The organism is Nonomuraea sp. NPDC050451 (assembly GCF_044458585.1).
Genome location: NZ_JBITHZ010000038.1, coordinates 1 through 111278, shown reverse-complemented (window position 1 = coordinate 111278; position 111278 = coordinate 1). Strand labels below are relative to the sequence as shown.

The 111278-nt window shown below is 69.3% G+C and carries 114 protein-coding genes and 1 pseudogene; 38 read left to right on the top strand and 77 right to left on the bottom strand.

Annotation, left to right across the window (positions count from 1 at the left end; all coding sequences use genetic code 11):
* The 10 genes from ACIBI9_RS55800 to ACIBI9_RS55755 form a co-directional block, all read right to left on the bottom strand.
* Nucleotides 1-518: NADH-quinone oxidoreductase subunit H (locus ACIBI9_RS55800; RefSeq protein ID WP_397235562.1), on the bottom strand; the 518-nt coding region annotated here is incomplete at its 3' end.
* Nucleotides 515-2890 carry an NADH-quinone oxidoreductase subunit G gene (locus tag ACIBI9_RS55795; protein WP_397235561.1) on the bottom strand — a complete coding sequence of 792 codons (2376 nt, stop codon included), beginning with the start codon at nt 2888-2890 and terminating at the stop codon, nt 515-517. The genes ACIBI9_RS55800 and ACIBI9_RS55795, both read right to left, overlap by 4 nt.
* Nucleotides 2887-4176, bottom strand: a complete 1290-nt coding sequence (gene nuoF, locus ACIBI9_RS55790) for an NADH-quinone oxidoreductase subunit NuoF (protein ID WP_397235560.1) — start codon at nt 4174-4176, stop codon at nt 2887-2889. The genes ACIBI9_RS55795 and nuoF overlap by 4 nt, the downstream gene beginning before the upstream one ends.
* Nucleotides 4173-4829 carry an NADH-quinone oxidoreductase subunit NuoE gene (nuoE, locus tag ACIBI9_RS55785; RefSeq protein ID WP_397235559.1) on the bottom strand — a complete coding sequence of 219 codons (657 nt, stop codon included), beginning with the start codon at nt 4827-4829 and terminating at the stop codon, nt 4173-4175. The genes nuoF and nuoE overlap by 4 nt, the downstream gene beginning before the upstream one ends.
* On the bottom strand, nt 4826-6151 hold the full coding sequence (locus ACIBI9_RS55780) for an NADH-quinone oxidoreductase subunit D (RefSeq protein ID WP_364846456.1): 1326 nt from the start codon (nt 6149-6151) through the stop codon (nt 4826-4828). Before ACIBI9_RS55780 ends, nuoE begins: the two co-directional genes overlap by 4 nt.
* Complete coding sequence (locus ACIBI9_RS55775) at nt 6148-6852, bottom strand: NADH-quinone oxidoreductase subunit C (protein WP_397235558.1); 705 nt, start codon at nt 6850-6852, stop codon at nt 6148-6150. The genes ACIBI9_RS55780 and ACIBI9_RS55775 overlap by 4 nt, the downstream gene beginning before the upstream one ends.
* Entirely contained in the window at nt 6849-7400 is a 552-nt protein-coding gene (locus tag ACIBI9_RS55770; protein ID WP_185069987.1) for an NADH-quinone oxidoreductase subunit B family protein, read from the bottom strand. Before ACIBI9_RS55770 ends, ACIBI9_RS55775 begins: the two co-directional genes overlap by 4 nt.
* A 2-nt stretch (nt 7401-7402) precedes the next feature.
* On the bottom strand, nt 7403-7798 hold the full coding sequence (locus ACIBI9_RS55765) for an NADH-quinone oxidoreductase subunit A (protein WP_185069986.1): 396 nt from the start codon (nt 7796-7798) through the stop codon (nt 7403-7405).
* Between the two features lie 64 nt (nt 7799-7862).
* Nucleotides 7863-9116 carry a geranylgeranyl reductase family protein gene (locus ACIBI9_RS55760; RefSeq protein ID WP_397235557.1) on the bottom strand — a complete coding sequence of 418 codons (1254 nt, stop codon included), beginning with the start codon at nt 9114-9116 and terminating at the stop codon, nt 7863-7865.
* 163 nt (nt 9117-9279) lie between these two features.
* Nucleotides 9280-9996 (bottom strand): demethylmenaquinone methyltransferase, encoded by a 717-nt coding sequence (locus tag ACIBI9_RS55755; RefSeq protein ID WP_397235556.1) that lies wholly within the window; start codon nt 9994-9996, stop codon nt 9280-9282.
* A 106-nt stretch (nt 9997-10102) separates the two neighbouring features.
* Between ACIBI9_RS55755 and ACIBI9_RS55750 the strand changes: the two genes are divergently transcribed.
* The gene (locus ACIBI9_RS55750) at nt 10103-11308 is read left to right on the top strand and encodes a hypothetical protein (protein ID WP_397235555.1); all 1206 of its coding nucleotides are present in this window, start codon (nt 10103-10105) and stop codon (nt 11306-11308) included.
* On the opposite strand, the gene ACIBI9_RS55745 is transcribed toward ACIBI9_RS55750, so the two are convergent.
* Complete coding sequence (locus ACIBI9_RS55745) at nt 11305-11523, bottom strand: DUF4229 domain-containing protein (RefSeq protein WP_397235554.1); 219 nt, start codon at nt 11521-11523, stop codon at nt 11305-11307. The genes ACIBI9_RS55750 and ACIBI9_RS55745 overlap by 4 nt on opposite strands.
* A gap of 257 nt (nt 11524-11780) precedes the next feature.
* Here ACIBI9_RS55745 and ACIBI9_RS55740 point away from each other — a divergent pair, with 257 nt between their 5' ends.
* Nucleotides 11781-12002, top strand: a complete 222-nt coding sequence (locus ACIBI9_RS55740) for a BldC family transcriptional regulator (protein WP_026214226.1) — start codon at nt 11781-11783, stop codon at nt 12000-12002.
* 136 nt (nt 12003-12138) lie between these two features.
* On the opposite strand, the gene ACIBI9_RS55735 is transcribed toward ACIBI9_RS55740, so the two are convergent.
* Entirely contained in the window at nt 12139-12381 is a 243-nt protein-coding gene (locus tag ACIBI9_RS55735) for a hypothetical protein (RefSeq protein ID WP_397235553.1), read from the bottom strand.
* Nucleotides 12382-12391: 10 nt separating this feature from the next.
* The gene (locus tag ACIBI9_RS55730; RefSeq protein WP_397235552.1) at nt 12392-13174 is read right to left on the bottom strand and encodes a hypothetical protein; all 783 of its coding nucleotides are present in this window, start codon (nt 13172-13174) and stop codon (nt 12392-12394) included.
* Nucleotides 13175-13588: 414 nt separating this feature from the next.
* Between ACIBI9_RS55730 and ACIBI9_RS55725 the strand changes: the two genes are divergently transcribed.
* Nucleotides 13589-13879: a PLD nuclease N-terminal domain-containing protein gene (locus tag ACIBI9_RS55725; RefSeq protein WP_185069979.1), complete on the top strand. Its 291-nt coding sequence runs from the start codon at nt 13589-13591 to the stop codon at nt 13877-13879.
* 5 nt (nt 13880-13884) lie between these two features.
* On the opposite strand, the gene ccsB is transcribed toward ACIBI9_RS55725, so the two are convergent.
* The 6 genes from ccsB to ACIBI9_RS55695 form a co-directional block, all read right to left on the bottom strand.
* Nucleotides 13885-14847 carry a c-type cytochrome biogenesis protein CcsB gene (ccsB, locus tag ACIBI9_RS55720; RefSeq protein ID WP_397235551.1) on the bottom strand — a complete coding sequence of 321 codons (963 nt, stop codon included), beginning with the start codon at nt 14845-14847 and terminating at the stop codon, nt 13885-13887.
* Nucleotides 14837-16396, bottom strand: a complete 1560-nt coding sequence (locus tag ACIBI9_RS55715) for a cytochrome c biogenesis protein ResB (RefSeq protein ID WP_397235550.1) — start codon at nt 16394-16396, stop codon at nt 14837-14839. Before ACIBI9_RS55715 ends, ccsB begins: the two co-directional genes overlap by 11 nt.
* On the bottom strand, nt 16396-17118 hold the full coding sequence (locus tag ACIBI9_RS55710) for a cytochrome c biogenesis CcdA family protein (protein ID WP_397235549.1): 723 nt from the start codon (nt 17116-17118) through the stop codon (nt 16396-16398). Before ACIBI9_RS55710 ends, ACIBI9_RS55715 begins: the two co-directional genes overlap by 1 nt.
* Entirely contained in the window at nt 17111-17677 is a 567-nt protein-coding gene (locus ACIBI9_RS55705; protein ID WP_397235548.1) for a TlpA family protein disulfide reductase, read from the bottom strand. The genes ACIBI9_RS55710 and ACIBI9_RS55705 overlap by 8 nt, the downstream gene beginning before the upstream one ends.
* A 71-nt stretch (nt 17678-17748) precedes the next feature.
* On the bottom strand, nt 17749-18387 hold the full coding sequence (locus ACIBI9_RS55700; protein WP_397235547.1) for a histidine phosphatase family protein: 639 nt from the start codon (nt 18385-18387) through the stop codon (nt 17749-17751).
* A 53-nt stretch (nt 18388-18440) separates the two neighbouring features.
* On the bottom strand, nt 18441-19361 hold the full coding sequence (locus ACIBI9_RS55695) for a LysR family transcriptional regulator (protein ID WP_397235546.1): 921 nt from the start codon (nt 19359-19361) through the stop codon (nt 18441-18443).
* Between the two features lie 256 nt (nt 19362-19617).
* Here ACIBI9_RS55695 and ACIBI9_RS55690 point away from each other — a divergent pair, with 256 nt between their 5' ends.
* Nucleotides 19618-20025, top strand: a complete 408-nt coding sequence (locus tag ACIBI9_RS55690; RefSeq protein WP_397235545.1) for a hypothetical protein — start codon at nt 19618-19620, stop codon at nt 20023-20025.
* On the opposite strand, the gene hemL is transcribed toward ACIBI9_RS55690, so the two are convergent.
* The 7 genes from hemL to ACIBI9_RS55655 form a co-directional block, all read right to left on the bottom strand.
* Nucleotides 20022-21311: a glutamate-1-semialdehyde 2,1-aminomutase gene (hemL, locus tag ACIBI9_RS55685; protein ID WP_397235544.1), complete on the bottom strand. Its 1290-nt coding sequence runs from the start codon at nt 21309-21311 to the stop codon at nt 20022-20024. The genes ACIBI9_RS55690 and hemL overlap by 4 nt on opposite strands.
* A gap of 76 nt (nt 21312-21387) precedes the next feature.
* Nucleotides 21388-22017: a bifunctional DNA primase/polymerase gene (locus ACIBI9_RS55680; protein WP_397235543.1), complete on the bottom strand. Its 630-nt coding sequence runs from the start codon at nt 22015-22017 to the stop codon at nt 21388-21390.
* 134 nt (nt 22018-22151) lie between these two features.
* Nucleotides 22152-23135 (bottom strand): porphobilinogen synthase, encoded by a 984-nt coding sequence (hemB, locus tag ACIBI9_RS55675; protein ID WP_397235542.1) that lies wholly within the window; start codon nt 23133-23135, stop codon nt 22152-22154.
* A 39-nt stretch (nt 23136-23174) separates the two neighbouring features.
* Nucleotides 23175-24722, bottom strand: a complete 1548-nt coding sequence (locus tag ACIBI9_RS55670) for a uroporphyrinogen-III synthase (protein WP_397235541.1) — start codon at nt 24720-24722, stop codon at nt 23175-23177.
* Nucleotides 24719-25633: a hydroxymethylbilane synthase gene (hemC, locus tag ACIBI9_RS55665; RefSeq protein ID WP_397235540.1), complete on the bottom strand. Its 915-nt coding sequence runs from the start codon at nt 25631-25633 to the stop codon at nt 24719-24721. The genes ACIBI9_RS55670 and hemC overlap by 4 nt, the downstream gene beginning before the upstream one ends.
* On the bottom strand, nt 25630-26886 hold the full coding sequence (locus ACIBI9_RS55660) for a glutamyl-tRNA reductase (protein ID WP_397235539.1): 1257 nt from the start codon (nt 26884-26886) through the stop codon (nt 25630-25632). Before ACIBI9_RS55660 ends, hemC begins: the two co-directional genes overlap by 4 nt.
* The gene (locus tag ACIBI9_RS55655) at nt 26883-27560 is read right to left on the bottom strand and encodes a redox-sensing transcriptional repressor Rex (RefSeq protein WP_185069965.1); all 678 of its coding nucleotides are present in this window, start codon (nt 27558-27560) and stop codon (nt 26883-26885) included. Before ACIBI9_RS55655 ends, ACIBI9_RS55660 begins: the two co-directional genes overlap by 4 nt.
* A gap of 115 nt (nt 27561-27675) precedes the next feature.
* On the opposite strand from ACIBI9_RS55655, the gene ACIBI9_RS55650 reads away from it, so the two are divergent.
* Nucleotides 27676-27912, top strand: coding sequence for a glutaredoxin family protein (locus tag ACIBI9_RS55650; protein ID WP_397235538.1), 237 nt, complete (start codon nt 27676-27678; stop codon nt 27910-27912).
* Here ACIBI9_RS55650 and ACIBI9_RS55645 read toward each other — a convergent pair.
* A complete protein-coding gene (locus ACIBI9_RS55645) occupies nt 27902-29356 on the bottom strand; it encodes a putative quinol monooxygenase (protein ID WP_397235537.1) in 1455 nt (484 codons plus the stop codon). The genes ACIBI9_RS55650 and ACIBI9_RS55645 overlap by 11 nt on opposite strands.
* A gap of 178 nt (nt 29357-29534) precedes the next feature.
* Here ACIBI9_RS55645 and ACIBI9_RS55640 point away from each other — a divergent pair, with 178 nt between their 5' ends.
* From ACIBI9_RS55640 to ACIBI9_RS55630, 3 genes are all read left to right on the top strand, one after another.
* A complete protein-coding gene (locus ACIBI9_RS55640; RefSeq protein ID WP_185069962.1) occupies nt 29535-30173 on the top strand; it encodes a sigma-70 family RNA polymerase sigma factor in 639 nt (212 codons plus the stop codon).
* Nucleotides 30174-30262: 89 nt separating this feature from the next.
* A complete protein-coding gene (locus ACIBI9_RS55635) occupies nt 30263-30865 on the top strand; it encodes a DUF5667 domain-containing protein (protein ID WP_397235536.1) in 603 nt (200 codons plus the stop codon).
* 18 nt (nt 30866-30883) lie between these two features.
* Complete coding sequence (locus ACIBI9_RS55630; RefSeq protein WP_397235535.1) at nt 30884-31759, top strand: HAD family hydrolase; 876 nt, start codon at nt 30884-30886, stop codon at nt 31757-31759.
* A 117-nt stretch (nt 31760-31876) separates the two neighbouring features.
* Here ACIBI9_RS55630 and ACIBI9_RS55625 read toward each other — a convergent pair whose 3' ends face one another.
* The 9 genes from ACIBI9_RS55625 to ACIBI9_RS55585 all read right to left on the bottom strand — a co-directional run bounded on the left by ACIBI9_RS55625 (nt 31877) and on the right by ACIBI9_RS55585 (nt 39059).
* Nucleotides 31877-32887: an LCP family protein gene (locus ACIBI9_RS55625; RefSeq protein WP_397235534.1), complete on the bottom strand. Its 1011-nt coding sequence runs from the start codon at nt 32885-32887 to the stop codon at nt 31877-31879.
* Nucleotides 32888-32889: 2 nt separating this feature from the next.
* Nucleotides 32890-33468 carry an RNA polymerase sigma factor gene (locus tag ACIBI9_RS55620; RefSeq protein WP_397235533.1) on the bottom strand — a complete coding sequence of 193 codons (579 nt, stop codon included), beginning with the start codon at nt 33466-33468 and terminating at the stop codon, nt 32890-32892.
* A gap of 58 nt (nt 33469-33526) precedes the next feature.
* Complete coding sequence (locus tag ACIBI9_RS55615; protein ID WP_397235532.1) at nt 33527-34321, bottom strand: SDR family NAD(P)-dependent oxidoreductase; 795 nt, start codon at nt 34319-34321, stop codon at nt 33527-33529.
* 63 nt (nt 34322-34384) lie between these two features.
* Nucleotides 34385-35287, bottom strand: a complete 903-nt coding sequence (locus ACIBI9_RS55610) for a lysophospholipid acyltransferase family protein (RefSeq protein WP_397235531.1) — start codon at nt 35285-35287, stop codon at nt 34385-34387.
* The gene (locus ACIBI9_RS55605) at nt 35284-36279 is read right to left on the bottom strand and encodes an NAD-dependent epimerase/dehydratase family protein (RefSeq protein ID WP_397235530.1); all 996 of its coding nucleotides are present in this window, start codon (nt 36277-36279) and stop codon (nt 35284-35286) included. Before ACIBI9_RS55605 ends, ACIBI9_RS55610 begins: the two co-directional genes overlap by 4 nt.
* 22 nt (nt 36280-36301) lie before the next feature.
* A complete protein-coding gene (locus ACIBI9_RS55600; protein WP_018654693.1) occupies nt 36302-36400 on the bottom strand; it encodes a 30S ribosomal protein bS22 in 99 nt (32 codons plus the stop codon).
* Nucleotides 36401-36584: 184 nt separating this feature from the next.
* The gene (locus ACIBI9_RS55595; RefSeq protein WP_026214222.1) at nt 36585-36788 is read right to left on the bottom strand and encodes a helix-turn-helix domain-containing protein; all 204 of its coding nucleotides are present in this window, start codon (nt 36786-36788) and stop codon (nt 36585-36587) included.
* A 312-nt stretch (nt 36789-37100) separates the two neighbouring features.
* Complete coding sequence (locus ACIBI9_RS55590) at nt 37101-37883, bottom strand: phosphatase (protein ID WP_397235529.1); 783 nt, start codon at nt 37881-37883, stop codon at nt 37101-37103.
* A 12-nt stretch (nt 37884-37895) separates the two neighbouring features.
* Nucleotides 37896-39059: an acetoin utilization protein AcuC gene (locus tag ACIBI9_RS55585; protein WP_397235528.1), complete on the bottom strand. Its 1164-nt coding sequence runs from the start codon at nt 39057-39059 to the stop codon at nt 37896-37898.
* Between the two features lie 219 nt (nt 39060-39278).
* Between ACIBI9_RS55585 and ACIBI9_RS55580 the strand changes: the two genes are divergently transcribed.
* The 4 genes from ACIBI9_RS55580 to ACIBI9_RS55565 all read left to right on the top strand — a co-directional run bounded on the left by ACIBI9_RS55580 (nt 39279) and on the right by ACIBI9_RS55565 (nt 42827).
* On the top strand, nt 39279-40400 hold the full coding sequence (locus tag ACIBI9_RS55580; protein WP_397235527.1) for a sensor histidine kinase: 1122 nt from the start codon (nt 39279-39281) through the stop codon (nt 40398-40400).
* Complete coding sequence (locus tag ACIBI9_RS55575) at nt 40397-41119, top strand: response regulator (RefSeq protein ID WP_397235526.1); 723 nt, start codon at nt 40397-40399, stop codon at nt 41117-41119. The genes ACIBI9_RS55580 and ACIBI9_RS55575 overlap by 4 nt, the downstream gene beginning before the upstream one ends.
* Before the next feature lie 80 nt (nt 41120-41199).
* Nucleotides 41200-42090 carry an ABC transporter ATP-binding protein gene (locus tag ACIBI9_RS55570; protein WP_397235525.1) on the top strand — a complete coding sequence of 297 codons (891 nt, stop codon included), beginning with the start codon at nt 41200-41202 and terminating at the stop codon, nt 42088-42090.
* Nucleotides 42087-42827 carry an ABC transporter permease subunit gene (locus ACIBI9_RS55565; RefSeq protein WP_397235524.1) on the top strand — a complete coding sequence of 247 codons (741 nt, stop codon included), beginning with the start codon at nt 42087-42089 and terminating at the stop codon, nt 42825-42827. The genes ACIBI9_RS55570 and ACIBI9_RS55565 overlap by 4 nt, the downstream gene beginning before the upstream one ends.
* Before the next feature lie 2 nt (nt 42828-42829).
* On the opposite strand, the gene ACIBI9_RS55560 is transcribed toward ACIBI9_RS55565, so the two are convergent.
* From ACIBI9_RS55560 to ACIBI9_RS55540, 5 genes are read right to left on the bottom strand one after another with little or no spacing between them, the layout of a single operon-like run.
* Complete coding sequence (locus ACIBI9_RS55560; RefSeq protein ID WP_397235523.1) at nt 42830-44014, bottom strand: ABC transporter permease; 1185 nt, start codon at nt 44012-44014, stop codon at nt 42830-42832.
* Between the two features lie 46 nt (nt 44015-44060).
* Complete coding sequence (locus tag ACIBI9_RS55555) at nt 44061-44744, bottom strand: ABC transporter ATP-binding protein (RefSeq protein ID WP_397235522.1); 684 nt, start codon at nt 44742-44744, stop codon at nt 44061-44063.
* Nucleotides 44741-46096: an efflux RND transporter periplasmic adaptor subunit gene (locus ACIBI9_RS55550; protein WP_397235521.1), complete on the bottom strand. Its 1356-nt coding sequence runs from the start codon at nt 46094-46096 to the stop codon at nt 44741-44743. Before ACIBI9_RS55550 ends, ACIBI9_RS55555 begins: the two co-directional genes overlap by 4 nt.
* Before the next feature lie 34 nt (nt 46097-46130).
* Nucleotides 46131-46925, bottom strand: coding sequence for a pyrroline-5-carboxylate reductase (gene proC / locus ACIBI9_RS55545; protein ID WP_192789449.1), 795 nt, complete (start codon nt 46923-46925; stop codon nt 46131-46133).
* 9 nt (nt 46926-46934) lie between these two features.
* On the bottom strand, nt 46935-47816 hold the full coding sequence (locus ACIBI9_RS55540; RefSeq protein ID WP_397235520.1) for a proline dehydrogenase family protein: 882 nt from the start codon (nt 47814-47816) through the stop codon (nt 46935-46937).
* A 69-nt stretch (nt 47817-47885) separates the two neighbouring features.
* Between ACIBI9_RS55540 and ACIBI9_RS55535 the strand changes: the two genes are divergently transcribed.
* The 7 genes and pseudogenes from ACIBI9_RS55535 (at nt 47886) to ACIBI9_RS55505 (ending at nt 56078) form a co-directional block, all read left to right on the top strand.
* Nucleotides 47886-48338 carry a hypothetical protein gene (locus ACIBI9_RS55535; RefSeq protein WP_397235519.1) on the top strand — a complete coding sequence of 151 codons (453 nt, stop codon included), beginning with the start codon at nt 47886-47888 and terminating at the stop codon, nt 48336-48338.
* A gap of 199 nt (nt 48339-48537) precedes the next feature.
* Entirely contained in the window at nt 48538-50406 is a 1869-nt protein-coding gene (gene dnaK / locus ACIBI9_RS55530) for a molecular chaperone DnaK (protein WP_350739729.1), read from the top strand.
* Nucleotides 50406-50993 (top strand): nucleotide exchange factor GrpE, encoded by a 588-nt coding sequence (gene grpE / locus ACIBI9_RS55525; RefSeq protein ID WP_394501582.1) that lies wholly within the window; start codon nt 50406-50408, stop codon nt 50991-50993. Before dnaK ends, grpE begins: the two co-directional genes overlap by 1 nt.
* A gap of 21 nt (nt 50994-51014) precedes the next feature.
* The gene (dnaJ, locus tag ACIBI9_RS55520; protein WP_397235518.1) at nt 51015-52190 is read left to right on the top strand and encodes a molecular chaperone DnaJ; all 1176 of its coding nucleotides are present in this window, start codon (nt 51015-51017) and stop codon (nt 52188-52190) included.
* 3 nt (nt 52191-52193) lie between these two features.
* Nucleotides 52194-52517 (top strand): annotated as a pseudogene (locus ACIBI9_RS55515) (heat shock protein transcriptional repressor HspR); the annotation flags it as partial.
* A 32-nt stretch (nt 52518-52549) separates the two neighbouring features.
* On the top strand, nt 52550-55120 hold the full coding sequence (gene clpB / locus ACIBI9_RS55510) for an ATP-dependent chaperone ClpB (protein ID WP_397235517.1): 2571 nt from the start codon (nt 52550-52552) through the stop codon (nt 55118-55120).
* Between the two features lie 262 nt (nt 55121-55382).
* On the top strand, nt 55383-56078 hold the full coding sequence (locus tag ACIBI9_RS55505) for a hypothetical protein (protein ID WP_397235516.1): 696 nt from the start codon (nt 55383-55385) through the stop codon (nt 56076-56078).
* A gap of 372 nt (nt 56079-56450) precedes the next feature.
* Here the strand turns inward: ACIBI9_RS55505 and ACIBI9_RS55500 are convergent, their stop codons facing one another.
* A complete protein-coding gene (locus ACIBI9_RS55500; protein WP_313044179.1) occupies nt 56451-56981 on the bottom strand; it encodes a tetratricopeptide repeat protein in 531 nt (176 codons plus the stop codon).
* Between the two features lie 166 nt (nt 56982-57147).
* Here ACIBI9_RS55500 and ACIBI9_RS55495 point away from each other — a divergent pair, with 166 nt between their 5' ends.
* Nucleotides 57148-57471, top strand: a complete 324-nt coding sequence (locus ACIBI9_RS55495) for a hypothetical protein (protein ID WP_397235515.1) — start codon at nt 57148-57150, stop codon at nt 57469-57471.
* On the opposite strand, the gene ACIBI9_RS55490 is transcribed toward ACIBI9_RS55495, so the two are convergent.
* The 4 genes from ACIBI9_RS55490 to ACIBI9_RS55475 form a co-directional block, all read right to left on the bottom strand.
* The gene (locus ACIBI9_RS55490) at nt 57468-58031 is read right to left on the bottom strand and encodes a TetR/AcrR family transcriptional regulator (protein ID WP_397235567.1); all 564 of its coding nucleotides are present in this window, start codon (nt 58029-58031) and stop codon (nt 57468-57470) included. The two genes, ACIBI9_RS55495 and ACIBI9_RS55490, sit on opposite strands and share 4 nt — an antisense overlap.
* 122 nt (nt 58032-58153) lie before the next feature.
* The gene (locus tag ACIBI9_RS55485) at nt 58154-59830 is read right to left on the bottom strand and encodes an SDR family oxidoreductase (RefSeq protein ID WP_397235514.1); all 1677 of its coding nucleotides are present in this window, start codon (nt 59828-59830) and stop codon (nt 58154-58156) included.
* A gap of 42 nt (nt 59831-59872) precedes the next feature.
* Nucleotides 59873-60946, bottom strand: a complete 1074-nt coding sequence (locus ACIBI9_RS55480; RefSeq protein WP_397235513.1) for a CapA family protein — start codon at nt 60944-60946, stop codon at nt 59873-59875.
* A gap of 60 nt (nt 60947-61006) precedes the next feature.
* Entirely contained in the window at nt 61007-61843 is an 837-nt protein-coding gene (locus ACIBI9_RS55475) for a helix-turn-helix transcriptional regulator (RefSeq protein ID WP_397235512.1), read from the bottom strand.
* 103 nt (nt 61844-61946) lie between these two features.
* On the opposite strand from ACIBI9_RS55475, the gene ACIBI9_RS55470 reads away from it, so the two are divergent.
* Nucleotides 61947-63362 carry an MFS transporter gene (locus ACIBI9_RS55470; RefSeq protein WP_397235511.1) on the top strand — a complete coding sequence of 472 codons (1416 nt, stop codon included), beginning with the start codon at nt 61947-61949 and terminating at the stop codon, nt 63360-63362.
* Between the two features lie 173 nt (nt 63363-63535).
* On the opposite strand, the gene ACIBI9_RS55465 is transcribed toward ACIBI9_RS55470, so the two are convergent.
* Nucleotides 63536-63760: a DUF397 domain-containing protein gene (locus ACIBI9_RS55465; RefSeq protein ID WP_387572517.1), complete on the bottom strand. Its 225-nt coding sequence runs from the start codon at nt 63758-63760 to the stop codon at nt 63536-63538.
* A gap of 53 nt (nt 63761-63813) precedes the next feature.
* The gene (locus tag ACIBI9_RS55460) at nt 63814-64677 is read right to left on the bottom strand and encodes a helix-turn-helix domain-containing protein (protein ID WP_397235510.1); all 864 of its coding nucleotides are present in this window, start codon (nt 64675-64677) and stop codon (nt 63814-63816) included.
* 707 nt (nt 64678-65384) lie between these two features.
* Between ACIBI9_RS55460 and ACIBI9_RS55455 the strand changes: the two genes are divergently transcribed.
* From ACIBI9_RS55455 to ACIBI9_RS55430, 6 genes are all read left to right on the top strand, one after another.
* A complete protein-coding gene (locus ACIBI9_RS55455; RefSeq protein WP_364253693.1) occupies nt 65385-65543 on the top strand; it encodes a hypothetical protein in 159 nt (52 codons plus the stop codon).
* 1 nt (nt 65544) lies between these two features.
* Nucleotides 65545-66192: a hypothetical protein gene (locus ACIBI9_RS55450; protein WP_397235509.1), complete on the top strand. Its 648-nt coding sequence runs from the start codon at nt 65545-65547 to the stop codon at nt 66190-66192.
* Nucleotides 66193-66318: 126 nt separating this feature from the next.
* Entirely contained in the window at nt 66319-68499 is a 2181-nt protein-coding gene (locus tag ACIBI9_RS55445; RefSeq protein WP_397235508.1) for a molybdopterin-dependent oxidoreductase, read from the top strand.
* 1 nt (nt 68500) lies between these two features.
* On the top strand, nt 68501-69112 hold the full coding sequence (locus ACIBI9_RS55440; protein ID WP_397235507.1) for an HD family hydrolase: 612 nt from the start codon (nt 68501-68503) through the stop codon (nt 69110-69112).
* Between the two features lie 63 nt (nt 69113-69175).
* The gene (locus ACIBI9_RS55435) at nt 69176-70054 is read left to right on the top strand and encodes a Rieske 2Fe-2S domain-containing protein (protein ID WP_397235506.1); all 879 of its coding nucleotides are present in this window, start codon (nt 69176-69178) and stop codon (nt 70052-70054) included.
* Between the two features lie 29 nt (nt 70055-70083).
* Nucleotides 70084-70908, top strand: a complete 825-nt coding sequence (locus ACIBI9_RS55430; RefSeq protein WP_397235505.1) for an NAD(P)H-binding protein — start codon at nt 70084-70086, stop codon at nt 70906-70908.
* Here ACIBI9_RS55430 and ACIBI9_RS55425 read toward each other — a convergent pair.
* The 4 genes from ACIBI9_RS55425 to ACIBI9_RS55410 all read right to left on the bottom strand — a co-directional run bounded on the left by ACIBI9_RS55425 (nt 70901) and on the right by ACIBI9_RS55410 (nt 73712).
* The gene (locus ACIBI9_RS55425) at nt 70901-71122 is read right to left on the bottom strand and encodes a hypothetical protein (protein WP_397235504.1); all 222 of its coding nucleotides are present in this window, start codon (nt 71120-71122) and stop codon (nt 70901-70903) included. The genes ACIBI9_RS55430 and ACIBI9_RS55425 overlap by 8 nt on opposite strands.
* A gap of 30 nt (nt 71123-71152) precedes the next feature.
* Nucleotides 71153-71908: a sulfite exporter TauE/SafE family protein gene (locus ACIBI9_RS55420; RefSeq protein ID WP_397235503.1), complete on the bottom strand. Its 756-nt coding sequence runs from the start codon at nt 71906-71908 to the stop codon at nt 71153-71155.
* 9 nt (nt 71909-71917) lie between these two features.
* Complete coding sequence (locus tag ACIBI9_RS55415; protein WP_397235502.1) at nt 71918-72838, bottom strand: SPFH domain-containing protein; 921 nt, start codon at nt 72836-72838, stop codon at nt 71918-71920.
* Nucleotides 72839-72923: 85 nt separating this feature from the next.
* The gene (locus tag ACIBI9_RS55410; protein WP_364253715.1) at nt 72924-73712 is read right to left on the bottom strand and encodes an ABC transporter ATP-binding protein; all 789 of its coding nucleotides are present in this window, start codon (nt 73710-73712) and stop codon (nt 72924-72926) included.
* 68 nt (nt 73713-73780) lie between these two features.
* On the opposite strand from ACIBI9_RS55410, the gene ACIBI9_RS55405 reads away from it, so the two are divergent.
* Nucleotides 73781-74500: a hypothetical protein gene (locus tag ACIBI9_RS55405; RefSeq protein ID WP_397235501.1), complete on the top strand. Its 720-nt coding sequence runs from the start codon at nt 73781-73783 to the stop codon at nt 74498-74500.
* A gap of 8 nt (nt 74501-74508) precedes the next feature.
* Here ACIBI9_RS55405 and ACIBI9_RS55400 read toward each other — a convergent pair whose 3' ends face one another.
* On the bottom strand, nt 74509-77184 hold the full coding sequence (locus ACIBI9_RS55400) for a protein kinase (protein WP_397235500.1): 2676 nt from the start codon (nt 77182-77184) through the stop codon (nt 74509-74511).
* Nucleotides 77185-77354: 170 nt separating this feature from the next.
* On the opposite strand from ACIBI9_RS55400, the gene ACIBI9_RS55395 reads away from it, so the two are divergent.
* Nucleotides 77355-78014, top strand: coding sequence for a hypothetical protein (locus ACIBI9_RS55395; RefSeq protein WP_397235499.1), 660 nt, complete (start codon nt 77355-77357; stop codon nt 78012-78014).
* Between the two features lie 3 nt (nt 78015-78017).
* Here the strand turns inward: ACIBI9_RS55395 and ACIBI9_RS55390 are convergent, their stop codons facing one another.
* Together ACIBI9_RS55390 and ACIBI9_RS55385 are read right to left on the bottom strand one after the other, a co-directional pair.
* Entirely contained in the window at nt 78018-78632 is a 615-nt protein-coding gene (locus ACIBI9_RS55390; RefSeq protein ID WP_397235498.1) for a response regulator, read from the bottom strand.
* Nucleotides 78629-79744: a GAF domain-containing sensor histidine kinase gene (locus tag ACIBI9_RS55385; protein ID WP_397235497.1), complete on the bottom strand. Its 1116-nt coding sequence runs from the start codon at nt 79742-79744 to the stop codon at nt 78629-78631. The genes ACIBI9_RS55390 and ACIBI9_RS55385 overlap by 4 nt, the downstream gene beginning before the upstream one ends.
* Before the next feature lie 94 nt (nt 79745-79838).
* Between ACIBI9_RS55385 and ACIBI9_RS55380 the strand changes: the two genes are divergently transcribed.
* The 4 genes from ACIBI9_RS55380 to serB all read left to right on the top strand — a co-directional run bounded on the left by ACIBI9_RS55380 (nt 79839) and on the right by serB (nt 83500).
* Complete coding sequence (locus tag ACIBI9_RS55380; protein ID WP_397235496.1) at nt 79839-80495, top strand: SDR family oxidoreductase; 657 nt, start codon at nt 79839-79841, stop codon at nt 80493-80495.
* Nucleotides 80492-81502 carry an S-adenosylmethionine:tRNA ribosyltransferase-isomerase gene (locus tag ACIBI9_RS55375; RefSeq protein WP_397235495.1) on the top strand — a complete coding sequence of 337 codons (1011 nt, stop codon included), beginning with the start codon at nt 80492-80494 and terminating at the stop codon, nt 81500-81502. The genes ACIBI9_RS55380 and ACIBI9_RS55375 overlap by 4 nt, the downstream gene beginning before the upstream one ends.
* 101 nt (nt 81503-81603) lie before the next feature.
* The gene (locus ACIBI9_RS55370) at nt 81604-82140 is read left to right on the top strand and encodes a hypothetical protein (RefSeq protein ID WP_397235494.1); all 537 of its coding nucleotides are present in this window, start codon (nt 81604-81606) and stop codon (nt 82138-82140) included.
* A gap of 136 nt (nt 82141-82276) precedes the next feature.
* Nucleotides 82277-83500, top strand: a complete 1224-nt coding sequence (gene serB, locus ACIBI9_RS55365; protein WP_397235493.1) for a phosphoserine phosphatase SerB — start codon at nt 82277-82279, stop codon at nt 83498-83500.
* A 319-nt stretch (nt 83501-83819) separates the two neighbouring features.
* Here the strand turns inward: serB and ACIBI9_RS55360 are convergent, their stop codons facing one another.
* From ACIBI9_RS55360 to ACIBI9_RS55345, 4 genes are all read right to left on the bottom strand, one after another.
* The gene (locus ACIBI9_RS55360; protein WP_397235492.1) at nt 83820-84287 is read right to left on the bottom strand and encodes a SixA phosphatase family protein; all 468 of its coding nucleotides are present in this window, start codon (nt 84285-84287) and stop codon (nt 83820-83822) included.
* Between the two features lie 504 nt (nt 84288-84791).
* Nucleotides 84792-87107, bottom strand: a complete 2316-nt coding sequence (locus tag ACIBI9_RS55355; RefSeq protein WP_397235491.1) for a sodium-translocating pyrophosphatase — start codon at nt 87105-87107, stop codon at nt 84792-84794.
* A gap of 895 nt (nt 87108-88002) precedes the next feature.
* Nucleotides 88003-88422, bottom strand: a complete 420-nt coding sequence (locus ACIBI9_RS55350) for an ATP-binding protein (RefSeq protein WP_192789416.1) — start codon at nt 88420-88422, stop codon at nt 88003-88005.
* Between the two features lies 1 nt (nt 88423).
* A complete protein-coding gene (locus ACIBI9_RS55345) occupies nt 88424-88774 on the bottom strand; it encodes an STAS domain-containing protein (RefSeq protein ID WP_043629845.1) in 351 nt (116 codons plus the stop codon).
* 409 nt (nt 88775-89183) lie between these two features.
* Between ACIBI9_RS55345 and ACIBI9_RS55340 the strand changes: the two genes are divergently transcribed.
* Nucleotides 89184-91727 carry a DEAD/DEAH box helicase gene (locus tag ACIBI9_RS55340; protein WP_397235490.1) on the top strand — a complete coding sequence of 848 codons (2544 nt, stop codon included), beginning with the start codon at nt 89184-89186 and terminating at the stop codon, nt 91725-91727.
* Nucleotides 91728-91920: 193 nt separating this feature from the next.
* Here the strand turns inward: ACIBI9_RS55340 and ACIBI9_RS55335 are convergent, their stop codons facing one another.
* The 14 genes from ACIBI9_RS55335 to ACIBI9_RS55270 all read right to left on the bottom strand — a co-directional run bounded on the left by ACIBI9_RS55335 (nt 91921) and on the right by ACIBI9_RS55270 (nt 103679).
* Nucleotides 91921-93588, bottom strand: coding sequence for a hypothetical protein (locus tag ACIBI9_RS55335; RefSeq protein ID WP_397235489.1), 1668 nt, complete (start codon nt 93586-93588; stop codon nt 91921-91923).
* Between the two features lie 1284 nt (nt 93589-94872).
* Nucleotides 94873-95229, bottom strand: coding sequence for an Rv3654c family TadE-like protein (locus tag ACIBI9_RS55330; protein WP_397235565.1), 357 nt, complete (start codon nt 95227-95229; stop codon nt 94873-94875).
* A gap of 34 nt (nt 95230-95263) precedes the next feature.
* Nucleotides 95264-95656: a TadE family type IV pilus minor pilin gene (locus tag ACIBI9_RS55325; RefSeq protein ID WP_397235488.1), complete on the bottom strand. Its 393-nt coding sequence runs from the start codon at nt 95654-95656 to the stop codon at nt 95264-95266.
* Nucleotides 95653-96120 (bottom strand): DUF4244 domain-containing protein, encoded by a 468-nt coding sequence (locus ACIBI9_RS55320; RefSeq protein WP_397235487.1) that lies wholly within the window; start codon nt 96118-96120, stop codon nt 95653-95655. The genes ACIBI9_RS55325 and ACIBI9_RS55320 overlap by 4 nt, the downstream gene beginning before the upstream one ends.
* Before the next feature lie 167 nt (nt 96121-96287).
* Entirely contained in the window at nt 96288-97760 is a 1473-nt protein-coding gene (locus tag ACIBI9_RS55315) for a tyrosine-type recombinase/integrase (RefSeq protein WP_397235486.1), read from the bottom strand.
* A 2-nt stretch (nt 97761-97762) separates the two neighbouring features.
* Nucleotides 97763-97957: a helix-turn-helix transcriptional regulator gene (locus ACIBI9_RS55310; RefSeq protein WP_397235485.1), complete on the bottom strand. Its 195-nt coding sequence runs from the start codon at nt 97955-97957 to the stop codon at nt 97763-97765.
* A 476-nt stretch (nt 97958-98433) separates the two neighbouring features.
* Nucleotides 98434-99897, bottom strand: a complete 1464-nt coding sequence (locus tag ACIBI9_RS55305; protein WP_397235484.1) for a replication initiator — start codon at nt 99895-99897, stop codon at nt 98434-98436.
* Between the two features lie 101 nt (nt 99898-99998).
* Entirely contained in the window at nt 99999-100253 is a 255-nt protein-coding gene (locus ACIBI9_RS55300; RefSeq protein ID WP_397235483.1) for a hypothetical protein, read from the bottom strand.
* A 253-nt stretch (nt 100254-100506) separates the two neighbouring features.
* A complete protein-coding gene (locus ACIBI9_RS55295) occupies nt 100507-100890 on the bottom strand; it encodes a hypothetical protein (protein ID WP_397235482.1) in 384 nt (127 codons plus the stop codon).
* 66 nt (nt 100891-100956) lie between these two features.
* The gene (locus tag ACIBI9_RS55290) at nt 100957-101382 is read right to left on the bottom strand and encodes a hypothetical protein (RefSeq protein ID WP_397235481.1); all 426 of its coding nucleotides are present in this window, start codon (nt 101380-101382) and stop codon (nt 100957-100959) included.
* Nucleotides 101379-102098, bottom strand: a complete 720-nt coding sequence (locus ACIBI9_RS55285; protein ID WP_397235480.1) for an FtsK/SpoIIIE domain-containing protein — start codon at nt 102096-102098, stop codon at nt 101379-101381. The genes ACIBI9_RS55290 and ACIBI9_RS55285 overlap by 4 nt, the downstream gene beginning before the upstream one ends.
* On the bottom strand, nt 102095-102856 hold the full coding sequence (locus tag ACIBI9_RS55280; RefSeq protein ID WP_397235479.1) for a hypothetical protein: 762 nt from the start codon (nt 102854-102856) through the stop codon (nt 102095-102097). The genes ACIBI9_RS55285 and ACIBI9_RS55280 overlap by 4 nt, the downstream gene beginning before the upstream one ends.
* Entirely contained in the window at nt 102853-103239 is a 387-nt protein-coding gene (locus ACIBI9_RS55275) for a hypothetical protein (protein WP_397235478.1), read from the bottom strand. The genes ACIBI9_RS55280 and ACIBI9_RS55275 overlap by 4 nt, the downstream gene beginning before the upstream one ends.
* Complete coding sequence (locus tag ACIBI9_RS55270; RefSeq protein ID WP_397235477.1) at nt 103239-103679, bottom strand: hypothetical protein; 441 nt, start codon at nt 103677-103679, stop codon at nt 103239-103241. The genes ACIBI9_RS55275 and ACIBI9_RS55270 overlap by 1 nt, the downstream gene beginning before the upstream one ends.
* Nucleotides 103680-103942: 263 nt before the next feature.
* Here ACIBI9_RS55270 and ACIBI9_RS55265 point away from each other — a divergent pair, with 263 nt between their 5' ends.
* Nucleotides 103943-104326, top strand: a complete 384-nt coding sequence (locus ACIBI9_RS55265) for a hypothetical protein (RefSeq protein ID WP_397235476.1) — start codon at nt 103943-103945, stop codon at nt 104324-104326.
* A 672-nt stretch (nt 104327-104998) separates the two neighbouring features.
* On the opposite strand, the gene ACIBI9_RS55260 is transcribed toward ACIBI9_RS55265, so the two are convergent.
* The 4 genes from ACIBI9_RS55260 to ACIBI9_RS55245 form a co-directional block, all read right to left on the bottom strand.
* Nucleotides 104999-105613, bottom strand: a complete 615-nt coding sequence (locus tag ACIBI9_RS55260) for a helix-turn-helix domain-containing protein (protein ID WP_397235475.1) — start codon at nt 105611-105613, stop codon at nt 104999-105001.
* A 391-nt stretch (nt 105614-106004) separates the two neighbouring features.
* Entirely contained in the window at nt 106005-106625 is a 621-nt protein-coding gene (locus tag ACIBI9_RS55255; protein ID WP_397235474.1) for a hypothetical protein, read from the bottom strand.
* Nucleotides 106622-106960 (bottom strand): hypothetical protein, encoded by a 339-nt coding sequence (locus ACIBI9_RS55250; protein WP_397235473.1) that lies wholly within the window; start codon nt 106958-106960, stop codon nt 106622-106624. Before ACIBI9_RS55250 ends, ACIBI9_RS55255 begins: the two co-directional genes overlap by 4 nt.
* Nucleotides 106957-107760: an SAM-dependent methyltransferase gene (locus ACIBI9_RS55245; protein WP_397235563.1), complete on the bottom strand. Its 804-nt coding sequence runs from the start codon at nt 107758-107760 to the stop codon at nt 106957-106959. Before ACIBI9_RS55245 ends, ACIBI9_RS55250 begins: the two co-directional genes overlap by 4 nt.
* Before the next feature lie 283 nt (nt 107761-108043).
* On the opposite strand from ACIBI9_RS55245, the gene ACIBI9_RS55240 reads away from it, so the two are divergent.
* The 3 genes from ACIBI9_RS55240 to ACIBI9_RS55230 all read left to right on the top strand — a co-directional run bounded on the left by ACIBI9_RS55240 (nt 108044) and on the right by ACIBI9_RS55230 (nt 111187).
* Nucleotides 108044-109288 (top strand): helix-turn-helix domain-containing protein, encoded by a 1245-nt coding sequence (locus tag ACIBI9_RS55240; protein WP_397235472.1) that lies wholly within the window; start codon nt 108044-108046, stop codon nt 109286-109288.
* Between the two features lie 1395 nt (nt 109289-110683).
* Nucleotides 110684-110941 (top strand): hypothetical protein, encoded by a 258-nt coding sequence (locus ACIBI9_RS55235; protein WP_397235471.1) that lies wholly within the window; start codon nt 110684-110686, stop codon nt 110939-110941.
* 156 nt (nt 110942-111097) lie between these two features.
* Nucleotides 111098-111187, top strand: coding sequence for a hypothetical protein (locus ACIBI9_RS55230; RefSeq protein ID WP_397235470.1), 90 nt, complete (start codon nt 111098-111100; stop codon nt 111185-111187).
* The last annotated feature ends 91 nt before the right edge of the window (nt 111188-111278 follow it).

The following is a 111278-nucleotide window of genomic DNA, read 5'->3' as shown; positions in this document are numbered from 1 at the left end:
TACGAGACCACCTGCGCCGCCGACCTGAGACCGCCCAGCAGCGCGTACGGCGAGCGCGACGACCAACCGGCCAGCACCACGCCGTAGACCGACACCGCGCCCATGGCCAGCATGAACAGCACCGCCACCGGCAGGTCCACCAGCTGCAGCGGCGTCTGCACGCCGAACAGGTTGACCATCCCCGCGAAAGGCACGATCGAGAAGGCCAGGAACGCCGGGATCACCATGATGACCGGCGCCAGCAGGTAGAGGACCTTGTCCACGGTCCGCGGGAAGAGGTCTTCCTTCAGACCCATCTTCAGGCCGTCGGCCACCGATTGCAGGAGGCCGAACTTGCCGGCCCGGTTGGGGCCGAACCGGTTCTGCATCCTGGAGATCAGCTTGCGCTCGAACCAGACGCCGAACAGGATGCCCAGCATCAGGAAGGCGAACAGCAGCACGGCCTTGATGATCGTGATCCACAGCGGGTCCTTGCCGAAGTCGGCGAGGGTGGGATCGGCCGCGAGAACGTGGGTCATGAGGCGCTCCCGATGGTGACGATGTCGCCGGCCACCGCGTGCAGGTCACGGGTGACCGAGCAGCCGCCGGAGTTCGCAGGCACCCAGACGACCCGGTCCGGCAGATCGGCGACGCGCACGGGCAGGGTGACGCTGTCGCCCACGACGAGCTTGTCGCCGTCCGCGACCCCGAGCTCGGCCGCCGTGCTCTCGGAGACCAGCGCCTCGGCGGCGCGGGCGGTGCCCGCCAGGTACGGCTCGCCGTCCTGCAGCCTGCCCTCGTCGAGCAGCAGGTGCCAGGCCGCCAGCAGCGCCTCGCCGGCCGCCGGGGCGACCTGGGCGCGGGTGGCGGTGTGCGGGGCGGTGACGCGGCTGCCGCGCCAGGCGCCCAGGCCGGACAGCTCCCGCCTGGCGGCCTTGGCGTCCGGCAGGCCCAGGTGGACGTCCAGTCGGTCGGCCAGGTTGCCGATCACGGCCAGGTCGCTCTGCAGGCCGGGCACCTTCAGCGGCGCCTCGAACGAGCGGCCCCTGCCCTCCCAGTTGACGAACGTGCCGCCCTTCTCCTGAACCGCGGCGACGGGCAGGACCACGTCGGCGCGGTCGGTGACGGCGCTGGCGCGGATCTCCAGGCTGACGATGAACGGCGTGTGCTCGAGCGCGTCGAGCGCCGCCGCAGGGTCGGCCAGGTCGTAGGGGTCGACGCCGGCCACGACCAGCGCGTCCAGCTCACCGGCGCGGGCGGCCTCCAGGATGCCGGTCGTGTCGCGGCCGGGGGTGGCGGGCAGCGAGGCCACGTTCCACGCCCTGGCGACCTCGGCCCTGGCGGTCTCGTCGTCGACCGGGCGGCCGATCGGCAGCAGGTTGGGCAGCGCGCCGGCCTCGACCGCGCCGCGCTCACCAGCCCTGCGCGGCACCCAGGCGAGCCTGGCGCCGGAGGCGTTGGCGAGCCGCACCACGGCGGACAGGGCGCCGGGGACGGTGGCCAGGCGCTCGCCGGCGAGCACGATCGTGCCCTCGGCCAGCGTGCCGACCAGGTCGCCGATCGCGTCGGCCTCGGCGCCGGGCGCGGTGCGGATGAGCGTGCCGCCCATCTTGACCAGGCCGGGCGAGGCGAACGGGGCGATCGAGGTGACCTTGAGGCCCTTCTTCTGCCACGCCTTGCGCAGGCGCAGGAAGACGATCGGCGACTCCTCCTCGGGCTCGAACCCGACGAGCAGCACGTGGGGGGCGTTCTCGAGGTCGGTGTAGCTGATCTCGATGCCCTTGCCGGCCACCGCGTGCGCCAGGAACTGCGCCTCCTCGGCGGAGTGCGGCCGGGCACGGAAGTCGATGTCGTTGCTGGCCAGGGCCAGGCGGGCGAACTTGGCGTACGCGTAGGAGTCCTCGACCGTGACCCGGCCGCCGACCAGCACGCCGGCCTTGCCGCGGGCCTTGGCCAGGCCCTCGGCGGCCACCGCCAGCGCCTCCGGCCACGAGGCGGGCACGAGCACGCCCTCCTCGTTGCGGACCAGCGGCGTCTTCAGCCGGTCGGGCTGCTGGGCGTAGGTGAAGGCCCAGCGGCCCTTGTCGCAGTTCCACTCCTCGTTGACCTGCGGGTCGTTGCCGGCCAGGCGGCGGGTGACCCGGCCGCGCCGGTGGTCGGTGCGCTGGGCGCAGCCGGCGGCGCAGTGCTCGCACGCGCTCGGCGTGGAGACCAGGTCGAACGGGCGGGCCCGGAACCGGTAGGCGGCGCCGGTCAGCGCGCCGACCGGGCAGATCTGCACCGTGTTGCCGGAGAAGTAGGAGTTGAACGGCTTGCCCTCGGCGGTGCGCACCTGCTCCTTGGCCCCGCGCTCGAAGAACTCGATGAGCGGGTCACCGGCGATCTGGTCGGAGAAGCGGATGCACCGGGCGCACTGGACGCAGCGCTCGCGGTCGAGCAGCACCTGCGTGGACAGCGGCAGCGGCTTGGGGAAGGTCCGCTTCTGCTCCTGGAACCTGGACTCGCCCTGGCCGTTGGACATGGCCTGGTTCTGCAGGGGGCACTCGCCGCCCTTGTCGCAGACCGGGCAGTCGAGCGGGTGGTTCATCAGCAGCAGCTCCATGGCCCCGCGCTGCGCCTTCTCGGCGACCGGCGAGGTGAGCTGCGTCTGCACGACCATGCCCTCTGCGACCTCGATCGCGCACGACGGCTGCGGCTTGGGGAAGCCGCGGCCGTTGCCCGCGTCGGGGATGTCGACCAGGCACTGGCGGCAGTTGGCCGCCGGGTCGAGCAGCGGGTGGTCGCAGAACCTGGGGATCTGGATGCCCAGGAGCTCGGCGGCCCTGATGATCAAGGTGCCCTTGGGCACGCTGACCTGGAACCCGTCGATGGTCAGGGTCACCAGGTTCGTCTCGGTCTCTACGACTGTCACTGCTCACCCCAGAGAGTGGACTTCTTCGGGTCGAACGGACAGCCGCCGATCTCGAAGTGCTTGAGGTACTCCTCGCGGAAGTACTTCACCGAGGAGTGGATCGGGCTGGTCGCGCCGTCGCCCAGAGCGCAGAACGAACGTCCGAGGATGTTGTCCGCGATGTCGGTGATCGTGGCCAGGTCCTCCTCGGTGCCCTGGCCCTTCTCCAGGCGCTTGAGCACCTGCTTGAGCCAGTACGTGCCCTCGCGGCAGGGCGTGCACTTGCCGCAGGACTCGTGGGCGTAGAACTCGGTCCAGCGCAGCACCGTGCGGACCACGCAGGTGGTCTCGTCGAAGATCTGCAGGGCGCGGGTGCCGAGCATGGAGCCCTTGGCGCCGACCGCCTCGAAGTCGAGCGGCACGTCGAGGTGCTCGTCGGTGAAGATCGGCGTGGAGGAGCCGCCCGGGGTCCAGAACTTGATCTGGTGACCGGCCCTGATGCCGCCCGCCATGTCGAGGAGCTCGCGCAGCGTGATGCCGAGCGGCGCCTCGTACTGGCCGGGCCTGGTGACGTGGCCACTCAGCGAGAAGATGCCGAAGCCCTTGGACTTCTCGGTGCCCATCCCGGCGAACCAGTCGGCGCCGTTGCCGATGATCGAGGGAACACTGGCGATCGACTCGACGTTGTTCACGACAGTCGGCGAGGCGTACAGGCCCGCCACGGCGGGGAACGGGGGCTTGAGTCGCGGTTGACCCCTGAAGCCCTCCAGCGAGTCGAGCAGCGCCGTCTCCTCGCCGCAGATGTACGCGCCGGCGCCGCTGTGCACGACCAGCTCGAGGTCGTAGCCGGAGCCGAGGATGTCGGTGCCGAGGTAGCCCTTCTCGTACGCCTCCCGCACGGCCGCGTGCAGCCGCCGGATCACGTGGAGCACCTCGCCGCGCACGTAGATGAAGGCGTGGTTGGCCCGGATCGCGTAGGACGTGATGATGATGCCCTCGACCAGCGAGTGCGGGTTGGCCATCATCAGCGGGATGTCCTTGCAGGTGCCCGGCTCCGACTCGTCGGCGTTGACGACGAGATAGTGCGGCTTGCCGTCGCCCTGCGGGATGAAGCCCCACTTCATGCCGGTGGGGAAGCCCGCGCCGCCGCGGCCGCGCAGGCCCGAGTCCTTGACGGCCTGGATGACGGCGTCGGGCTCCATGGCCAGCGCCTTCTTCGCCGCCTCGTACTCGCCGTAGGCGTCGATGGTGAAGGAGTTGGGCTGGTCCCAGTTCGCGGTCAGGACCGGTGTCAAAGTCGTGCTCATGCCTCGGGGGCCTTCCATCCGTTGGCCTTGGCGACCTTCAGGCCCTCCAGCGAGGGGCCGGCGGCCGACGGGCCGTCGCCCGCCAGGTCGTCGGGCAGGCCGGCGAGCACGCGCGAGGCGTCCTTGAAGCTGCAGAGCTTCTTCGGGCCGCGGGTCGGGCGCACGTCCTTGCCGTCACGCAGGTCGTCGACGAGCTGCTTGGCCGACTCGGGGGTCTGGTTGTCGAAGAACTCCCAGTTGACCATCATGACGGGGGCGAAGTCGCAGGCCGCGTTGCACTCGAGGCGCTCCAGCGAGACCTTGCCGTCGGAGGTCGTCTCCTCGTGACCGACGCCGACGTGCTCGGACAGCTCGTCCCAGATCTGGTCGCCGCCCATGACCGCGCACAGCGCGTTGATGCACACGCCGACGTGGTAGTCGCCGGCGGGCTTGCGCTTGTACATCGTGTAGAAGGTCGCGACGCCGGTGACCTCGGCCTTGCTGATGCCCAGCATCTCCGCGCAGAACTCCTGCCCGTCGTCGGAGACGTAGCCGTCCTCCGACTGCACGAGGTGGAGCAGCGGCAGCAGAGCGGAGCGTGTCTTCGGGTAACGCCCGATGATCTCCTTGGCGTCTCGCTCCAGACGCTCCCGGATCTCCGGTGAATATGTCACCGGTCCACACCTCCCATGACGGGGTCGATAGAAGCCACCGCGGCGATCACGTCGGCGACCTGGCCGCCCTCCGCCATCGCGGGGAAGCCCTGCAGGTTGCAGAAGGACGGCTCGCGGAAGTGCACGCGGTAGGGGCGGGTGCCGCCGTCGCTGACCACGTGGGCGCCGAGCTCGCCCTTGGGCGACTCGATGCTGGCGTACGCCTGCCCGGCCGGCACGCGGAAGCCCTCGGTCACCAGCTTGAAGTGGTGGATGAGCGCTTCCATCGAGGTGCCCATGATGTGGGCGATGTGGTCGGGTGAGTTGCCGAACCCGTCGGGGCCGAGCGCGAGCTGCGCGGGCCAGCCGATCTTCTTGTCCTCGATCATCACCGGGTCGCCCTTGAGCGGGCCGGCGATGCGGTCGAGCGCCTGCTCAACGATCTTGAGGGACTCTTCCATCTCCTTCATGCGGACGAGGTAGCGCGAGTAGACGTCGCAGCCGCGCTCGGTCGCGACGTCGAACTCGTACGTCTCGTAGCCGCAGTAGGGCTGCGACTTGCGCAGGTCCCACGGGAGGCCGGCGGCGCGCATGATCGGGCCGGTGATGCCCAGGGCCATGCAGCCGGTCAGGTCGAGGTAGGCCACGTCCTTGGTGCGGCGCACGTAGACCGGGTTGGCGTCGAGGAGCTTGCGGATGTCCTTGATCCGCTTGGGCATCTCCTTGAGGAACTCGCCGACCTTGTCGACCGCGCCCGCGGGCAGGTCGACGCTCACGCCGCCCGGCCTGATGTAGGCGTGGTTCATGCGCAGACCGGTGATGTACTCGAAGAGATCCATGATCATCTCGCGGTCGCGATAGCCGAAGAGGAACGGCGTGGTCGCGCCCAGCTCCATGCCGAACGTGCCCATCGCGACCAGGTGCGAGGAGATCCGGTTGAGCTCCATCATCATCACGCGGATGGCCTGCGCCCGGTCCGGGATGCGGTCCTCGATGCCGAGCAGCTTCTCGACGCCCAGGCAGTAGGCGGTCTCGTTGAAGATCGGCGAGAGGTAGTCCATGCGGGTCACGAACGTGGTGCCCTGGGTCCACGTCCGGTATTCCATGTTCTTCTCGATGCCGGTGTGCAGGTAGCCGATGACGCTGCGCGCCTCGGTCACCGTCTCGCCGTCGAGGGTCAGGACCAGGCGGAGCACGCCGTGCGTGGACGGGTGCTGCGGGCCCATGTTGACGACCAGGCGCTCTTCTTCGGTGTCGCGCGCTCCGGTGACGACCTCGTCCCAGTCGCCGCCGTTGACCGAATAGACCTTGCCCTCGGTCGCCTCGTCATAAGCGGTGCTCACGAGTAGCTCCTCCTCTGGTCGGGCGCGGGGATGGTGGCGCCGCGGTATTCGACCGGGATGCCGCCGAGCGGGTAGTCCTTGCGCTGAGGGTGGCCGTCCCAGTCGTCCGGCATCATGATCCGGGTGAGCGCGGGGTGACCGTCGAAGATGATCCCGAAGAAGTCGTACGCCTCACGCTCATGCCAGTCGTGACCAGGGTAAACGCCCACAGTCGATGGAATGTGCGGGTCGGAGTCAGGGGCGCTGGCCTCGACGCGTACGCGGCGGTTGTAGGTGATCGAGCACAGGTGGATGACCGCGTGCAGTTCCTCGCCCACCAGGTGCGGGTAGTGCACGCCGGTGACGCCCAGCGAGAGCTCGAAACGAAGAGCCGGGTCGTCGCGCAGCTTCTGGACGACCTCGACCAGCCGATCCCGCTTGACGTGCAGGGTCAGCTCGCCGCGGTCGACGACCACGCGCTCGATGGCGTCGTCGAGCGCCAGGGCGTCGACGACCTCGTCGAAGTAGCCGCCGTACGGGCGGGGCGTCGACAGCTGCGGCGCCCGGCGCACGACGAGGCCGCCGTAGCCGGAGGTGTCGCCGGAGTCCTGCGCGCCGAACATGCCGTGCCGGGCGATCGGAGCCTCGGGGACGGCGGGAACCGCGGCCTCGGGGGTCTCACCGCTTTCCGGGCTGCCGGGGAGGTTGTCGGGCGAGGTCACTTCGAGGCTCCCTGGTCGATCAGCGGCAGCGGCCGCAGCGCCTGCAGCTCGAGCTCCTCGATCTGCTTGGCGCGGTGGGCGCCGAACTTCATGTTCTGGATCTTGTCGTGCAGCTTCACGATGGCGTCGATCAGCATCTCGGGCCGCGGCGGGCAGCCCGGCAGGTAGATGTCGACGGGCACGACGTGGTCGACGCCCTGCACGATCGCGTAGTTGTTGAACATGCCGCCGCTGGAGGCGCACACGCCCATGGAGATGACCCACTTCGGCTCGGCCATCTGGTCGTAGATCTGGCGCAGCACGGGCGCCATCTTCTGCGAGACGCGGCCGGCCACGATCATGAGGTCGGCCTGGCGAGGAGACGCCGAAGCGCGCTCCATGCCGAAGCGCGCCAGGTCGTAGTGGGGGCCGCCGGTGGCCATCAGCTCGATGGCACAGCACGCGAGGCCGAATGTGGCGGGCCACACGGAGTTCTTACGCGCCCATCCGGCGGCCGCCTCGACCGTGCTGAGGATGAACCCGCTGGGGAGTTTCTCTTCAAGTCCCATTTTCAGTCCCAGTCCAGACCCTTGCGGCGCCACACGTACGCGTAGGCGACGAGCACGGTGACGATGAACAGCACCATCTCCACGAGCGCGAACAGCCCCAGGCCGGAGCTGAGCACCTGGCCGGCGTCGTTCGTCTGCGGCGCGAACGAGACCGCCCACGGGTAGAGGAAGATGATCTCGATGTCGAACACGATGAAGAGCATCGCGGTGACCATGTACTTGAGCGGGAACCGTCCACCACCGACGGGCTGGGGCGTCGGCTCGATGCCGCATTCATAGGCGTCAAGCTTGGCGCGGTTCCAGCGCTTGGGGCCGGTGAAGGGAGCGATGGCGACCGAGAAGATCGCGAAGCCCCCCGCGAGAACGGCGAGCACCAGGATGGGCACGTAAAGGTCCATCGCTACGCCTCCTCTGGAGTCGCCGCGCGCGCGGGCGCGCAGCCGGATCTGTCAGTTCTGAGATTCATGCTGGTGGGGCGACCTTCGAGAGAGCGTTAATGATCATGTCTGACGCATCGCCTCGCCGGTCGGTGAGATTACCAAGGAGTTTGATGGCGAAGCGCATCAGCCTCGGGTGAGGGAGACCGTGCCTGGTGCCGAAGCTCATGACGCCCGGCTTTCCGATGACCTCGACGAACAGTCGGCCCAGGGTGAAGTATCCGCCGTAGGCGTCCTTCAGCACTTGAGGATAGGTCCTCAGAGTGCGTTCTTGCTCCGCGGGGGTGGTGCCCTTGAGGGCCTTGGCGATGACCTCCGCGGCGATCTCGCCGGTCTCCATGGCGTAGGCGATGCCCTCGCCGTTGAACGGGTTGATCGACCCGCCCGAGTCACCCACGAGTACCAGGCCGCGCGTGTAGTGCGGCTGCCGGTTGAAGGCCATGGGGAGCGCGGCGCCGCGGATGGGGGCCGTCATGTTCTCCTCGGTGAACTCCCACTCGGGAGGCATGGCCTTGCACCAGGTCCGCAGCAGGTCCCGGTAGTCGATGTTCTTGAACTGCGCGCTGGTGTTGAGCAGCCCGAGGCCCACGTTGGCGGTGCCGTCGCCGACGCCGAAGATCCAGCCGTAGCCGGGCAGCAGCTTCTCCTGCGCCCACAGCTCCAGCCAGATCTCGAGGTAGTCGTCGTCGTGGCGCGGGCTCTCGAAGTACGTCCGCACCGCCACGCCCATCGGGCGGTCCTCGCGCTTGTGCAGCCCCATGCCCAGGGCCAGCCGGGTGCTGTTGCCGTCGGCGGCCACCACCACGCGGCTGCGGTATTCGCGGCCGTCCTTGGTCGTCACGCCGACGATGTGGCCGCTGCGGTCGTCGAGGACGGGCCCCGTGACGGTCACGCCCTCCATCAGGCGCACGCCGTTCTTGACCGCGTTGGCGGCGACGATCTGGTCGAAGTCCTGGCGGGTGCGTACGAGCCCGAAGTCGGGGAAGCGCTCGAGCTGTGGCCAGTCGAGGTCGAAGCGGAGGCCGCCGCCGACGACGCGCAGCCCCTTGTTCCTGACCCAGCCGGGAGCGTCGACGTCGACACCCATGTTGAGCAACTGCTTGACCGCCCGCGGCGTCAGGCCGTCGCCGCAGACCTTCTCGCGGGGGAACCTGGTCTTCTCCAGGAGCAGCACGTCGAGTCCGGCCTGAGCGAGGTAAAAAGCGGTTGCGGAACCGGCGGGACCGGCGCCGACGACGATGACGTCAGCGTCAGCCTTCGTGGCTGTTGGCACGGTCACTGTCCTGTCCTACACGCTCGAAGGCCTCGGGGGTGTGCTGCCTTCGTTCCTTTGTGAACCCCTTCACAAACTTGTCGGCCCGCAGTCTACTGCTTTTCCTGTACATAGTGGCAGTCGGGGTGCTGTTCTGTGATCCAAGAGGAACGGTGTGTCGCGTGTGGTCTCACGCCGACTTGAACCCTCTGTGCAGGGCGACGATGCCCATCGTGAGATTGCGCCAGGCGACCCGCTCCCAGCCGGCCTCCTGAATGATCCGGGCCAGCGTGCGCTGGTCGGGCCAATCCCGGATCGACTCAGCCAGATATTCGTAGGAATCGTCATTGGAGCCGAACACCTTGGCCACTTTTGGCAGCAGCTTCATCAGATATTCGCGGTAGACGAGATCGAAGGGCCCGAACGTCACGTGGGAGAACTCCAAGATCACCAGTCGGCCGCCCGGCTTGGTGACGCGCAGCATCTCCCGCAGCGCCTGCGCGGTGTCGTGCACGTTGCGCAGCGCCACCGAGATCGTCACCGCGTCGAACGCCTCGTCGGCGAACGGCAGCCGCAGCGCGTCGCCCGCGATGAAGGGCACCCCGTCACCCGAAAGCGCGTTGCCGCCGTGGCGGCGCACGCCGGTGCGGAGCATGCCCAGCGAGAAGTCGGACGCGATGGCCCGCGCGCCCAGCGTGGTGAACGCGTCGGTGGACGTGCCGGTGCCGGCGCCCAGGTCGAGCACGAGCTCCCCGGGGCCCGCGTCGATGGCCGCGGCCACCGCCTTGCGCCACATCCTGACCTGCCCGAGGGAGATCACGTCATTGACCAGGTCGTAGCGCCGGGCGGTGCGATCGAACATCGCGGCGACCTCGTCCGGCTGTTTGTCCAACTGAGCGCGCGTCATAGGCCAAGACTATGGGAGGCCCTCCAGGCCCGTACCTGCGGCCATGAACACCGCTTTTAGCGGAAAGTAGCTACTTGACTACCGAACGTCTGCTAAAACTTGGCGAATGCTTGCCCGTGTCGCCCTTGCGGCGATCATCGCCTCGGCTCCCACGGCGCATTTCCGCGTCGTCTCGGCCGACCCGGTAGACAGCACCCCCCACGTGCTCGACGGCATCGTCAACGCGATCACGGTCGTCGGGAACACCGTCGTGGTCGGCGGCTCGTTCAGCGAGGTGAGCGACGCCGCCCGCACGACCGCCTACCCGCGCTCCAACCTCTTCGCCTACGACCTGACCACTGGCCGCGTACTGCCGGACTTCGCGCCGATCGTCCCGGGCCCCGTGTACGGCCTGGCCGCCGGCGACCAGGGCACCGTCTACGTCGGCGGCGAGTTCATCGGCGTCAACGACGCGCCCGCCAGGTCGCTGGCCAGGCTCAAGCTCTCCGACGGCTCGCTGGTGACGGGCTTCGCGCCGCGCATCGGCGGCGGCATGGTCTCCACCCTGGCCAGGCAGGGGTCGAAGCTGTACGTGGGCGGCGACTTCACCAGCCCGCGCACCGCGCTGGCCAGGATCGACGCGACGACGGGCACGGCCGACCCGGCGTTCGGCATCACGCCAGGAGGGTCGCTGACACCCAAGGTAAAGGTCTACGCGATCGCCGCCACCCGCTACCGGCTCGCCGTGGACGGCACGTTCACCACGCTCGACCGCCAGTCCAGGCCGCAGCTCGGGCTCATCGACATCAGCGGCCCCACCGCCAGGCTCGCGCCCTGGCGGACCGAGGCGTACGCGCGCCCGTGCATGAGCGCGTTCCCCTCGTACGTGCGCGGCCTCGATTTCTCACCCGACGGCCACTATTTCGCGGTCGTCACCACCGGGGGCCCCAAGGGCGGGATGTGCGACACGGCGGCCAGGTTCGAGACGTACGCCAAGGGCGCCACCATCAAGCCGACCTGGGTGAACGCCACCGGGGGCGACTCGCTCTACGCGGTTTCCGTGACGGGCGCGGCGGTCTACGTGGGCGGGCATCAGCGCTGGCTGAACAATCCGCGAGGGCGGGACTCCGCCGGCCCCGGAGCGGTCTCACGCCCGGGGATCAGCGCCATTCATCCGACTACGGGAATGGCCCTCAGTTGGAATCCCACACGGGAGCGCGGGATCGGCGTGAAGGCGTTTTACGCGCATCGCAGAGGACTACTTGTCGGTAGCGACACAACCAGACTCGGACGGGAGTACCATGCCCGGATTGGCATGTTCCCCCTGCCCTAGTCGTCTTGTGGCTTCGGCCGGTCGATCTTGTTGCTGATGCGCTCGCTCACGGCATCACGCTGCTTGCTGAGCAGGACGTAGCTCGCTATGCCGCTGATCAAGAAAGACACCGCGATCAGCACGAGCGGGTTTTGCAGCCCGAGCAGCCACAGCACCAGGAGAGTGACCAGAAAGATGCCGATCCGCGACAGTGTGTAAAGGAGAACAGGACGCACAGGTTCGAGGTTACTCGGACCCGTGGACCGGTCGCTCTTCGCATCGAACGCGAGCGATGCTACTGTTCCCAGTCAGGGAGTTTCGTAAAGAAACACCCACGAGAGCCCCAAAGAGGCTCTATCATATAACAATCGGGCAGTCAGCTGATAACAACCCGTGATCTTTGCAGAAAACCACGGATAAATCAGGCTTCGCTCGACACACTGGTTACCTGTCCGCCCGCTGGCAGGAAGCGGGATGCGAGGGGGAGAGATTGGTGGAGAGTAGCAGCGAGCGTCTGCTGACCCCAGGAGAGGTTGCCGCCCTCTTCCGGGTAGACCCAAAGACGGTTACACGCTGGGCTGCGGCAGGCCGCATCAGCAGTATCCGCACCCCCGGAGGGCATCGGCGGTTCCGCGAGTCGGAAGTGCACGCCCTTCTACGAGGCGAGGACGTTTTGACGGCCGACAGGCCGGCAGGTGAGTCCCCGCGCGTCTGACTGTGCAGACGGTGATCCTGCGACGGCAGGATCACCGCCGGCGCGACCCACTGTTCGCGTGCTTTCGGCCACACTTCCGTCCGGCAGCATGAGGCGGCGCCAACCGCCGACCGTGGTTGGCGCCTGTCTGGTCGCCTCAGGCGTCCTCCTGCCGCGCCTTGAAGGCCAGGAACTCACGCTCCAGTTCGTCGTTCTCCTTCTCCCATTCATTGCGGCGCTCGGCCAACTCCTCCTCCGTCAGCGCCTCGGGCAACCACTGCTCGTAGTCCGGATCACCGGGCTGCACCTCGACGTACGCGTTCCCGATCAGACGCCCGTCTTCGCTGGTCAGGCTCTGCGGCACGCGCAGGGTCCCGTCCGCGAGCCGGATGACGTACATGTCCGATCACCTAGATTCCGTAGCGCCGGTTGAAGAAGAGCATGATGTCCAGCGCCATCCGCGTGTCTCCCCCGAGCATGTCCACGAGGGCCGGACGCTGGCGGGAGGCGATGGCGGCGAAGGCGTCGGCGAAGAACTCCTTGCGGCCGAGCCCCCCGCCCTGGCGGTGGAAGGTCGAGGCCAGCAGCGGCATGGCCGTGTCGTAGAGGCGGACGAACTCCGGGGAGTCGGAGACCCAGCCGCCGTACGCCGAGTCGATGTCGTCGATGGCGTGGCCGACCTCGTGCATCATCACATCCGGGGTGGGTGACGGGCGGTCACCCACGACGATCTTACGGTCACCGTACGCTCCCGCGCAGATGTCCCAGGTGGCGCGGCCCGACGGGAGCGGGGCCCCTCGTAAGTAGCCCATGTCGTCGAGGTCCGGGACGCCGCCGCGGCCGACGTAGATGCCCTCCAGCCCGGCCGCGAGCTTCTCCTTCAGCCGCTCCGGCAGGCGGGCGAGGCTCTCCACGGCGCGTACGACGTCCGCCGACGGCGGTCCCATCCTGGCGTCCCACTGGCGGTGCAGGATGCCCTCCAGCTTGCCGCAGTGGCGCAGGCCGTCGCCCATGGACGGCACGCCGGGCCGGTTGGGCTGGGCCCTGGGCTGGTCGTCGAGCTCGAAGTCGTACCAGGTGTAGCGGGGGCGTTCGACCACGGCGGCGGGCAGCCGCTCGCCGCGCTCGCGCAACGAGAACCCGTCCCAGCTCGTCTCGGAGGGCCGTCGTACCTCGTCGCCCGGCCACGCCATCCGCTCACCCCGCTCGTTACCCGGCCATCTCGTCCGCTCGCGCTCTCCGGCTCGCTCAGGCTGGCCTCTGGGCACCTCGGCGCCCCGTCCCCGATTCTTGCGCGCCTTGGCGTCCGTGCGGCTCTCAAAGGGCTTCTCGCGGGCGTTGAACCAGACGGAGCGGTCCGCGTCGCGGGGCGCCTCACCGCGCCGCGAGAAGAGATACGACCCGCGCCGCCACCAACGGCCGCGCCGATGTCGGCCCTTGTCACCAGACGCCTTGGAGTCAGAAAAGGCCATCGCACCTCTCAACGCCCGTGGAGTCCGGCGACTTCGCCGCATCGGCCTCCACGGTACGACGCATGTCTTCCCCTAGTCACCTGAAATGGGACATCGGGAAGCACGATCACGTCGCGGATGGCTTACAGTTCAGGAATGGCAGGTGTACTGATCGGCCTGGCGCTGCTGGTCTTCTGGCTCTTCTCGCTGTTCGACGTGGTCACCGCACCCGAAGACGAGGTTCGGAACGTACCAAAGGCCCTGTGGATCCTGATCGTCGTCCTGATCCCGGTGCTCGGCGGTCTGGTGTGGATGGCCCGCGGCCGGCCGCGGGCCCCGCGCGCCGCGTGGCCGGTGCCCCCGGGTCCGGGCATGCCGAAGGGGCCGGACGACGACCCCGACTTCCTGCGCGATCTCGACCGCCGCATGCGTGGCGACGACGTCTGAGCCGATCAGACGTCGGCGTAGCTGTGCAGGCCGCTGATGAAGACGTTGACGCCGATCAGGTTGAACATCAGGCACGCGAACGCCACGAGCTGCACGATCGTCGCGGCCCTGCCCCGCCATCCGGCCGTCACCTTGGCGTGCAGGTAGGCGGCGTAGGCCACCCAGGTGATGAACGACCAGACCTCCTTGGGGTCCCAGCCCCAGTAGCGGCCCCACGCCCGGTCGGCCCAGAGCGCGCCCGCGATCACCGCGAACGTCCACAGCGGGAACGAGAACACGATCGCCCGGTGCGCCACCCGCTCCAGGTCGGCCCGCGAGGGCAGGCGTGACATCCCGTCGCCGCGCACCAGGTAGAGGACCCCGGCGACGCCGGCCAGCGTGAACAGGCCGCTGGAGATGATCGCGGCGGTGACGTGGATGGCGATCCAGTACGAGTCCAGCGCGGGCACGACCGGCCCGGCCGCCGTGTAGAAGAACTTGACCGCCAGGCCGAGGCCGAGAGCCGCCGTGATCATCACGAAGGCGCCGAGGAAGCGCACGTTGTAGCGGATCTGGGTGCCGAGGAACGCGGTCACGGCGGCGAAGCAGATGGCCACCACGAACTCGTACATGTTGCCCCACGGCCACCGGTCCACGGCCATGCCGCGGGTGGCGATGGCGGCGAAGTTGGCCGCCCAGCCCACCCAGGCGAGCACCAGGGCCACCTTGCCGGCCCTGACCGCCCCACGTGACGGCTCCTTGGCCTCCGGGGTGGCGACCACGTCGTCGACCGGGGACGCCGCGTCGGCCGCAGCCGCCCCGACCGCGACCGGCTGCCTGACCTCGGACCGCTCGGCGGCGACCGCCTTGTCCGGCCGGGACCTGCCGAAGGCCAGCTCGATCGCGAACCCGATCATGGCGAAGAAGTAGAGCAGAACGGCGGCGACGACGAAAAGGTCGCTCAGCTCCGCGAGTTGCTCAGCGGACATCCTTTTCTCCTGCGGATAGAACCTTGACGATGTCGGCGAACTCCTCGGCGAAGCCCGCCGCGGAGCCCTCTGTGCGGGTCAGACCGCCCACCTCGACCACGCCGTTCCCGAGCCGCACGAACACCCTGCGGCGGCGGATCATCAGGGACAGCGCGATGGCGACGACGGCCGTGGCGGCGGCGATCAGCACCGGCATGCGCCCGGGGTCGTAGGCCGTCTGGAGCGTGATCCATTCCTTGACCCCGGTGAACTCCAGCTTGCCCGCCCCCTTCGGCAGGTCGATCGACTGGCCGACCGCGAGGGGCTTGGGCACGCTCTTGCCCATGATCAGTGGGGTGAGCTTCTTCATGAGCTCGGGCGGCGCGAGCTCGTACACCGACTGCGGCCGGCCGGAGCGCAGCCCCAGGTCGCCGCTGAAGGCTCCGACGAGCTGCACCTCGGGGTTGAGCTCGCCGGGGAAGGCCGAGGCGTACGTGCCGTCCGTGAGCGGCACGCTGGTGGGCAGGAACTGCAGCAGGAACCCGAGCTGCGACGGCTGGGCGTCGGGCACCTTGACCACGCATCCCGAGGCCATCGTGGCCTTGGCCTCGATGAGGCACGGCACCGGGCCCTCGAAGGCGACCTGCCCCTTGCCGTCGGTGACCTTGAAGACGGGGGCGTAGCCGTTGCCGATCAGGTAGGTCTGCGTGCCGTTGATCTCCAGCGGGTCGTTGACCTTGAGGTCGTACTCGCGGGCGGGTGACCCGGGCGAGTCGTTGACCTTCAGGCGGGCCGTGTAGTCGAGCGCCTGGCCCCGCTTCTCCCCCGTCACCTGGTAGGCGACCTTGAAGTCCTCCAGCTGGAAGGAGAACGGCTCCAGCGACTCGGCCGAGACCTGGCTGCCCGGGATGAACCGGTCGTAGGCGGCCACCGTGTTGGCGAACCCGTCGCCCTCGACGACCAGGACGTTGCCGCGGTAGCCGAACAGGGAGCCGAAGCCGACCGCGAACAGGATCCCCAGCAGGGCGACGTGGAAGAACAGGTTTCCGGTCTCGCGCAGGAAGCCCTTCTCGGCCGACACCCACCCGTCGCCGGTCACGACGCGGAAGCGCAGCTTGCGCATCCGCGCGGCGGCCTCGTCGACTCCCAGGTCGCCCTCGAACGAGGCGGAGTGCGGCAGACGGGACAATATCTTCGGCGCTGCAGGCGGCTTGCGTCGCAGCTCGCGCAGGTAGGTGGCGGTACGCGGGATGATGCAGCCGATCAGCGAGGTGAACAGCAGCAGGTAGATCGCCGCGAACCAGACCGAGGTGAACACCTCGAAGAGCTGGAACCTGTCGTACCACTCGGCCAGCGTGGGGCTCTTCTCGTAGAGCTGCGCCACCTTGTCGGGGTCGACACCGCGCTGCGGCACCAGGGAGCCCGGCACCGAGGCGAGCGCGAGCAGGAAGAGCAGGATCAGCGCCGTCTTCATCGAGGTGAGCGTGCGCCAGCCCCACCGCAGCCAGGCGACCAGCCCGAACCCCGCCTGCCGCGGCGACTGCTCCTTCGCCAGCTCCTTGACGCTCATCAGATCACCGGCTCGAAGCCGCCGATCAGGCCCTGCATGGCAGCGATCATCTCTCCCCACAGCCCGGTCACGAGCAGCACCCCGACGGCCACCATCATGCCGCCGCCGATCCTGGTGATCAGGCGCGAGTGCTTGCGGATGGCCCGGAACGTGCGCAGGGCCTTGCTGTACGCGAGCGCCGCGCCCACGAACGGCAGCCCGAGACCCAGCGCGTACGCGACGGCCAGGAGGGCGCCACGCGCGGCGCTGCCCTCGTTGAGCCCGAGCGCCAGCACGACGGCCAGCGTGGGCCCGATGCACGGCGTCCACCCCAGCCCGAACACCACGCCGAGCAGCGGCGCCCCGGCCAGCCCCGCGGCGGGCACCTTGTGGATGCGCACGTCGCGCATCAGCCCGGGGACGACCCCCAGGAACGCGAGCCCGAGCAGGATGGTGAGCACCCCGAGCACCCGCGTGATGATCTCGACATGGCCCAGCATGACCGAGCCGAGCCCGCCGAACAGCGCCCCGCTGAGCACGAACACCAGCCCGAACCCGGCCACGAACAGCACCGTCCCCAGCACCAGCCGCCCCCGCTTGGGGTCGGCGCTCATGCCGGTCACGTACGACAGGTAGCCCGGCACCAGCGGCAGCACGCACGGCGACAGGAACGACACGACCCCGGCCAGCACCGCGATCGGCACCGCGAGCAGCAGCGAGCCCGAGGCCACGACGTCACTCATCGCGCACCTTGGTCACGGTGTTGAGCAGGTCGGTGTACTTGACCGCGCCGAGCGCCCTGGCGGCGATCCTGCCCTGCTTGTCGATGATCAGGGTGGACGGGATGGCGGCGGGCGGCACCGTGCCCTGGAAGGCCAGCGCCACCTTGCCCGGCTGGTCGAAGATGTGCGGGTAGCCGGTCTTCTCGGTGCGCTCGAACGCCAGCGCGTCGGCCTGGCGGTCCTTGAAGTCGACGCCGATGAACTCCACGCCGCCGGCCTTGGTCTTGGCCGCGACCTCCTTGAGCACCGGCGCCTCCGCCCGGCACGGCCCGCACCACGACGCCCAGAAGTTGAGCACCACGACCTTGCCCTTGTGCGCCGCGAGCGAGGCGGTGGCCCCGTCGAGAGTCGGCCCCTCGACCGCGGGCGCGGCCTTGCGCTCGGCCGCGTCGAACAGCTGCATCTTCCCGTCGCCGGCGACGAAACGGGTGTCGCCGGCCTGCGGCTGGCCGCCCTGGTTGCCCGCGCAGCCCGCGACCAGCAGACCCAGGAGGACGAGAGAGATGGACTTGGCGCGCACGGAGGAAGATCTCCTTGTACTACAACCGGTAGAGCTTGCAACTCTACCGGCGAGCCCCCTCGCTCCGGACATCAGGCCCCGGGAACGGACGGACCGGTCTGAAGCGACCCCGCGGGCTCGCTGTAGCCGACGCTGACGAGGCGGTCGCCGTCGAAGGTGAGGGTGGTGAGGCTGGCCAGCGCGCACTGCCTGCGCCGCGGGTCGTGCCAGAGCCGGCGGCCCTCGGCGGCCGACCTGATCGTCCAGATGGGGAGCTGGTGGCTGACGAGCACCACCTCGTGCCCGCGGGCCGCCGCCCTGGCGTCGTCGATCACCGACTTCATGCGCCTGACGATCGACGGGTACGGCTCGCCCCACGACGGGCGCAGCGGGTTCCAGAAATAGCGGTAGTTGCGCGGGTTTCGCAGGATCGCCAGGCCCCGGCCCACCGGGCGGCCCTGCAGCAGGTTGCCCGCCTCGATCAGGCGCTCGTCCTGGACGACGTCGAGGCCGAGCTTCTCGGCGAGGGGCGCCGCGGTCTCGAGGGCGCGCTCCAGCGGGGAGCTGTAGATGGCGACGATGTCACGGCCGCCCACGGCCTTGGCGACCGTCTCGGCCATGAGCTTTCCCGTCTCGGACAGGTGGTAGCCCGGGAGCCTGCCGTACAGGAGACCGGCGGGATTGTGCACCTCGCCGTGACGCAGCAGGTGGACGACGGTGGTTTCAGCCATGGTGCGCACAGCCTATCCGCTCCACCTCTATGAGCAGCGTGAGGCCCGGCGGCTCAGTTGACGGCCCAGGCGTTCTCCTGCTTCCTGCTCGCCTCGGCCAGCGCCTCGACCATGGCCCTGATCGCGGGACGGCGGGCCGCGTCCGTGCGCCACACGGCGTAGATGCGCCGCGTCTGGCGCGGCCTGATCGGCACGAGCCGCACGCCGTCCGGGACGCAGTCCCGGCCGAGCCGCGGCACGATCGCGCACCCCAGCCCGCCCGCCACCAGCGCGAGCTGGGTCGGGTACTCGTCGGCCATGCACGCGATCACGGGCTCCACCGAGGCGTTGCGCAAGGTGAAGACGAGCCAGTCGTGGCAGACGGTGCCGGGAGACCCGCTGATCCAATGGTCGTCGCGCAACTGGGCGAGCTCCAGCTCCCTGCTGTGGGCCAGCGGGTGGTCGGCGGGCACCGCGATGTCGGCCACGTCGTCGAGCAGCGTGGCCCTGGACAGGCCGTCGGGCAGGGCCATGGGCCGGTTGAGCCAGTCCTGGATGACGCCCAGGTCCAGCTCGCCCCTGGACACCTCGCGCACCACCCGCTCCGGCTCGCGCTCGCTGAGCTGGACCCACAGGTCCGGGTGGCGCTCCCGAAGCGAGACGAGCGCGCCGGGCATGAGGCCGCGCACGGCGGTGGGGAAGGCCGCGATGTTCAGGCGGCCGACGACCTCGCCGCGCAGCGCCTCGAAGTCCGCCTCCGCCGTCTCGACCAGGGCGAGGATGCGCTCGGCGTGCTCGGCGAGCAGGCCGGCCGCGTCCGTGAGGCGCACGCCGCGCCCGTTGCGCTCCATGAGTCTGGCACCGGTCTCGCGCTCCAGCTTGGCGATCTGCTGGGAGACCGCCGAGGGCGTGACCATGAGGGCGTCGGCCGCCGCGCCGACCGACCCGTAGACATGGACTGCGTGAAGGGCCTTGAGCCGGTTCAAGTCCAACATGTAAGGCATCCTAAATGGTTTAGCGTAGAAAGTCTCGCTTGTCGTTGAATGTGTAGCGGATGAAAATAGATGCATGAGAATCCTTAAGACGAAGAAGCAGCAGCCGAGCTCCGTGTCCTACCTCAAGGTGCTGGCCGAGCAGGCCCGCGAGCAGCGCATCCGTTACCAGAAGCCCGCCCGCTGAGTGAGGCCCCGCCACCTCGCCCTCGCCGTCGGCCTCGAGGCCGCGCTTATGGTCGCGCCCACTTCGCCGCTCGTGACTCCTCCGTCGCTCTCTCGCGGCGAGCTCCTGCGCTCGGTGTGGGGCTTCAACTTCGTGGTCATGCAGGCCGGCCTGCGGCACTTCCCGCCGCTGCTGTACGCGGGCATCAGGTTCGCCCTGGCGGCGTTCCCCGCCCTGCCGTTCGCCGGCCGCCCGGGAGTCCCGTGGCGCTGGGTCGCGGGGGTGGCGGCCACCATCGGGGTCGGCCAGTTCGGATTCCTGCTCGTGGGCATGCGAGCGGGCATGCCCGCTCGGGGCCTTCGCTGCCCTCTGCCTGGCCGCAGCGGCTGCCTGGGGCCTCGGCAACGTGGTTCAGCGCAAGGCCGCGCCGCCCGATCCGTTCCGCTTCATGGTCTGGGTGAGCGCCTTCTCCGCGATCCCGCTCCTGCCACCACCCCTTAGAGAACGGCGGCAGCCGCCTTCGCCGCCGCGGGCAGCGCCTCTGCCACGCGGCCCAGCGCCTCCTCGTCATGGGAGGCCGACAGGAACCAGGCCTCGTACGCCGACGGCGGCAGATAGACGCCCTGGTCGAGCATCGCGTGGAAGAACGCCGTGAACGCGGCCGTGTTCTGGGTCTTGGCCTCGGCGAAGTTCGTCACCTCGGCGTCCGTGAAGAAGATCGAGAACAGGTTGCCCGCCCGCTGCAGCCGGTGCGGCACCCCGGCGGCCGACAGCGCCTCGGAGGCCGCGTCGCCGACGGCGAGGGCCGCGGTGTCCACGCGCTCATACGCCTCGGCGTCCAGGGCTCGCAGGGTGGCCAGGCCGGCCGCGCAGGCCAGCGGGTTACCGGACAGCGTCCCCGCCTGGTAGACGGGCCCCTCGGGCGCGAGCAGGGCCATCACCTCGGCCCGTCCCCCGAAGGCCGCGGCGGGCAGGCCACCGCCCATGACCTTCCCGAAGGTCATCAGGTCGGCCTCCACCGGCTGCAGGCCGTACCAGCCAGCGGGCGAGACCCGGAACCCCGTCAGCACCTCGTCGACGATGAGCAGCGCGCCGTGGGTCGTGCACAGCTCGCGCAAGCGCTCGTTGAACCCGTCCTTCGGCGGGACGATCCCCATGTTCGCCGGGCAGGCCTCCGTGATCACGCACGCGACCTCCGCCTCCGCGAAGGCCGCCTCGACGGCCTCGATGGAGTTGTACGGCAGCACGATCGTGTCCGCCGCCGACGCCCCCGTCACGCCCGGCGTGTCGGGCAGCCCGAACGTCGCCACCCCGGACCCGGCCGCGGCCAGCAGCGCGTCGACGTGCCCGTGGTAGCACCCCGCGAACTTGATCACCTTCGACCGCCCGGTGAACCCCCTGGCCAGCCGCACCGCGCTCATCGTCGCCTCGGTGCCCGAGCTGACCAGCCGTACCTTCTCGACCGGCGCCACCCTGGCGACGATCTCCTCGGCCAACTCCACCTCACCGGGGGTGGCGGTGCCGTAGGAGAACCCGTGAGCGACCGCCCCGGACACGGCCTCGACGACCGCGGGGTGCCGATGCCCGAGGATCATGGGGCCCCAGGAGCACACCAGGTCGACGTACCGGTTGCCGTCGACGTCGGTGATGTGGGGGCCCTGGCCGGAGACCATGAAGCGCGGCGTCCCGCCGACCGCTCCGAACGCGCGCACGGGCGAGTTGACACCCCCGGGCACGATCCGGCGGGCGCGGGCGAACAGGTCCTCGGAGTTCTGTGTACGGCTCACCCGACCCAGGTTAGCCGCGCCCCCACCCGCCCCCTGCACGCGGCGGCCTTCGGAGCGGGCACCACGAGGGCCGCGGTCAGTCGGCCAGCCACTCCAGGATGCGCAGCGGGTCGGGCAGCGGCTGCCCGTTCGGGGGCCGGAGCCAGGAGACGGGCTGTCCCGTCGGCAGGGCCGAGGGGGGCGCGAGGACGTAGCTGTCGCGGCAGTGCCACCTCAGCCCGGGCGTGTCGTCGATCGTGGCGGGATCGCAGTCGAGCTGGCACGACCACCACTCGTCCTCGTCCTCGGGATTGCCCCGCGTGGCCACGTAAAACAAGACCCGGTCGCCGTTGGCGGCGACCGGGCCCGGGTGTGCTCCGGCGTTGTCGATCCGGGTGAGGGCCGACAGGCCGAGGGCGAGCGGTACGTCGAAGACGTCGAACACGCGTCCGGTGGGCAGGATCACGTTGGCCTCGGGCTCGGCCTGCCACCAGCGCGTCAGCAGTGCCGTGTCCGTCGTGGCCTGCAGGTGCCAGGCGGGCGAGAGCGGATGGGCACCCGGGTCGGGACAGCCGAGGCGGTCACAGGAGCAGGCACGCGGCCCTTGACGCAGCGGATAAGCCCCCGGCACGACGGGCCACCCCATGGCGGCGTATTCGAGCACGGTGCCGATGCGTGTCGGCCGCGACCGTTTTCTGGTACGCCGAGCCAGTGGTACCCCCACCATTGGTGTCTCCCGTCGAGTCCCCGCGCCTGAGGAGGTCCCGGCTCCGGGCAGCCATACGCGCCACGCGGGACACACCAGCACTTGTTATCGCACTCTAACGCACAGACCTCACGAGTTGACGGGAAACCCCTTGGTTAGAGCCCTCGTGCCACTTCCGTTGCCCAGTACGTGAGGATCAGGTCGGCCCCGGCGCGCTTGATCGCGACCAGCGATTCGTTGATCATGCGCTCCCGGTCCACCCAGCCGTTGGCCGCGGCCGCCTCGACCATGGCGTACTCGCCGCTCACCTGGTAGGCCGCCACCGGGACGTCCACCTCGTCGCGGACGCGGGTGATGATGTCGAGGTAGGCCAGCGCGGGCTTGACCATGACGGCGTCGGCGCCCTCGGCGAGGTCGAGCCGGACCTCGCGCAGCGCCTCCTCCAGCGGCCCGGCGGGGTCCTGCTGGTGGGTGCTGCGGTCGCCGAACTGCGGCGCGCACTCGGCGGCCTCGCGGAACGGCCCGAAGAAGGCGGACGCATACTTGGCCGAATAGGCCAAGATCGGGACATTTCCATAACCGGCCCCGTCCAGGGCGGAGCGGATCGCCCCCACCTGGCCGTCCATCATCCCGCTCGGTGCCACCATCTGCGACCCCGCGGCGGCCTGGGCCACCGCGATCGAGGCGTAGCGCTCCAGCGTGGCGTCGTTGTCCACGTCGCCGGACGGGGTGAGGATCCCGCAGTGCCCGTTGTCGGTGAACTCGTCGAGGCAGGTGTCGGCCATGACCACGACCGCGTCGCCGACCTCGGCGTTCACCTCACGCAACGCCACCTGGAGGATCCCGTCGGGATCGTCGGCGGCCGAGCCCCGCGCGTCCTTCACCGCGGGGATCCCGAACAGGATGATCCCGCCGACGCCGGCCTCCGCCGCCTCGTGCGCGGCCTTGCGCAGCGAGTCGCGGGTGTGCTGGAAGACACCCGGCATCGAGGCCACGGGCTGCGGCTCGGCGATGCCCTCCTTGACGAACGCGGGCAGGATCAGGTCGGCGGCGTGCAACCTGGTGCCCGCCACCATCCTGCGCAGGGCGGGGCTGCGACGCAGCCGCCGCGGCCGGGCCACAGGGTACTGCGCGGTCATACGCCACTCCTCAATCGCGAAAACGCGAAGGCTAAGAATTCACCTGGCTCTTCTCCTGGCGCCCCGGCGGTTCTGCGACGGCCGGCGCGGGGTGTCGCCCGCCGCCAGCGCCGCCTGGCGCTGCTTGGCTCCGTACTCGGCCACCGCGGCGGCCAGGGCGGAGGCAGACGGCTTGTCGGCCATCACGTCCACCCGGAGCCCGAACTCCTCGGCCGTCTTGGCCGTCTGCGGCCCGATGACCGCGATCACCGTGACGTTGTGCGGCTTGCCCGCGATGCCCACCAGGTTGCGCACGGTGGACGAGGACGTGAAGAGCACGGCGTCGAAGCCGCCGCCCTTGATCGCCTCGCGGATGGGCGCGGGCGGCGGCGCGGCCCGCACGGTGCGGTAGGCGGTGACGTCGTCGCACTCCCAGCCCAGCTCGGTGAGCCCGGCCACCAGCGTGTCGGTGGAGATGTCGGCCCGCGGCAGCAGCACCCGGTTGATCGGGTCGAGCATCGAGTCGTACGGCGGCCACTCGGCCACCAGCCCCTCGGAGGACTGCTCCCCCGACGGCAGCAGGTCGGGCTTGACCCCGAACTCGACCAGGGCCCGCGCGGTCGCGTCGCCCACGGCCGCCACCTTGAGCCCGGCGAAGGCCCGCGCGTCGAGGCCGTACTCCTCGAACTTCTCGCGCACCGCCTTGACCGCGTTGGCGCTGGTGAAGGCCACCCACTCGTAACGGCCCGTGACGAGCCCCTTGATGGCGCGATCCATCTGCTGCGGCGTGCGGGGCGGCTCGACCGAGATGGTCGGCACCTCCTCGGGCACCGCGCCGTACGCGACGAGCTGCTCGGACAGGCTGCGCGACTGCTCCTTGGTGCGGGGCACCAGCACCCGCCAGCCGAACAGCGGCTTGGTCTCGAACCACGACAGCTTGTCACGCAGCCCCACGGCCTCGCCGACCACGATGAGCGCCGGCTCGGTGAAGCCGGCGTGCTTGAGGTCGGGCTGGAGCCGGCCGAGCGAGGACACGACGGTGTACTGCTCGGTGGTGGTGCCGCCGCTGCTGACCGCGACGGGCGTGGTGTCGGGCTTGCCGCCCGCGATGAGCGCCTTGCCGATGGCCACGGCGTCGCCGATGCCGTTGTAGATCACCAGGGTGCCGCGGCAGGCGGCGTGCACGGCCCAGTCCTGCTCCTGCGCGGCGTCCACGACCCGGAACTCGGGGACGGCGCTCGCTGCCGGGATGCCCGCGTACGTGAGCACGGCGGTCGCGGGCGGCACGCCGGGAACGATCTCGAAGTCCACCTCCGCCGCGGCGCAGGCCGCGACCTCCTCGGTGATCGAGGAGAACAGCATCGGGTCGCCCTCGCACAGGCGCACCACGAGCTGCCCGTGCTTGGCCCGCTTGACCAGGTCGTCCTCGACGATTTCGACGCCTTCGCGGCAGTGGCGCAGCAACGGGCGGTGTGCTTCGTCGTCGCCGAGCACCACGGCGTCGGCCTTGGCGAGCAGCTCGGCGGCGCGGAGCGTGAGCAGGTTGGGATCGCCGGGTCCCGCGCCCACGAAGGCGACGAATCCGGAGGTTGGACTATCGGAGCTCAATGGGAATGCTCCCCCATCAATCTGTCGGCTCCTTCGGCGATCATCTCGGCCGCCAGGCGGCGGCCCAGGTTCGCGGCCTCCGAAGGAGATCCGGCGGTGGACTTGCGGACCGCCTCGCGGCCGTCGATGGCGACGACCACGGCGGTCAGGTTCAGAGTGTGCCCGTCATCGGCCGCGAAAGCACCCACCGGAGCGGCGCAACCAGCCTCGAGAGCCGCCAGCACGGCTCGCTCGGCGGTCACCGCGGAGCGCGTGCGCGGGTCGTCGAGAACGCTCAGGAACTCGATGAGGTCGGCCCTGTCGGACCTGCACTCCACGGCCAGCGCGCCCTGACCGGGAGCCGGCAGCAACTCCTCCACCTCGAAGATCTGTGCGATTTCGGCGTCACGGCCGATCCTGGTCAGGCCGGCCGAGGCCAGCACGACCGCGTCGAGCTCACCTGAGGTTACCTTGCCGATACGCGTGTCGGCGTTGCCGCGGATCGGGACGTACTCCAGATCGGGCCGAAGCGCGCTCAGCATGGCGATCCGGCGCGGCGAGCCGGTGCCGACCCTGGCGCCGGGCGCCAGGTCGGCGAACTTGTGCGGGCCGACCAGCGCGTCGCGGTGGTCGTGCCGGGCCGGGATCGCCGCCAGCGTGAAGCGCGGGTCCTGCTTGGTCGGCAGGTCCTTCAGCGAATGGACGGCGAAGTCGACCTCGTCCTCCATGAGCTTGTCGCGCAGCGCGCTGACGAACACGCCCGTGCCGCCGAGCTGCGCGAGGTGAGCCTTGGTGACGTCGCCGAACGTCGTGACGCCCACCAGCTCGACCGCGCGCCCGGTGAGCCGCGTGTAGTCGTCGGCCACCATCTGGGACTGCGTGGTGGCCATCAGACTACGACGCGTCCCCAGCCGCAGAGCCGCCGATGTCACAGCTCCACCTCCCTCACGGCCTCGGGCATCTTCGGATCGAGATTGAACAGCTCACGCAGCGCTTCCGCATAATGATCGCCTCCTGGGCAGGTGGCGAGTTGCTTGACACGCACCGTGGGCTCGTGGAGCAGCTTGTCGACGACCCGCTGCACGGTCATGGCGACCTCGTCGCGTGCCTTCTCGTCGAGGTCGGGCACCCGCATGAGCAGGCGGCCGAGCTCCGACTCGACCACACTCGCCGCCTTGCTGCGCAGCGCCACCACGGTCGGGGTGACCTTGGCGGCCCGCTCGGCGTCGAGGTAGGCGCGCAGCTCCTCGGCCACGAGCGTGCGGACGGACTCGACGGCGTCGCCGCCGCGGGAGCCGATCCCGGACTCCTGGATGGTCTCCAGATCCACCAGCGTAACGCCGGGCACGGCCCGGACGCCCGGGTCGATGTCGTGCGGCAGCGCCAGGTCCAGCAGGAACGCGGGCCGGCTCAGCATGTCGGGCGTGATGACGTGACGTCCGGCGCCCGTGCAGGTGATGACGATGTCGGCCCCGGCCAGCTCGTCGGCCACGGCGGCGAAGCCCACCGCCCGGCCGCCGACGGACTCGGCCAGCCGCGCGCCGCGCTCGTACGTACGGTTGGCCACCACGATGTCGGTGACCCCGGCGCGCGCCAGCGTGACGGCGGCCAGCGAGCTCATGGAGCCCGCCCCGACCACCAGCGCCCGCCGCCCGGCCAGGTCGCCCGCCAGGGCCAGGCCGGCGGAGACGAGGGAGGCGCCCGCCTTGTCGATGCCGGTCTCGTGGTGCGCCCGCTTGCCGACCCGCAGCGCCTGCTGGACCAGCTCGTTGAGGGTGGCGCCGACGGTGCCGTGGCGCTGCGCCAGCTTGAGCGCCTGGCGGACCTGGCCGAGGATCTGGCCCTCGCCCACGACCATGGAGTCGAGCCCGCACACCATGGAGAACAGGTGCTCGACGGCCCGCTCCTCGTAGTGCACGTAGAGGTGCGGCGTCAGCTCCTCGACCGGGACGCCCGAGTGGACGCCGAGCAGGCCGGTGACGGCGGTGACGGCGGCGTGGAAGCGGTCGACCGTGACGTAGACCTCGACCCTGTTGCAGGTCGAGACCACCATGGCCTCCGCTACGCAGGGATCCTGCTGCACGTCGTACAGGAGTTTGGCGAGCGCGTCGCCGGTGACCGAGACGCGCTCCAAAAGCGCCACCGGAGCGGTCCGGTGGCTGAGTCCGATAGCCAGAACACTCATTGACTGTCCACCGCCATGAGTGGCCCCCCAGCCTTGCGTTGCTCGTGGAACGCGAGAATCTGCAGTTCGATAGATAGGTCGACTTTACGGACATCGACGCCGTCCGGCACGGAAAGCACAACTGGGGCGAAGTTCAGGATGCTGGTCACGCCCACGGAAATCACGCGATCGCACACTTCCTGCGCCGCTGCCGCCGGTGTCGCCAGAACCACGATCGAGACTCCACGCCGCTTGATGACGGCTTCCAGTTCGTCGATGTGCTCAACATTCAACCCCGCGATGGTGTCGCCCACGACTTCGGGGTCGGCGTCCACGAGCGCCGCGACCCGGAAGCCCCTGGAGACGAAACCGCCGTAGTTGGCGAGCGCGCGGCCGAGGTTGCCGACTCCGACGATCGCGACCGCCCAGTCCTGCGTCAGGCCGAGCTCGCGGGAGATCTGGTAGACGAGGTACTCGACGTCATAGCCTACGCCGCGGGTGCCGTAGGAGCCGAGGTGTGACAGATCTTTGCGCAGCTTGGCCGAGTTGACGCCGGCGGCGACGGCCAGGTCCTCGGAGCTGACGGTCGCGATGCCCCGCTCGGCCATCCCGTGCAGCGCCCGGAGGTACAACGGAAGCCTGGCGACCGTCGCCTCGGGGATGCCGCGGTCGCGGGGCTGGGACGGGCTCTTCACGTGCCGGAGCTCCAGGGGACGGGCGGTGTGGGGACCGCGTGAACGGAATCGAACCGTCTTTCAGGTTAATCCCTTTGTGAACCGATGCACAAAGTCGCGACGGTAGCGTGTGCGTATGCATCGCATCACGTTGCTCGGCAAGCCCGGCTGTCACCTGTGTGAGGACGCGCGAGAGATCATCGCCAAGGTGGCGGGCGAGCTCGGGGTGCCGTGGGAGGAGGTCAGCATCGAGTCCTCCGAGGAGCTTCAGGAGAAGTACTGGGAGATGATCCCGGTCACGCTGATCGACGGCGTGCAGCACGACTTCTGGCGGGTCGACGAGGCCCGGCTGCGGGCGGCCCTCAGTACATAGCCGTCGGGAGCGGCACCACCTTCGCGGCGTTGACGTTGAGCTCGATGACGTTGGTGGCCAACACCATCGCCTGCCGCTCGTTGAGGAACCTCTCGACGTGGGGCTGGCGCTGGTGGTCGCGGTAGGCGATCTCGTCGCGGTAGAGCTCGTAGACGATGCGCTGCAGGGGGGCCGACTTGACCGCGTGGCAGGCGTACACGAGCGTGTCGGGCTCGCCGCGGCGCACGGCCTCGACGGTCGCCTCGGCCAGCCGGTCGAACGCCTCGCCGGCCCCGTCCATGATCGTGAAGACGGTGAGCAGGCCGTAGATGTTCGGTGAGGGCTTGCCGGAGCCGGGCTGCTGTTGCTGCTGCGACCCGGGCGAGAACAGCTCGGCGCCCGGGTAGACCGCGCCGGTCCCCGGCATCGCGAAGTCGGGGCGCTGGGGCGGCGCCTGCCCGGCGGGCGGCGCGCCGTTCATGATGTAGCCGGTCGAGGGCCCCGAGTCGGGCGGCGGCGCCATGCGCGCGGCGTAGTCCACCCCCTGGTCGCCCGCACGGTATTCGGCCACCAGATCGCCCAGGCCCGACGACCTGCGCGGCGGGGAGGGCGGGAGCCCGGGACCGCCGGGAACGGGCTCCGGCATGCCCCTGGGGCCCGGCGGGGGCGCCTCGTCGCGGAACATGGGCCGCTCGTCATGGTGCTGCGCACGCTCCTCGCGGCGCTGAGAGCGATCGTCGCGGCGCGAAGGGCGCTCGTCGCGGTCGGAGTCGAAGTCGTCCTCGTCGTCGTCCTCGTACGGCGCCAGGGGCCGCAGCACGGTGTACCAGACGGCCGCCGCGGCGACGGCGAGCAGCGCCGTGGTGAACAGCGCCGGCACCGTGAACCTCATCGCGCCCACGAGCGCCATCCCCGAGGGGACGATGACCGCCGACGCGTGCAGGTTGTCGGTGTCGTATTCGTCACCCTGACGCCACTTGAGCCCCGCCACGACGAGCATGCCGAGCATGACCAGTACGTCGACGACGTGCACGCCGAGCAGCAGCTTGTCGGGGATGATCGCCCAGAAGTTGGCGGCCGCCGGCAGTGACTTGCCCAGCTCCTCGCTCTTGAGCGGGTCGAAGACGAGGATGGCCACCGACACGACCGTCAGGGCGATGCCGAACAGCCATGCGAGGAACCTCGGCGGCGCCTTCTCCGCCAGCAGCTGGACCATGCCGACGGCCAGCCAGAGCGGCGCCAGCAGGGATCCCGTGATCTGGTAGATCCGGAACGTGACCGAGCCGAACCCGAAGACGTAGCCGATACCGATCACGGCCAGTGACAGGCAAAGAGACACGACTGCAACGGTCCAGGCGATCAACCACCCCTCAGGCTCGTCGCGAAGTCGTTGAATCAGGGCGCCCACCGCGATCGCGGCCAGGAGCGCACCGGCGAAAGCTATGACAGCAACGAGGATCTCCATGATGACTCCAATGCTGCCGGACGAGCCTCCCAGACCGGTAGCCGAAGAGGGAACGGGTCGGGAGACACGGTATCTGCCGATTACGCCTAGTCATGCCAGCAAGCTGTGGATTGTGGAATTTCCGGTTGATTTCTAGAGTGTTCGAGCACGCCGCACCCCTTACCCGTAGGGATACCGGATGCCTGACTCGTCACCGTTCGCCGGGCTACTTGCGCCAGCGGTCGCTGTGCCTGCCCGGACGGGCGAGCCCGCCGTGCGCGAAGAAGTGCCCGACGACATCCGCACGCTGGTGCTGCATGCCAAAAGTGGCTGCACCGATTCCTTTGGCACGCTCTACGACCGATATGTGGATCTGGTCTACCGCTACATCTACTTCCGGGTGGGGTCACACCAATTAGCCGAGGACCTCACCAGCGAGACCTTCCTGCGCGCGCTGCGCAGGATCGGCGACTTCACGTGGCAGGGGCGCGATTTCGGCGCCTGGCTCGTGACCATCGCCAGGAACCTGGTCACCGACCACTTCAAGTCCGGTCGCTACCGGCTGGAGATCCCGACGGGCGAGATCATCGACGTACCTCTCGACGGCTCGCACATCCCTGAGAACGCCGTGGTCAACGCGATTATCAACGACAGGGTGCTGCGTGCCGTACGAGATCTCAATCCCGAGCAGCAGGAGTGTGTGGTCCTGCGCTTCCTGCACGGCCTCTCGCTCGCGGAAACCGCGCTGATCATGGGGAAGAAGAGTGGAGCGATCAAAGCGCTGCAGTTCCGTGCCGTCCGGGCGCTGGCCAGGGCACTTAAGCACGATCTGGCGTAACTTCCCCCATCCGCATCTCGTTAGTCAGATGTCACTGCCGGATCAGTCAGGGAGCTGTCATGGGTAGGGCGCGCAGGGAGCGGGAGCTCGTGCTCGAGCACCTCGCGGAGCTGCGCAGCCTGCCGCTCGGCGGCATGCCCGAGCCCGCCTTCCGCGAGCGGCTGCGCGCGGAGCTCCTCTCCGGCGCGCTCCTGGACGCCCCCGAGCCGGAAAAGCCCGCTCACCGCCGCCCCGCGCGCCGGAGGCCGCTGCTGTCGCAGCTGGCCACGCTGGGGCTGGCGGCGGCCATGATGGTCTCCTCCTTCGCCACGTACCAGTCGGTGCCGGGAGACTCCCTCTACCCGCTCAAGCGCGCCGCGGAGAGCACGCTCGTACGCCTCAGCAGCGACGACGCCGAACGTGGCGAACGCGAGCTCGACTCGGCCAAGACCCGGGCCAGGGAGGTCGCCACCCTGCTCGGCTCGGCCGAGGGCGGCCCGCTGGTCGGCAGGACGCTGAAGGACATGGAGGAGTCGACGCGCTCGGGCATCAGCCGGCTGGAGCGGGCGGAGCCGCGCTCCCCTAAGATCAAGACCTTCGCCCGTGACCAGAAGAAGGTGGTCGGGCCTATACTCACGCAGCTCGACGACTCACAACTTGCCCAGGCGGAGGGATACCTTGACTACATCGAGGGTCTGGTCGCGCCTGACTAGGAAAGTAAGCTGAGCGCCATGTGGCGGCTAATTCGACGACGACACGAGGTGGCGCCCGAGGCCGCCGGCGAGGCCGCGGCGCAGGCGGCGGCCACCGTCGCCCCGGTCGAGCCGGACCTGCAGGCGGCGGCGTTCTTCGACGTCGACAACACGATGATGCGCGGGGCCTCGATCTACCACTTCGCCAGAGGGCTGGCGACGCGGGGCATGTTCACGACGTCCGACCTGATGAAGTTCGCGGTCGGGCAGGCCGTGTTCAGGCTGCGCGGCAACGAGAACCCCGAGCACATCGCGGTCGCCAGGGAGACGGCGCTGGCGTTCGTGGCGGGGGCCAAGGTCGACGACGTCGTACGCCTCGGCGAGGAGATCTACGACGAGGTCATGGCCGACCGCATCTGGGGCGGCACCCGTTCCCTGGCCCAGAGCCACCTGGACGCGGGCCAGCGCGTCTGGCTCGTCACCGCCACCCCCGTGGAGCTGGCCCGCGTCATCGCGCAGCGGCTCGGCCTGACCGGCGCCCTCGGCACGGTCGCGGAGACCCGCGACGGGATCTACACGGGACGCCTGGTGGGCGACCTCCTGCACGGTCCCGCCAAGGCGGAGGCGGTGCGGGCCCTGGCCCGCCGCGAGGGGCTCGACCTGACCCGCTGCACGGCCTACAGCGACTCGGCCAACGACCTGCCGATGATGTCGCTGGTGGGCTCGGCGGTGGCCATCAACCCGGACAGCGAGCTGCGGGAGCACGCCAGGAAGCACGACTGGCCCATCAAGGACTTCCGCACCGGCCGCAAGGCCACCCTGACGGCCCTGCCCATCGCGGCCGGCGTGGGCGCCATAGCCGGCGGCATCGCCGCCGGCATCGCCCTCCGCCGCCATTACCGCAATTCAATCTAGGTTTTACGGCTGAGCACGGGCGGCTCCACCCGCCGCCCAGTGTGAGGGGCTCGGAGAGCCCCGAACAGCGGAGCGGAGCGGAGCCATGAGCACGCCGGGCGCCGTTACGGCGAGTCCTCAACCCCCGAGGCGTTTGAAGAGCTTTCCGGCCTCCGGTTGTTTCCACTGCAGGCGGTTCTTGTCCTCCGGATACGGCTCCCACGGGATCGTCGTGAGGTCCAGCTTGGTGCCTGACAGCTCGCCGGCCAGCTCGTACATCGACTCCAGGTTCAGATCGGTCTTGACCGACCTGCTCATCGCCTCCAGGAACGGCTTGAGCCGCTCGGGCGAGGACAACCCCGACCGGGCCTTCTTCAGCATCGACAGCACGAGCGCCTGCTGCCGCTTCATCCGGCTGATGTCCGACCCGTCGCCGTAGTGCCGCAGCCGCACGTAACCCAGCGCCTTCTCGCCGTTCAGCATGTGCTTCCCGGCCGACAGCTTGAGCTTCGACTTCTTGTCGTCCACAGCTGTGGGCAACGTGACCTCGACGCCCCCCAGCGCGTCCACCATGCCCTTGAAGCCCGTGAAGTCCACCTCCACCGAGTGCTGGATCCGCAGCCCGGTCAGAGACTCCAGAGTGCGCTTGAGACAGCCCGCCCCGCCGGTGTTGTACGCGGAGTTGATCATGTCGACCCTGGAGGGCGACGAGCCGCAGCGGGGGATCGTGACCATCGAGTCGCGCGGGACGCTGACGACGGTGGCGCGGCCGCGGTCGGCGGGGACGTGGACGATCATGATGGTGTCGGACCGCTTGCCGGCGTTCTGCCGGGCCATCTGGGGACCGTACTTGGCGTTGCCCTCGCCCTCGCGGGTGTCGGAGCCGATCACCAGTACGTTCCGCGTGCCGCTCATGTCCACGGCCTGCGAACCGGCGGGCGGCGCGGCCGTGTGGCGGCCGCTGACGAGCACGGCGGGCACGGCGACGGCGCTCGCGGTGGCCACCGCGACGAGTCCCGCCGTCCACCAGGCGCTCCACCGGCGGCGGGGACGGCCGCGCAGCAGGCGTTCGCGCTGGCGGACGAGCGTCGCGGGCGCCTCGTGCCCGATCTCCTCCCCGAGGTCCCGGAGCAGCTTCAGGTCGTCCATCGTCACTCCTCCTCCATGGGGTTGGTGTCGCCGAGCGCGGCCCGCACCTTCCGCCTGCCCCTGTTGAGGCGGGAGCGCACGGTCCCGATGGGGATGCCGAGCGCCCGCCCGACCTCCTCGTACGTGAGATCGCCCCAGGCGATGAGCAGCAGCACGTCCCGGTCCTTGGCGGGCAGCGCCGCGAGGGCCCCGGCCAGTTCGGCGCGGACGGCCTGGGCGGTGACCCCGGCGGCCACCCGGTCCGCGGGCGACTCCACGTCGGAGTCGACAGGGGCGCGCAGGAGAGCCCGGTAGCGGGCGGCCTCCTTGCGGTGGTGCCGGGAGATGAGCTTGGTGAGGATGCCGAAGAGCCACGGCCGGGCGTCCGGGTACGCCAGGTCGTAGCTCTTCCTGCGCGAGAAGGCGACCAGGAACGTCTCGCCGACGAGGTCCTCGGCCGGCTCGGGGCCGAGGCGTTTGGAGACGTACCGGTAGAGCATCGCGGAGTAGCGGTCGAAGAGCTCGGCGAACGCCTCGGGTTCGGTCCACGAGGCGCTCACGAGCTCCGAATCCGCACCCCTGGTGGCGGGTTGCGTGATCATCTCCGCCCTTCTGTGGGGGATCGGTCACGGATGTCTTGCCACAACCCGCCTAGAGGGTTCACATCTCCTTGAGCTGACCCCCGTCGATCACGAACTCGGCGCCGGTCGTGCTACCGGACCGCGGCGACGCGAGCAGGACGACCGCGTCGGCGATTTCCTGCGGGTGGACGAGCCGCCCCGTGGCCAGCTTCATCATGGCAGGAGCGACCTCGGCGATCACGCTCTTCTTGTCGGAGCCCACCATGCCCGCGAAGACCTCGGCCGCGCCGCCCTCCTTGGTCCACCAGTCCGTGAGCACCGGGCCGGGCATCACCGTGTTGACCCTGACCCCCTGGGGCCCGTACTCCTCCGAGACGGCCTTGGTGATCTGGTTCACGGCCGCCTTGGCGGCGCCGTAGTCGACGTTGATGGGGCCGGCCTGCCTGCTCATGGTGGAGGAGACGTTGACGATCGAGCCGCCGCCCCGCTCCAGCATGACGGGCAGGGCCGACCGGATCATGCGTACGACCGAGAACAGGTTGAACTCGAACATGGCCGCCCAGTCCTCGTCGGAGGGCGTCAGGAACCCGGCGCGCGGCAGCGTCGCCCCGGGCGGCGGGCCGCCGGCGTTGTTGACCAGGATGTCCACCCCGCCGAACTCCTCCACGGCCCGCGCCACGACCCGCGCGGGCGCCTCGGGGTCCATGAGGTCGACGGCCACGTGCACGACCTTGTCGGGCAGCTCGTCCGTACGGGTCCGCGAGGCCGCCACGACGTGGGCGCCCTCCTCGGCCAGGGTGGTGGCCACGGCCAGTCCGATGCCCTTGGACGCGCCGGTGACGACGGCGACGCGGCCGGAAAGCTGAAGATCCATGGGATTCCTCACGGTGTTCGGCGAATTTGTCGCCCGTTGAACACCGGTGGCGCCCCGCAGGTTTCACACGAAGGGCGGGAAGGCGTGCCCTCGGCGCAGCCGCAGCTCGTTGAGCATCTGCTGGATGACCTCGCGTACGTGGTCGGTGAGGTTGAAGACCAGCATCGGGTCGTCGGCGGCGGACGGCTCGTACTCGTCGGTGCGGATCGGCTCGCCGAACTCGATCATCCACTTGGACGGCAGCGGCACCAGCCCGAGCGGCCCGAGCAGCGGGAAGAACGGCGTGATCGGCAGATAGGGCAGCCCGAGCATCCTGGCCAGGAACTTCAGGTCGCCGATCTTGGGATAGATCTCCTCGGCCCCGACGATCGCGGTGGGCACGATCGGCACCCCCGCGCGGATGGCCGAGGCCACGAAGCCGCCGCGGCCGAACCGCTGCAGCCGGTAGCGGTCGGAGAACGCCTTGCCCACACCCTTGAAGCCCTCGGGGAACACCCCGACCAGCTCGCCCTTGCGCAGCAGCCGGTCGGCGTCCTCGGGGCAGGCCAGCGTGTGGCCGGTCTTGCGGGCCAGGTGGCTCAGCACCGGGAGCTGGTAGACCAGGTCGGCGCCGAGCAGCCGCAGCGGCCGGCCGGCCTCGTCGTGCAGGGCCACCTGCAGCATCAGCGCGTCGAGCGGCAGCGTGCCCGAGTGGTTGGCCACGACCAGCGCCCCAGTCTCGTCGGGGATGTTCTTGAGCTGGACCGTCTCGACCCTGAACCAGTCGTTGTAGAGCGGCCTGATCAGCTCCAGGACGACCTTGTCGGTCAGCTCGGCGTCGTAGCCGAACTCGTCGACCTCGTAGTCGCCGTCGACGCGCCTGCGCAGGAAGGCCAGCATCTTGGCCACCCGATCGGGCTCCTCGAACGACGGCGCCGCGCTGATCGGGATCACCACGGCGTCCTCATGCTCCTGGGGAACGCTCAACTCCGCACACCTCCGAGCGGGTGCAGGCCGTGCGAGCGCAAGAAGTCGTCGAACGCCGCCCCGGTCGTGAACTTGGGCTTCCATCCGAGCGCCGCCTCCAGCGCGGAGGTGTCGACCGCGCGGCCATGACACAACAGCCTGACCTGCTCGGGCGAGTATTCGACCAGCCCGAGCCTGCGTACGGCGTTGCCCAGCACCTTGAACGCGGGCGAGGGCAGCGGCATCGAAGGCCGGCCCGCCCGCCTGGCGCACTGCGACAGCAGCAGCACGCCTGCCCCGGCCACGTTGAACGTGCCGGGGTGCTCTTCCGTCGCCATCCGGCGCAACACCTCGACCGCGTCGTCCTCATGGATGAACTGCAGTCGCGGGTCGAAGCCGAACACCGTCGGCAGCACCGGCTGGGTGAAGTAACGGGTCAGCGGCGAGTCGACGCCGGGACCCATGAAGTTGGCGAAACGCAGCATCGACACCGTCACGTCGGGACGGCGCCGGGCGAAACCCCGGACGTAGCCCTCGACCTCGACCGCGTCCTTGGCATAACCGTGGGTGGGGCCGTCGTGGGGCTCCAGGTCCTCGGTGAACACCGCGGGATCCCGCGGCGACGAGCCGTAGACGGCGGTGGTGGAGCGGACCACCACGCGCCGCACGGTCGCCGACCGCTGGCAGGCACCGAGCAGTTGCATGGTGCCGATCACGTTGTGCTCTTTCATGGCGGCCCTGCCACCGCTCCTCGACGGAGCGCTGACCAGGCTCATGTGCACAACGGTGTCGATGTCGGCAGCCGCGATCACCTGAGCGATGTCAGGGCTGCGCAAATCCACCCGGACGAACTCAGTCCGGCCGAGAGAGATGCCGCCGTCCCGCGTGAGCCAGGGGGGCGGCACGGTGTCAACTCCAATGACGCGGCTGATGTCCGGGTCGGACGCAAGAACGCTCGCCACCCGGGCGCCGATGTGGCGCGAGACCCCGGTGACCAGCACGGTGTGGGTCATCAGCGCCTCGCAGCTGCGTAAGTTACTTCTTGTTACGCCGCTGGATGCGCGTCTTCTTGAGCAGCTTGCGGTGCTTCTTCTTAGCCATCCGCTTGCGGCGCTTCTTGATCACAGAGCCCACGGGACCCCCAGGTACTGATAGCAAGTCTGACCGGAGTGCGAGCGCACACCGGCTCACAGACTACCGGCGATCGACGGTGGATCGCCCCACCGGGGGGTGAGAGCCCGGTCGCGCCTTCCGGCGGCCGGGCCCCTCCCGGGACAGCTTTCACGACATTCACGACATGACGGGTCACATCGCTACTTCAGCCTGCCTCGATGTAGGCCTCCCGCAGATAGTCGTGTACCGCCTGCTCAGGCACCCTGAACGACCGGCCGACACGGATGGCCGGCAACTCGCCAGAGTGGACGAGCCGGTACACCGTCATCTTGGACACCCTCATGACCGTCGCCACTTCCGCGACGGTCAGGAACTTCACCTCACTGAGAGGTCTTTCGCCTGCACCCATCGGACGCCTCTTCCGCACGTGTTTCCGGGTTATCCCCACTGGTGCCATTGCTCACGCACGTGTACTGCCGTCAGCGTAAGTCGGGACTCCGGGTGCGCAAACCCCCTAGTTTCTCAGTCGCCGGAGCCGTCTGTCAGCCGAACCAGCGAAAGCGCTGGTGAGCAGCCGGGCAGAGCACCTCACCTGGACGTTGGAACTGTCCAAGTTGCCACACATAAGAGTCGCCGGAGCCCCATCAAAAGTTGGCAAAGGGACAGCGAGCCCCTTGGAATGCAGGCGCGAAAAGACGGTATGCGGAGGACCGAATTCGACTCAAAGGGCTCGTGAGACCTGAGTGACGATCCGCTCCGTCAGCGGAGCGTAAAAGCGTGGTAGCACATTGTCATCAAGTGGTACGACCACGTCAATCTTTCCTTCGGCCTCGCCGAGGAACAGTCCGGGGTCGTTGCTGTCGGCGAACGCCACTGTGTGCGCACCGGCCTCTCCCGCCGCTCCCGCCCAGCCGTGGTCGGCGATCACGAGATCGGGAAGCTTCCCGCCGAGCTCGTCGATCATGTGGCACATGGGCGTGGCGTCGTGGGTGTGCACGAACGCGCCCCTGTCGTCGAGCATGGCGACGTCCTGCAGGTAGCGGATCTTCCGCCGACGCCCGAAATTGGCCCCGGAGTACGACCATCCCTCGCCCGGCGCGAGCAGTTCGGCCCCGCGCTCGGCGCAGAGCCGCGCCAGCGGAAGGTGCACGGCGAGCAGCCCGGTCGGGTGCCCGGTGGCGAGCAGGACGCGCGGGTTCTCCCGCGACAGCACGGCGGCGATGGACTCGGCCATGTCGTCGAGCGCGTCGATCGTCAGGTCGGGATCGATGGTGTCCTGGCCCCAGCGGTGGTCGGGGTCGGAGACCACGCCGGCCGACTTGGCCATGAGCGCCAGGATGTCGCGGTACGACCACGGCTGGTCGAAGGTCAGGCCCAGCTTGTAGTGCGGGTCGCCGTTGGCGAGCGAACTGTAGTGGTCGAGGTTGTTCTCTCGGGGGGTCGCGACGTCGCCGGCTATTCGAGTCTGGACAAGGTGCTCTCGTAGTTGGTCGCGGCTAAGCACAGCACTTCCTCGTTAGGGCATTGGATCGAGGCCGTGCAGGGGGAACACCGCATGTCGGGTCGCCATGACAGCACGGTCAATGGGGTCCGCTGGGTCATAACCACCAGAGATGTCACGAAATTCCGGATTGCGACCATCCGTCATCGTGAGCGGCGGCGTCTCGCCCGTACGTTCCCTGACGAACTGGCGCCAGCTCTGGCTCGTCGGCGTGGCCGGATCGATCGGGTGACCGGCCAGCTCGGCGATGAGATGGGTCCACGCCCGCGGCACCACCTGCACCAGCTCGTAACCGCCGCCACCGGTGGCGATCCACCGGCCGCCGGCGGTCTCGTGGGCCAGGCGGTGCAGGGCGGCGTACGCGGCCCGCTGGCCGTCGACGCTGAGCATCAGGTTGGCCAGGGGGTCGAGCGCGTGGCTGTCGCAGCCGTGCTGGGTGACCAGGATCTCCGGCCTGAACTCGTGCAGCAGCGGCGGCACGACCGCGTGGAAGGCCCGCAGCCACCCCGAGTCGCCGGTCCCCGCGGGGAGCGCGACGTTGACGGACGTGCCCTCCGCCCCGGTCTCCTCCGGGAAGCCGGTGCCGGGGAACAGCGTGCGCGGGCTCTCGTGCAGGCTGATCGTCAGGACCCTGGGGTCGTCGTAGAAGACCGCCTGGACGCCGTCGCCGTGGTGGACGTCCACGTCCACGTACGCGATGCGGCCGGCCCCCTGCCGCAGCAGCCAGGCGATGGCCAGCGCAGGGTCGTTGTAGACGCAGAAGCCGCTCGCGGTGGAGGGCATCGCGTGGTGGAGGCCGCCGGCGACGTTGACGGCGTGCTCGGCCGAGCCCTCCCAGACCGCGCGGGCGGCGGCCAGCGAGGCGCCGGCGATCAGCGCGGAGGCGTCGTGCACGCCCTGGAACGCGGGATTGTCCGGCGTGCCGAGCCCGGCGCCGAGATCGGGCCGGCCGGCGGCGGACACGCGCTTGACGGCCTCGATGTAGTCGCTCGTGTGGACCATGGCCAGCTCGGCGTCGGTCGCGGGCTCGCAACCGGCCATCTCGACCTTGTCGAGCACGCCGAGCGCGCGGGCGAGCGCCATGGTCAGCTCCACCCGCACGGGGGCGAGCGGATGGCTCGGGCCGAAGTTGTAGGAGGTGAGAGCGTCGTCCCAGATCACCCGCGCCGACCGGCTCATCCCAACCCCTTCTCATGGCCTCCACTCCGTGGAGGCGGCTCGGTCGCTGGGGAGCCGTCGCCTTTTCTCGTCGCCCTGGTCGCCGCGCTCCCGCCGCTCCTCAGTCCAGGCGACGGCGCTCCCTCGCTCGCTTGGGGCCGACGTTACCGCAGGGCAGACGTGGCGTTGTAGTCCAGGACCAGCCAGCCGATCTAGAAATTTCGTGATTAGGGTCGTAGCGTGCGGCGAACCTTCCTCAAGATCGTGCGCTACTTCAGACGTCCCAGGGTCTTCGACACGACGCTGGTGGTCGTGCTCTCCCTCCCCGGCCTGATCGCGCTGCTCTTCATGCTTCCCCGGGGCGACATGGACTCCGTCCGGAGCGTGGTGTTCTACCTGGCGGGCATGCCGTTCCTGCTCATGCGCCGCCGCAGGCCGCTCGTCACCGTCGCGCTGGTGACCGCGGTGGACGTCGCGAACATCGCGATCGAAACGGCGCTGAACAGCGGCGTGGCCGCGTCCATCGCGCTCTACAGCGTGGGCCGCTACACCGCGGGCCGCACGACCGCGATCGCGACGGCGGCGGTGTTCGTCGAGTACGCGACGGCGGCGCAGGTGCTCAGGCAGTTCACCGGCGGCTGGGTGATCTCCCTGTTCTCCGTCGGCGTGCCCGTGGGGATCGGGCTGATCGTCCGGCTCAGGACCGAACTCGCCGAGCGCGGCCGGCGCGAGGCCGCCGACGCGGCCGTGCGCGCCGAGCGGCGGCGCATCGCCAGGGAGCTGCACGACGTGGTCGCCCACCACATCACCGTCATCAACGCCCTGGTCGGCGGGGCGCGGGCGACGCTCCCTCCCGAGCAGGAGGTCACCAGGAACGCTCTGGAGAGCGCCGAGCAGACCGCCCGGCAGGCGATGTCGGAGATGCGCCGCCTGCTGGACGTGCTCAGGGCGGACGGCAGCGAGGGCCCGGACGCCGCGACGGGGGTGGGCGCGGACCGGCTACCCTCGTTGATCAAGGAGGCGAAGTCGGCGGGGCTGCCCGCCAGCCTGATCGTGACGGGCGAGCCCGTCGCCCTGCCCGCGACCGTCGACCACGCCGTCTACCGGATCGTGCAGGAGGCGCTGACCAACACCCGCAAGCACGCGACCAGCGCCAGGGCGAGCGTGCGGCTGGCGTACGAGCCCCGGGCCGTGGAGGTCGAGGTGGTGGACGACGGGCTGGCGGCCGGCGGCGGCACGCCGGGGTTCGGGCTCGGCGGCATGGCCGAGCGGGTGGCGTTATGCGGCGGCCAGCTCTCGACCGGGCCCCGCCCAGAAGGAGGCTTCCGCGTGCACGCCCGCATCCCCCTGGAGGCGCCGTGAAGATCAAGGTACTGCTGGCCGACGACCACGAGCTGGTCCGCAAGGGCTTCCGGCTGATGCTCGACGCGCAGCCCGACCTCGCCGTGGTCGGCGAGGCCGCGGACGGGGCCGAGGCGGTCGAGCTGTGCCGGCGGCTGCGGCCCGACGTGGTGCTGATGGACCTGCACATGCCGGGCCTGGACGGGGTGCGCGCGACCGAGCTGATCACCGCGGAGCTGCCGGAGGTGCGGGTGCTCGCGCTGAGCACGTTCGACCTGGACGAGAACGTGGTCGCGGCGCTCAGGGCGGGCGCCGGCGGGTTCCTGCCCAAGGATGTCTCCCCCGAGGAGCTCATCGAGGGCGTACGCGTGGTGCACCGGGGCGAGTCGGCCGTCGCGCCGCGCCTGCTGACCCGGCTGATCGGCACGTTCGTACGTGTGACGGATCCGCAGCGAAGCGAGGACCTCCATCACACGACGCCGAGCGCAGCTCGGCCGGAAGGCAGGGCCCGCCCGAGGCCGATCCCCGCCGGGCTGGACGGGCTGACCGACCGCGAGCGAGAGGTCCTCGTGCTGATCGCCCGCGGCAGGTCCAACTCCGAGATCGCCCAGGACCTGTCCGTCTCCCCCTCGACCGTCAAGAACCACGTGACGAGCCTGTTCGCCAAGATCGGCGTCAGGGACCGGGCGCAGGCCGTGATCGCGGCGTACGAGGCGGGGTTGATCCGCCCAGGAGAGTAGGACCAGGCTCCCAGACCCCCTCGCCGGAGACGGTTCCCGGGCAGGAGGAAACCGGGTGCGCGCGACGGCACGCTGGGATCATGAGCGCGATACGAGCCACGAACCTGAGCAAGCGCTACGGCGGCACCACGGCCGTCGCAGACCTGTCCTTCGACGTCGAGCCGGGCCAGGTGACCGGATTTCTGGGGCCCAACGGGGCCGGCAAATCGACGACCATGCGCATGATCCTCGGGCTCGACCGGCCGTCCGGCGGCTCGGTGCTCGTGGACGGCCGGCCGTACGGGGAGCTGAGGCACCCGCTGCGCAAGGTGGGCGCGCTGCTGGACGCCAAGGCCGTGCACGGCGGGCGGAGCGCGCACAACCACCTGCTGGCCATCGCCCAGAGCAACGGCATCCCCGCGAGCCGCGTGAACGAGGTGCTGGACGCCGTGGGCCTGCGCGAGGTGGCCAGGCGGCGGGTCGGCGGCTTCTCGCTGGGCATGTCGCAGCGGCTGGGCATCGCCGCGGCGCTGCTCGGCGACCCGGAGATCCTGATCTTCGACGAGCCCGTCAACGGGCTCGACCCCGACGGCATCCTGTGGATCCGCACGTTCATGCGCAAGCTGGCCGCAGAGGGCCGGACCGTGTTCGTCTCCAGCCACCTGATGAGCGAGATGGCGCAGACGGCCGACCACCTGATCGTGATCGGCAAGGGGCTGCTCATCGCCGACACGAGCGTGCAGGAGTTCATCGGGCGCAGCTCGCAGGGGTACGTACGGGTCCGCTCGCCCCGTCTGGCCGAGGTGGCCGAGCTGGTCAAGGTCGGCGAGCTGCACCCCGACCACCTGCGCGTGACCGCGATGAGCATGCTCGAGATCGGCACTCTCACCGCGCGGGCCGGGATCCCGCTGGAGGAGCTGATGTTCGTGCAGCCCTCGCTGGAAGCGGCCTACATGGAGCTCACCAAGGACAGCCTGGAGTTCTCGTCATGATCGACATCCTCAGGTCCGAATGGACCAAGATCCGCTCGGTCCGCTCGACGGTGTGGACGCTGGCCGTCACCGCCCTGCTGATGCTGGGCATGGGCGCGCTCATCAGCCTCGCCGCGAAGAACTCGGCCGACGGGCCGATCGCCGCGGAGCAGGCGATCATGATGGGGCTGGTCGGCACCATGTTCGCCTCCCTGTCCATGGCCACGCTGGGCGTGCTGGTCATCTCCAGCGAGTACCGCACGGGCGGCATCCGCACGTCGCTGATGGCCGTGCCCAAGCGTATGAGCCTGCTGACCGGCAAGATCGTGGTGTTCACGGCGGTGTCCCTGGTCGTCAGCACGGTCGCGTCCGCGGCCTCGGTCCTCGTCAGCCTGACCGTCACGCAGCCGCCGGCGCTCGAGACGGGCGACGTGGTGCAGGCCGTGCTCGGGGGCGGCCTCTACCTGACCGCCTGCGGGCTGTTCGGGCTGGGGCTGGGCACGCTCATCCGGCACACGCCGGGCGCGATCGTCTCGGCCATCGCGCTGATGCTGGTCCTGCCGCAGGTGACGACCATGCTGCCCGGGCAGTGGGGCAAGACCGTGTCCGACTACTTCACCACCAACGCGGGCTCCCAGATCGTGATGCCCCGGGGCGGCAGCTCGCTCGGCCCGTGGGACGGGTTCGGCGTCTACCTCGTCTGGGTCGTGATCGCCATGATCGCGGGGGCCGTCCTGATGCAGAAGCGGGACGCCTGAGATCATTCGGCGCGGAGGGCGATGACGGGGTCCAGCCGGCCCGCCCTCCGCGCCGGCGCCACGCCGAAGAACACGCCGACCGCCGCCGACACCCCGAACGCCAGCGCGATCGACCACCACGTGATCGACGCGGGCACCTCGGTGAACGCCGCGATGGCCAGCGCGCCGCCCACCCCGAGCACGATCCCGGCGAGCCCGCCGATCGTGGTCAGCAGTACCGCCTCGATGAGGAACTGGGCCAGGATGTCGCGTTGCCTGGCCCCCAGCGCCTTGCGCAGCCCGATCTCCCGGGTGCGCTCGCGGACGCTGACCAGCATGATGTTCGACACGCCGACGCCGCCGACCAGCAGCGAGATGCCCGCGATGGCGGCCAGCACGCCGGTGAGCATGCCGAGCACGCTGCCGATCGTGCCGAGCAGCGCGGTCTGCGTGACCGCCGAGAACTGCTCGCCCGGATACCGCGCCCGCAGCGCCGCGGTCACCTTCTCCGACAGCGGGTCGATCTCCTCCGGCCCGGACGCGCCGACCGCCAGCCCGTTGATCCGCTCGATCCCGAACAGCCGCTGCGCCGTCGTCACCGGGATGTGGATCTCCTGGTCGCGGGAGAGCCCGAACGTCTGCCCGATCTCGGCGTACACGCCCACCACCCGGAACCTGGCCCCGGCCACCGTCACCTGCCGCCCGATCGGGTCCAGGTCGCCGAACAGCCGGTCGGCCACCTCCGAGCCGAGCACCGCCACCCTGCGCCGGGTGTCCACGTCGGTCTCGCTCAGCGGGCGGCCCTTGTCCAGGGGGCGCTCGAAGATGTTGACGAGGTTCTGGTCGGTGCCGATCACCGTGACGAACGCCTCGACCCTGCCGACGCGTACGGTCTCGCCCGACTGCAGCGAGACCGTGACCTTCGACGGGTCGCCCACCACGCGCCGCAGGTAGGCGACGTCGGCCAGGCCCAGCTTGCTCTGCGTCGGGGCCGCGCCGAGGCTGATGCGGCCGGGCACGACGAGGATGATGTTCGTGCCCAGGCCCGAGATCTGCTTCTCGATCTCGTCCTTCGCCCCGGTGCCGATGGCCACCAGGATCACCACGGCCAGCACGCCGATGATCACACCCAGCATGGTCAGCGCGCTCCGCAGGCGGTTCACCCGCAGGGCTTCCAGCGCCATCGTCAGCGCCTCGGCTGTGTTCATTGGCCTCACTCCGTTCGGCGCGCTCGGTCGCCTCCGTGCCGCCGCCTCACGCGATGTCCCTCTCGATCAGCCCGTCCCGCACGTAAATCTGCCGCCGGGCGTGGGCGGCGACGTCCGGCTCGTGCGTGACGAGCACCACCGCCACCCCGCCCTCGCCGTTGAGGCGGTCGAGGATGGCCATGACCTCGGCCCCGTTGGCGGTGTCGAGGTTGCCCGTGGGCTCGTCGGCCAGCAGCACCTTGGGCTCCCCGACCAGCGCCCTGGCGATGGCGACGCGCTGCTGCTCGCCGCCGGACATCTGGGACGGCCGGTGCTCCAGCCGGTGCCCGAGCCCGACCGCCTCCAGCGCCGTACGGGCCCGCGCGCGCCGCTCGGCCCGGCCGACCCCCCGGTAGACCAGCGGCAGCGCCACGTTGTCCAGCGCCGACGTCCTGGCCAGCAGGTGGAACGACTGGAAGACGAAGCCGATGGTCTTGTTCCGCAGCTCGGCCAGCTCGGTGTCGGACAATCCGGAGATCTCCACCCCGTTGACCTTGAGCACGCCCGAGCTGGGGCGGTCGAGGCAGCCGAGCAGGTGCATGAGCGTGGACTTCCCGGACCCTGAGGGCCCGACGATGGCGGCGAACTCGCCCTGGTCGATCCGGAGCGACACGCCGCGCAGCGCCTCCACGGCCACGCCGTCGAGCTGGTAGCGCCGGGTGAGGTCCACCGCCTCGATGGCGGCCGTCATGGGATCCGCTGCCCTTGCCGTACGGAGTCCGCGCCCTTGACCACGATCCGGTCGCCCACGGACAGCCCGCTCAGCACCTCGACCACCGCGTCTCCCTGGGCCCCCAGCTTGACCACGCGGCGCTCCGCCGCGCCGTTCCTGATCGCCCAGACCACGCTCTCGCGCCCGCTGGAGACGATGGCCGAGGCGGGGGCCGAGACGGCGGAGGGCGACTCGCGCACGGTCAGCCGCGTGACGGCGCTCATGCCCGGCTTGGGCGTGGGCGCCTTGGAGCCGTCGTCGAAGGCGCCGGGCCCGAGCGTGAGCCGCACCGGGTAGCTGACGCCGCCCGTGGTGCCCTCCATGGGGGTGACGCCGATGCCGGTCACCACGGCCGTGTACGTGGCGCCCGGCACCGCGTCCAGCTCGACGTCGGCGCGCACGCCCTTCTTGACCAGCAGCACGTCGGTCTCGTCGACGTCGGCGTCCAGGGTGAGCTTGGAGACGTCGGTGACGGTGACGATGGAGTCGCCCGCCGAGACGGGGACGCCCACCGCGACCGGGCTGCCGGCGGTGGAGCCGCCCGTCGACGGCAGGGACGGGAGCTGCTGCCCGCCGCCGGGGAGCTGGCTGAGCAGCCCTTCGACGCCGCCCGCGACCCCGCCGCCGCCCGAGGCGCGGCCGAGCGTGACGACGCCGCCGAACGGCGCCTTGATCGTGAGCGACCTGACCGTGCTCTCCGCCGCCTTGACCGCGGCCTTGGCCTGCGACTTCGAGGCCGCCTGCAGCGAGGCCATGGAGCTGGACAGCCCGCTGGTCACGCCGGACAGCAGGCCGCTGATCGAGCGGTTGAGCTGGGCGGTGATCGAGGCCAGGGCCCTGGTTTGCGCCTTGTGCTGGGCCTGCGCGAGGTCGATGGCGTTGAGGAGCTGCCTGCGCGTCCTCGCGTCCTCGACCTTCTTCGCCTCCTTGCGGGCCCTGGCGAAGTGGGCGGCCACCTTGCGGTCGAACGCCCGGGTGTCGAACGACGGCAGCCGGACCGCCGGCGTGCTGAAGCTCGCCGGGGTGGCCGCCTTGGAGGCCTGGCGGGCCTGCCGGAGCTGGCTCTGGGCCTGGGGTGAGCTGATCTTGACCAGGATCTGGCCCTTGCGCACGCGATCGCCCTCGCGGACGTACAGCTTGGCGATCGTGCCCTGGGCGGGCGAGCGCAGGGTCGCGGAGGCACGCGCGCCGACCGTGGCGGGGGCCTCCACGACCTCCGTGACCGGCCCCCGGCCGACCTCGCCGAGCTGGACCGCGGGCGGCGCCTCGGACGTGCAGCCGGTCAGTACGAAAAGGACGAGCAGCGGCGCGATGCCGCGACGTAACGTCACCCGACCCATCGTAGGAGTGAGGCCGGCCGGTCTCTCAGCCGGAGGCGAGCTGGCGCCCCCGGTCACGGGCGGCCTCGATCGCGGCCAGGAACGCGGCCCGCACGCTGTGCCGTTCCAGCTCCGCGATGGCGGCGATGGTCGTGCCGCCCGGCGAGGTGACGGCCTCGCGCAGGATCACCGGGTGCTCGCCCGAGTCGCGTAGCATCACGGCGGCCCCGACGATCGACTGGGTGACCATGTCGAGCGCGGCGGCCCGCGGCATGCCGAGCAGGATGCCCGCGTCGACCATGGCCTCGACCAGGTAGAAGAAGTAGGCCGGCCCGCTGCCGGACAGGGCAGTGGCGGCGTCCTGCTGGGACTCGGGGATGCGCAGCACCTTGCCGACCGGGCTGAGCAGGCCCTCGGTGCGCTTGAGGTGCTCCTCGCCCGCGTGGGCGCCCGCCGAGATCACGCTCATCGCCTCGTCGAACCTGATCGGCGTGTTGGACATCACCCGGACCACGGGCACGTCCACCCCGAGCCGCTGCTCCACGAACGCCGTCGTGATGCCGGCCGCGGCGGTGATCACGAGCCGGTCGGCGGGCACGTACGGGGCGATCTCGGCCAGCAGCGTGGCCATGTCCTGCGGTTTGACGGCCAGGATGAGGGTGTCGGCGACCTTGGCGGCCTCGGAGTTGGAGACGGTGCGCACGCCGTACGTCTCGCGCAGCGCCTGCGCCCGCTCGGCCCGGCGGCTGGTCGCCATGATGTCGCCCGGCTTGAACCCGGCGCGCAGCAGACCGGACAGCAGGGCCTCGCCCATCTTGCCCGTGCCCAGAATCGCAATCATTGGGGCAGCCTACCCTCGGCTCACCAGCGACCTGAGGAAGAAGGCCAGGTTGCGGGGGCGTTCGGCCAGGCGGCGCATGAGGTAGGGGTACCAGTCGGAGCCGTAGGGGACGTAGACGCGCATCCTGGCGCCCTGCCCGGCCAGGCGGAGCTGCTCGTCGGGGCGCACGCCGTACAGCATCTGGTGCTCGTAGCCGGTCGCGTCGCGGCCCTCCAGGACGGCGAGCGTGGACGCGATCCGCACGAGCCTGGGGTCGTGGGTGGCGACCATGGGGTAGCCGGTGCCGGCCATGAGGACTCTCAGGCACCGTACGAAGGAGCGGTCGATGTCGGCGGGCCTGGTGTAGGCCCCCGGGGCGGTGTAGGCGCCCTTGCACAGGCGCACCCGGGCCCCGCCGAGCTTCTCGCAGCGCTCCAGCGAGTCCGGCAGGTACGCCTGCACCACCACGCCCACGTCGGGATGGTCCTTGCGCAGCGCGGCGTGCACGGAGTGCAGGCCCGGGATCGTGTCGTGCTCCTCGGCGTCGAGCGTCACCGTGACGTTCCCGGCCGCGGCGGCCCGGCAGATCGCGGCGGCGTGGTCGAGCGCGAGCCGCTCCGACAGCCGCAGGCCGAGCGCCGTGAGCTTGACCGACACGTCGGCGCCGGCGGGCAGCAGGGCCAGCAGCCGCAGGTGCTCGGCGACCCCCTCCTCGGCCTGCGCCTGGTCGGTCACCTCCTCGCCGAGGTGGTCGACGGTGACGAGCAGCCCCTTGCGGGTCAGCTCTCCGATCACCTCGCCCACGTCGTCGGCGACGTAACGCCCGACCACGCCCGCGGTCAGCGGCGACGTCGAGATGAGACGCTCGGCGCGTTTGCTCTTGGAAATGGCCAACAATGCCTGACGGAGCACGTGAACCACACTAAACCGGGGCAGGATGAACCGCGGAACACTCTTGTCCGTCGAATGGGTATGCGTGCAATGACTGCGACTCTCCTGGCCGGTTGTCTGGTGCTCGCGACGAGTTGCGGCGCGGCGCCACCCGCCGAGCGGGCCTCCACGGCGGTCCCCGCCAAACCGCCCGCCGTGGCCGAACCGGTCACCACCACTCCGACCACGGGCCCCAAGAAGAGCCCCGAGCCGGTCAAGCCGACCGGCAACGCCATCAACGTCCACAAGGTCCGCTGGACCAAGGCCAAGGCGGTGTCCAAGCGGAAGGTCCAGCTCACCTGGTGGTCGGGCGTCGCCCCGTGCACGGTCCTGGACCACGTCAAGGTCAAGGAGACGGCCAAGTACGTCACGATCACCCTGTACGAGGGCACCGCGCCCAAGGCCAGGAACGTGTCGTGCATCATGATCGCGATCGAGAAGACCACGACGGTCACGCTCAAGAAGCCGATCGGCAAGCGCAAGGTCGTCGACGGCTCCAAGTAGCCCGTCCTGAGCGAACGGCCCCGGCACCGCGCCGGGGCCGTCTCCGTGCCCAGGAACCTTCTGCGGACCCGCCTCCGTTAGAGGGAATGCCGGTGCGCTCACGAGGGTTGAGTCGAGTAGGCTCAAGTCGTTTGACAAAGACGACCGGCATTCGTAACTTGAGTCCACAAGACTCAACTTTGACTACAAGGACGTACTCATGGCACGTGCGGTAGGTATCGACCTTGGGACGACCAACTCTGTCGTCTCGATCCTCGAGGGCGGTGAGCCCACCGTCATCGCCAACGCGCAGGGCTCGCGGACCACGCCGTCCGTGGTCGCCTTCGCGAAGAACGGCGAGGTCCTCGTCGGTGAGGTCGCCAAGCGGCAGGCCGTCACCAATGTGGACCGGACGATCCGATCGGTCAAGCGCGAAATGGGCACCAACTGGTCCCAGGAGATCGACGGCAAGAAGTTCTCGCCCCAGCAGATCAGCGCCTTCGTTCTGCAGAAGCTGAAGCAGGACGCGGAGGCCTACCTCGGCGAGAAGATCACCGACGCGGTGGTCACCGTTCCCGCCTACTTCAACGACGCCCAGCGCCAGGCCACCAAGGAGGCCGGCACGGTGGCGGGCCTCAACGTGCTCCGCATCATCAACGAGCCGACCGCGGCGGCCCTCGCCTACGGGCTCGACAAGGAGCAGGACCAGACCATCCTGGTCTTCGACCTCGGTGGCGGCACCTTCGACGTGTCGCTGCTCGACGTCGGCCAGGAGGACGGCCACGGCTTCGTCGAGGTCAAGGCCACCTCCGGTGACAACCACCTCGGTGGTGACGACTGGGACCAGCGCGTCGTCGACGAGCTCGTCAAGCGCTTCCAGAACGCGCACGGCGTCGACCTGTCCAAGGACAAGATGGCGCTCCAGCGCCTGCGCGAGGCGGCCGAGAAGGCCAAGATCGAGCTGTCCAGCCAGTCCGAGACCAACATCAACCTGCCCTACATCACGGCCTCGTCCGAGGGCCCGCTGCACCTCGACGAGAAGCTGACGCGCTCCGAGTTCCAGCGGCTGACGGCCGACCTGCTCGAGCGGACCAAGGGCCCGTTCCACCAGGTCATCAAGGACGCCGGCATCAAGGTCTCCGACATCGCCCACGTGGTGCTCGTCGGCGGCTCGACCCGCATGCCCGCCGTGACCGAGCTGGTCAGGGAGCTGACCGGCGGCAAGGAGCCCAACAAGGGCGTCAACCCGGACGAGGTCGTCGCCATCGGCGCCGCCCTGCAGGCCGGTGTGCTCAAGGGTGAGGTCAAGGACGTCCTGCTGCTCGACGTGACCCCGCTGTCGCTGGGCATCGAGACCAAGGGCGGCATCTTCACAAAGATCATCGAGCGCAACACGACGATCCCGACCAAGCGCTCCGAGGTCTTCACCACGGCCGAGGACAACCAGCCGTCGGTGCAGATCCAGGTCTTCCAGGGCGAGCGCGAGATCGCCTCGTACAACAAGAAGCTGGCGACCTTCGAGCTGACCGGCATCGCTCCGGCTCCGCGCGGCATCCCGCAGATCGAGGTCACCTTCGACATCGACGCCAACGGCATCGTCAACGTCTCCGCCAAGGACCTGGGCACGGGCAAGGAGCAGTCGATGACGATCACCGGCGGCTCCGCGCTGCCTAAGGACGACATCGAGCGGATGATGCGCGAGGCCGAGTCGTACGCCGAGGAGGACAAGAAGCGCCGCGAGGAGGCCGAGGTCCGTAACAACGCGGACGGGCTCGCCTACCAGACGGAGAAGTTCCTCCGCGAGAACGACGACAAGGTTCCGGGCGACATCAAGACCGAGGTCAACGACGCCCTGTCCGAGCTGAAGAAGGCTCTGGAGGGCACCGACACCGACGTCATCCGCACCTCCGCGGAGAAGCTCGCCACGGTCAGCCAGAAGATGGGTTCGGCGATCTACGCCGCGAGCCAGGGCCAGCAGGCCGGTGGCGAGGGCGCTCCGCAGGACGCCGCCGCCGGTGACGGCCAGAAGGCCGACGAGGACGTGGTCGAGGCCGAGATCGTCGACGACGAGCCGAAGAAGGACAAGTGATGCCGCCGCGCGAAAACGGGCATGACGAGCCGGTGATCCGCGACAACCGCAAGATCGACCCGGAGACGGGACAGGTCAGGGACGCCACCGTCGCCGACCAGGCGGTCCAGCCGCCGTCGGCGGTCAACGGCGAGCTGGAGGCCCAGCTCGCCGAGCGGACCGCGGACCTGCAGCGACTCCAGGCCGAATACGTGAACTACCGCAAGCGGGTCGAGCGCGACCGGGCCGCGGTCAGGGAACAGGCTGTCGCGGGCGCGCTGGTGGAGCTCCTGCCCGTGCTCGACGACATCGGCCGGGCCCGCGACCACGGCGAGCTCACCGGGGGCTTCGCGAAGGTGGCCGAGTCGCTGGAGGCGGCCGTCACCAAGCTGGGCCTCAGCGCCTTCGGGCAGAAGGGCGAGCCGTTCGACCCGACCGTCCACGAGGCGCTGATGCACAGCTACTCATCCGACGTCACCGAGCCGACCGCGATCGAGGTGTTGCAGCCTGGATACCGGATGGGTGACAGGGTGCTGCGCCCGGCGCGGGTGGCCGTCGCGGAGCCCGGGGACGCCACTCCCGCGTCCAATGACGACGACGAAAACTGACACGAGGACGAAGGGCCGTAGATGAGCACCAAGGACTACCTGGAGAAGGACTACTACGCCGTCCTTGGTGTGCCCAAGACCGCCACCGCCGAAGAGATCAAGAAGGCTTACCGGAAGCTGGCCAGGCAGTACCACCCCGACACCAACCAGGGCGACGTGACCAAGGAGACCAAGTTCAAGGAGGTCTCCGAGGCTTACGACGTCCTGTCCGACACCAAGCGCCGCAAGGAGTACGACGAGGCGCGCACGTTGTTCGGGTCCGGGGTGGGCGGCCAGCGGCCCGGTGGTGGCGGTTTCCCGTTCGACTTCGGTGACCTCTTCGGGGGCACCGGGCAGAGCACCGGCGGCGGTGCGGGCGAGCGGCTCGGCGACCTGTTCGGCGGGCTGTTCAACCGCGGCGGCGGCACCACCCGCACGACCACCACGTCGAGGCCGAGGCGTGGCCAGGACATCGAGTCCGAGGTCACGCTGACGTTCACCGAGGCGGTCGAGGGCACCACGGTGTCGCTCAGGCTGACCAGCTCGGCCGCCTGCGCCGCGTGCACCGGCACCGGCGCCAAGGCGGGCACGACCCCCAGGGTCTGCCCCACCTGCGAGGGCACGGGCGCGGCCAGCCGCAACCTGGGCAACTTCGCCTTCTCCGAGCCCTGCCGCGACTGCAAGGGCCGCGGGCTGATCGTGGACGACCCCTGCCCCGTGTGCGAGGGCAGCGGCCGGGCCAAGAGCACCCGCACCATCCAGGCCCGCATCCCCGCCGGCGTGGCCGACGGCCAGCGGGTCAAGCTCAAGGCCAAGGGGGCGCCGGGCGAGAACGGCGGGCCCGCCGGCGACCTCTACATCCTCACGCACGTCAAGCCGCACGCCGTCTTCGGGCGTTCGGGTGACAACCTGACGGTCACCGTGCCGGTGACGTTCACGGAGGCGGCGCTGGGTGCGGAGATCAAGGTGCCGATCCTCAAGGGCATGCCGGTCACGCTGCGCATTCCCACGGGCACGCCCAACGGGCGCACGTTCCGCGTGCGCGGCAGGGGCGTGACCCGCAAAGACGGCACCAAGGGAGACCTGCTGGCCACGGTCGAGGTGGTGGTGCCGAAGACGCTCGACGACAAGTCACGTGAGCTCCTCAACGAGTTCAACACCGCGACCGCGGGCGAAGACCCGCGCGCTGAGCTGATTCAGCGAGCCAGAAGCGAGTAGCCGATGGACGCCAACTATTTCGACCTGTCAGATGACACACCTGTATACGTGATCTCGGTGGCCGCGCAGCTGTCGGGGCTCCACCCGCAGACGCTGCGCCAGTACGACCGGCTGGGCCTGGTCAGTCCTGGGCGCACGGCGGGGCGCGGCCGCCTCTATTCGACCCGCGACATCATCCAGCTGCGCGAGGTGCAGCGGCTCTCCCAGGAGGAGGGCATCAACCTCGCGGGCATCAAGCGGATCCTCGAGCTCGAGAACGAAGCTCTGCGGCTGCGTGAGGAGGTTCACCGCCTGCGTGCCGAGATGCGCATGGTCAGAGCGTTGATCCGATATGAGCTGCCACCGGGGGCATAGAAAGAATGGACTACAAGCTCACCCAGAAGAGCCAGGAAGCGCTCTCGGGTGCCATGCGGCGTGCCGCCGCGGAGGGCAACCCTGAGATCTCCCCGGCTCACCTGCTGACCACCCTGCTCTCCCAGACGGGCGGCACCGCCGCACCCCTGCTCGAAGCCGTCGGCGCCGACTGGCGCACGCTGCGGGCGCGGGCCGAGGAGCAGCTCGCGGCGCTGCCGAAGGCACAGGGCGCGACGGTGGGGGCGCCGTCGAGCTCCCGCCAGCTCCTCACGGTGCTCAACACCGCCGCCCAGCACGCCAACCGGCTCGAAGACCTCTACGTCTCCACCGAGCACCTCCTGGTCGGCCTGGCCGCCGACGGCGGCCAGATGGCCGAGCTGCTCAAGTCGCAGGGCGCGACGCCGCAGGCGCTGCTCGACGCGTTCGAGAAGGTGCGCGGGCACGCCCGCGTCACCAGCGAGACCCCTGAGGACACCTACCAGGCGCTGGAGAAGTACGGCGTCGACCTGACCGAGCGCGCCCGCGCCGGCAAGCTCGACCCCGTCATCGGCCGCGACTCCGAGATCCGCCGCGTCGTCCAGGTGCTCAGCCGGCGCACCAAGAACAACCCGGTGCTCATCGGCGAGCCCGGCGTCGGCAAGACCGCGGTCGTCGAGGGCCTGGCCCAGCGCATCGTGGCCGGCGACGTGCCCGAGTCGCTGCGCAACAAGCGGCTGATCTCGCTCGACCTGGGCGCGATGGTGGCCGGCGCGAAATACCGCGGCGAGTTCGAGGAGCGGCTCAAGGCCGTGCTCTCCGAGATCAAGGAGAGCGACGGGCAGATCGTGACGTTCATCGACGAGCTGCACACCGTCGTCGGCGCCGGGGCCGCCGAGGGCGCGATGGACGCGGGCAACATGCTCAAGCCGATGCTGGCCCGCGGCGAGCTGCGCATGATCGGCGCGACCACGCTCGACGAATACCGCGAGCGCATCGAGAAGGACCCGGCGCTGGAGCGCCGCTTCCAGCAGGTCTACGTGGGCGAGCCCTCGGTCGAGGACACGATCGCGATCCTGCGCGGGCTCAAGAGCCGCTACGAGGCCCATCACCAGGTGCAGATCGCCGACAGCGCGCTGGTGGCCGCCGCCGCGCTGTCCGACCGCTACATCACCAACCGCTTCCTCCCCGACAAGGCCATCGACCTGGTCGACGAGGCCGCCTCGCGGCTGCGCATGGAGATCGACTCCCGTCCCGTGGAGATCGACCAGCTCCAGCGCAACGTCGACCGGATGAAGATGGAGGAGCTGGCCCTCTCCAAGGAGACCGACGAGGCCTCCGTCCAGCGGCTCGAACGCCTGCGCAAGGAGCTGGCCGACCGCCAGGAGGAGCTCAACGCCCTCGTCGGCCGCTGGGAGCACGAGAAGGCCGGGCTCAACAAGGTCGGCGAGCTGAAGAAGCAGCTCGACGAGGCGCGCGGCGCCGCCGAGCGGGCGCAGCGCGACGGCGACTTCGAGGCCGCGTCCAGGCTCATGTACGCCGAGGTGCCCAGGCTGGAGCAGGCGCTGAAGGCCGCCTCCGAGGCCGCGCCGCCGGACAACGCCATGGTCAAGGAGGAGGTCGGGGCCGATGACATCGCCGAGGTGATCTCGTCGTGGACCGGCATCCCCGCAGGGCGGCTCCTGGAGGCGGAGACGGCCAAGCTGCTGCGCATGGAGGATGAGCTGGGCAGGCGGCTGATCGGGCAGCAGAAGGCCGTACAGGCCGTCTCCGACGCCGTACGCCGGAGCCGGGCGGGCATCGCCGACATCGACCGGCCGACGGGCTCGTTCCTGTTCCTCGGGCCCACGGGTGTGGGCAAGACCGAGCTGGCCAAGGCGCTGGCGGAGTTCCTGTTCGACGACGAGCGGGCGATGACCCGCATCGACATGAGCGAATACTCCGAGAAGCACAGCGTGGCCAGGCTCGTCGGCGCGCCTCCCGGCTACATCGGCTACGAGGAGGGCGGCCAGCTCACCGAGGCCGTCCGGCGGCGCCCGTACACGGTCGTGCTGCTGGACGAGGTCGAGAAGGCCCATCCCGAGGTCTTCGACATCCTCCTCCAGGTGCTCGACGACGGGCGGCTGACCGACGGGCAGGGCCGCACGGTCGACTTCCGCAACACGATCCTGATCCTCACCTCCAACATCGGGTCGCAGTTCCTCATCGACCCCAAGCTGGAGAACGGCGCCAAGCGGGAGGCCGTCATGGGGGCGGTGCGGAACGCGTTCAAGCCCGAGTTCCTCAACCGGCTCGACGACGTGATCCTCTTCGACGCGCTCGGCACGGAGGAGCTGGCGCAGATCGTCGACCTGCAGGTCGAGCGGCTGGCGCGGCGCCTGGCCGACCGCCGGCTGGCGCTGGAGGTCACGCCCGCCGCCCGCGAGTGGCTGGCGCTGACGGGCTACGACCCGCTGTACGGCGCCCGTCCGCTGCGCCGCCTGGTCCAGTCCGCCATCGGCGACAAGCTGGCCAAGGCCGTGCTGTCGGGCGTGGTCGTGGACGGCGACAAGGTCAAGGTCGACCTCGGGGACGACGAACTCCTGATCCAGCGCGCCTGACGGCGCTTCCCGGAGCCCGGGGACCCCGGTGGGGGCCCCGGGCTTCTGCGTGTCGTCCTTCGTCGTGGTTTCGGCACGTGGTGGCCCTGGTCGGCGTGTCATGTGCCGGTCATCCGGCCACGTCTTTGGTAAGGTCCGGTCCACTCTTCGGACAAGCCGCACGCCCGCGGCCGGCTGCGTGACTACGTTCAGCGTTCGTCAGATCACCGAAAACGATCAGGGACGTGAAGTGTCATCTCAGAAGATCCGGAGCATCATCGCGGTGGCCACTCTGACCGCGGGCATCACCTGGCTGGCCGCGACCCCCTCGACGGCCGGCTCCTGCAAGGGCGGGGAGCCCGCCCTGCTGTCGCCCAAGTCGGTCGCCACGTACTGTGAGGAGCGCACCAAGGTGCGCGTGGACGACGCCGACGCCGGCGCCGGCGCCGGCGGCGGCGGCAGCAGCAAGCTGGTCACCACCGAGAGCAACAAGCTCGCCATGGCGGCCGGGGAGATGGCCAGGCAGCTCGGCCTGACCGGGCTGGCCACCGGGCGCGAGGTGCTCGGCATCGCCGACCTGGGCGGCGTGGCGGCGACGTGGGGCATGCCCTCGCTGTTCTCGGCCTCGCCCGCGCTGTTCCCCATCGTGCCGGGTTCCGCCTCGATGAAGGATCTGGCGACCATGGCCGAGGTTCCCGCGCTCCCGGCCCTCCCTGAGCTCCCGCCGACGCCGCTGGTGGCCAAGCTGCCCGCCGAGATGTCGCTCGGGAACGCGGCTCCGTACCAGAACCGCATCGCGGGCGCCCCCGTCGAGTCGCCGCTGGCCCTGCGGAAGCCGGTCGCGGAGGTCGGGTCCCAGGTGGTCGACATCCTGCTGCCCAAGGCTGTGGAGAGCGTCGAGGGCACCTCGATGCTGCCGGGCGGCCAGCCCGCGGTGGACGGGTTCACGGGGCTGGCGCGGGAGCTGGGGCTGCGCTGATCCACCCGGTCGGGGCGCGGGCCATGCCTGCCGCGCCCGGCCTTCCCTGACCGGAGGGGCCGCGGTACGTACCCACCGCGGCCTCTCCGCCTCCCGTCCCGGGACACGCCGACCGTCCAAGGGACGTGCACCCCGCGGGACGAAGCCGTTGTCACACCGCGCCGCACGGGCGCCGTGCCCATGGCCGGGTCAGCCGGAGACGCCGGATCGGCCCCAGACGCGGCCCGACGGACGCGGAACCGCCCGCAGACGCCTCACGGCCGAGCCCACCCACAGCACGCCACACCACCGGACCGCGCCAAAGCCGCCCCAGGGGGCCTGAGCCGTCCTGGGAGGCGAGGCGGCCCGGGGTGGGGCCAGGTCCTCGCGCGGTCAGCGGGCGAGGGCGTCCAGTTCGTCCTCAGGGAGCCCGAGGTCGACCCGGATGCGGTAGCGGGTACGCAGGAGCGCCCCCTGCTCCGGATCGTTCTCGTCGCATCCCAGGACCGCCTGGGTGGCCCATTCGAGCCCTCCCTGGAGGTCCCCGTAGGCGACCAGCGTCTCGGCGATCGTGTGAGCGGTCGCCGTGGAGACGCCGCCCTCCGCGCGTATCGTCTCGATGACCTCCCTAGCCTCATCGGGCCGGTCGAGCTCGAAGAGCGTGTCGGCGATGCCGGCGCGGGGGTCGAAGCCCGCTTCGCCACCGTCCTCGACCGCGCGCTGGAAACACTCCATAGCGCGCGCCGGCTGGCCTGCCGCCCGCCATTCTTCGGCAGCGAGGACCAGGATGGACGCCCTGGAGACGTCGCCCGACGAATAGCCGAGGGCGACGTCGTATAGCCGACTGGCCAGGGAACTGTGGTCGTCGGCCAGTAGGGCCTGCTCAAGCAGACGATCAAGGTGCTCACGGGTCACATGCGCCACACCGCGAGACTACCGAGCCGGTCGGCGCTTTGCCCGGTCAATGCGCATCGCCGGTCAGTCACAAATTAGGTAACGCCGCGTCCAACAGTGCTGACTCTGAGCGTGTCCGCGCAGGTGACAGGGCATATACGGGTCGCTTTGCTGCTACGCGAGCAAGGGGGCTGTGATGGGCGTGTCCAAGCAGATGACCTTCACACTGGCCTGTGTCGTCGTGTTGGCGGCCCTCGTCCCCGGGGTGGCGGGCTATTTGTCGGCCCGACTGGAGGCCATCGAATCCGCGGAGCGCAGCCTGCATGCCCTGGAGGCCAGGCTGCACATCCGCGAGGCCAGGGAAGCCCGTCCCGCCTCGATGTCGTCGCCGTGCCTGCGGACGCCGGCCACCCCGCGGTTCCAGCAGGTGCCCGCGATCGCCCTGAGCGAGCACGGGAAGCGGGTGCCTGCCTGGCTGGCAGGCCTGATCAAGGAAGTGGCGGACTTCAAGCCGGACTAGCGGAGCGACCAGGACCGCAGCTGGCGCGACAGGAAGCCCCGGATCAGCTGTTTGGCCGCGTCGACGATCTCCGGCGAGCCCTTGGGGTCACGGCGGAAGGCCAGCTTGAGCACGGCGTCGCCCGCCTCGACCGCCACCAGCACGGCCAGGTCGAGCTCCGGGCTGTCCGCCAGCCCGAACTCCTTGAGCAACAACCCCCGCAACCGCCCCGCGATCACGGTGTTGTTGTCGGAGTCGGAGTCGAGCAGGTTGAGGTCGACGGCGTCGCCGAAGTGGAGGCTCTTGAAGCCGGGAACCGTCCTGTGCATGTCGACGTACTCGTCGATGATCGCGTCGATGGCCTCCCACCAGCCGCGATATTCCTCCGTCAGGAACCTGCGATCGACCCTCCGCACGAACTCCTCGACGTTGCGCCGGGTGAGCTCCTGCGTGACGGCCCGTTTGTCGGGGAAGAACTGGTAGATCGACCCGATCGCGACCCCTGCCCGCTCGGCGATGCGGGTGGTGGACAGGGCTTCGTATCCGGTCTCGTCGAGTAGCTCGGCGCACGCGTCGAGCATCCGCTCCACGCGGCGTGCGCTGCGGCGCTGGGCCGGCTGGCGCCTGAGTGCTCTGGGCTGAGCGCAATCATCATCGAGTTGCGGCGAGGACACCCAGTCATCTTCTCCCGGATGGGCGATCGTTACCTGCCGATTCCTGGATTTCCTATGGTTCCGCTCCAACGTGCGAGCGCGCGCATCGCGCCAGGCGAAATCCGGGAAAGGGCATACCCGATTTTCCCCTCCAGGTTGACCGGTACGACGGCCTGATTCCGGTGTACGGCCCGCAGAATGTGGGCGGCCACCCGCTCGGCGGGATAACCGCGCCGCGCCAGGCCCCGTACGGCCTCTTCGCGCAGGTCAGCGCCCACGTACGTGGCGTTGCCCGCGATCGGCGTCGAGACGAATCCCGGGCAGACGGCGCTCACCCCGATCCCGTGCCCGGCCAGCTCGGCCCTGAGGCAGTCGCTGAGCATCTTCACGGCCGCCTTGGAGGTCGAGTACGCGGGCAGCAGCCGGGACGGCGCGAACGCGGCCAGAGAGGCGACGTTGACGATGTGTCCGCCTTCGCCGCGCTCGACCATGGCGGCGCCGAAGAGGCGGCACCCGTGGATGACACCCCACAGATTGACGTCGATGGTCCTGCGCCAGTCGTCCACCGTATGATCAAAAAAAGACCCGGCGACGGCGATCCCGGCATTGTTCACCACAATGTCCGGCACTCCATATTGAGCGATGATATTTCGCGAAAAATCTTCCATTTGGTCGATATTCGATACGTCGACCTGCACCGCGTGCCCCGTACCCCCGAGGTCCTTGGCAATGGCGTCGGCGGCCCGCGCCGCCGAGCCGGCGTCGATGTCCGCGCACACCACCTCGGCCCCGTGGGCCGCGAACGCCCGCGCCGTCGCCAGCCCGATCCCGGACCCCGCCCCCGTGACCACCGCCAGCTGCCCGTCGAAGGCCCGCCGCGACCGCCGGGCGGCGGGGGCGACGTCGGCGAACTCGGCGATCATCCGGGCCACCGCCTCGGGACGGCTCCGGTGCGCCCAGTGCCCGGCCGCCACCTTCCGGTGCCGGAGCCTCGGCACCCACTGCCCGATCGAGGCCAGCAGCGCCGGGGTCACGAAGGCGTCCCGCGTGGCCTCGATGATCTGCACGGGCACGTCGCCCACGCCCGGATCGCCGTCCGTGCCCATGTTCCGCCGGTACATCCAGAGCCCGTTGCGCCCGTCCTTGGCCAGCGTGGTCGCCGGATGCCCCGGCCGCGGCGAGATCCCCTCGCGCCGCAGCGTACGGAAGATGATCCCCGGCATGACCGAGCCCCACGCCAGCTCCGGCACCGCCGGGACCTGAAATGCCCCGATATACCAGGACTTGATGCGTTGCGCCGTGACGTCCCGCCGCTTCCCGCGCCGCAGGAAATGAGCGGTCTGCCGCAGCCCCGGCCCGCCCAGGCTGGTGAAGGACGCGATCCGTTCCCGGAGCCCGGCCCGCCCGAGGGCCTCCCAGCCCTGGAGCGACCCCCAGTCGTGCCCCACCAGATGCACCCGGGACGCGCCCACCGCCTCGATCACCGCGCCGAGGTCGGCGATCAGGTGGTCGAAGCAGTAGTCCCGCCGGTCCCGCGGCGCCGTGGACTCCCCCGCCCCGCGCACGTCGTACCGGACGACGTGGTAGCGGTCGCGCAGGAGCGCGGCCACCTCGTCCCAGACGCGGTGCGTGTCGGGATAGCCGTGGAGCAGCAGTACCGTGGGGTTCGCCGGGTCGCCTTCCTCGAAGACCGCCAGCCGCACGTCACCGGACTCGACCCATCGCATCGCGACCTCCTATTGGACAGATCGTCAAATAGCGTAGATCCTTCAGGGGCGCGCGACCAGCCCGGCGCAGGAGCGCAACGCCTTCCAGTCCGCGACCGCCTGGGTCCGCGCGGGCCCCGTCATCGGTACGGGCACGCCGCCTTGGATGGTGGCCGGGGTCCAGCTGTCCTTGAGCACCTTCCGCCCGTTGATGGTCAGCGTCAGGACGCCGGTCCGGCCCGTGGTGCCGGGGGTGGAGTTGTAGAAGACGAAGTTGCCCATGCCGTAGTTGACGTACGCGTTGTCCAGGTACCCGGATCCGAGCAGGATGTGCGCGTGCCCGCCGACCACCACGTCGGCGCCCGCCTTGATCAGTTTGGGGGCCAGCGAGAGCTGCGCCGGGTTCGGGCACTTCTGCATCTCGGTGCCCCAGTGCAGGTGGACGATCACGGTGTCGGAGTTCTTCCGCGCCTGCCGCACGGCCCGCAGCAGGCTGACCTCGTCCTTGGCCGAGGCGAGCCCGCCCTTGTCGGCAGTGGCCGTCCACGACTGGATGAACTCCGCGTCGAGCACCTGCGTGGCCCCGATGACGGCCACCCGGTTGCCGTTCACGGTCCTGCGGAACGGCCGGTACGCCTGCGCCGCGTCCTTCCCGATCCCCACCACGGGGAACTTGCTGCTTCTGATCGCCGCCAGCGTGTCCGCCAGACCGGTCTCCATGTAGTCCATGCCGTGGTTGTTGGCCATGGACACGACGTCGACCCCGGCCGCCTTCAACGCGGCGAAGGCGGTCGGCGGCGCCCTGAAGGTGAACTGCTTCCCTGGCGCGGGCGTCCCGCCGGTGGTGATCGCCGTCTCCAGGTTCACCATGGATAAGTCGGACTTGCGCAGCACGCTCGCGATCGGCCCGAGCGCCGTGCCCGGGTTGGCCAGCCGTCCCCGCAGCATCCCCTCGAAGTGCACGTCCCCGCCGAAGGAGATCGTGTACGGCCGCCGCTTCGGCTTCGGCTTCGCCGCCGGCGACTCGGCCACCTGCTGGTCCACCTGCTTGCTCTGCGGCTCTTTCTCGGGCGCGGATGAGCAGGCCACCAAGGACGCGGCGACGGCGAACAACGGGAGGGCACGGGGGAGTCTCATCTGCCGCCACTTCCGCTCGAATCCGGTCGTTTAGGGATCGAGCATGCCATGTAGGGCGGATTACCGCGCGGGCTGCCCCTTCTCCAGCAAGATGCGCATCGCCTCCCGGGTCGCGTCGTCCATCGGCGTGTAGACGATCAGCCGGATCTCGGCCACGGCCGTGAGGCTGGTCGTGCTGAAGCGCAGCTCCCCCAGCTCCACGTGCTTGAACCGCTTCACCCTCGGCCCCGGCTCGGCCACGTCCTGCCTGGCCCACAACCGTGCGAACTCGGCGCTCTCCGAGCTGAGCCGGCGTACGAAGTCCTGCCAGCACGGGTCGTCCACGTGGCGGCTGTAGGCGCCCCTGAACACCGCCACGGCCCGCCCGAGCTCCTGGTCGCGGTTGAGCAGCAGGGTCGTGGGGGCGGGGGTGAGGCAGGTGTACCAGAGCGAGTTGCGCTCGCCCTCCGGCGCGCTGACCAGCTCGGGAAACAGGGCGGCGTAGGCGGCGTTCCAGGCCAGGGCGTCGCACCGGCTGTTGGCCACGGCGGCGGGCATGTCGCCGAGCCGGTCGAGGATCTGCCGCATCTCGGACGTCACCTGGCCCGAGTCGGTGTCGGCCGGGGTCTGCGCCTGGCCCGCCAGGCGGTAGAGGTGCTGGCGCTCGGCGGTGTCGAGCCTGAGCGTACGGGCGATCGCGTCCAGAACCTGGGTGCTGGCGTTGATCGGGCGGCCCTGCTCCAGCCACGTGTACCAGGTCACGCCGACGCCCGCGAGCTGGGCGACCTCCTCCCGCCGCAGGCCGGGCGTCCGCCTGCGCGGCCCCGGCGCGAGGTCGACCATCTCGGGGGTGATCCGCTCGCGACGCGTACGCAGGAACGCCGACAGATCGGTGCGCTTTGCCTCTGCCACGTTCATGTCTCCACTATGGGACGAAGCCCAAGACCTTATCCAGTTACCGTCAATACCAGTATAAGTGGGCTCTCGTTACTGGTACTGGATCCCCGGCAGACTGCTACACATGACGCAAACTGCCGCTATCTCCCCCACTGTGGACACCAAACCACAGGAAGGGACCCGGGCCAGCGGCCTGCTCCTTGCGATCATCCTCGTGGGGCAGTTCCTGGCCATCCTGAACGTCAACATCGTCAACGTGGCCACCCCGACCATCGAGTCCGACCTGCACTCCTCAGGCGCCGGGCTGCAGATGATCGTCGCCGGATACACCATTGTCTATGCCGTCCTGTTGATCACCGGAGCCAGGGTCGGCGACCTGTTCGGCTACCGCAACGCGTTCCTGGGCGGGCTGGCGCTGTTCACGCTGACCACGCTCGGCGCGGGCCTGGCGCCTTCGACGGGCTGGCTGGTGGCCGCCCGCCTGCTGCAGGGCGCCGGGGCGGCGATGATGATGCCGCAGGTCCTGACGTTGATCCAGCGCAACTACCACGGCGCGGCCAGAGGCCGGGCGATGGGTTTGTGGTCGCTGGTGATCAGCGGTGGCATCGTGATCGGCCAGGCTTTCGGCGGGATCCTGCTGGGCCTCGGCGCGGGCTGGCGAGTGGTGTTCCTGGTGCTGGTGCCGATCGGCGCGCTGCTGCTGGTGGCCGGGATCAAGGTGCTGCCCGCCGACGAGGGCGGCGGCCGGACGGGCCTCGACCCGTGGGGCCTGGTCTCCCTGTCCGCGGCCGTGCTCCTGTTCGTCGTGCCGCTGGTCCTGGGCCGCGAGCTCGGGTGGCCGGTGTGGGGCTGGGTCTCGATGGCGCTGAGCGTGGTGACGTTCTTCGCGTTCGTCCGCATCGAGCGGTGGGTGACGGCCCGCGGCGGGCGTCCTCTGGTGGACGCGCAGGTGCTGCGCGCGCCCGGCATGCGACCGGGGCTGGCGATCCTGCTGTTCGGCCCGGCGACCTGGGGCGCGTTCCTGTTCACCTCGGCCCTGCACCTGCAGGGCGAGCTGCACCTGACGCCGCTGTCCTCCGGCATGATGCTGGTGCCGTGCGCGCTGGCCTTCGGCTTGGTCGGGCTCGCCTGGCCGCGCCTGCCGCTGCGCCTGCAGCGCCCGCTGGTGCCCTTCGGCTACGTGGTGGCCGCCCCCGCCTACCTCGGGCTCGGGCTCGCCGCCGGCGGCGGGCTGCCGTACGCGGTCATGAGCGCCCTCGTCGGCGCCGGGCTCGGCGTGCAGGTCGCGGTGACGAACATGGCGACCGAGCAGGTCGACGACGCCTACGCGGCGGACGCGAGCGGCGCGTTGCTCACCGTGATGCAGCTCGGGCAGGTCATCGGCGTCTCCACGGTCGGAACGCTGTTCATCTCGCTGAGCCAGGGCCACGGCACGGTGTCCGCCTCGCTGGTGTCCTCCATCGCCATGGCGGGCCTCGCCGTGGTCGCGGGACTGAGCTCACTCTTCCTCGTACGGCGCCGCGTACCGGCCCGCGCATGAACCGGGCCCCGGGAATCTCCCCACAATAGCGAGACGGCCCGCGCCCCCGGGTAAAGGGGGCGTGGGCCGTCTTATGCACTCCGAGAAAAGATTTCTCCGAAAGAAATCTCGACCCGCAAAATATCCCTGAGCCGTCCTGCCGCGCGAGAAAATGCTGCGGCGGTCACGGTTTTTCAGGCACCTGGTACGAGTGCGGCCAAGTCGAACTCGCCCTCACGCACTCCCGCGGTGAAGGCGGCCCACTCCTCAGGAGTGAAGACGAGAACGGGCCCGTCCTGCTCCTTGCTGTCCCTGAGCGCGACGTTGCCGTCGGCCAGGGGGGCGACCTCGACGCAGGCCGATGCGCCGTTGCAGAATCTGCTCTTCCGCCAGGCGGCCGCCGTAGTGTGGATGTACATTCTCTCCCCAAATGCGTAAAGGGGCTCCGTTGCCCCTTCCTGAGGTCTCGCCGCTAGCGTCTCCACAGCATGGCTTTCCGCTGGATGAGCACGCGCGATTCGTCCTCATCCAGAGCCTCCGACTTGATGTGGTCGAAAGCCGCTTCATATCCGGCCACACGTTCGAGATCATCGACGAAGTGAGCAGTATACAACTGCTCTAGGTAGACAACATCGTCAAATGCCGCAAACTTCAGATGAATAAACGCACCGGTGTTGACCGGGTGCAATGAGTCCAGGGTCAGGACGTGGATGCTGACGTGCGGCAGCAGGGAGACCTCCAGGAGATGCTCCATCTGCTCGCGCATGACCGAGGGCTCACCGAAGCGGCGTGTCAGCGCCGACTCGTCGAGAACCACGGTCAGCTCGCAGGGATCCGCCCGATGCAGGACCCGCTGCTGCCTGTCGAGGCGGGCTTCGACCCGGCTCCTGACACCGCTGTGCGTGATGCGCGCGATGCCACGAGTCGCCAGGATGACCTCCCTGGCATAGTCCTCGGTCTGCAAGGTGCCAGGCACGATCTGGGGTTCCCAGTTGCGCTGGAATTTCGCCTCGGCCTCCAACCCGAGGAATCTTGTGTACTCCTCGGGCAGGGCGTCCTCGTAATCTTCCCACCAGCCGCGCTGCTCCGCATCCCGCAACAGGCCGAAGAGCTCGTCAAGTTTCTCCTCGTCCGCGCGGTACAGCTGCGCCATGACCTTGATGTCGTCGGCGCTGGGCATGGTCTTGGCGGCCTCGATGCGGCTGACCTTGCTGGGGGACCAGCCGAGCTCGCTGGCCGCCCTGGCCCCGGTGAGCTTCTTCCGCTCCCGGAGAAGGCGCAGCTCCTGACCGAGCCGGAGCCTGCGTACAGTCGGACTGCCCTGCTGCGATGGCACCGCCACTCTCCTTGTCGGGAATGAAGGTGTAGCCGGTGGGAATCGTTTGGGGCCCGGCTTTTGGGGCCGTTCGCCCAATCTTACACTGCAAGTTGCATGTGGAGTGCCGCCCGTCCTTGCCAGAAGGCTTTCATGGGGAGAGCGTAGGGGCAAGACGAAGTACAGCCAGGGGTGGGTCTGGGGTGGAACATCTCCTGCGACACGCCGTGCATGACACTTCTGGTGCAAGTTGCACGGCAAGAGGTGAAGAAATGTAAATCTTCCCTTGCTGAAAGCCTTGCAGCATCGCAGACCTAGGGGGACGATCGGTTCCAGGAGGGTTCTCGAGTGGTGAGGAGGCCGGAGATGACGACACGGCCGTACACATCGGGCCTTCCGTCCTCGATCGCGCGGCCCCGCCCGGGCCGCCTCGCCGGCAACGTCGCCGCCCCGGATATGAAACTCCGCCCCAGGGAGGCCGCTTGCCGGAAGGACTTCGGAATCGCCTGAAGAACTCAGCGAGAATCCGCTCATTCGAGCCTGGAAAAAACCGGGCCGCGGCTGACCACCAGCGCGCCGCATTAGGGCTGCCACCCTGCGGCGAGACCGGTCATCAGCCGTCGGTCCGGCGAAGAAGCCACCTCTGAAAATGCCGCGAAAGGGGTCTTCTCATGTACTCACAAGGTACCAAGGGACTCGCCCGAATCAAGTGCCGGATCCGAGAGCTTATGGCTTGGGCCGATCGCGAGATCTGCATGGAGCCCGACGAGTTCGCCCACCACGTGGGCTGGACCGTCAGCAGGACCGGGTTCGGCTCCCGTCGCTACCGCGACCCACGGTTCGACCAGCTCAGCGTGCCACAGCGCGTGACTGAGGAGGTGTCCTGACGTGCCGAGGAATCCGCGCAACCAGATCTACCCCGCCAACGAGGACCTTCCCGCCGCCGGCCGCGGCGGGCCGCTGGTCAGGCTGTGGCGGGTCCGTACCGAGCTGATGCTGCTGGCCGCGCTGGCGCTGCTCGCGCTGGCCCTGCTGAACGCCACGCAGGAGGGCCGGTGGTTGCCGTTCGTCCTGCTGACGAGCGCCGTCTCGGTGCCGGCCGTCACCAGGACGGGGCGCAACTGGGTGAGCGCCCACTTCTGGTGCGTCGTCTCCAGGCACCGCCTGCACCGGGTCTGCCTGGAGACCACGATGCACACCAGGGCCGGGCGCATCCCGCTGGTGCTCTGGATCACGCCGACGACCACGGGTGAGAAGGCGCTGATCATGACCAGGGCCGGCATCTCCGCCGAGGAGTTCGAGGCTTACAGCGAGGAGATCGCGGCCGCCTGCTGGGCCAGGAGCGCGAACGTCTACCGGCACCGGCGCCGGGCGCAGCTCGTGATCGTGGAGATCGTCAGGCGCGACGAGGTTCCGGGAGTGACCTCTCCCGGACTCGACCGGCTGTACGGCAGACAGGCCTGGATCTCGCTGAGACCCGACCTTGAGGAGCCGCCTGATCGGCGCGCACAGGTCGCGCTGGCAAAGGCGGGCTGAGGGACCTGGGGGAATCCGGGACATTTCCCCGGGTGGGAAGCCCCGGAGACCGCGGGGGCTCCGGGGCTTCCCCATGTGCGCGGTACGGGCCAAGATGAGTTCAGCTGGCGAACTCAGGAGCTCGTGATGACGTCGACCGTCCACCGGACTTGTCCCCTCTGCGAGGCCGTCTGCGGCCTGACGCTCACCCTCGACGAGGGCGGGCACGTGACCAGCGTCCGCGGCGACAAGGACGATCCGTTCAGCAAGGGGTTCATCTGCCCGAAGGGGGCCAGCCTCGGCCGGCTCGACGAGGACCCCGACCGGCTGCGCAAGCCGCTGATCAGGGAGGGCGACCTGTGGCGCGAGGTCGGCTGGGAGGAGGCGTTCGCCGCCGTGAAGGCGGGCCTCGACCGGGTCGCCGACCGCCGGTCCGTCGCGATCTACCTCGGCAACCCGAACGCCCACAGCATGGCGGGCGCCCTGTACGGCGCGCCCCTGATCAAGGCGCTCGGCACCCGCAACGTCTACTCCGCCAGCACCGCCGACCAGATGCCCAAGCACGTCGCGAGCGGGCTCATGTTCGGGCACCCGCTGGCCATCCCGGTCCCCGACCTGGACAGGACCGACTACCTGCTGATGCTGGGGGCCAACCCGCTGGAGTCCAACGGCTCGCTGTGCACCGCGCCGGACTTCCCCGGGCGGCTGAAGGCCCTGCGCGGCCGCGGCGGCCGGCTCGTCGTGGTCGACCCGCGCCGTACGCGCACCGCCGCGCTGGCCGACGAGCACGTCTTCGTCCGCCCCGGCACGGACGCCTACCTGCTGTTCGGCATCGTCCACACGCTGTTCGCCGAGGACCTCGTGACGCCCTCGCACCAGGTCAACGGGCTGGCCGAGGTGCGCGAGGCGGCCAAGCACTTCCCGCCGGAGGCGGTCTCCGGACGCACCGGCGTGCCCGCCGAGGTGATCGTGCGGCTGGCCAGGGAGCTGGCGGGCGCCCGTACGGCCGCCGTCTACGCCAGGATCGGCACCTGCACGGCCGAGTTCGGCACGCTGGCCCAGTGGCTGGTGGACGTGCTGAACGTGCTCACCGGCAACCTCGACCGGCCGGGCGGCGCCATGTTCCCCAAGCCCGCGACGGAGTTCGGGGTACGACGCAAGCCATACGCAGTGGGACGGTGGAGGAGCCGCGTCAGGGGGCTGCCGGAGAGCAACGGCGAGCTGCCGGTGGCCACGCTCGCCGACGAGATCGAGACGTCCGGCGAGGGGCAGGTCAGGTTCCTGGTCACGGTGGCGGGCAACCCCGTGCTGTCGGCGCCCCACGGGGCCAGGCTCGACGCGGCCTTCGGGCGGCTCGACTTCATGGTGAGCGTGGACCCGTACCTCAACGAGACCACCAAGCACGCGAACGTCATCCTCCCGCCGCCGCGGATGCTGCAGTCGGGCCACTACGACTTCGCACTGCTCGGGTTCGCGGTCCGCAACTACGCCCGCTACTCGCCGCCGCTGCTGCCGCTGGACGGGCAGCCCTCCGAGGCCCAGATCCTGGCCAGGCTGGCCATGATCGCCTCGGGTCTGGAGGGAGACCTGGACGAGTTCGTGATCGGCGAGATGCTGCGCAAGGCCACCGAGACGCCCGGCTCCGGGGTCGAGGGAAGGGACGTGGCCGAGCTGCGCGCCGAGCTGGAGGGCGAGACCGGCGGCGAGCGCCGGCTGGACCTCATGCTCAAGCTCGGCCCCTACGGCGAGTGGGCCGGCAAGGGCGACCTGTCGCTGCGCAAGCTGCTCGACAACCCGCACGGCCTGGACCTCGGCCCGCTGGAGCCCCGGCTCGGCGAGGTGCTGAAGACCGCCTCGGGCCTGATCGAGCTGGCACCGCCGCAGATCGTCGAGGACGTGGAACGGCTGCGCGGCAAGCTGGACGAGGACCCGCCGGAGATCGTCCTGATCGGGCGGCGCCACCTGCGCTCCAACAACAGCTGGCTGCACAACGTGGGCCCGCTGGTCGGCGGCAGCAACACCTGCACGCTGCAGATCAACCCGGCCGACGTGACCAGGCTCGGGCTCGACGGCGAGGCGGTGGTCCGCTCCGCGAAGGGGCAGCTCACGGTGCCGCTCGAACCGACCGACACGATCATGCCGGGCGTGGTCAGCCTGCCGCACGGCTGGGGCCACGCGGGCAGCTCACAGAGCGTGGCGGCCGAGCACGCCGGGGTCAGCGTCAACACGCTCACGGACGAATCCACCATCGACGTACTGAGTGGTAACGCAGTGTTCAACGGAGTTCCGGTCACGATTTCACCAACCGGGGTGATCATCGCACAATAGGGTGTCGCGCGTGACTATCGCGCCAGAAGAGGACCGCCTGAACGCCCAGATCGCCTTCGCCATCGAGATCGACAAGTTGAAGCGGATCATCCGCCGCAACCATTTGATGGACGGCTCGCGGCGGGAGAACACCGCCGAGCACTCCTGGTACGTGGGCACGTTGGCGATGATCCTCGGCGAGCATGCCCCACCCGGGACCGACCTGCAACGGGTGGTGGCCATGTTGCTCGTGCACGACCTGGTCGAGATCGACGCCGGCGACACGTTCATCTATGACCCCGTGGAGGTGGCCGCGCAGGAGGGCGCCGAGCGTGCCGCCGCCGACCGCATCTTCGGCCTGCTGCCCGCCGACCAGGGGCAGTGGCTGCGGGAGCTGTGGGACGAGTTCGAGGCCAGGAAGACGCCGGAGGCCAAATTCGCCAAGGCGCTCGACCGTTTCTCCCCGATCCTGGCCAACCACCTCACCGAGGGTGGCACGTGGCCGCTGTTCAAGGTCAAGGCCGCGCAGGTCAGGGAGAAGGTGCGGATCATCGAGGAGGGCTCGCCATCCCTCGGCGCGTACGCGCTGGAGCTGGTCGAACTCTCCGTGGCCAGGGGACACCTGTCCGAGTGATCCCCACATGGGCGGGGTAGGGGACTTGTCGTGAAAGAGGAAGTGCGAGCGAAACGTCGGCCGTTGCGGGGTTTGGCCGGGCCGGTTGCTCTCGCCGACCGGCTCGAGAAGTCCAAGGCCCTGGACACGCCGATCAGAGTGCTGGCCAAGGCCGTACGCCAGCGCATCCGCCCTGGCCGGCTGCGTGACCTGCTGCACGGTGTGCCCACGGGCAAGCCGCTGCACCCGCCGCTGGCCACGGTCAGCCTGGGCTGCTGGCTGTCCGCAGCCGTGCTTGACCTGACCGACGGCGATCCGCGGGCCGCGCGCGTGCTGCTGGTCACGGGCATCGCCAACGCGCTGCCCACGGCGGCGGCCGGCCTGACCGACTGGTCCTCTCTCCACCGCGAGCAGCAGCGCGTGGGCTTCGTCCACATGCTGTCGAACGTGACCGCGCTGGGCCTGTTCTCCGCCTCCCTGCTGGCCCGGGTACGCGGGCGCGAGCAGATGGGCCGCTCCCTGACCCTGGCCGGGCTCGGCCTGGCCGGGCTCGGCGGCTATCTCGGCGGCCACATGGCCTACCGGCAGGCGGCCGGGGCCAACCACGCCCCGCAGGTCGCCCACCTGGTGCCGCTGGGCTGGCACGACCTGTGCCTGCTCAGGGACCTGCCGGAGGGCCGGCCCGTCGCGCGGCGGCTCGGCTACATCCAGCTCTTCGTGCTGCGCCAGGGCGAGGCCGTGACCGTGCTCGCCGACCGCTGCCCGCATCTGGCCGGCCCGCTGCACCAGGGCAGGCTGGTCATGGAGAACGGGGAGGCGTGCGTGGTCTGCCCGTGGCACGGCAGCACGTTCAGGCTGGCCGACGGCTCGGTGCGGCACGGTCCGGCGACCGCCCCCGCGCCCATGTTCGAGACGCGGATCCGGCGTGACGGCACGCTCCAGGTGCGGCCGGGGTTGACCTGAAGTTCGCTTGAGGTTCTACCGTCGGCCTCATGAGCACGATTCTGGTGACCGGCGCGACCGGCAATGTCGGCAGGCATGTGGTGTCCCAGCTCGCGGAAGCGGGGCTGGAGGTCCGGGCCCTCGTCAGGGACCCCGGACGGGCGAGGCTGCCCGAGCGGGTGGAGGTGGTGCGCGGCGACCTGTCCGCGCCCGAGACGCTGGAGCCTGCGCTGAAAGGCGTGGAGAGCGTGTTCCTGCTGTGGCCTCATTTCACGGCGGACGGCGCCGCGGAGGTGGTCACGGCAATCGCCGGGCACGCGCGGCGCGCGGTCTACCTGTCGGCCAACGTGGCGGACGAGCCGGTGACGCACTACCACAAGATCGAGCGGCTGATCCGGCATTCGGGGCTCGGGTGGACGTTCCTGAGGCCCGGCGGCTTCGCGGCCAACACACTGGGCTGGGCCGGGCAGATCAGGCAGGGCGTGGTGCGCTGGCCGTACGGGCAGGCTTCGAGGCCCTTGATCCACGAGCGGGACATCGCGGCCGTGGCCACGCACGTGCTCACCTCGGCCGGCCACAACGGCGCCACCTACGTGCTGACCGGCCCGGAGCTGCTCACCCAGGCCGAGCAGGTACGTGTGATCGGCGCGGCGACCGGGCGCGAGGCGCGCTGGGAGGAGCAGCCGCTGGAGGAGGCCCGCGAGCAGCTCATGGCCGCCTGGGGGAACGCGGCCTTCGTGGAGGGCGCGCTGAAGGCGTGGGCGGGCTTCGTGACGGCTCCCGAGCAGGTGACCGACACCGTGGAGCGGCTGCTCGGCAGGCCCGCGCTGACGTTCGGCCAGTGGGCGGAGGACCACCGGGCCGACTTCAGCTGACCTCGTCCGCGGGGTGCTCCACGAGGGCCAGGATGCGGCTGGACATGAACCTGGCCGTGCGCACCGGCGTGCCGGCGCGGGTGACCTCGCTCACCTCGACGAGCCCCCGCCTCGTGGTCACGTCGACCCGCCGCCCGGCGCGAGTGGCCCTGATCTCGTAAGTACGCGGTGTTCCTCCGGCATCAATGACGATCTCTACCCAGTCGCCCTTCATGTACGAATTCATACCCGCGAACGCGGCATTTTATCCGTACACCAGTACGAAAATAGCCGCAATACCGACGCAGACGATGATCCCCCGAAGCACGGGCGCCGGGATGCGCCGCCCCGCCCTGGCACCCAGGAAGCCGCCCGCCACCGCGCCCGCGGCCACCCCCGCCACGGCGAGCCAGTCCACGGGCGCGACCACGATGAACAGCGCGGCGGCCACCGCGTTGACGATCAGCGCGAGGACGTTCTTGGCCGCGTTCACCCGCTGGAGGTGGTCGTCGAGGAAGCTGCCGAGCAGCCCGATCAGCAGCACGCCCTGGGCCGCGCCGAAGTATCCGCCGTAGACCCCGGCGGCCAGCACGCCGAGCCACAGCTCCAGACCTCCGTGCGGGTGCGCGTGCTGACGCCGGTCGGCCAGCCACCGGTTGAGCCTGGGCTGCGCCACGACCAGCAGGCAGGCCAGCGCGATCAGCGCGATGACGACGACCTGGAACACCGACGGGTCCAGGAACAGCAGCAGGATCCCGCCGGCCAGCGCGCCCAGGGCCGAAGCCAGGCCCAGGCGCAGCAGGCGTTCGCGCTGGCCCCGGAGTTCGGGGCGGTAGCCGTACGCGGCCGTGAACGAGCCCGGCACGAGCCCGATGGTGTTGGAGACGTTGGCGGTGACGGGATCGACGCCGATCGCCAGCAACGTGGGGAACGTGATCAGGGAGCCGGACCCGACCACCGCGTTGATCGCACCGGCCACCACCCCGGCCGCGCAGACCGCGGCCAGTTCCCACCCCGTCACGAACCCTCCTTACACGTCCGGGCTCTTAGGGGGTGTGAAGAGGCCGCCCAGATTCTCCAGAACTTTGCCCATTTCTGATGGGACGATCCAGATTTTATTGGCATCGCCCTTGGCGATCTCGGGCAGGGTCTGCAGGTACTGGTAGGCGAGCAGGTGCTGGTCGGGCCGCCCCTCGTGGATGGCCTTGAACACCATGCCGATCGCGTCCGCCTGGCCCTTGGCGCGCATGGCCTGGGCCTCGGCCTCCGCCTGCGCGCGCAGCACGGCCGCCTCCGCCTCGCCGCGAGCCCGCAGCACGGCCGCCTGCTTCTCGCCCTCCGCCTGCAGGATCGCCGCCTGGCGCTGGCCCTCCGCGGTCAGCACGGCGGCGCGCTTGTCGCGGTCGGCGCGCATCTGCTTCTCCATCGAGTCCTGGATGGAGGAGGGCGGGTCGATGGCCTTGAGCTCGACCCTGTTGACCCGGATGCCCCACTTGCCCGTCGCCTCGTCGAGCACGCCGCGCAGCGCGGTGTTGATGTCCTCGCGCGAGGTCAGCGTGCGCTCCAGGTCCATGCCGCCGACCACGTTGCGCAGCGTCGTGACCGTGAGCTGCTCGACGCCGACCAGGAAGTTCGCGATCTCGTACGTGGCCGCCTTCGGATTGGTGACCTGGAAGTAGATGACGGTGTCGATGGACACGACGAGGTTGTCGGAGGTGATCACCGGCTGCGGCGGGAAGGAGACCACCTGCTCCCGCAGGTCGATCATGTCCTTGATGCGGTCGATGAACGGCACCACGAGGTTGAGCCCCGGGGTCAGCGTCCGGTGGTAGCGCCCCAGGCGTTCGATGATGGCGGCCGTGGCCTGGGGGATGATGCGGACCGTGCGGGCCACTCCGAAGCCCACCGCCGCGACCACGACAAGGGCGACGATGAGCTGCTCGACGGACATGGCGACGCTCCGAAGTCGAGGGGACCGACTCCGTAGATCCTATTTCCTTTCCGCTTTCGGCGGCTTTTATGTGAATAAATAGGGATCAGTGGGCGCGCGCGTACCAGCGGCCCTCGGCGCTGCGCTCCAGCGAGAGCGGCACCCCGAACGTCTGCGACAGGTTGTCGGGCGTCATCACGTGCTCCAGCGGCCCCTGCGCCACCACCGAGCCATGCCTCAGCAGCAGCCCGTGCGTGAACCCGATCGGCACCTCTTCCACGTGGTGCGTCACCAGCATGAGCGTCGGCGAACGGTAGTCGCCCGCCAGCACCGAGAGCCGGCGCACCAGGTCTTCGCGCCCGCCCAGGTCGAGCCCGGCCGCGGGCTCGTCGAGCAGCAGCATCTCGGGGTCGGGCATGAGGGCGCGGGCGATCTGCACCCGCTTGCGCTCCCCTTCCGACAGCGTGCCGAACCGCCGCCTGATCAGGTGGGCCGCGCCCATCATGTCGATCAGCTCGACGGCCCTGGTCACGTCGTTGGAGTCGTACTCCTCCGTCCAGCGGCCCATGATCCCGTACGAGGCGGTCAGCACGAGGTCGATGACCTTCTCCTCCGGCGGGATGCGCTCGGCCAGCGCGGAGCTCGCCAGCCCGATCCGCGGGCGCAGATCGAAGACGTCCGCCTGTCCCAGCCGCTCCCCGAGCACCTCGACCAGACCCTCGCTCGGGTAGAGCAACGTGGCCGCGACCTGCAGCAACGTGGTCTTGCCCGCGCCGTTGGGGCCGACGACGACCCAACGCTCGTCGGCGTTGACCGTCCAGTCGATGCCGCGCAGCAGGGCCGCTCCGTCCCGCCTGACGGCGACGTCCTGGAGCCGCAGCACCTGACCACCCATCCCCGATACCTCCTTAGGAGTCACGCTCGGGACAAACCTATTGCAGGGCGAGCGCATATCGTGGATCGGTGCGCCCTGAATCGCCTGTCTGTCCCTCCCTGGTCGCCTGGGGCAACGCCTGGCTCGCCGGTCACGTAGGCCTCGACGAGGCGGCTGACCACGTGGAAGCCGCCGGCGGTCCCACCGTGGCCGACGACGTCCCGTTGCGTAAATACCTCGCAAACCTGCGCTCCGACGGCCTGCGCGAGCTCCGGCTCGCGCTGCCGGCGCCCGGCGATCCGCTGGGGCTGTCGGGGCCGGCGCCGTTCAACTCGGCCGCGGTGGACGCCGGCCAGGCCGCCATCGCGGTGCTCGACGGCCGCAACCTCGGCCTGGTGCCGACGTCCGACCTGCGCGGGTCGTCCTATGTCGGGGTACGCCTGGAGATCCACGACTCCGGGCCCGTACGCCATGATCTGCCGTCGCTGGCGGAGGCCGAACGCGAGCTGTCGGAGGCCATGCGCTCGGCCACCGACGCGCTGTCCGGCATCGAAGGCCCCATGCAGTCCCGCCCCTCGTCCGTCGGGCACCAGGGCGGCGAGCTGGCGCCCGGCTACCCCGCGCGGGCGCACCGCGTCTCCGCCCTGGCCACGCGGCTGGCCACCGTGGTGCGGCTGGCCGACGAGCGCGGGCTCACGTCGGGGCAGATCGCCGTCCGCGCCACGGCCCTGCGCGAGCTGGACCGGGCGGTACGCCGTGCGCTCGTGGCCGCGCATCACGCGATCTTCGAGCCGCTCAGGAGCTCGTAGCCGGCCCGCTAAGAGCTCGCGATCTTCCACAGCCTGACCACCTTGTCCTTGCCCGCGGACACGACGGCCGCGTCCCCGTCGAGTGGGACGATGCCCACGGCGTACACGCCCTTCTTGTGAGCCTTGACCGGTTTGCCGAGCGTCTTGCGGGTCTCGGGGTCCCAGAGCCTGATCGTGCCGTCGGTGCTGCCTGACAGCAGCACCGTGCGGCCGTCGAGGGTGCCGAAGGAGAGCGAGTAAACGATCTTCTTGTGGCCCGAGAGGGTGGCGACGGTCTTACGACTCTTCGGATCCCAGATCCTGATTTTTCCGTCTTTACCGCCAGATGCCACGACCGTCTTCCCGTCCACCTTGCCGACCGCGACCGAGTACACGCCCCTGGAATGGCCCTTGTACGCCTTCCCGTACGCCTTGCGCCCGGCCATGTCCCACATGCGTACCGTCTCGTCCTCGCTGGCCGAGACGGCGACGGCCCGGTCGCCGATGTGGGTGGCGCTGAGCCAGTTGACCGGCCTCCGGTGGGCTCTGATGATCTTGCCGGTCGACTTGCGCTTCTTCAGGTCCCAGAACCTCAGATAGCCGTTGGCGTCGCCGGTGACCGCGACGTACTTGCCCTTCACCTTGGTGACGGCGACCGCGTAGACGGCGTCGCCGTGCCAGCCGAGCACCTTGCCCTTGCGGGTCTTGAGGTTCCACAGGCGCACGCTGCCGTCGTACCCGCCGGAGACGGCCATGGGGGTCTTGCCGACCATCACGCACGCGACGGCGTACACCTCTTCGCTGTGGCCCTTCATCGTGGCCAGCGACTTGTGCCTGGCCAGGTCCCACAGCCGCACCCGGCCGTCCTGCCCGCCGGTGACCAGCCACGTCTTGCCGCCCGAGGAGATCGCGGAGATGGCCTGGACGCCCTTGGTGTGACCCTTGAACGACTTCCCGTCCTGCTTGCCGAGAACGGGGACGACCTTCTGTGTGGGGGTGACCGTGGGGGTGGGAGTGGGCGTGACCTGGGTCGGTGTCGGGGTGGGGGGCTCGGTCTGCGTCAGGGCCTGGGTCTGAGCCGGGCTCGCGCTCACGGAGGTGGTCACCTGGGCCGCGTTCCCGCCGGTCGGCGAGCCGGTGCCGAACATCTTCGGCCCGAAGTACAGCACGCTCCCTGCCAGGGCGAGCGCCACGACGAGCGCGCCGGAGACCATGGCGGCCCGCCTGCGCCTGGCGTTGACCTCGCCGGGCGGCTCCTCGATCGGCGCATGCTTGAAGAACGCGTCGTTGTCCCCCCGCCCGCCGGCCTCCCGTACCGACGGCTTCTGGGACGGGGACACCTGCCCTGGTCCCTGGCCCTGGCCCTGGCGGCCCCTGCCCGGCGCCGATGGCGCGCGTCCGGACGGCCCCTCGCTGCTCGCGGCCGCCTCCACCCCCGGCACCGCCGGCCCGGGCGCCGGTGGACGGGGCGCGGGCGGGTGGGGCGCGGGCGGGTGGGGCGCGGCGCTCATCGGATAGGGCGGCGGCACCTGAGACGGACCCGACGGAGGCTGCTGCGGAGGCACATAAGGCACCCCATGCGCCGCGCCACCGTAGCCGGGCGGTGCGCCGCCCTGCTGTGGCGGTACGTAGGGCGCTGCGGGTGGTCTGGCCGGAGGGACCTGGGGCGGCGCGTACGCCTCCCCCGACGGGTTCGCCCACCCGTACCCGCCAGGAGGGGCGGCCGCCGCCGGGCCGCCGGGATTCGCCCAGCCGGTGCCGGCACCCGGTGGGGCCTCGGGCGTGGGTCCATGGGGGTTCGCCCAGCCGGCGGCGGGCGAGGGCGCATCCGGCGGGGTCCGCTCGGCCGCGAGTTGCGAGCCCGTGTTGAGCGCGTCCTCGGGCCGCGGCGACTCCCCCTCGTTGGCCAGCAGCGCGAACAGCACGTCGGCCGCCGCGGGCCGCTCGTCGGCCCGCTTGCGCAGGCACGACTGCACGACCGGCCGCAGGGTCTCGGGCAGCGCCGAGAGGTCGGGCTCCTCGTGCATCACCCGGTAGACGACCGCGGGCAGGCTGTCCTGGCCGAACGCGGGCCGCCCCGTGGCCGCGAACACCATGGTCAGGGCCCAGCTGAACATGTCGCTCGCCGGCCCCACCCGCTCGGCCGAGATCTGCTCGGGCGACATGTACGCGGGCGTCCCCACGACCCCGCTGCTGATCGTCATGGCCGAGTCCAGCGCCCGCGCGATGCCGAAGTCGATCACTCGCGGCCCGTCGTGACCGAGCAGCACGTTGCTGGGCTTGAAGTCGCGGTGCACGATCCCGGCGCGGTGGATGGCGGCCAGCGCGGTGACCGTTCCGACGGCCAGGCGGTAGAGCGCGCCGCCCGTGCGCGGCCCGTCCCGCTGCACCACCGCCTGCAGGGAGACCCCGTCCACCAGTTCGCTGACGATGTACGGGTGCTCGCCGTCCATGTGGGCCCCCAGCACCTGCGCGGTGCAGAACTGGGCCACCCGCCGCGCGGCCGCCACCTCGCGCAGGAAGCGTTCGGAGTCGAGCCCGGGCTTGTCCAGCCGGGTGTTCAGCAGCTTGATCGCCACGCGCCGCCCGTCGGGCGACTCGCCCTCGAAAACGATCCCCTGCGCCCCCTTGCCCAGGCGGCCGAGCAGCCGGTATTCGCCCAGTGTTCGCGGATCGGTCGGCTGTAAGGGGTGCGTCTCCGGCACCTGGCCCTCCCCGTTGTGCTAGACCCCCGTTCACAAATGGGATAGGCGCGCACGAACACCCGCAAACCACCCCAGGTCACGAAAGATCATCGCTCTTTGCGAAAAATTTGCCCTACGCAATAATCGTGGAGATGATCGGGGATTTCCAGCACCGTACGGGGAGCCGTCATATGCGTAGAAGCTTCAGCCTGTTCTTAGCCGGCGGTCTGGCCGCCGCGCCGCTGGCCGTACCCGCTCAGGCGAGTGCCGCCACCGCCACCACCGTGGCCGCCCCCACCACCGCGGCGGTCGCGCGGTTGAAGCCGTTCTCCACCTTCAAGATCTCCGTCAAGCACAGCAGCCGCACCAAGCGCGGCGGCAAGATCACGTATTACGTCCGCGCGAAGAACCTGGGCCCCTTCTACGCCGACTACTACTGGATCGGCGGCGAGGTGCCCAAGGGCGTCGTGCCCACTCTGCGCTGGGGCGCCGCGAAGGGCACCAAGTGCACCTGGGAGGACCGCTGGTTCTGGTGCTGGGGCCCGCTGCGGCTGGAGAAGGGCAAGACCGACTGGCTCAACTTCCAGGTGACGCTGAAGAAGGGCACCAAGGGCACGGCCACGGCGCGGGTCGGCGTGATGTCGTTCGACGTCGACCAGGGCATGGAGAACATCGACGAGGAAGAGCTCAAGCGCCTCGGCATCAAGGGCTACTACTGGCTCAAGAAGGTCAACACCAAGATCGTCTCCCCGCCGCGCCGGCCGGGCCGGAGCTGGTCGCCGCCTCCGCCGGTCAAGACGTACAACCCGCCCACCAGCCACGAGGAAAGCAACAAGAAGAAGGACACCTGATCCTCATCCCAGGCCGTGCCGTACGGCGTACAGCGCGGCCTGGGTGCGGTCCTGGACGCCCAGCTTCATCAGCACGTTGGAGACGTGGGTCTTGACCGTCTTCTCCGCGACGGCGAGGCTCCTGGCGATCTCCCGGTTGGACCGGCCGGCCGCGATGAGCGCGAGCACCTCGCGCTCGCGGTCGGTCAGCGGCACCGGCGACGGCGGGTCGTCCGGCGCCGACAGCATCGCCTCGGCGGCCTCGGGGGCCAGCAGCACCTGCCCTCCGTGCACCGCCCGCACGGCCTGCACCAGCGCCGTCGGATCGACGTCCTTGTAGAGGAACCCCGACGCCCCCGCCCGCATGGCCGGGCCGACGTCGGACCGGTCGCTCACCGACGTCAGCACGACCACCCTGGTCGCCGACCCGGCCAGCCGTTCGAGCGTGCCGAGCCCGTCGAGCACCGGCATCTTCAGGTCCAGCAGCAGCACGTCGGGTGCCAGCTCCCCGACCAGCTCGACCGCCTGCGCCCCGTCGCCCGCCTCACCGACGACCGTGATGTCGTCCTGCAGGTCGAGGAACGTACGCAACCCCTGCCGCACCACCGGATGATCGTCGGCGATCAGCACCCGGATCAAACGCCCACCTCCACACGTACCGTGGTCCCCCTGCCGCGGGCCGACTCGACGGTCATGACCCCGCCCACGGACTCCGCCCTGTCGCGCATCGACACCAGGCCCAGGCCGCGCGACTCCGCCTGCTCGAACCCGTTGCCGTCGTCGCGCACGATCAACACCAGCTTGCCGTCCGCGTATGCCAGGCGCACGGAGACGCTCGTGGCCTCCGCGTGCCTGAGCGCGTTGTGCAGCGCCTCCTGGGCCACTCTGAGCACCGCCACCTCGACCGCCGGGTCGACCGGCGGCAGCTCCGCGCACTCGAACGTGACCAGGGACGGGTGGAGCCGGTCCAGCATGCGCACGTGCTTGCGCAGCGTCTCGGAAAGGCCGTGCCGGTCGAGCTCGGCCGGTCGCAGCTCGACGATCACCGCGCGCAGCTCGGAGAGGGCCTCCCCGGCCAGGCGCTGGACGCGTTCGAGCTCGGCGGCGGCCTTCTCGGGCGCCCGGTCGAGCATGGCGGAGGCGGCCTGCGCGGTGAGCCTGAGCGAGAACAGCTTCTGCGTCACGGCGTCGTGCAGCTCGCGGGCCACGCGGTTGCGTTCCTCCAGCATGGCCAGCTCGCGGCCGCGCTCGTAGAGCCTGGCGTTGGCCAGCGCGATGGCGGCGTGCGCGGCGAACAGCGTCAGCAGCTCCTGGTCGGCCTGCGTGAAGCCGCCCGGCGTGCGCTTGTTGGCCAGGAAGATGATGCCGAGCACCTGGTCGCCGTCGCGGATCGGGACGCCGAGGAAGTCCTTCATCACCGGGTGGGCCTTCGGCCACCACTCGAACCTCGGGTCTTTGCGCAGGTCAGGCAGCCTGACGGGGCTCCCCTCGCGGAGCATCGCGCCGAGCATGCCATGCTGTCTGGGCAGCGGGCCGATCGCGTCCCACTGCTTGTCGGTGATGCCCTCGGCGACGAACTCGCCGAACGACCCCTCGTCGTCGGGCACGCCGAGCGCGGCGTAGCGGGCGTCGAGCAGCCGTTGCGCCGAGCGTACGATGACCTGCAACACCTCGCGGACCGACAGATGGCGGGTGACCGCGAGCACCGCGGAGCTCACCGCCTGCAGGATCTCGTCTCGGTCGGAGGTCACGGGACCCAGCTTAGGGTCCTAGGACGATGTGCCCAGGCGGCGGCGGGACTTCGGCCCGATGTGCGGCGCCCGCGGCGTTCCTAACGTCGGCAGCATGACGAACACCGCACTCATCACCGGCGCTTCCCGCGGTCTCGGACTCGCCCTGGCGAGGTCTCTGGCGGACGCCGGCTGGAACCTCGTGCTCACCGCCCGCGGCGCGGACGACCTGGAGCGGGCCGCGGCCGAGCTGGGCGCCACCGCGATCCCCGGCGACGTGACGGAGCCCGCGCACGTCGAGCGGCTGGCCCGGGCGGCGCCCGAGCTGGACCTGCTCGTCAACAACGCCAGCGACCTCGGCGTGACGCCGCTGCCGCCGCTGGCGGGCTACCCGCTGGAGGCGTTCAGGGTGCTGCTGGAGACCAACGTCACCGCCCCGCTCGCGCTGATCCAGGCCACGCTGCCCGCCCTGCGCGCGGCGGGCGGGGCCGTCGTGAACATCACCTCGGACGCCGCCACGGGCGCGTACGAGGGCTGGGGCGGCTACGGCGCCACCAAGGCGGCCCTGGAGCAGCTCTCCAACGTGTTGTCGGCCGAGGAGCCCGCGGTCCGGGTCTGGTGGGCCGACCCCGGCGAGATGAACACCCGCATGCTCGCCGACGCCGTGGGCGCCGAGGAGGCCGCGGCCGCCACTGACCCCGCCAAGGTGGCCGCCGCGCTGCACGACCTGGTGCGGTCCCGTCCGGCCAGCGGCAAGGTGAGCCTGCAATGACCGTCGCACTCGACTTCGCGCTGCCGCCGGGCCTGTCGGCGAGCGAGCCTCCCGAGGCGCGGGGGATGTCCAGGGACGCGGTACGCCTGATGGTCTCGCGTGGCGACCTCGCCCCCTCGCACCACCACTTCGTCGACCTCCCGAGGCTGCTCGACCCCGGTGACCTGATCGTCGTGAACAACTCCGCGACCCTGCCCGCGGCCGTCCGGCTCGACCGGCTGGCCGTGCACTTCTCCACCGCCAGGGAGGACGGCACCTGGCTGGTCGAGCTGCGCCGCCGTACCGCCACCGCCTCCGAGCCCTACGGCGGGGGCGAGCCCGGCGAGTGGCTGCCGCTGCCGGGGCGGGCCACGCTGCGGCTGATCGAACGGGAGACGCCCCGTCTGTGGCGGGCGTCGCTGGACCGGGAGGTGGAGCCGTACCTGCGGGCGCACGGGGCGCCGATCCGCTACTCGTACGTGAGCAGGGACTGGCCGATCGAGGCGTACCAGACCGTGTTCGCGACCGTGCCGGGGAGCGCGGAGATGCCGAGCGCGGCGCGGCCGTTCACCGCGGAGCTGGTGACGGCGCTCGTGGCGCGCGGGATCGGGATCGCGCCGATCACCCTGCACACGGGGGTGGCCTCGCCGGAGAAGGACGAGCCGCCCTACGCCGAGCGGTACGAGGTGCCGGCGGGCACGGCGCGGCTGGTCAACCTGGCGCGCGAGAACGGCAACCGGGTGGTGGCCGCGGGCACCACCGTCGTACGGGCCCTGGAGACGGCCGTGGGGGCGGACGGGCGGGTCGCCGCCGACGCCGGGTGGACCAGGCACATCGTCACACCCGAGAGCGGCGTACGGGCCGTCACGGGGCTGATCACCGGGCTGCACGAGCCGCGCTCCAGCCACCTGCTCATGCTGACCGCGATCGCGGGCGAGACGGCGCTCGCGCGGGCGTACGAGGAGGCGCTACAGAACGCATATCTCTGGCACGAGTTCGGTGACACGCACTTGATTGTGAAGAAATAGTCTTTACATAGATTTTGCCAACATGATAGGAACAGCGGGCATTTACGGGGGCTTCAAGTGTGTGCGCCTCCCCGTGACCACTTCCTCACCGGAGACGTTTAATGCGTAACCTGACCAAGGCCGCGTCGCTGGCATTGCTGGCCGCGGCCCTGCTTGTCCCGGCTGTTCCCGCTTCGGCATCCGCCACGACCGTCGCCGACGAGCCGTTCTCGGTCTTCGACGTCAAAGTGAAGGCCGCGAAGACGGCAAAGGCCGGCGGCAAGCTCAACTTCACCATCGTCGCCACCAACAAGGGGCCCTACGAGGCCGACGCCTACTTCGTCGGCGGCGAGTTCCCCAAGGGTGTCGACCTCAGGCGGATCATGTACCGGACGAGCGTCAAGGGCACCGAGTGCGGGCTCGAGGGCCGCGCGTTCTACTGCCTCGTGCCGAAGATCCTGGAGAAGGACGACTCCATCGCCCTGATCTTCGAGACCAAGCTCAAGAAGACGGCGAAGGGCACGCAGACCGCCAAGCTCGGCGTGATCTCCTACGACGTCCAGACGGGCATGGAGAACATGAGCAAGGAAGAGCTCGACCGGCTCGGCATCCCCGAGCACGGCTACGTGAAGACGGTCAAGACCAAGATCGTCCGCTAGTACGCCGCTCTCTGGAACGTTTCGAACCGCTGGAACGTTTCGAGCCACGTCCGCCGTGACGTTCACCGCTGCGCCCGAGCCCGAATGCCCGCCCTGCTTCGCGAGCATCGGGCCGGGCGCAGTACCGTGGCTGGATGTGGACCAGCGCAGCCTCCTGATCACCCTGACCGGCCCCGACCGGCCCGGCGTCACCTCGCGGCTTTTCTCCGTTCTGTCCGCCTTTCCGGTGACTGTGGCGGACATCGAACAGGTCGTCATTCGCGGCCGGCTCACGCTCGGCGTGCTCGTCATGTACGCCGGCGGCCCCCCGACGGGCACCGGCACGACCCTCGGCGCCATGTGGACCGCGGTCGAGCGGGTGGCCGAGGACCTCGGCATGGAGGTGGAGCTCTCCACCGGCTCCCAGACCAAGGAGCACCGCCGCCGCGGCCGCCTGTCGGTCAGCGTGCTGGGCGCCACGCTCCAGCCCGCCGCCATCGCGGGCATCGCCGGACGCATCGCCGCCGCCGGCGCGAACATCGACCGCATCGAACGTCTCGCCCAATGGCCCGTCACCTGCATCGAGCTGTCCGTCTCCGGCGCCGACCCCAGCTCGCTGCGGGTCGAGCTGGCCGCCGAGGCGGCCGTCCAAGAGGTGGACGTGGCCGTGCAGCGCACCGGCCTGTCGCGGCGGGCCAAGCGGCTGATCGTCATGGACGTCGACTCGACCCTCATCCAGGGCGAGGTCATCGAGCTGCTCGCGGCCCACGCCGGATGCCTGGACGAGGTCGCCAAGGTCACCGAGCAGGCCATGCGCGGCGAGCTCGACTTCGCCGAGTCGCTGCGGCGCCGGGTGGCGCTGCTGGAGGGGCTGCCGGCCGAGGTGTTCGAGGAGGTGCGCAAGGAGGTCGTCCTCACGCCCGGCGCCCGCACGCTGGTGCGCACGCTCAAGCGGCTCGACTACCGCTTCGCCATCGTCAGCGGCGGGTTCACGCAGATCACCGACGGGCTGGTGGAGGAGCTCGGGATCGACTACTCGGCGGCGAACGTCCTCGAGGTCATCGACGGCCGGCTGACCGGTCGCGTCGTCGGCGAGATCGTGGACCGGCCGGGGAAGGCGCGGGCGCTGGAGCGGTTCGCGCGCGAGGCCGGCCTGCCGATCTCGCAGACGGTGGCCATCGGCGACGGGGCCAACGACCTCGACATGATCGCGGTTGCCGGGTTGGGGGTGGCGTTCAACGCCAAGCCGGTGGTGCGGCAGGCGGCCGACACGGCGGTCAACACGCCCTACCTCGACTCGATCCTCTACCTGCTGGGGATCTCCAGGGACGAGGTCGAGGCGGCGGACGCGGAGGACGGCACCATCCTGACCGCAGGCTGACCCTCGACCCACCCGGCCCATCCTGGAGCCCCAGGATGGGCCTCCAGACCTCCGGACGGGGTAAGCACTCCCCCTTGGTCCCTTTGGCCCCCTGAGTCCTCCTTGAGGTCTCTCAGCGCTCCTTAGGCCGCCTCAGCACTCCTTGAGCCATCAGCACTTCTTGGGGCCTCGGCGCTCCTTGATGCTCTCAGCGCTCCTTGGACCCTCAGTGCTCTTTGAGACCCTCAGTGCTCTTTGAGACCCTCAGCGCTCTTTGAGACCCTCAGCGCTCTTTGAGACCCTCAGCGCTCGTTGGGACCCTCAGCGCTCTTTGGGACCCTCAGCGCTCTTTGGGATCCCAGAGTGTGACCAGGCGTCCCTCGCCCATCCAGAGCTCCTCCCAGGCGGACTCCACCTCGATCACCGCGAACGCGCCCGGCCGGAACACGTAGTCCCCTCCGGCCAGCCCCACGGCCAGCTCATGCACCCCCGGGTTGTGCCCGCACAGCACCACGGTGCTCAGCTCGGGATCGACCCGGCGGACCAGCTCCAGCAGCTCATCGGGGTACGCCTCGTAGATGTCCCGCTCGTAGCTGATCTCCACCTCCGGAAAGGCGATCTCGGCGGTGCTCTTGGTCCTGAGCGCCGGCGAGCACAACACGACGTCCGGGTTGAGCCCGGCGGCCCGTATCTCGTCGCCCGCCCGCTTGGCGTCCCGCTCGCCCCGTTCGGTCAACGGCCGATCCCGATCGGCCAGCCCGGCGATGTGGGCGGCCTTCGCATGCCGCAGCACAATCAAGGTCCGCACCAGATCACCCCGTCCTCGAAGCCCAGACGGCCAGCCCGACGATCACGGCCAGGATGACGAGCATCCCCAGCAGAATCAGGCCCAGGGTCTTCCCACCGCTGGGCTGCTTGTCACCTTTCACGCGCCCAGTTTCCCACCGAGCCACCCCGCCCCCACGCCCGCCTTCATCCCCACCCCACCTCCATACTCCACTCACCCGCTTCCGGGCATGATCCGGTACGGGCCATACCAGCCCTCGATGAACTCGAAGATCGCACCGCGGATGGGCCAGCCATCGCGTCGCCACCACCGCCACCTTCTGTTCCCAGCAGGACCACCTGGTGTCCCCCAACACCGCGCCTCACCGCTCGCCATCCGCCTGACGAGACGCCCTCAATCGCCCGCACGGCGCAGGACCCGACGACCAGCGCCCCCCGGCATCCGGAGCTCCCGAAAGCGCCCGAAAAGACGAGACGCCCGCCCCTACGCAGTAGGGCGGGCGTCTCTCCAGGGTATTGCCGGGTCTTACGAAGCCACGGGCTGGTGCTCGCGGTTGTCGTTGTTGGCCGGTTCGGTGGTCACGGTGCGCCGCTTGGACACCACGATCGCCCCGACCACCACGGCCACCGCCACCACCGTGATGCCGATCCGCAGGGCCGGGTTGCCCGCATACTGCACCACCGCGGGCGCGACCAGCAGCGCCACCAGGTTCATCACCTTGATCAGCGGGTTGATGGCAGGCCCGGCCGTATCCTTGAACGGGTCGCCGACCGTGTCGCCGATGACGGTGGCGGCGTGCGCCTCCGAGCCCTTGCCGCCGTGGTGACCGTCCTCCACCAGCTTCTTGGCGTTGTCCCACGCGCCACCGGAGTTGGACAGGAAGACGGCCATCAGCGTGCCGCACGCGATGGCCCCCGCGAGGAAGGCGCCCAGAGGCGCGTACCCGAGGGCGAACCCGACCGCGATCGGCGTCATGACCGCCAGCAGACCGGGCGTGGCCAGTTCGCGGAGCGAGTCACGGGTGCAGATGTCCACGACCCGGCCGTACTCCGGCTTCTCCGAACCGTCCATGATGCCCGGCTTGTTGCGGAACTGGTCGCGTACCTCGAAGACCACGCGCATCGCGGCCCGTCCGACCGCCATGATCGCGAGCCCCGAGAAGAGGAACACGACCGCGGCCCCGATGATCAGGCCGACCAGAACGTTCGGCTGGTCGATGCCGAGGGTGAAGGTGGAGAACTCGCCGAGCGCGGACTTGACCGCCCCGGTCGCCTGGGCCAGCGCGTCCTCCACCGAGGTGCGGAAGGCGCCGAACAGCGCGGTCGCCGCCAGCACGGCCGTGGCGATCGCGATGCCCTTGGTGATGGCCTTGGTCGTGTTGCCGACCGCGTCCAGGCTGGTGAGCACGCGGGCGCCCTCGCCCTCGACGTCGCCCGACATCTCGGCGATGCCTTGCGCGTTGTCGGAGACCGGCCCGAACGTGTCCATGGAGACGATGACGCCGACCGTGGTCAGCAGACCGGTGCCCGCCAGCGCCACCGCGAACAGCGCGATCGTCACGTTCCCGAACCCGAGCAGGAACGCGCCGTAGACCGCGCCGCCGATGACCAGGGCGGAGTAGACGGCCGACTCCAGGCCGACGCTGATGCCGGACAGGATGACGGTGGCCGGGCCGGTGGCCGAGCTCTCGCCGATCTCGCGTACGGGACGGCGGGTGGTCTCGGTGAAGTAGCCGGTCAGCAGCTGGATGGCGCTGGCCAGCACCAGGCCGATGAGCACCGCGCCGATGGCGATGAGCCGCGGGTTGGCGCCGGACTGCTCGGTGGCGCCGGTCAGGGCACTGAAGCTGTCGGGCAGATAGAGGAACGCGGCCACCGTCACGAGCACCGCGGAGATCGCGGCCGAGATGAAGAAGCTGCGGTTGATCGCCGACATGCCGTTGCGGTCGCGGTCGCGCATTCCGGTGACGAAGATGCCGATGATCGCCGTGATCACGCCGACCATGGGGACGATCAGGGGGAAGACCAGCCCCTGCTCACCGAAGGCCACCTTGCCCAGGATGAGGCTGGCGACCAGCATGACCGCGTACGACTCGAACAGGTCGGCCGCCATGCCCGCGCAGTCGCCGACGTTGTCGCCCACGTTGTCGGCGATGGTCGCGGCGTTGCGCGGGTCGTCCTCCGGGATGCCCTGCTCGACCTTGCCGACCAGGTCGGCGCCGACGTCGGCGGCCTTGGTGAAGATGCCGCCGCCGACTCGCATGAACATCGCGAGCAGCGCCGCCCCGAACCCGAATCCCTCGAGCACGCCGGGGGCGTTGCCCTGGTAGATGAACACGACCACGGCCGCGCCGAACAGGCCGAGGCCCACGGTGAACATCCCGGCCACACCGCCGGTACGGAACGCGATGCGCATGGCGCGCTTCTCGCCCGATTCGTTGGCCGCGGCGGCGACACGGACATTCCCGCGCACGGCCAGCCACATGCCCATGAACCCGGTCAGCGCGGAGAAAACCGCCCCGACCACGAAGAAGATCGAACGTCCGACTACTACTTCCGTTTCCCCTGGTAGCAGGAGCAACAGGATAGGTATTGCGACGACGAAGATCGCCAATGTCCGGAACTGGCGCCCTAGATAGGCGGCGGCGCCTTCTTGTACGGCACGCGCGATGTTCTGCATGCGCTCCGTGCCTTGGCCGGCGGACAGCACCTCGCGCACCAGGCCGCCTGCGACGGCTAGTGCGATCAGTGCGACCGCGGCGACCACGATCACGATGGTGAGATTGTTTCCACTCAGGGCCAGATTGGACGCTGGCTCCGCTGCCAGCATGTGCCTGCTCATCGTTCTCCTCGGCAAGACCGGTCGTCCTGCCCGGGCGGTGCTGCAGTTTTCCTCGGCGGGTGTTGCGGCACCATCCGGGTTGTGGGTGCCGCTTCCGGTTGAATCCGCGTTCCGCCGGATCACCTTGGCCGGTGCCGGGAGTCTACGCAGGCACTGAACGGATATGAAGGCTCTCGAGGTGGCTAATTGTGCGCGCGTCCAGTAATCCCCTGACAGCGGGCCGGTTTGCGGCCTGACAGGCGAAATTTCCCCGGGTTTAAGGTCATGAAAACCTCCCGATACTGCCGGACCGAAACTCCGACGGCCTGGAGCGATGCTGGAGGGACCTGGGAGACGGCAGACGATCACCAACCCGACCGCCCACCACGGTCACCCCCACCTACCACCGCCACCCGACCACGGCACCATCACCCAGGACCCGGCACGCGGGCCCCTCACCCGCAACCACCCCGGCCGCCCCCTGTCGACACGGCCCATCAGGTCCCGCCCACGCCGCGGACCGTACCTCATCCGACGACCGGAACGCCCACCCGACCCCGCTTGCCGGGACCCACGACGCGACGACCGGAACCGCCCGTCCGCCTTGTGCGCTCATTCGCCCACATGACCGCCCACACCGTGGCGCGCCTTCCCGCAGGGGCCCCATAACCCACAGGGCCACCTCCGCGGTCCATTCCCAGCCAGCCGAAAGCGGAAGCCACGGTGCCCGTGCGCCGTGACGGTGGCCGGCCATGTGCGGGTCAGCGGGCGTCTCCCTGGAGGCGCTCAGCCACGTGCGGCGGGTGGTGCCGCCCGTGCTCCGCCGTACAAGATGGGGGTTTTGAGCACAGAACGGCCGCACGCCGGGCGCCACAAAGGGACGCCCGGCGGAGCGAGGCGGGACGGCGGAGCCGGCTCAGACCTTGGCGGCCGCGGGCCAGCTCATGCGGATGTTCGTGCCCTTCGGGCTGGGGAAGACCTCGACGTCGTCGGCCAAGCCCTCGATGACCGCGAGGCCGAAGCCTGACATGAACGAGTCAGAGAGCATGCCCAGATCGAGGGGCTGCTCCTGCTTGATCTCATCGCTGGGGGCCTGGTCGCTGACCGTGACTTCGAAACGCCCGGAGTCGTCACGCAACTCGATGCGGATCGGCTCGCCCGGACAGTGGACGCGGTGCGCCTCGACTGCCCGGGAGCAGGCTTCACCCACAGCGAGCCTGACCTCGTCCAGCAGGGACTCCTCCACGCCGGTGCGGCGAGCGATCGCCGTCGCCACCAGCCGCGCGGTCCGCACATGGGCGGGAAGAGCGCTGAACGTCAGCTCGACGGTAGCCATGCTACTTGTCTTTGCCGTGAGCTTCCTTGGCCTCGTCGACCGAAGCGTAGATCCCGAAGACCTTGGTCAGACCGGTGATCCGGAAGATCTTCAGGATGCGCTCCTGGGTGCAGACCAGCTCGAGCGAGCCGTCGTGCGCACGAACCCGCTTGAGCCCCCCGACCAGGACGCCAAGGCCCGTGGAGTCGAGGAAGTCCACCTTCTCCATGTTGACGAGCAGGTGGAAGTTGCCCTTGTTCACCAGGTCGATGAGGAGCTCACGCAATCTCGGCGCCGTGTAGACATCGATCTCACCCTCGACCTCCACGATGGTGAGTCGGTCTTCGGTGCGGTGATCCAACTTCAGATCCACAGATCCTCCAGCGCCTCGCCTGCGAAACTACTCTCTTGGGACTGGCAATCTGGAGCGTGGCCCCAGATCGTCCGACCCTGACGCGCGGCATTCAACCATGCGTCTGGCTTGTGTCTATACGAAATCACGATTCCCGGCGACTTTGCCCATCGATGCAAGACTGGAAACAGTGACTTCCTCCGCATCCTCCCCACAACAGGCGGGTCCACTCCTCCGCCACCTACTCGGTGTTCCCGCACGTCATGAGCGTGTCACCCATGTGGAGCATGTTCCAGCACGTCGGGCGGGTCAAGCGGGATGGCCCAAATGGATGCCAGAAGTACTTGTTACGCGCTTGGCGAACCGCGGGGTGACAGGACTCTGGCCTCACCAGTACGAGGCCGCCGACCTGGCATTTCGTGGCCGAAACGTGATCATATCGACGGGTACGGCGTCCGGGAAGTCGCTGGCGTACCTCACTCCCGCCGTCGCCTCCTGCCTCGACGGCGGCACGATCCTGTACCTGACCCCGACCAAGGCCCTGGCCGCAGACCAGTTGCGCGGCCTGCGCGAGCTGCGCATCACCCAGCTGCGCGCGGCCTGCTTCGACGGCGACACGCCGTTCGAGGAACGTACGTGGGTGCGCCAGCACGCCAACTACGTCCTGACGAATCCGGACATGCTGCACCGCAGCATCCTCCCTCGCCACGCCCAGTGGTCCTCGTTCTTCCGCCGGTTGCGCATGGTCGTCGTCGACGAGTGCCACGGCTACCGCGGTGTCTTCGGCTCCCACGTCGCCCAGATCCTGCGCCGCCTGCGCCGCGTCTGCGCCCGTTACGGCTCGCGCCCCACGTTCCTGCTCGCGTCGGCGACGGCCAGCGAGCCGGGCGTGTTCGGGATGAGGCTGACGGGGCTTGAGATGGACGAGGTGACCGTGGACGCCTCGCCCAAGGGTTCCACCACCATCGCGCTGTGGGAGCCGCCCCTGACCGAGCTACGGGGCGAGGGAGGGGCTCCTGTGCGGCGGACGGCCACGGCGGAGGCGGCGGATCTGCTGGCGGACCTCGTCCTGGCCGACGTCCGCACGCTCGCCTTCGTACGTTCCCGCCGCGGCGCCGAAACAGTCGCCCTGACGGCCCGCGCCAAACTCGCCGACGTAGCCTTCTCCCTCTCCACCCGCCACCCTCGACCCACCACCACCCACCCCCCGAACACCGCAAAGCCCACCACCCACCACCCGAGCACCGCAGAACCCACCACCCACCACCCGAGCACCGCAGAACCCACCACCCACCACCCCAGCACCGCAGAACCGACCCTCGCCCAGCCGAGCACGGCAGAACCCACCACCCACCAGCCGAGCACCGCAGAACTGACCGCCGCCAACCACCAACCGCACACAGCCGAACGCGCGCGCACCGCCCAACCCACCCCGCTGGAAGCGGACCCCTTCCTCAGCCACCAGCCGGGCGCTGCCGAGCTGACGAGCCCCACCATGCCGGGACCATCCCGTACCACCGCCGGCCTCTCCACGACAGACTCGGCGGTCGGCACCTCAGAGCATGAGGGCCCGGCAACCGAGCCGACCTCGGAAAGCTCCCTCACCTGGGCACTCCCGGACGCCCCCGCCCATCCGGACTGGACCGACCTCCCCAACAAGATCGCCGCCTACCGCGCCGGATACCTCGCCGAAGATCGCAGGCTCCTGGAGAAGGCCCTCCGCTCAGGCACGATCATGGGCCTCGCCACCACCAACGCCCTCGAGTTGGGCGTGGACGTCTCAGGCCTGGACGCCGTGCTGATCGCGGGCTGGCCCGGCACCCGAGCCTCCCTTTGGCAGCAGGCGGGCCGGGCGGGCCGCGACGGCCAGGACGCGCTCGCCGTACTGATCGCCAGGGACGACCCCTTGGACACCTATCTCGTCCATCACCCCCAGGCCCTGTTCGGCCAGCCTGTGGAGGCGATCGTCCTCGACCCCGACAATCCGTACGTCCTGGGCCCCCACCTCTGCGCCGCGGCCGCCGAGATCCCACTGACCGTCGACGACCTGCCCATCTTCGGCACCACCACCTCCACGGTCCTCGATGATCTGGTCTCCCAGGGGCTGCTCAGGAGGCGCCCCGCGGGCTGGTTCTGGACCAAGCGGGAGCGTGCCACCGACCTCGCCGACATCCGAGGCGGCGGAGGCGCTCCCATCCAGGTCGTGGAGTCGTCCACCGGCCGCCTCCTGGGCAGCGTGGACGAGCCGTCCGCGCACACGACGGTGCACACGGGCGCGGTCTACATCCATCAGGGCGAGACCTTCCTGGTGGAGCTGCTGGATCTGGAGGCCGGGGTGGCCCTGGTGTCCAGCGCGACCCCGGACTTCACGACGTTCGCTCGCGACATCACCGACATTTCCATCCTCTCCACCCAGCGCTCCCACCCCCTGGGCCCCGGCACGCTCCACTTCGGCGAGGTGGAGGTGACCCGGCAAGTGGTCTCGTACCTCAAGAGACGCCTCCAGTCAGGCGAGATGCTCGGCGACGAGCCCCTGGACCTGCCACCCCGCACCCTCCGCACCCGCGCCGTCTGGTGGACGCTCCCCGCCTCGGCGGTGGCCCCGCTCGCCGAAGCGGGCATCGACCTCGGCGGCGCCGCCCACGCCGCCGAACACGCCTCCATCGGCCTGCTCCCCCTGTTCGCCACCTGCGACCGCTGGGACATCGGCGGCGTCTCCACCGAACTGCACGCCGACACGGGGCTGCTCACCGTCTTCGTGTACGACGGGCACGAGGGCGGGGCGGGTTTCGCCGAACGCGGCTACGCCCGTGCGACCGACTGGCTGACCGCCACGCGCGAAGCCATAACCTCATGCGAATGCGAACGAGGCTGCCCTTCCTGCATTCAATCCCCGAAATGCGGCAACGGCAACGAGCCCCTGGACAAACGAGGCGCCATCCGCCTCCTCAACACGCTGCTGTCCCCTCAGTAAAACGCCACGAGACCCACACAAGAACTGCTACCGAGAGCGCGACCTAGGTCCCCGCCACGGCGCGTGCCACCCGTAAAGGCGGGCCCCCTGGACCTACCGGGACCGACCCCCAGAACCCCGCTCCACCTGCACCATCGCACGCCGACCCAAACCCCGCGCCTGACTGATCGATGAGTCGAATCAAATAACCGATTTAGCTTTCGCCGTCTCTATGCCGATGGCCCACAAAAGCGCGTTCCTCACCTTCACCCTTGTCGTCATCGTCGCCGGACCAGAAATCGGCCGCCCCCGGCTGCGGGCGTTCCCAGAACCCGCTGTCCTCCATTGACCGTGGAGACGGCGGCAGATAATCGTCCCAGCGATCCTCCATCCGTACGGCAGGCCGAACGGGGGACGCGTCGGACTTGGGGACATCCGTGACCGCGGAACTGGGCAGGGTGATGCGAACGGGCCCCTGACGAGCCTCCGGCACGTCTCGCACCTCCTCCACCTCGAACGCGGCGGCGGCCTCCTCACGCTTCCGATCGAGCGCGGGCGGCGCCGGCGGCCGTTCCGGACCCGCCCCGTCGGAACGCTCGTCGGACACCGGCCGCTGAGCCCGGGACTGATCGGGAACCCGGGTCTTGGCGACGGCCAGGATCACGGCGGGCCTCCGCCGGGGCGGGGCCGTGGTGACCGAAACGCTTTCGTTCGCATGCGTGGCCTGAACCCCGCCGACCGGCGACGTGCTCGGAGCCGGGGTCGCTGTGGCCGTAGCAGGCGTGGAGCTCTCACCTGTGGCGAGCGCCCGCCGCCGCGCCCAGGCACCCGCATGGGCGCCGAACAGCAACAGGAGGATGCCCGCTGCGACGTAGAGGCCGTACTGGGCGAGGTTCCCGATCGGCGACTCGCTCGACTGCGCCTTCACGTCAGGCTGGACGGGAGCGGTGTCCGCGCCGCCCTTCGCATCGGACGGGCGCAGACCGCCCGTTTCGTCGGCCGTGGGAATCGGCAGGTTCCCGTTGGGGTCGGCGTCGGGTATTGCCGGAAGCTTGGCTGTCGTCCGCTTGGGCGTCGTCGGTTTGGTCGTCGGCAGGGTCTGTCTCTTGGCCGGCAGCGTGGGGAGCGGGTCGACGTTCTTGGTGGTCTTCGGGGTGCGGGCGTCTGTGGTCTTCTTCTTCGTCGGCGTGGGCGTCGGCGCGGCGGGGAAGGCGACGTACGCGGCGGCCGAATTGCCCGACCCGATCGATCCGCCGTCGCCGTCACCCCTGAACGCCTTGACCGTGAACCCCACCTTCTGGCCCTTCGCCTTGGCCGGCACGGCGAGCACCACCTGGCACGTGGAACCGGCGCACGCGCTGTCGGCGGGCAGCCTTCCCACGATGCCGGACTGGCTGTTGGAGACCTCGTACGACTGCAGGTCAGGCTCTGAGCCCTTGCTCCAGGTCAGCTGGACCTTGGCGCTGCCCTGCCGGGTCGCGTTCACGTTGCCCGGCGCCGCAGGTGGCCGCCGGAGCTTGAACGTGCTGCTCGCGTACCTGCTCCCTGTGATCTCTCCCTTGAGGGTCACGGTGAAGGTCCCGTTCGGGGCGTTGCCCGCGTCGAACGTGCCGGAGATCGTCTGGTTCGCTCCCCCTCCGGCGACCTTCTGGATGGGCGTGGAGGGCCCCTCGACGTAAAGGCCCATGTTCAGCTGCATCACGCCCGTTTGTGCAGAAACAGTCACCGACGAGCTCGAAAGCACCTGGCCGTCGGCGGGCGAGGTGATCTGCCCGGACGAGTCGGCCCGCCAGGTCACCGCGGCGGCCTGAGCGGTCCCGCCAAGCGCGATGGAGCCGGCCACGATCATCCCTGTGGCCACCACTCTGCCGACTACCGTCACGACGCTTCCCTCCATCGAGAGCCTCGCGCCGCCTGACCACCCTGGGGCGTTCACGCGACGACCGGAAGTGCAGTCCGCCCGGCCGATACGGTCACCGACCGTCCCCGGACCCGCACCCTAGCGACTTCACTCCGGCGCTTACAGGCGCCCTGCCACATACGGCATGGACCGAGGGTAAGCGGAACCTTACGGTACATACACAACTCTTGGACACCACGTCCAAGAAGTCGTGACTGGATCGCGACCTAGCCCCGCAAGCCCCAACCGCCCCATCATTTCGGTCACCATTCGATCCATTTGCCCGATTTTCACACCAACCGAAATGTCACCATTCAACACATTGACGCCACTGCGGCCAAGGCACCCATTCACCCCAAAAGCACATACGATTCGACTACGTCCAGGACGCATAGAGGGTGACACAAAGTCGGGCAAACCTCCCCGAGTCGGGCTCTCTCACCGCAGGTCAACAGTGACTCTGGCTCTCACCACATCTTCTCTATGCACAACGGTCCCTTTCTTCGCCATCACCTGGTCCAAGCCACCACCGTCCCCCGGCCTTCAGCACCATTTCCGGGGCCAGCAGGCCACACCGCACGCGCAAGTTCCCCGTCCAACGCTGACCCGCCATCCTGAGCGGGGAGACCCCGTTGCGGGCAAGCCTCGGCGCCCACCTGCTCGCAGCGCTGGTACGACGAGGCACCATCGCCCCCGCCCCCGACCGCTCCCAGACAACCTCGACCCACCGTCCGCCACCCGGTCCTCGGCAACGGCGGTTCCAACAGGGCCGCCGATCGATATTTCGGAGCCGTGGCTGGACCAAGCGCGGTGGGTCCTTCTTCGACGTGTCTCAAGTCGTCGAACGGCACTTCGGCCATCGGCATAGTGGCACGTCGAGCCCCGACCATGTGATGGAGGAATCGGCTTCCTGGGGGCAATTGGGTGAGGTCGCGGGGCTTCGGGTGTTGGATCTCAGATGCGAGGATGCAGCCATCGGACAACTCCTGCTGGATGCCGGGCTGTCGTCGTTACCTGGGATCGGACAGCTCCGCAGCGATGGCCAAGGCTGCCGATACGGCGTTATACGGAACAGCCAGCCGCGTCGAGATGGACGATATCAACGACTTCTCTGCCCGCCCTCTTCGTTCGATCTGGTTGTTTTACGGTTGGCTTTTCACCATGTCGAGGATATCGAGCCAGCGCCGGCCGCCCACCGTGGATGCCTCGCAGCCGGCGCTCTCTGACATGCGTTTGATGATCAGGCATGCACGTACCAGGCGGCGGTCAAGGGGCCCTTTCCACTGGACCGGCCCGAGATCTGGCCGTTAGTGTGCGGGGCCCTAATATCGGTAGCGAGATTGACAGCGAGGTCCAGACATCGGCGATTTCGTCAGTGATTTTGCATTGGGTCAGCTTCACGCCGTTCTGACTGGCCAGGGTAGCGGCTCGGGCGCAGGCGGCTTCTGGGTTGATTATCGCTAGTTTGGCTGCTGCAAGGGCGCTCAGGTCAGCGGCGCTGTTCACGCGGTGGCGTGCCACGCGTACCGAGCCCAGCGTGGCGAACGCTGTGGCGACCGCCATAAGGAGACCCATGAAAGCTACACCCCAAAGTGTGGCCGAGCCTTTCTCTTTAGGATTGATGGGGGTCCCCTCCTTCCAGGCTCGCTGCTTGCGGTCATGGGGAATATCCGGGCTCGGTGTCAGCGGTGGCCGTGGCGGATATTTGTACTGCGGGCAATGAGTGGGCCCAGGGCGGTTGTACTTCTACGGTGATCTGAACCTTCGTGGTTTCCGTGTCGCGGGTTACGGCTACTTGGGCCCCCGGGCGGGTGGCGGTGCGGGCTCGGGTCATGACCTGGTCGAGGGGCTCGCCCCTGGCCGCGGCTCGTGCTGCGGCGCGGGCCGCGTCCACGCACTCGAGCTGGGCACTGACGGCTTGGATGGCCCATAGCGCGGCTGCGAGGACGACCATGAGCGCGGGCAGCATCGCGGCGGTCTCGGCTGTGACCGAGCCCCGCGATGCCGACCGCTTCCTGCCCAGGGAAATCCGCGCTTGGCGGAGGGTCATCCGGTGGCGGTGTTGAGTGCTCGATCGATGAGGGCCTTCAGCATCTCCTGGACTTCTGGACTGCTCACCACCTTGAACAAGAGTGCGGCGAAGGCACATGCCGCAATCGTGCCTACGGCGTATTCGGCGGTGGACATGCCGCGCTCACGATTGACCGTCGCGTAATGAAGCCATCTGTTGCGTCGCGTCGGAGCGGGGCGGGTGGTCGGCCCGAACGGGGCCGGCTTGGACGATCCGTCTTGTGCGTTCGTGGTGATCTCGGGCGGTGTCGAGGTTTCCCTCGGGGACTTGGCTGACGTTTCCCTTGGCGGCCTGGCGGTGTGAGCAGTGGCTTCTGCGGCGACGTTGAAGGCTGACGGGACGCTTCGTGTGATGTTGGTGCGGCTGAGTGAGAACTTGCCGACTATTTTGTTGCTTGCTGCGGTGTGCCTGGGTTCTGGGGTGGCTTTGATGTCGTCTGGCATGGTGGCGGGACTGTGCATCGTGCCTCCAGGTGGTGCTCGGAGCCGGGGTCTTGTCCGGCGGGAGTCCTTAGGTTGGCCGAAGCCGGGCCTTAGGCAATGAGCCGAACGACGTTCTGTGGAGGACGTTGGGTTTTCCACAATCAGGGGGTTGACCTGGGGGTTTAGGGCTACGCTGCCCCGTGTTGGTCGGGTTGGCCCGCGAGTGGCCCGTCATTGACGTTTTCGCAGGTCAGGCCGCTATCTGTGATCGTTTCGCCGCACAGCGCCGCCTCGATCTTCGCGTTGGCCGCCTCTTCGCCGCCCTTGACCCAATGGGCGTATGTGCTCAGCAGGGTTCGGATGGAGTGCCCTAACCGCCGCGCGACCTCCGCCGGATCCACGCCCGCCGCAATCAGCATGCTGGCGTTCGCGTGCCGCAGGTCATAGGGCCGTCTGGCCACGGCGGAGGCGTGCTCAGCCGGGCTCAGGGCGGCTTTGCGGGCACGTCGCCAGACCGACTGATACACCGGAGCGGGGACCTTGCCCTGATCGGGACCGTCGTAGAACAGCCGCCCGTCGGGGGCCGGCGGGAAGGTCAGCAGGTGAAGGCGCAGGATCACCACCAGTTCCGGGGGGATGGGAACGGGGCGGACCGTCTTTGTACTGCGGTGTTTGAGCCCGCGTGTGTCGTGCCGTTCGCCGTCGTCGGTCCACAGTTCGCCGACGTCAGGGGAGGCGCCCTCAAGAGTGATGCTGCCCCAGCCGCCGCCCATGGGCAGACGGCACTGGTGGACCTTGAGGTCTAGGCCCTCTGATGGGCGTATCCCGGCGTAGAAGATGAGGCAGAACAGCGCGAACAGGTGCGGTCCCCGGTCGCGGTGTTTGGTGTAGCCGCGTAGTTCGCGCACTGCCCACAGCAGCCGCCGCGCTTGCTCCAGCGTGGGTACGACCACCGGCGAGACCGCGTCATCGATGAAGCGCCGCCGGGTCTTGATCGCGGGCAGTGGGTTGAGCGTGATCAGTTTGGCCGACAGCGCCCGATCGAGGCACTTGTACAGGATGGCGCGACGGGTGCGCGCAGTGGTGGCCGCCGCCTGTTTACCGTTCTGGAGTTTCTTGATCGCCGCCAGCAGGGCGCGGAGATGTTCATCATCGGCCAGCTCCACCACCGGCCGCGTGTGCTCGCCGAGCCATCCGAGCGCTTGCGCGATGTCGTCGGGGACCGTGTCGGAGGCGATCCGGCCGGGCCTGTAGGCCCACTCTTTGAGTGCTTTGCGAAGGATCTTGTCGGACGGCCGGGTCCGCCGGGCCTTGATGGAGTCTTCCAGCATGGCCATGGTGATCTCGGCCAGCGATTCGGCCAGCCGCCTACGGCTACCGGCCGCGCTGCCGTCCCATTCGGCCGCCGCCACGTCGCAGGAGTGCTCGAACCAGGTGCGTTGCTGACGGGTCCAGGAGACGGGTTGCCCGGTGCGCAGGTCCCACTCTTCGCCGACCGTTTCGGCCGCCCGGGTGAGCTGGGACTGAAATTTCTGGGCTAGCGCTTTGGTCACGAACGACAGAGAATAGGGCGTCGTGTTGATCCTCCATCGTAATTCCCAGGGCTTCTTGCGCCCCTCACGCTTCCGGATCTTCCAGAATTGGATGTCGATTGCCGACACTGTCAACCACCTTCCATTTCCGCCTTTTGACTCTCTAACCATTTTATCCAGTCATCGTGCTTTATTCGTCTTTCACCATTAGGGATTCGATATGTTTCCGGGCCGCGTCCGGTGGCCAGCCACCGATAGAACGTCGAGCGAGGAACTTGCAGGATACGCCGGGCATCGGCGATCGTCAGGAAATCATCTCGACTCATCTCTCGTTGCCTTTCATCAGATGGTTCACGGGCCAGGCACGGGCCAAGATCCAGGAAGGGTCAAGCCTGCCAGGGGTTGCTATGCGATTACGCATTCAGCCTTTACATGCCAATCTTTTACGGCATTCCCAGGCAAAAGAATGAGGAATAGCGCATCACAACTCACCAATCACGGGAAATTAAATTCGGTAACTTGTCTTTCCCGTTCGAGGGGGCACGCCGACCATATGCCGTCGCCGGCCAGGCCGCGCCCACGCCAGAATCCCTTCGGGTGTGCACGTTGGGTAGCAGGTCGTTACTATATGCGCTCGGGGGCGGCCCACCCACCCACCCTCGGTGTGGGTTGCGCGCCATAGATCAAGCACAGGATGCAGCCACCAAAGACCAACCCAACAGCAACGATCAAAGGTGGTGCCTTCGGCGCGTTTTGCCTGGTGGCGGCTCTCGTCTCATCTGCCGGCCGCCGCCGCGCCGATCTACTGTGCGAGTCCCAGTCGCAGCACTTCGCGGGCTTGCCGATGCTCACGGCCGAGCACTTCGGCCAGCACCCGATCGCCTAGCGTGCGGTAGCCGATCCCGGCGATCCGCCAGTCACCTACCAGGACCGTTGCCGCCCCCTCGTTATCGGACAGGCCCGCGTCCCCTCCCACCCACGGGTCGCGTTCGCGTGCTCGCTGCGACAACCGCCAAGCCCGCCGAGCCTCGCGCAGGGCCGCGAACGTCGTGGAGTAGCGGCGGCTCTTGGAGGTCACGTGCCCGCGAAAGCCGAGCGTGTGCACATGCCGTGCCAGGCGCAGCGCCCGGCAGGTGCCCAGACGTGCCAGGCGGCGTACCGTCGCCGTCAGGGCCGCCACGTGTGCCGGGAGCCTCCCGCCCCCTTCCACGTCCGGCTCGTCTGCACGCGGTCGCGAGGTGGGAAGGCCGCTCACGCTGTCGGAGACGGTCTTGGTCGCGTACTTGGCCAGATAGCCCGCCACTCGTGCCCGATCGATCTCGCGCGCTTGCACCGGCCGCACGTCCAGTTGAGCGCCCCATCGCGCCATGGCCGCCGTTCGTCCGTCCACCACAGGAAGCGGCACGCTCACTCGCCCCGCCGCGTGCGCGAGCGCCGCCGTGAGCAGTTCCACGCCCGCCCACGCCGGAGGCGCGATCGTCTGTTCCGGATCCTCGGGGTTAACCCCATCCAGACGGGCCAGCACGTGCAGGTGCACCACGCCGCGCTTTTGGAATTCGGCCACCTTGGCATACGAGACGCGCAGCATCTCTCGCACTCCGCGCACAGTCACCGGCCCTCCGCCAACGCTTGGAGCGAGCGCGGCCAACGCCCGATACACGTAGATCACCGTGCGCCGCCACAACTCCCCAACGTGGGCGTTCCACAGCACCAGCCCGGCCAGGTCCGCACACTCCTCGCACAGCGGAGCCCCGACCATCCCATCCCGAGCGTCGTGCCGGCTGTGGCACCATAGCGGCCTGCCGTGCTCACAGGTCCTCTTGCCGCCTCTGGCCGTTCGACACACCCCGCCATCACGGGCAGCGTGCACCCGCCCAAAGCTAGGCGCGGTGAACGTGGCCAGCACCAGCGGATGCCCCGCGTCGTCCACCCCGTCGCTGTCGTCGCTCGCAGCGCTCGCAGCCGGGGTCATGCCACCGGCGAACACGTGCCAGGCATCGGCGCGGTACCGAGCCGCGCATGGCGGGCAGACGCTCTCGCGGCGATCCTTACACGCCACCAGCAGCACCCCGCCCGGTTCTTGTTCGCTGGCATAGGTGGCTTCAATCTCTCCGGTGGCCGCGTTCACGGTCATCGCCGAGCCCATCAGCCGCACCGGCCGGACGCAGTGCCCGGCCCGTTCCACCTGAGCCGTCCAACGCCGGTAGTGGTCTTCATCAGCCATGCGGGCGATCATCTGCCCCAGCACGGTCTGGCTCCTGATCATCTGACAATCTCCCCGTTCCTTCAGGCGATCCGCATCAGGAGCGGCCCCCACTCGCCGCCCCCGCTCGTGCGAACACCGCCCGCTCTAGATCCCCGCCCGATCTAGAGCCGACGATCAGCCCCCGCCCTGATCGGCTGCCAGCGCTCCAGCACCGCATCGCGCAGCGCCTCCAGGTCCTTGTCATCGGCCAGCAGCCCCGCCCCGAGCCCGCCGTGCCCCCATGGCGAGTGAACGAACTCCCGTAGGGTCCGCTCCAGTTCCTTCTCCCCGTACTTCTTCAGCCAGCTCACGAACCGTTCGGCCGCGTAAGCCTCACCGATCTCGACCAGTTCCCCCTCGGTGACCCACATCCGCACTGTCTTCTCCCTTTCCTCGTCTCCCGTGTCGCGGAGAGCCCCGCATCGCCCGCGACCCCATCCCCGGGGGAAGCCCCCGTCTTACGTCGTGACCGTCCGTCCGGACGGGATTGTCAGATACGGGTTGTACGCGCCGACCTGCCCCCGGGTTCAACGATTTCCCGTATTTCCGCAGGTAAGAGCTGTTTCCGGAAAGCTGCCCGGTCCGTAGCGGATGCCGGGCAGCTCACCTACTGTGACCCTCAGTCGCAACTCAGGCGACGCGCACGCACGTGGCGGGCACGTACCCGAACGGACTTCCGGTGAGGCTCGTCCGGCCGGAACGGACCTTGTACCAGTTGCGTCCGTCCCTGCCGCACTTGTTGAGGTATCTGTTGATCGGCTCGCCCCGCACCAGTTCGCAGGTGGTCAGGGTGGTCCCGGTGGGGACGGTTCGCAGCACCAGGCCGTTGACGAAGGGGAAGTCGCGGATGGCGACGTTGGCCCCGGTCACACGCAGGGTGCGGCACGCCGACGCCGAGCCCTGCGTGCTGGTCTGCGTGGTGGTCGCCGCGTTGGCTGCGCTGGTGGTGACGGGCACCGCCGCCAGGGTCGCGGCGAGGATGGCGGACGCGAAGACGGTGGACGGCTTGAACATGATCGTTTCTCCTTTGTGTTTTCGGAACAGTTGATCTCTTCGGACAGAGGTTGAGCTGAGGGAACCTCAGCGGTGCAGCCAGCGCGCGGTTTCCCCGTGGGCGAGGTAGCGCGCGGCGACCACCGCCAGCGTCAGGCCCACCGCCGTGCCCAGGTTCGGGCCGGTGATCATCGAGAGTCCGCCCTGGAGGATCATCAGGATCTCCAGGATCAGCGCCGTGACGCGGATCCAACGACGGCGCGAGTCCAGCAGCCCGGCCAGCACGCCGAGCCCGATGTAGAAGGCGACGCTCACGCCGATGTACGCCCACACCGCTCCCGGCAGCGGACCGTTCGGCGCCAGCAGCGCCACCAGCAGGACGCTGGCGAGCATCCCCACGAAGGCTTGGACGAACATCCAGCCCTGGGCGATGCGCACCGGTCGAGGCGTGGCGTACTCGGTGCTGTCGTGGATATCGCGCGCCTGGTCGTTGATCGTGTTGTGCATGGTCATCTCCAGGAGGTAAAGGTGGTGGATCGCAGTTCGGCCGCGTACGCCGCCAGGCCGGACAGTTGCCCGTCGCTGAGGTAGAACCCCTTCTGACGAACCGGCCCCGCCGAGCCGGCCAGCAGGTAGCCGACGCCGGGTGCGCCCAGGGGGATGGTCGAGGCGTCCACGCCCCGCGCCGCCCAGCCCGAGCCCAGCACGGTGTCGGAGGCTTCCCTCGTCGTGCAGCGCAGCGCCCACCGGGTGTCGAACAGATCCCGGATGTAGGTCGGCACCACGTCCGAGCCGGGTTTCTGCGTGGCCGCGATCACGCGTACCGCCGCCGCGCGCCCCCGCGCACCCAGCTCATGCAGAGGCACCAGGAACGCCTCCCGCTTCTTCTTGTCGGGGTAGAGCGTGAACGCGGCCAGCTCATCGATGACCACGGCCAGCAGCCCATAGCCCATCCCGCGCGTGATCTTCCGCGCGCCGGACGCGGCCAGGTAGCCGTAACGCTCCTCCATCTGATCGCGCGCCCATTCCAGGCCCGCTGTCGCGCTGTCGATGTCGGCGCGGATCCCGCCATGCGCCACCGGCTCCCAGCAGGCCAGCTCCACGCCGCGTTTGCCGTCGATCAGCACGCCCACGGTCGCGGGGTCCAGCATCAGCCCCGCGATCAGGCTGTGCAGCGCCACCGACTTGCCCGCGTCCGGGCCGCCCCCGATGATCGTGTGCACGCTCACCGGTCCGGCCTCCCCTCGATCTGGTCGGCCCCGCCGCCCGCGATCTGTTCGGGACCGTCGCTCAGCAGCGAGACCGTGACCAGTTCGCCGGTTTCCGAGACCCCGACCGGGATCGGATCCCAGGCGCTTGCCACCCAGCCCTGATCAGGCGCGTCGGTCCACGGCCAGGCCAGCACGCCGAAGCCGTCGAGCGGATCACGCCGGATCACCTCCACGTGCGCGTACCGGGCGTTCACCTCATCGGCGCTCACGTGGACCTGCGAGGCTTCCAGCGAGGAGGCCAGCCATGGTGCGCGGTCCTCGATGTCGCAGGCCGCGCCCCCTTTGGGCACCCGCACGAGCAGCCGTTCCCCGGCCGCCGTCCGTCTGGCCTCCATGACGCGCGGAACGCGGTCGTTGTGCGTGGCCAGCCCGGCGAAGCGGGCCGCCCGATCCCAGCGGCGGATCACGTGCGAGCGCCACAGCAGATCCACCAGCCAGCCCCGCACGGCAGGCACCCCGCCGAGCGCGCCCAGCAGGCAGACCGCCACCGCCGCCGCGATCGGCCAGCCGCCGACCATCCAGCCGCCGACCACCGAGGCGACCACCGCAGCCGTCAGGGCGATCTCACGCCGGGCCAGCCACGCCGGACGCAGCACGTACACCGTCAGCCGCGACCCCGGAGTGGATTGCGCCCGGATCGGCACGGCGGGCATCTCGACCGCTGGGGGCAGCCCGGAGGGACGCCCGGGAACCTGCGGACCCATCAGCCCCGTCATGTCGGCACCTCGCCGCCGTCCCCGTCGCCGGGGTATGGAGGTTGGTGGACGAGGGTGTGCAGCCGCGCCCCCGCCACGGCGGGCGGACCCCCGTCGAACACCGGAGCGGCGTCCGTCAGGTCCGGCCTGCCGTCCGGGCCGCATCCGCGCAGCAGCCAGCCCGGCTCACCCTCGCCGAAGCAGCCCAGCACCTCCGAGGCGAAGACCGCCGCCGAGCGCGACAGCGCCGAGGCGAACCACGCTGCGCCGGAGGGGGACAGGTGATCCACCCGCACCACCACGAGCTGTCCGCTCACGCTCGCGAAGCTGAGCAGCGGCCAGCCGTGCGGTAAGCGCCAGGTGTGCACCCGTGCGTTCTCGGTCGGAGCGATGACCAGATCCATCAGCCCTCGCCCCCGGGCTCACCCGCCGAAGCGGACGAGTGGCGCGCAGCCCCGATCGGGTTACGCCCCCGCGCGCCCGCCGTCGCGCCCTGCTCACCGGCCGCCGGGGAGCCGTGCGGCGCGGCGGCCACGTGGCCCGCGCTGCCGTTGAGCGGCACCACGCCCGTGGCGCTCCACCAGCGAACGTCCCCGTCCTTGGCCGTGCCGTAGGCCAGACCTTCCACCCGCACCGGCAGACCCGGCACCAGGTGATGCTGTTCCCCCGCCAGGTTGAACTTGATCATCGTGGAGTCGCTGCCGTCCATCGCCAGCAACCGCACCACCATGACCGGTAGACCGTCCTCGGTCACCTTGACCTTCTTGGTCGCGAAGTCCTTCGCCGGACTCGGCGGCGAGGCGACCGTGAACCCGAGCTGACTCGTGTCGATCGGGAACCGCATCCGTACCTCCCAGCATCTGGGGTGTCCCGGTGACACCCACGATGCCAGGCTGTACTCGAACATGCGTTCGATAGGTTCAACGCCATATCCGCGCGGCATATCAGTGTCCGTCAGCGCCGCGCGCGTGCTACGACGCCCCCGCGCGCGGCATTCGCCGAGCTGGTCGCCCTTCAGGCCAATTGGCTACACATATGATCAGCGATCATGAACGCGCTGCCGGGGAACGCTACCCCGGCCCTCGGACGCGGTGAAACAATCTCCGCATGAGCACTCTCGCTGAACGACTCCACGCCGGATTAGACGAAAACGACATAGCTACGGCCGCCGCCATCGAACTCCTCAACGCCGAACCCGACTACGGCAGCGCGTGGCTCGACAACGACGACTTTGTCGGCAACGGCTGCGTGCGCGACAACGACGAAAACGACGGCAAAGCATTCATCGACTGGCGCCAAGCCCGCGTGGTGCACGGCATGCTGGTCCAAATGGCGCCCCAGCCTATCCCCGAGTACGCGAACGCACTCGCTCTCCTCGACTTCGCCATCGCACTCGGCGAAGGCCGCTACCGCTTCAACGAGATGGGCCACCAGCAACGCAGCGCACTCGCCACCGCAACAGCCCGCCTCGCCGCGCCTGGACACAGCTAAGCCTTATCGGCACTCCCACTCGCAGTGGCCCCCGCGCTGTGTGATGACCTTCCCTACTACATCAAGCCCGCCCGGCCGAGCCGGGCGGAACCCCCACGGTAATGATCTTGGTCGGGTGGTAGCCCGCCACCCGCCCCCCTCACCCGCCCGCGTAACCGCCCCCGTAACTGGGAATCGTGGGCATGCGACAGCGAGCTCTCTGACGCCTCACCGCGCCCCTCATGGCGTCGGCCGTCGCCCCCTCCGTCGTCTCCGGGGAGGGTTCCCCTCCCCGCTCCCCTCCCTGGAGGGGAGGGGTTGCACCCCTCCCCTCGCCCCTCCCCGCTCGCGCATCGCTTCGCTCGCGCGTGGCCCGCATTGCTTCGCTCGCGGGCAACCCCAACCCCCACGGCCGTTGCCGAGCCGTAGCGGGCACGCGCCGACACCCCGGTTCCCCGCCCGGATGGGCACGGCATCGGGACGCGCCGGCCGGACCGCCATCGGGACTGCGCGCGGCGCTGACGCGCCGTGCTCGCCCTCGCCGTCCGGCAGGCACGCCCTCGCCGCGCCCATCGAACCGGCCCGTACCCGCCGACGCCCCGACCGGACCGAGGGGCCGTCGCATGCCCGGCGCGACCCATGCCGCCGCACTCGCCTACCCATGCCCGGCGCGGTGTGTGCCAGCGTCGGGACTTACTCCATCACCCCGGGCCGGATCCCGGTGCGGCCTGCCGCCTTCGGCCGCCCCCGTCCACGCATCTTTACCCCAGCATCACGCAGCCACCGGCCAAGGGTCCCCGCATCGCGCCCAAAGGCCCTCGACAGGCTCACCAGCCCTTCGCCGCCCTCGTAGCGCGCGATCAGGCTCGCCATGTCGATTCCCTCTTTGCCGCCTACCCGGCCACGAGGGGCCACCACTACCGCGCCCTCCGCCAGCCACTCACGCACCTTCCGGCGCGAGGCCCCGAGCGAAGTGGCGAGAGTCTTGATCGACTGCACCGCATACCGCCTACGGAGTTCTTCCGCGCTGATCGGGCACTGTTTACGCCGCCTTGGCCCGCCGCTTTTGCGCGGCCCCGGCCCGCCCCCTGGACGTTTGTCGATCCCTGCTTCCTTCAGCCAGCGCTTCGCCATTGAGGGCGACACTCCCAGCGACTCCGCCAACTCCCGGACTGTGGTGGCCGCATACCGCCTGCCCAGCTCATCAGCGCTGATCGGGCACTGCATCGGTTCGGGACCCCGTTTCACCTCCGCACGCTGCTCAATCCCCGCTTCCTTCAGCCAGCGCTTCGCCGTCGAGGGCGACACCCCCAGCGACTCCGCGAGCCCTCGTGCCGACGTGGACGCATACCGCCTGCCTAACTCCTCAGCGCTGACCGGGCACTGCATCGGTTTGCGGCCCCGTTTTCCCTTGCCCAGACTTGTCCCGCTCACCACGCACCCACCATGACCGCGTGCACCACCTGTGCCGCTCCCACCGGAGCCTCCCTTCACGTTGCCTGGACAATGCAATGCCCCCGACCAGACGGCGGGGTTTGCGCGGTGGGGCCACGGAACCGCCTGGCAACGACCACCGCCCGCGCCCGGACAGACGTTGTGAGCCTTCGGCGCGGATGTGCGGTGATCGGTTGCCTGTCTGGTCGGGGGCGGCACCCCGGCTAAGCGCGGCTGTGCATACTCAACCGGGGGCGCTCAAGGGTCAGAGATCGTTGACCGTCTCCTCCCGCACATCGACCACTCGCATCAACAGCTCCCGGGCCACGCAGTGCGCCAACTCCGCATCATCGAAACGCACCACCCGGTTCACGGCGAACGGCACTACCGGCGGCAGACCCGGCACGAACACATCCCCCCGAACTCCGAACGGAGCACACTCCGCCACCGTGAACACCGCCGCATGACGGCGCAGATGCGAACACTGCCGGATCGCCTCAGGGATGCACGCCCGGCATGTCGGAGGCGCGTTGGTGTAGCCGTCCCCGCTCTCGCCCTGATCCGACGACAACAGCCACCAGATCCGCCCCGTCTCCGCGTCCACCGCCGACCCAGCGCACACCTGACACCACGCCCGGGTCATGCAGCGCCACTGCCGACGCGTGTTCACCGTCGTGAAGTCCGGCCGCCCCGCCCGCCTGCCGTTCTGCCGCAGGCGCAGCACACCCAGCTCATAGTCACCCGGCCGCGATTCGACGTAGCACAACCGCATCCCGCCCTGGGGTTGAGGCATCCACCTCAGGCGATGCCTCTCAGCCTCGCCCGTCCAGCCGATCACATACGGATACCGGAACCCCATCACCGCCGCGTTCTCGTTGCCGCTCACGACCGCACGTCACCCGTGGCGAGCGGATCCGTCCCGTACACCTGCCTATGCCGGGTCCGGTAGCGGTGCACCAGCCGCCGAACCGCCGTCTCCATCGCCGAGCATGGGCACGAGGTATACGTCCAGCGCTCGCTCGTATCGTTCAGACACCAGCGAAAATGCCAGCCCTGCGCCCCCCACTCGCACCACACCGCCAGCCTGACCGACCAGATTCCCACCAGCGCGACCCCTCGGAACTCCGAGACCTGCGACGCGATCCCGTACCGCTCCAGTTCCTCAGCCAGCTTCCGCGCCAGGCTCTCCGCAGGGCTGACCACCCCCGCGCCCGCGTTCACGCCTTCCTCCCGACCCCGCCCAGGAGATCTACCCTCTCGGCGTCCTCTTCGGCGAGCGCGTTCAGGTGGGGACGCCACGACGGCACCCGCACCAGCCCCGGCTCCACCATTTCCACACCCGCCGCCGTGAACATCCGGCCGACCTGTGTTTCCGTGCGCAGCACTACCGGCGCGGATGCACCCTGGTAGGCAGCAGCAGCCGCGATCGTCTTTGGCGTCTTGATCACATGCGAGATGACCAGGTGGCTTCCCGTTGCTGTGGACCGCATCAGCCGTTTCACGATCCTGTACGGGTCTTCCATCGCCGTGACGAAATGCAGGCACGCCACCAGCAGCACGCAAACCGGCCTACTGAAGTCCAGCAGATCGGCCGCCTGCTCAAGGATCTGTCCCGGCTTGCGTAGGTCCCGTTCCACCATCGCGGTGTGCTCGTCCGTGGCCAGCAACGCCCGCCCGTGCTGAACCACGACCGGGTCATAGTCCACGTACACCGTCCGAGCGTCACCATGGACGCTCTGGGCTACCTCGTGCACATTGCCCATCGAGGGGAAACCCGTGCCGACATCCAGGAACTGCCGCACCCCCGACTCAGCGACGAACCGCACCGCCCGGCCCAGGAACGCCCGGTTCTCTCGCGCGCATAGCACCGCATCGGGATTCAGCCGCGAAGCCTCCGCAGCCGCCGCCCGGTCCGCCTCGTAATTGTCCTTGCCGCCGAGGAAGTAGTCGTACATACGCGCTACGTTCGGCACATTCGGATTAATTGCCCGAGACCTCTGCTCAGGCCCGCGCCTGGACAGCGCATCCAGCGTCGGCCACCCGTTCGACGTGCCCTTTTCGGGGGGACACGGACAGCCCGCGCTGGTATTTCCTCGTACCCGATTGGTCGTATCCTGTGGCATAGGTCAGGACCTCAATTCCTGATCAAGGGAGCCGTACGGCGTGTCAGCGCCTGCGGCTCCCGTCCTATTGACTGCCGTTCTTGCCGTTCCCTTGCCTGCCTGCGGTCAAGGATGTGGGATAGATGTCGCCACACCGAGGGGTTGCCTCACGCAGGCAACCGGGCAACGGATAGAGGCAACCGTGCGATTTGGCGAAGCGCTTCGTAAGTGTCGCGAGCGTCAGAAGGTATCGCTCAATGCGCTTCACGAGCTGACGTTCTTTTCCAAGAGCTACCTCAGCCGCGTTGAGCGGGGCGAACGTAACCCCGAGCGGGTACTGGCCGAACTGGTCGATGAGGCTCTTGCCGCGAATGGACGGCTCGTCAGGGCGTGGGATAGCGACTACGCACCTAACCGGACTATCGTGGGTTCCTCGGGAGGTGAGGCAACGAAACGCCGTCAATTCATCACCAGTGCGGCGCTCTTGGCCGGAGGCGCGTTCGACGACCTTGCCGGGCAGCCTGAGCCTAGTACGGCCGCCGTCGCACGGCTTCGGGATGCTCTTCTCCCGACTTCGCCAACTCCTCAGGCAGCTACACCCGTAGCATCGCTTTCCCGCTCACTCACTCGTGCTCAGCGCGACTTTGCCGCTGCTCGCTACCTACCGCTGGCAGACGAACTCGCAGCGCTCCTCCCCGTTGCCTCAGCCGCCTCAACCCCTGCTGCGATGGCTACTGCCGCGCGTATCTACCACCTCACCACGCGCACTCTGATCAAGCTCAGCGCTTCGCCCTACGCTTGGATCTCCGCCCACAAAGGCGTCGAAATCGCACAGGCAAGTTCCGATCTCCAAGCCATAGGGGAATGTCGGCGCGATCTGATCAGCCTGTTCCATCGGGCCGCCGAGTATCGCAAGGCTCGCGACGTCGCTATCTCAGCCGCAGAATCCCTCCGACCCCAACTCGCCGAGGCAACACCTCACGCGTGGGGGGCCTATGGTGCCCTGCTCTCTACCGGCGCTATTGCCGCCGCTCGCCTTGAGGACCGACACTCAGCGCTCAGCATGCTCACCGAAGCCGACGAGGCTGCCCATCACGCCCCCAATCTCACTCTGGGCTATGGACACGTACCCATCTACAAGATGGGCGTCTCCATCGTGCTGGGAGACGCAGGCACAGCCATTGAACACGCCAAGGCAGTCATCCCCAATCAGATCCCGACGCTAGAGCGACGAGGCAGCTACTACACCGGCATAGCCGAGGCATACACGCTCTGGGGCAAGACCGACCGCGCCATACGGGCCTTGCTCATCGCCGAGAAGATAGCGCCCTCCGAGGTACGACGCTCCGGAAGCCGCCAGGTCATCACTGAGCTACTTCGCCGGGATCCTCACAGCAAGCTATCCGGCTTGCGAGGACTCGCCCGTCGCGTCGGCGTCACCCTCTAAGCTCGTAAACGCAACCAAAAAGCGTTTTTGGGAACCCCCTCGGGCTGGCCGCCGCACTGCGTGCCTCTGGCCCGCTGGACTCGCCGTAGCCCTGTGCAGAGCATAAAGGACCCGCCTCCGGCGGGGGCTCCGACTCCGGGATGGCCATGATCAATTAGCGCCGGTAGCAAGTGGTTGCTGTCGGGCCGCCTTTCCGCCGGCCATCGCCCAGGCGAAGCCAAGCATGTCATGGCCCGGGGGGAAAGATCGTTCTTCCGGTAGGGAGCTCCATCCTTCCCCCCGGGCCATGACATGCTTCCTAGCGGTGGGCGACGGCAGACGGGAAGGCTAGGAGGCGAACGCTTGTCGCCGGGAAAACCCTGAATACGCCCTCAATAACTTGGCCCGTGTGTGGCCCGCGAACAGTCAGCGACGGTGAGCACCCGTGAGACTCTATGGGACACCCTGATTTCGCCTTTCCCGCCTTTCCCCAGGTCAGACAGCCGACAACCCCCTGATCAGGGCCGCAACGCTCGCTTTCCAGTGTCCACAGACGACCAATGTTCTTCTGTGGATGGACAAGATTCCGCGGGCCGCGTTGTGGATGAAGTTTCCCGGAGCTAAGGGCCGTGGGGTTGGTGCCCGGAGAGCGCTATTGAGCCTGGAGGTCACGTCGAGGGCTTGCAGACGGCGTTGGCGACATAGAGAGCCCAGGCAACGGGTTACGTACTCGGAGGCGGCGTTGCCTCAGCAGGAGCGGCATCGGGTGCATGCACGGCGACGTAGAGAACCCCTAGGAACAAGTTGCTCGCTCAGAAGGGCGTTAATTACGCGGAAAGTGGCGTAAAGGCTCGATGGATGGGTTGACCCACCAGATGCGGTTTAAGCATCCAGAAGGCGATATAGAGAACGGGAGAAGCGTCATCGGGCTCCCAGGGGCGGGTCGGACTTGTGGCGGCAGCGGCCAGAAGGGCGTTGCAGGGATCCGTGGGTGCGTGGCCGCTCCAGCAGCGACCACTGTGCATCGGTGAGATCTGTCCGCCGCGCCATCGACGAGGTGCCGGCGAGTTCTCCGAGCAGTCCAAGGTGGAGGCGAGGTTTTCGGCAGATGTGTCTTGGCCATCGACGTATCCGACGGAGACCCTCTTTGTTTTCGATCTTCGACACGCCACCGGGCGCAGATTTGTCACTTCTCCCTGTTTCCGCCGGCCATAGGCCCATTCACGTTCTGCATCCACGGTGTCCGATCATCTCCCGCGGGAGAAACAACATCAGCTTGCGTATGAAGAACTCCACTCTGGTCACAAGTGACGACTGCCATGGGCGTGGACTTTCTGTCATCGTGTGCTCACACAGCCAAACCTGGCCTGTCGTCAGACCCCACAAGCCGTCTGAGCTGGCAAAAAGGCAGGATTCATGGACCTAGAGACACAGATCCTCGAGTTGCTGGTGCACGTCCGAACGCTCAAAGCGGGCCAGTGCCGCAGCGACGACGGCAGCGCGACCAGCATGGCCCAATTGAAGGCCGAGATCACCAACATCCAGACCGAGATAAGACAAGACCTCGCCGCTCTTGGCGACGAGATGACAGCCCTCCGACGGCATATGAACGAGCACTTCACATCAAACCGACCACGATGCTGCAAAGACCCCGCTCCCGATAGGGCACAGTGATCGGCTGACGACTCAGCTTCAATCGCTCGCCGAACCCTTGCATGCGACTTGGCCTGAGCTCTCCGGTCTGAAACCGAAGCTCAGGCCAAACCTGGCGTAGGGGTGGCATTGTGCGGGCCGTAATGGAGGCCACACGACCGTCCGGCGGGCTACCGCGTGAGACTCGCACCAACTCTCCAGCAGCGGGCCTGGCTCGGTCGGCGCGCAGGCTTGTCGCGGGCGGTGGAGAACTTCTGCCTGGAGTGAGGTTCCCCCAGTAGCACGGACACCCGAGGTGAGGTCACTCAGTGGTGTCTGAGGGCCGGTAGAAGCTCTCGAACGTGACGGGACTATGCAT

Bases quoted from the DNA above. Each gene is read 5' to 3' on its own strand.
- nuoF (WP_397235560.1), bottom strand. From the start codon at position 4,176: ATGAGCACGACTTTGACACCGGTCCTGACCGCGAACTGGGACCAGCCC.
- ACIBI9_RS55770 (WP_185069987.1), bottom strand. From the start codon at position 7,400: ATGGGACTTGAAGAGAAACTCCCCAGCGGGTTCATCCTCAGCACGGTC.
- ACIBI9_RS55765 (WP_185069986.1), bottom strand. From the start codon at position 7,798: ATGGACCTTTACGTGCCCATCCTGGTGCTCGCCGTTCTCGCGGGGGGC.
- ACIBI9_RS55755 (WP_397235556.1), bottom strand. From the start codon at position 9,996: ATGACGCGCGCTCAGTTGGACAAACAGCCGGACGAGGTCGCCGCGATG.
- ACIBI9_RS55750 (WP_397235555.1), top strand. From the start codon at position 10,103: ATGCTTGCCCGTGTCGCCCTTGCGGCGATCATCGCCTCGGCTCCCACG.
- ACIBI9_RS55735 (WP_397235553.1), bottom strand. From the start codon at position 12,381: ATGTACGTCATCCGGCTCGCGGACGGGACCCTGCGCGTGCCGCAGAGC.
- ACIBI9_RS55730 (WP_397235552.1), bottom strand. From the start codon at position 13,174: ATGGCGTGGCCGGGCGACGAGGTACGACGGCCCTCCGAGACGAGCTGG.
- ACIBI9_RS55725 (WP_185069979.1), top strand. From the start codon at position 13,589: ATGGCAGGTGTACTGATCGGCCTGGCGCTGCTGGTCTTCTGGCTCTTC.
- ccsB (WP_397235551.1), bottom strand. From the start codon at position 14,847: ATGTCCGCTGAGCAACTCGCGGAGCTGAGCGACCTTTTCGTCGTCGCC.
- ACIBI9_RS55715 (WP_397235550.1), bottom strand. From the start codon at position 16,396: ATGAGCGTCAAGGAGCTGGCGAAGGAGCAGTCGCCGCGGCAGGCGGGG.
- ACIBI9_RS55710 (WP_397235549.1), bottom strand. From the start codon at position 17,118: ATGAGTGACGTCGTGGCCTCGGGCTCGCTGCTGCTCGCGGTGCCGATC.
- ACIBI9_RS55700 (WP_397235547.1), bottom strand. From the start codon at position 18,387: ATGGCTGAAACCACCGTCGTCCACCTGCTGCGTCACGGCGAGGTGCAC.
- ACIBI9_RS55695 (WP_397235546.1), bottom strand. From the start codon at position 19,361: ATGTTGGACTTGAACCGGCTCAAGGCCCTTCACGCAGTCCATGTCTAC.
- ACIBI9_RS55680 (WP_397235543.1), bottom strand. From the start codon at position 22,017: ATGGTGGGGGTACCACTGGCTCGGCGTACCAGAAAACGGTCGCGGCCG.
- hemB (WP_397235542.1), bottom strand. From the start codon at position 23,135: ATGACCGCGCAGTACCCTGTGGCCCGGCCGCGGCGGCTGCGTCGCAGC.
- ACIBI9_RS55660 (WP_397235539.1), bottom strand. From the start codon at position 26,886: ATGAGTGTTCTGGCTATCGGACTCAGCCACCGGACCGCTCCGGTGGCG.
- ACIBI9_RS55650 (WP_397235538.1), top strand. From the start codon at position 27,676: ATGCATCGCATCACGTTGCTCGGCAAGCCCGGCTGTCACCTGTGTGAG.
- ACIBI9_RS55645 (WP_397235537.1), bottom strand. From the start codon at position 29,356: ATGGAGATCCTCGTTGCTGTCATAGCTTTCGCCGGTGCGCTCCTGGCC.
- ACIBI9_RS55640 (WP_185069962.1), top strand. From the start codon at position 29,535: ATGCCTGACTCGTCACCGTTCGCCGGGCTACTTGCGCCAGCGGTCGCT.
- ACIBI9_RS55630 (WP_397235535.1), top strand. From the start codon at position 30,884: ATGTGGCGGCTAATTCGACGACGACACGAGGTGGCGCCCGAGGCCGCC.
- ACIBI9_RS55625 (WP_397235534.1), bottom strand. From the start codon at position 32,887: ATGGACGACCTGAAGCTGCTCCGGGACCTCGGGGAGGAGATCGGGCAC.
- ACIBI9_RS55620 (WP_397235533.1), bottom strand. From the start codon at position 33,468: ATGATCACGCAACCCGCCACCAGGGGTGCGGATTCGGAGCTCGTGAGC.
- ACIBI9_RS55615 (WP_397235532.1), bottom strand. From the start codon at position 34,321: ATGGATCTTCAGCTTTCCGGCCGCGTCGCCGTCGTCACCGGCGCGTCC.
- ACIBI9_RS55605 (WP_397235530.1), bottom strand. From the start codon at position 36,279: ATGACCCACACCGTGCTGGTCACCGGGGTCTCGCGCCACATCGGCGCC.
- ACIBI9_RS55595 (WP_026214222.1), bottom strand. From the start codon at position 36,788: ATGGGTGCAGGCGAAAGACCTCTCAGTGAGGTGAAGTTCCTGACCGTC.
- ACIBI9_RS55585 (WP_397235528.1), bottom strand. From the start codon at position 39,059: ATGAGCCGGTCGGCGCGGGTGATCTGGGACGACGCTCTCACCTCCTAC.
- ACIBI9_RS55570 (WP_397235525.1), top strand. From the start codon at position 41,200: ATGAGCGCGATACGAGCCACGAACCTGAGCAAGCGCTACGGCGGCACC.
- ACIBI9_RS55565 (WP_397235524.1), top strand. From the start codon at position 42,087: ATGATCGACATCCTCAGGTCCGAATGGACCAAGATCCGCTCGGTCCGC.
- ACIBI9_RS55560 (WP_397235523.1), bottom strand. From the start codon at position 44,014: ATGAACACAGCCGAGGCGCTGACGATGGCGCTGGAAGCCCTGCGGGTG.
- ACIBI9_RS55555 (WP_397235522.1), bottom strand. From the start codon at position 44,744: ATGACGGCCGCCATCGAGGCGGTGGACCTCACCCGGCGCTACCAGCTC.
- proC (WP_192789449.1), bottom strand. From the start codon at position 46,925: ATGATTGCGATTCTGGGCACGGGCAAGATGGGCGAGGCCCTGCTGTCC.
- ACIBI9_RS55535 (WP_397235519.1), top strand. From the start codon at position 47,886: ATGACTGCGACTCTCCTGGCCGGTTGTCTGGTGCTCGCGACGAGTTGC.
- dnaK (WP_350739729.1), top strand. From the start codon at position 48,538: ATGGCACGTGCGGTAGGTATCGACCTTGGGACGACCAACTCTGTCGTC.
- grpE (WP_394501582.1), top strand. From the start codon at position 50,406: ATGCCGCCGCGCGAAAACGGGCATGACGAGCCGGTGATCCGCGACAAC.
- dnaJ (WP_397235518.1), top strand. From the start codon at position 51,015: ATGAGCACCAAGGACTACCTGGAGAAGGACTACTACGCCGTCCTTGGT.
- clpB (WP_397235517.1), top strand. From the start codon at position 52,550: ATGGACTACAAGCTCACCCAGAAGAGCCAGGAAGCGCTCTCGGGTGCC.
- ACIBI9_RS55495 (WP_397235515.1), top strand. From the start codon at position 57,148: ATGGGCGTGTCCAAGCAGATGACCTTCACACTGGCCTGTGTCGTCGTG.
- ACIBI9_RS55490 (WP_397235567.1), bottom strand. From the start codon at position 58,031: ATGCTCGACGCGTGCGCCGAGCTACTCGACGAGACCGGATACGAAGCC.
- ACIBI9_RS55485 (WP_397235514.1), bottom strand. From the start codon at position 59,830: ATGCGATGGGTCGAGTCCGGTGACGTGCGGCTGGCGGTCTTCGAGGAA.
- ACIBI9_RS55480 (WP_397235513.1), bottom strand. From the start codon at position 60,946: ATGAGACTCCCCCGTGCCCTCCCGTTGTTCGCCGTCGCCGCGTCCTTG.
- ACIBI9_RS55475 (WP_397235512.1), bottom strand. From the start codon at position 61,843: ATGAACGTGGCAGAGGCAAAGCGCACCGATCTGTCGGCGTTCCTGCGT.
- ACIBI9_RS55470 (WP_397235511.1), top strand. From the start codon at position 61,947: ATGACGCAAACTGCCGCTATCTCCCCCACTGTGGACACCAAACCACAG.
- ACIBI9_RS55465 (WP_387572517.1), bottom strand. From the start codon at position 63,760: ATGTACATCCACACTACGGCGGCCGCCTGGCGGAAGAGCAGATTCTGC.
- ACIBI9_RS55455 (WP_364253693.1), top strand. From the start codon at position 65,385: ATGGCTTGGGCCGATCGCGAGATCTGCATGGAGCCCGACGAGTTCGCC.
- ACIBI9_RS55445 (WP_397235508.1), top strand. From the start codon at position 66,319: ATGACGTCGACCGTCCACCGGACTTGTCCCCTCTGCGAGGCCGTCTGC.
- ACIBI9_RS55430 (WP_397235505.1), top strand. From the start codon at position 70,084: ATGAGCACGATTCTGGTGACCGGCGCGACCGGCAATGTCGGCAGGCAT.
- ACIBI9_RS55425 (WP_397235504.1), bottom strand. From the start codon at position 71,122: ATGAAGGGCGACTGGGTAGAGATCGTCATTGATGCCGGAGGAACACCG.
- ACIBI9_RS55415 (WP_397235502.1), bottom strand. From the start codon at position 72,838: ATGTCCGTCGAGCAGCTCATCGTCGCCCTTGTCGTGGTCGCGGCGGTG.
- ACIBI9_RS55410 (WP_364253715.1), bottom strand. From the start codon at position 73,712: ATGGGTGGTCAGGTGCTGCGGCTCCAGGACGTCGCCGTCAGGCGGGAC.
- ACIBI9_RS55395 (WP_397235499.1), top strand. From the start codon at position 77,355: ATGCGTAGAAGCTTCAGCCTGTTCTTAGCCGGCGGTCTGGCCGCCGCG.
- ACIBI9_RS55380 (WP_397235496.1), top strand. From the start codon at position 79,839: ATGACGAACACCGCACTCATCACCGGCGCTTCCCGCGGTCTCGGACTC.
- ACIBI9_RS55375 (WP_397235495.1), top strand. From the start codon at position 80,492: ATGACCGTCGCACTCGACTTCGCGCTGCCGCCGGGCCTGTCGGCGAGC.
- ACIBI9_RS55370 (WP_397235494.1), top strand. From the start codon at position 81,604: ATGCGTAACCTGACCAAGGCCGCGTCGCTGGCATTGCTGGCCGCGGCC.
- ACIBI9_RS55355 (WP_397235491.1), bottom strand. From the start codon at position 87,107: ATGAGCAGGCACATGCTGGCAGCGGAGCCAGCGTCCAATCTGGCCCTG.
- ACIBI9_RS55350 (WP_192789416.1), bottom strand. From the start codon at position 88,422: ATGGCTACCGTCGAGCTGACGTTCAGCGCTCTTCCCGCCCATGTGCGG.
- ACIBI9_RS55325 (WP_397235488.1), bottom strand. From the start codon at position 95,656: ATGACCCTCCGCCAAGCGCGGATTTCCCTGGGCAGGAAGCGGTCGGCA.
- ACIBI9_RS55320 (WP_397235487.1), bottom strand. From the start codon at position 96,120: ATGCCAGACGACATCAAAGCCACCCCAGAACCCAGGCACACCGCAGCA.
- ACIBI9_RS55310 (WP_397235485.1), bottom strand. From the start codon at position 97,957: ATGAGTCGAGATGATTTCCTGACGATCGCCGATGCCCGGCGTATCCTG.
- ACIBI9_RS55305 (WP_397235484.1), bottom strand. From the start codon at position 99,897: ATGATCAGGAGCCAGACCGTGCTGGGGCAGATGATCGCCCGCATGGCT.
- ACIBI9_RS55295 (WP_397235482.1), bottom strand. From the start codon at position 100,890: ATGTTCAAGCCGTCCACCGTCTTCGCGTCCGCCATCCTCGCCGCGACC.
- ACIBI9_RS55290 (WP_397235481.1), bottom strand. From the start codon at position 101,382: ATGACCATGCACAACACGATCAACGACCAGGCGCGCGATATCCACGAC.
- ACIBI9_RS55280 (WP_397235479.1), bottom strand. From the start codon at position 102,856: ATGACGGGGCTGATGGGTCCGCAGGTTCCCGGGCGTCCCTCCGGGCTG.
- ACIBI9_RS55275 (WP_397235478.1), bottom strand. From the start codon at position 103,239: ATGGATCTGGTCATCGCTCCGACCGAGAACGCACGGGTGCACACCTGG.
- ACIBI9_RS55270 (WP_397235477.1), bottom strand. From the start codon at position 103,679: ATGCGGTTCCCGATCGACACGAGTCAGCTCGGGTTCACGGTCGCCTCG.
- ACIBI9_RS55265 (WP_397235476.1), top strand. From the start codon at position 103,943: ATGAGCACTCTCGCTGAACGACTCCACGCCGGATTAGACGAAAACGAC.
- ACIBI9_RS55235 (WP_397235471.1), top strand. From the start codon at position 110,684: ATGGACCTAGAGACACAGATCCTCGAGTTGCTGGTGCACGTCCGAACG.